The 114,423-nt window shown below is 61.7% G+C and carries 100 protein-coding genes and 3 pseudogenes (1 of these 103 only partly in view); 56 read left to right on the top strand and 47 right to left on the bottom strand.

Features of this window, described 5'->3' with window-relative positions:
* The 5 genes from RCH06_RS10815 to RCH06_RS10795 form a co-directional block, all read right to left on the bottom strand.
* Positions 1-943, bottom strand: the start of a protein-coding gene (locus RCH06_RS10815) for a DUF3320 domain-containing protein (RefSeq protein WP_327081469.1). The gene continues 5,090 nt to the left of window position 1, outside the view; 943 of the gene's 6,033 nt are visible here — the first part of the coding sequence; the start codon lies at positions 941-943; its stop codon lies beyond the left edge, outside the window.
* Between the two features lie 348 nt (positions 944-1,291).
* Complete coding sequence (locus RCH06_RS10810; RefSeq protein ID WP_327081468.1) at positions 1,292-2,113, bottom strand: transglutaminase family protein; 822 nt, start codon at positions 2,111-2,113, stop codon at positions 1,292-1,294.
* Positions 2,114-2,153: 40 nt separating this feature from the next.
* On the bottom strand, positions 2,154-3,113 hold the full coding sequence (locus tag RCH06_RS10805; protein WP_327081467.1) for an alpha-E domain-containing protein: 960 nt from the start codon (positions 3,111-3,113) through the stop codon (positions 2,154-2,156).
* 2 nt (positions 3,114-3,115) lie between these two features.
* A complete protein-coding gene (locus RCH06_RS10800) occupies positions 3,116-4,624 on the bottom strand; it encodes a circularly permuted type 2 ATP-grasp protein (RefSeq protein ID WP_327081466.1) in 1,509 nt (502 codons plus the stop codon).
* Positions 4,625-4,711: 87 nt separating this feature from the next.
* Complete coding sequence (locus RCH06_RS10795) at positions 4,712-7,225, bottom strand: DNA internalization-related competence protein ComEC/Rec2 (protein WP_327081476.1); 2,514 nt, start codon at positions 7,223-7,225, stop codon at positions 4,712-4,714.
* Positions 7,226-7,581: 356 nt separating this feature from the next.
* On the opposite strand from RCH06_RS10795, the pseudogene RCH06_RS10790 reads away from it, so the two are divergent.
* A pseudogene (locus RCH06_RS10790) lies at positions 7,582-7,674 on the top strand (RidA family protein); the annotation flags it as partial.
* A 5-nt stretch (positions 7,675-7,679) separates the two neighbouring features.
* Here RCH06_RS10790 and RCH06_RS10785 read toward each other — a convergent pair.
* From RCH06_RS10785 to RCH06_RS10760, 6 genes are all read right to left on the bottom strand, one after another.
* Positions 7,680-8,624: a sugar kinase gene (locus RCH06_RS10785; RefSeq protein ID WP_327081465.1), complete on the bottom strand. Its 945-nt coding sequence runs from the start codon at positions 8,622-8,624 to the stop codon at positions 7,680-7,682.
* A gap of 13 nt (positions 8,625-8,637) precedes the next feature.
* Positions 8,638-9,720 carry an SPFH domain-containing protein gene (locus RCH06_RS10780; RefSeq protein WP_327081464.1) on the bottom strand — a complete coding sequence of 361 codons (1,083 nt, stop codon included), beginning with the start codon at positions 9,718-9,720 and terminating at the stop codon, positions 8,638-8,640.
* Positions 9,721-9,923: 203 nt separating this feature from the next.
* On the bottom strand, positions 9,924-10,985 hold the full coding sequence (locus RCH06_RS10775; RefSeq protein WP_327081463.1) for a bifunctional nicotinamide-nucleotide adenylyltransferase/Nudix hydroxylase: 1,062 nt from the start codon (positions 10,983-10,985) through the stop codon (positions 9,924-9,926).
* A 9-nt stretch (positions 10,986-10,994) separates the two neighbouring features.
* The gene (locus tag RCH06_RS10770) at positions 10,995-12,695 is read right to left on the bottom strand and encodes an NAD+ synthase (protein ID WP_327081462.1); all 1,701 of its coding nucleotides are present in this window, start codon (positions 12,693-12,695) and stop codon (positions 10,995-10,997) included.
* Between the two features lie 10 nt (positions 12,696-12,705).
* Positions 12,706-13,923, bottom strand: a complete 1,218-nt coding sequence (pncB, locus tag RCH06_RS10765) for a nicotinate phosphoribosyltransferase (protein WP_327081475.1) — start codon at positions 13,921-13,923, stop codon at positions 12,706-12,708.
* A 93-nt stretch (positions 13,924-14,016) separates the two neighbouring features.
* Positions 14,017-14,880: a cysteine hydrolase gene (locus tag RCH06_RS10760; protein WP_327081461.1), complete on the bottom strand. Its 864-nt coding sequence runs from the start codon at positions 14,878-14,880 to the stop codon at positions 14,017-14,019.
* Between the two features lie 150 nt (positions 14,881-15,030).
* On the opposite strand from RCH06_RS10760, the gene RCH06_RS10755 reads away from it, so the two are divergent.
* From RCH06_RS10755 to RCH06_RS10745, 3 genes are all read left to right on the top strand, one after another.
* Positions 15,031-15,768 carry an NUDIX hydrolase gene (locus RCH06_RS10755; protein ID WP_327081460.1) on the top strand — a complete coding sequence of 246 codons (738 nt, stop codon included), beginning with the start codon at positions 15,031-15,033 and terminating at the stop codon, positions 15,766-15,768.
* Positions 15,769-16,314: 546 nt separating this feature from the next.
* Positions 16,315-16,800: a RidA family protein gene (locus RCH06_RS10750; RefSeq protein WP_327081459.1), complete on the top strand. Its 486-nt coding sequence runs from the start codon at positions 16,315-16,317 to the stop codon at positions 16,798-16,800.
* A 58-nt stretch (positions 16,801-16,858) separates the two neighbouring features.
* A complete protein-coding gene (locus tag RCH06_RS10745) occupies positions 16,859-17,542 on the top strand; it encodes a hypothetical protein (RefSeq protein ID WP_327081458.1) in 684 nt (227 codons plus the stop codon).
* Positions 17,543-17,663: 121 nt separating this feature from the next.
* On the opposite strand, the gene RCH06_RS10740 is transcribed toward RCH06_RS10745, so the two are convergent.
* Positions 17,664-17,813 (bottom strand): hypothetical protein, encoded by a 150-nt coding sequence (locus tag RCH06_RS10740; RefSeq protein WP_327081457.1) that lies wholly within the window; start codon positions 17,811-17,813, stop codon positions 17,664-17,666.
* An 89-nt stretch (positions 17,814-17,902) separates the two neighbouring features.
* Here RCH06_RS10740 and RCH06_RS10735 point away from each other — a divergent pair, with 89 nt between their 5' ends.
* Positions 17,903-19,465, top strand: coding sequence for an FAD-dependent oxidoreductase (locus RCH06_RS10735; RefSeq protein ID WP_327081456.1), 1,563 nt, complete (start codon positions 17,903-17,905; stop codon positions 19,463-19,465).
* Positions 19,462-19,851 carry a DUF488 domain-containing protein gene (locus tag RCH06_RS10730; RefSeq protein WP_327081455.1) on the top strand — a complete coding sequence of 130 codons (390 nt, stop codon included), beginning with the start codon at positions 19,462-19,464 and terminating at the stop codon, positions 19,849-19,851. The genes RCH06_RS10735 and RCH06_RS10730 overlap by 4 nt, the downstream gene beginning before the upstream one ends.
* 21 nt (positions 19,852-19,872) lie before the next feature.
* Here RCH06_RS10730 and RCH06_RS10725 read toward each other — a convergent pair whose 3' ends face one another.
* Positions 19,873-20,709, bottom strand: coding sequence for an SDR family oxidoreductase (locus tag RCH06_RS10725; protein WP_327081454.1), 837 nt, complete (start codon positions 20,707-20,709; stop codon positions 19,873-19,875).
* A gap of 104 nt (positions 20,710-20,813) precedes the next feature.
* Between RCH06_RS10725 and RCH06_RS10720 the strand changes: the two genes are divergently transcribed.
* The 3 genes from RCH06_RS10720 to RCH06_RS10710 all read left to right on the top strand — a co-directional run bounded on the left by RCH06_RS10720 (position 20,814) and on the right by RCH06_RS10710 (position 24,977).
* Positions 20,814-22,298, top strand: a complete 1,485-nt coding sequence (locus tag RCH06_RS10720) for a GH39 family glycosyl hydrolase (protein ID WP_327081453.1) — start codon at positions 20,814-20,816, stop codon at positions 22,296-22,298.
* Positions 22,295-23,605, top strand: coding sequence for a glucoamylase family protein (locus tag RCH06_RS10715; RefSeq protein WP_327081452.1), 1,311 nt, complete (start codon positions 22,295-22,297; stop codon positions 23,603-23,605). The genes RCH06_RS10720 and RCH06_RS10715 overlap by 4 nt, the downstream gene beginning before the upstream one ends.
* 100 nt (positions 23,606-23,705) lie before the next feature.
* Entirely contained in the window at positions 23,706-24,977 is a 1,272-nt protein-coding gene (locus RCH06_RS10710) for a cation:proton antiporter (RefSeq protein WP_327081451.1), read from the top strand.
* 7 nt (positions 24,978-24,984) lie between these two features.
* On the opposite strand, the gene parC is transcribed toward RCH06_RS10710, so the two are convergent.
* The 3 genes from parC to RCH06_RS10695 all read right to left on the bottom strand — a co-directional run bounded on the left by parC (position 24,985) and on the right by RCH06_RS10695 (position 30,459).
* Positions 24,985-27,339 carry a DNA topoisomerase IV subunit A gene (gene parC / locus RCH06_RS10705; protein ID WP_327081450.1) on the bottom strand — a complete coding sequence of 785 codons (2,355 nt, stop codon included), beginning with the start codon at positions 27,337-27,339 and terminating at the stop codon, positions 24,985-24,987.
* 229 nt (positions 27,340-27,568) lie between these two features.
* Positions 27,569-28,480: a lytic transglycosylase domain-containing protein gene (locus RCH06_RS10700; RefSeq protein WP_327081449.1), complete on the bottom strand. Its 912-nt coding sequence runs from the start codon at positions 28,478-28,480 to the stop codon at positions 27,569-27,571.
* Entirely contained in the window at positions 28,480-30,459 is a 1,980-nt protein-coding gene (locus RCH06_RS10695; RefSeq protein ID WP_327081448.1) for a DNA topoisomerase IV subunit B, read from the bottom strand. The genes RCH06_RS10700 and RCH06_RS10695 overlap by 1 nt, the downstream gene beginning before the upstream one ends.
* Before the next feature lie 198 nt (positions 30,460-30,657).
* Here RCH06_RS10695 and RCH06_RS10690 point away from each other — a divergent pair, with 198 nt between their 5' ends.
* The 5 genes from RCH06_RS10690 to RCH06_RS10670 all read left to right on the top strand — a co-directional run bounded on the left by RCH06_RS10690 (position 30,658) and on the right by RCH06_RS10670 (position 35,742).
* Positions 30,658-31,902, top strand: coding sequence for an MFS transporter (locus RCH06_RS10690; RefSeq protein ID WP_442799639.1), 1,245 nt, complete (start codon positions 30,658-30,660; stop codon positions 31,900-31,902).
* 254 nt (positions 31,903-32,156) lie between these two features.
* Positions 32,157-32,777: a class I SAM-dependent methyltransferase gene (locus RCH06_RS10685; RefSeq protein WP_327081446.1), complete on the top strand. Its 621-nt coding sequence runs from the start codon at positions 32,157-32,159 to the stop codon at positions 32,775-32,777.
* Positions 32,778-32,868: 91 nt separating this feature from the next.
* Complete coding sequence (gene dapA / locus RCH06_RS10680) at positions 32,869-33,753, top strand: 4-hydroxy-tetrahydrodipicolinate synthase (protein WP_327081445.1); 885 nt, start codon at positions 32,869-32,871, stop codon at positions 33,751-33,753.
* A 16-nt stretch (positions 33,754-33,769) separates the two neighbouring features.
* Positions 33,770-34,927 (top strand): outer membrane protein assembly factor BamC, encoded by a 1,158-nt coding sequence (gene bamC, locus RCH06_RS10675; RefSeq protein ID WP_327081444.1) that lies wholly within the window; start codon positions 33,770-33,772, stop codon positions 34,925-34,927.
* Positions 34,928-34,968: 41 nt separating this feature from the next.
* Entirely contained in the window at positions 34,969-35,742 is a 774-nt protein-coding gene (locus RCH06_RS10670) for an MBL fold metallo-hydrolase (RefSeq protein WP_327081443.1), read from the top strand.
* Here RCH06_RS10670 and RCH06_RS10665 read toward each other — a convergent pair.
* The 3 genes from RCH06_RS10665 to RCH06_RS10655 all read right to left on the bottom strand — a co-directional run bounded on the left by RCH06_RS10665 (position 35,687) and on the right by RCH06_RS10655 (position 38,138).
* The gene (locus RCH06_RS10665; protein ID WP_327081442.1) at positions 35,687-36,112 is read right to left on the bottom strand and encodes a hypothetical protein; all 426 of its coding nucleotides are present in this window, start codon (positions 36,110-36,112) and stop codon (positions 35,687-35,689) included. The two genes, RCH06_RS10670 and RCH06_RS10665, sit on opposite strands and share 56 nt — an antisense overlap.
* A gap of 241 nt (positions 36,113-36,353) precedes the next feature.
* The gene (locus RCH06_RS10660; RefSeq protein ID WP_327081441.1) at positions 36,354-36,866 is read right to left on the bottom strand and encodes a hypothetical protein; all 513 of its coding nucleotides are present in this window, start codon (positions 36,864-36,866) and stop codon (positions 36,354-36,356) included.
* Positions 36,867-36,908: 42 nt separating this feature from the next.
* On the bottom strand, positions 36,909-38,138 hold the full coding sequence (locus RCH06_RS10655; protein ID WP_327081440.1) for a JmjC domain-containing protein: 1,230 nt from the start codon (positions 38,136-38,138) through the stop codon (positions 36,909-36,911).
* 14 nt (positions 38,139-38,152) lie between these two features.
* Here RCH06_RS10655 and RCH06_RS10650 point away from each other — a divergent pair, with 14 nt between their 5' ends.
* Positions 38,153-38,677, top strand: coding sequence for an FKBP-type peptidyl-prolyl cis-trans isomerase (locus tag RCH06_RS10650; protein WP_327081439.1), 525 nt, complete (start codon positions 38,153-38,155; stop codon positions 38,675-38,677).
* Positions 38,678-38,760: 83 nt separating this feature from the next.
* Here the strand turns inward: RCH06_RS10650 and RCH06_RS10645 are convergent, their stop codons facing one another.
* The 4 genes from RCH06_RS10645 to coaBC all read right to left on the bottom strand — a co-directional run bounded on the left by RCH06_RS10645 (position 38,761) and on the right by coaBC (position 41,728).
* Positions 38,761-39,360, bottom strand: coding sequence for a glycine zipper 2TM domain-containing protein (locus tag RCH06_RS10645; protein ID WP_327081438.1), 600 nt, complete (start codon positions 39,358-39,360; stop codon positions 38,761-38,763).
* Positions 39,361-39,567: 207 nt separating this feature from the next.
* Positions 39,568-40,014, bottom strand: coding sequence for a dUTP diphosphatase (gene dut, locus RCH06_RS10640; RefSeq protein WP_327081437.1), 447 nt, complete (start codon positions 40,012-40,014; stop codon positions 39,568-39,570).
* Positions 40,011-40,364, bottom strand: coding sequence for a hypothetical protein (locus RCH06_RS10635; protein ID WP_327081436.1), 354 nt, complete (start codon positions 40,362-40,364; stop codon positions 40,011-40,013). The genes dut and RCH06_RS10635 overlap by 4 nt, the downstream gene beginning before the upstream one ends.
* An 80-nt stretch (positions 40,365-40,444) precedes the next feature.
* Complete coding sequence (gene coaBC, locus RCH06_RS10630; RefSeq protein WP_327081435.1) at positions 40,445-41,728, bottom strand: bifunctional phosphopantothenoylcysteine decarboxylase/phosphopantothenate--cysteine ligase CoaBC; 1,284 nt, start codon at positions 41,726-41,728, stop codon at positions 40,445-40,447.
* A 210-nt stretch (positions 41,729-41,938) separates the two neighbouring features.
* Here coaBC and RCH06_RS10625 point away from each other — a divergent pair, with 210 nt between their 5' ends.
* The 5 genes from RCH06_RS10625 to RCH06_RS10605 are packed head-to-tail and all read left to right on the top strand — an operon-like array spanning position 41,939 to position 46,609.
* Entirely contained in the window at positions 41,939-43,633 is a 1,695-nt protein-coding gene (locus RCH06_RS10625; RefSeq protein WP_327081434.1) for a CTP synthase, read from the top strand.
* A gap of 2 nt (positions 43,634-43,635) precedes the next feature.
* Positions 43,636-44,493, top strand: a complete 858-nt coding sequence (kdsA, locus tag RCH06_RS10620; protein ID WP_327081433.1) for a 3-deoxy-8-phosphooctulonate synthase — start codon at positions 43,636-43,638, stop codon at positions 44,491-44,493.
* Positions 44,494-44,525: 32 nt separating this feature from the next.
* Positions 44,526-45,812 carry a phosphopyruvate hydratase gene (gene eno / locus RCH06_RS10615; protein WP_327081432.1) on the top strand — a complete coding sequence of 429 codons (1,287 nt, stop codon included), beginning with the start codon at positions 44,526-44,528 and terminating at the stop codon, positions 45,810-45,812.
* Between the two features lie 14 nt (positions 45,813-45,826).
* Positions 45,827-46,105: a septum formation initiator family protein gene (locus RCH06_RS10610; RefSeq protein WP_327081431.1), complete on the top strand. Its 279-nt coding sequence runs from the start codon at positions 45,827-45,829 to the stop codon at positions 46,103-46,105.
* A 9-nt stretch (positions 46,106-46,114) separates the two neighbouring features.
* Positions 46,115-46,609, top strand: coding sequence for a hypothetical protein (locus tag RCH06_RS10605; protein ID WP_327081430.1), 495 nt, complete (start codon positions 46,115-46,117; stop codon positions 46,607-46,609).
* 32 nt (positions 46,610-46,641) lie between these two features.
* Here RCH06_RS10605 and hslO read toward each other — a convergent pair whose 3' ends face one another.
* Both hslO and RCH06_RS10595 read right to left on the bottom strand, forming a co-directional pair.
* On the bottom strand, positions 46,642-47,610 hold the full coding sequence (hslO, locus tag RCH06_RS10600) for an Hsp33 family molecular chaperone HslO (RefSeq protein WP_327081429.1): 969 nt from the start codon (positions 47,608-47,610) through the stop codon (positions 46,642-46,644).
* Between the two features lie 265 nt (positions 47,611-47,875).
* On the bottom strand, positions 47,876-48,400 hold the full coding sequence (locus tag RCH06_RS10595; protein ID WP_327081428.1) for a gamma carbonic anhydrase family protein: 525 nt from the start codon (positions 48,398-48,400) through the stop codon (positions 47,876-47,878).
* Between the two features lie 121 nt (positions 48,401-48,521).
* On the opposite strand from RCH06_RS10595, the gene RCH06_RS10590 reads away from it, so the two are divergent.
* Positions 48,522-49,343: a ferritin-like domain-containing protein gene (locus RCH06_RS10590; RefSeq protein WP_327081427.1), complete on the top strand. Its 822-nt coding sequence runs from the start codon at positions 48,522-48,524 to the stop codon at positions 49,341-49,343.
* A gap of 48 nt (positions 49,344-49,391) precedes the next feature.
* Here RCH06_RS10590 and xerD read toward each other — a convergent pair whose 3' ends face one another.
* Together xerD and RCH06_RS10580 are read right to left on the bottom strand one after the other, a co-directional pair.
* Positions 49,392-50,294, bottom strand: coding sequence for a site-specific tyrosine recombinase XerD (xerD, locus tag RCH06_RS10585; protein ID WP_327081426.1), 903 nt, complete (start codon positions 50,292-50,294; stop codon positions 49,392-49,394).
* 92 nt (positions 50,295-50,386) lie between these two features.
* Entirely contained in the window at positions 50,387-51,358 is a 972-nt protein-coding gene (locus RCH06_RS10580; protein WP_327081425.1) for a tripartite tricarboxylate transporter substrate binding protein BugE, read from the bottom strand.
* Between the two features lie 113 nt (positions 51,359-51,471).
* On the opposite strand from RCH06_RS10580, the gene RCH06_RS10575 reads away from it, so the two are divergent.
* Complete coding sequence (locus RCH06_RS10575; RefSeq protein ID WP_327081424.1) at positions 51,472-52,377, top strand: AEC family transporter; 906 nt, start codon at positions 51,472-51,474, stop codon at positions 52,375-52,377.
* 198 nt (positions 52,378-52,575) lie between these two features.
* Here the strand turns inward: RCH06_RS10575 and queG are convergent, their stop codons facing one another.
* Positions 52,576-53,682 (bottom strand): tRNA epoxyqueuosine(34) reductase QueG, encoded by a 1,107-nt coding sequence (gene queG, locus RCH06_RS10570; RefSeq protein WP_327081423.1) that lies wholly within the window; start codon positions 53,680-53,682, stop codon positions 52,576-52,578.
* Between queG and tsaE the strand changes: the two genes are divergently transcribed.
* The 3 genes from tsaE (at position 53,653) to RCH06_RS10555 (ending at position 56,082) form a co-directional block, all read left to right on the top strand.
* Positions 53,653-54,171: a tRNA (adenosine(37)-N6)-threonylcarbamoyltransferase complex ATPase subunit type 1 TsaE gene (gene tsaE / locus RCH06_RS10565; RefSeq protein WP_327081422.1), complete on the top strand. Its 519-nt coding sequence runs from the start codon at positions 53,653-53,655 to the stop codon at positions 54,169-54,171. The two genes, queG and tsaE, sit on opposite strands and share 30 nt — an antisense overlap.
* Positions 54,168-55,694 (top strand): N-acetylmuramoyl-L-alanine amidase, encoded by a 1,527-nt coding sequence (locus tag RCH06_RS10560; protein WP_327081421.1) that lies wholly within the window; start codon positions 54,168-54,170, stop codon positions 55,692-55,694. The genes tsaE and RCH06_RS10560 overlap by 4 nt, the downstream gene beginning before the upstream one ends.
* Positions 55,695-55,869: 175 nt before the next feature.
* Complete coding sequence (locus RCH06_RS10555) at positions 55,870-56,082, top strand: glycine zipper 2TM domain-containing protein (protein WP_327081420.1); 213 nt, start codon at positions 55,870-55,872, stop codon at positions 56,080-56,082.
* A gap of 177 nt (positions 56,083-56,259) precedes the next feature.
* Here RCH06_RS10555 and RCH06_RS10550 read toward each other — a convergent pair.
* Positions 56,260-58,175, bottom strand: a pseudogene (locus RCH06_RS10550) (AMP-dependent synthetase/ligase).
* A gap of 161 nt (positions 58,176-58,336) precedes the next feature.
* Positions 58,337-58,990, bottom strand: coding sequence for a VTT domain-containing protein (locus tag RCH06_RS10545; RefSeq protein WP_327081419.1), 654 nt, complete (start codon positions 58,988-58,990; stop codon positions 58,337-58,339).
* A gap of 181 nt (positions 58,991-59,171) precedes the next feature.
* Between RCH06_RS10545 and mutL the strand changes: the two genes are divergently transcribed.
* The 9 genes from mutL to RCH06_RS10500 all read left to right on the top strand — a co-directional run bounded on the left by mutL (position 59,172) and on the right by RCH06_RS10500 (position 69,745).
* Positions 59,172-61,121 (top strand): DNA mismatch repair endonuclease MutL, encoded by a 1,950-nt coding sequence (gene mutL / locus RCH06_RS10540; RefSeq protein ID WP_327081418.1) that lies wholly within the window; start codon positions 59,172-59,174, stop codon positions 61,119-61,121.
* 84 nt (positions 61,122-61,205) lie between these two features.
* Entirely contained in the window at positions 61,206-61,421 is a 216-nt protein-coding gene (locus tag RCH06_RS10535; RefSeq protein ID WP_327081417.1) for a hypothetical protein, read from the top strand.
* Positions 61,418-62,761: an NADP-specific glutamate dehydrogenase gene (gene gdhA / locus RCH06_RS10530; protein ID WP_327081416.1), complete on the top strand. Its 1,344-nt coding sequence runs from the start codon at positions 61,418-61,420 to the stop codon at positions 62,759-62,761. Before RCH06_RS10535 ends, gdhA begins: the two co-directional genes overlap by 4 nt.
* Positions 62,762-62,881: 120 nt before the next feature.
* The gene (locus tag RCH06_RS10525; RefSeq protein ID WP_327081415.1) at positions 62,882-63,259 is read left to right on the top strand and encodes a DUF1090 domain-containing protein; all 378 of its coding nucleotides are present in this window, start codon (positions 62,882-62,884) and stop codon (positions 63,257-63,259) included.
* A gap of 72 nt (positions 63,260-63,331) precedes the next feature.
* Positions 63,332-64,228 carry an alpha/beta hydrolase gene (locus RCH06_RS10520; RefSeq protein WP_327081414.1) on the top strand — a complete coding sequence of 299 codons (897 nt, stop codon included), beginning with the start codon at positions 63,332-63,334 and terminating at the stop codon, positions 64,226-64,228.
* A gap of 47 nt (positions 64,229-64,275) precedes the next feature.
* Positions 64,276-65,301, top strand: a complete 1,026-nt coding sequence (miaA, locus tag RCH06_RS10515) for a tRNA (adenosine(37)-N6)-dimethylallyltransferase MiaA (protein WP_327081413.1) — start codon at positions 64,276-64,278, stop codon at positions 65,299-65,301.
* A 114-nt stretch (positions 65,302-65,415) separates the two neighbouring features.
* Positions 65,416-66,420 carry an OmpA family protein gene (locus RCH06_RS10510; protein ID WP_327081412.1) on the top strand — a complete coding sequence of 335 codons (1,005 nt, stop codon included), beginning with the start codon at positions 65,416-65,418 and terminating at the stop codon, positions 66,418-66,420.
* A gap of 78 nt (positions 66,421-66,498) precedes the next feature.
* Positions 66,499-67,146: an ABC transporter ATP-binding protein gene (locus tag RCH06_RS10505; protein ID WP_327081411.1), complete on the top strand. Its 648-nt coding sequence runs from the start codon at positions 66,499-66,501 to the stop codon at positions 67,144-67,146.
* A gap of 22 nt (positions 67,147-67,168) precedes the next feature.
* Entirely contained in the window at positions 67,169-69,745 is a 2,577-nt protein-coding gene (locus tag RCH06_RS10500) for an ABC transporter permease (protein WP_327081410.1), read from the top strand.
* Between the two features lie 51 nt (positions 69,746-69,796).
* Here the strand turns inward: RCH06_RS10500 and RCH06_RS10495 are convergent, their stop codons facing one another.
* Positions 69,797-70,504 carry an HAD family hydrolase gene (locus tag RCH06_RS10495; RefSeq protein WP_327081409.1) on the bottom strand — a complete coding sequence of 236 codons (708 nt, stop codon included), beginning with the start codon at positions 70,502-70,504 and terminating at the stop codon, positions 69,797-69,799.
* A gap of 194 nt (positions 70,505-70,698) precedes the next feature.
* Between RCH06_RS10495 and gloA the strand changes: the two genes are divergently transcribed.
* Positions 70,699-71,109 carry a lactoylglutathione lyase gene (gene gloA / locus RCH06_RS10490; protein WP_327081408.1) on the top strand — a complete coding sequence of 137 codons (411 nt, stop codon included), beginning with the start codon at positions 70,699-70,701 and terminating at the stop codon, positions 71,107-71,109.
* 131 nt (positions 71,110-71,240) lie between these two features.
* On the opposite strand, the gene msrA is transcribed toward gloA, so the two are convergent.
* The 5 genes and pseudogenes from msrA to RCH06_RS10465 form a co-directional block, all read right to left on the bottom strand.
* Positions 71,241-71,780 (bottom strand): peptide-methionine (S)-S-oxide reductase MsrA, encoded by a 540-nt coding sequence (msrA, locus tag RCH06_RS10485; RefSeq protein ID WP_327081407.1) that lies wholly within the window; start codon positions 71,778-71,780, stop codon positions 71,241-71,243.
* Between the two features lie 283 nt (positions 71,781-72,063).
* A complete protein-coding gene (locus tag RCH06_RS10480; protein ID WP_327081406.1) occupies positions 72,064-72,645 on the bottom strand; it encodes an RES family NAD+ phosphorylase in 582 nt (193 codons plus the stop codon).
* Between the two features lie 8 nt (positions 72,646-72,653).
* Positions 72,654-73,127 (bottom strand): hypothetical protein, encoded by a 474-nt coding sequence (locus RCH06_RS10475; protein WP_327081405.1) that lies wholly within the window; start codon positions 73,125-73,127, stop codon positions 72,654-72,656.
* Positions 73,128-73,369: 242 nt separating this feature from the next.
* Positions 73,370-73,489, bottom strand: a pseudogene (locus RCH06_RS10470) (DNA polymerase III subunit beta); the annotation flags it as partial.
* Positions 73,490-73,793: 304 nt separating this feature from the next.
* Entirely contained in the window at positions 73,794-74,678 is an 885-nt protein-coding gene (locus RCH06_RS10465) for a LysR substrate-binding domain-containing protein (protein ID WP_327081404.1), read from the bottom strand.
* Positions 74,679-74,824: 146 nt separating this feature from the next.
* Between RCH06_RS10465 and RCH06_RS10460 the strand changes: the two genes are divergently transcribed.
* The 10 genes from RCH06_RS10460 (at position 74,825) to RCH06_RS10415 (ending at position 88,193) form a co-directional block, all read left to right on the top strand.
* On the top strand, positions 74,825-76,021 hold the full coding sequence (locus tag RCH06_RS10460; protein WP_327081403.1) for an acyl-CoA dehydrogenase: 1,197 nt from the start codon (positions 74,825-74,827) through the stop codon (positions 76,019-76,021).
* 70 nt (positions 76,022-76,091) lie between these two features.
* On the top strand, positions 76,092-76,871 hold the full coding sequence (locus tag RCH06_RS10455; protein WP_327081402.1) for a YdcF family protein: 780 nt from the start codon (positions 76,092-76,094) through the stop codon (positions 76,869-76,871).
* 72 nt (positions 76,872-76,943) lie between these two features.
* Positions 76,944-77,654 carry a TetR/AcrR family transcriptional regulator gene (locus RCH06_RS10450; RefSeq protein ID WP_327081401.1) on the top strand — a complete coding sequence of 237 codons (711 nt, stop codon included), beginning with the start codon at positions 76,944-76,946 and terminating at the stop codon, positions 77,652-77,654.
* Between the two features lie 123 nt (positions 77,655-77,777).
* Positions 77,778-78,467 (top strand): protein-L-isoaspartate O-methyltransferase family protein, encoded by a 690-nt coding sequence (locus RCH06_RS10445; RefSeq protein WP_327081400.1) that lies wholly within the window; start codon positions 77,778-77,780, stop codon positions 78,465-78,467.
* 29 nt (positions 78,468-78,496) lie between these two features.
* A complete protein-coding gene (locus RCH06_RS10440) occupies positions 78,497-78,862 on the top strand; it encodes a rhodanese-like domain-containing protein (protein ID WP_327081399.1) in 366 nt (121 codons plus the stop codon).
* Between the two features lie 99 nt (positions 78,863-78,961).
* Positions 78,962-80,311, top strand: a complete 1,350-nt coding sequence (locus RCH06_RS10435) for a TolC family outer membrane protein (RefSeq protein WP_327081398.1) — start codon at positions 78,962-78,964, stop codon at positions 80,309-80,311.
* A gap of 159 nt (positions 80,312-80,470) precedes the next feature.
* The gene (locus RCH06_RS10430) at positions 80,471-81,232 is read left to right on the top strand and encodes a thermonuclease family protein (RefSeq protein WP_327081397.1); all 762 of its coding nucleotides are present in this window, start codon (positions 80,471-80,473) and stop codon (positions 81,230-81,232) included.
* 255 nt (positions 81,233-81,487) lie between these two features.
* Positions 81,488-83,188, top strand: coding sequence for an AAA family ATPase (locus tag RCH06_RS10425; protein ID WP_442799640.1), 1,701 nt, complete (start codon positions 81,488-81,490; stop codon positions 83,186-83,188).
* A 12-nt stretch (positions 83,189-83,200) separates the two neighbouring features.
* Complete coding sequence (locus tag RCH06_RS10420) at positions 83,201-83,998, top strand: general secretion pathway protein GspB (RefSeq protein WP_327081395.1); 798 nt, start codon at positions 83,201-83,203, stop codon at positions 83,996-83,998.
* Between the two features lie 313 nt (positions 83,999-84,311).
* Positions 84,312-88,193: an Eco57I restriction-modification methylase domain-containing protein gene (locus tag RCH06_RS10415; protein ID WP_327081394.1), complete on the top strand. Its 3,882-nt coding sequence runs from the start codon at positions 84,312-84,314 to the stop codon at positions 88,191-88,193.
* 118 nt (positions 88,194-88,311) lie between these two features.
* Here the strand turns inward: RCH06_RS10415 and RCH06_RS10410 are convergent, their stop codons facing one another.
* The 9 genes from RCH06_RS10410 to glgC form a co-directional block, all read right to left on the bottom strand.
* The gene (locus RCH06_RS10410; protein ID WP_327081393.1) at positions 88,312-89,046 is read right to left on the bottom strand and encodes a zeta toxin family protein; all 735 of its coding nucleotides are present in this window, start codon (positions 89,044-89,046) and stop codon (positions 88,312-88,314) included.
* Positions 89,043-89,429: a hypothetical protein gene (locus RCH06_RS10405; protein WP_327081392.1), complete on the bottom strand. Its 387-nt coding sequence runs from the start codon at positions 89,427-89,429 to the stop codon at positions 89,043-89,045. The genes RCH06_RS10410 and RCH06_RS10405 overlap by 4 nt, the downstream gene beginning before the upstream one ends.
* Before the next feature lie 456 nt (positions 89,430-89,885).
* Positions 89,886-90,227, bottom strand: a complete 342-nt coding sequence (locus RCH06_RS10400; protein ID WP_327081391.1) for a four-helix bundle copper-binding protein — start codon at positions 90,225-90,227, stop codon at positions 89,886-89,888.
* Between the two features lie 41 nt (positions 90,228-90,268).
* A complete protein-coding gene (locus RCH06_RS10395) occupies positions 90,269-90,727 on the bottom strand; it encodes a DUF305 domain-containing protein (RefSeq protein WP_327081390.1) in 459 nt (152 codons plus the stop codon).
* 166 nt (positions 90,728-90,893) lie between these two features.
* Positions 90,894-92,267 carry a 3-deoxy-D-manno-octulosonic acid transferase gene (locus RCH06_RS10390; protein ID WP_327081389.1) on the bottom strand — a complete coding sequence of 458 codons (1,374 nt, stop codon included), beginning with the start codon at positions 92,265-92,267 and terminating at the stop codon, positions 90,894-90,896.
* A complete protein-coding gene (waaC, locus tag RCH06_RS10385; RefSeq protein ID WP_327081388.1) occupies positions 92,264-93,319 on the bottom strand; it encodes a lipopolysaccharide heptosyltransferase I in 1,056 nt (351 codons plus the stop codon). Before waaC ends, RCH06_RS10390 begins: the two co-directional genes overlap by 4 nt.
* Positions 93,320-93,482: 163 nt before the next feature.
* Positions 93,483-94,865: a phosphomannomutase/phosphoglucomutase gene (locus tag RCH06_RS10380; protein ID WP_327081387.1), complete on the bottom strand. Its 1,383-nt coding sequence runs from the start codon at positions 94,863-94,865 to the stop codon at positions 93,483-93,485.
* A gap of 141 nt (positions 94,866-95,006) precedes the next feature.
* Complete coding sequence (gene glgA / locus RCH06_RS10375) at positions 95,007-96,503, bottom strand: glycogen synthase GlgA (protein WP_327081386.1); 1,497 nt, start codon at positions 96,501-96,503, stop codon at positions 95,007-95,009.
* Entirely contained in the window at positions 96,500-97,768 is a 1,269-nt protein-coding gene (gene glgC, locus RCH06_RS10370; protein WP_327081385.1) for a glucose-1-phosphate adenylyltransferase, read from the bottom strand. The genes glgA and glgC overlap by 4 nt, the downstream gene beginning before the upstream one ends.
* A 225-nt stretch (positions 97,769-97,993) precedes the next feature.
* Here glgC and RCH06_RS10365 point away from each other — a divergent pair, with 225 nt between their 5' ends.
* From RCH06_RS10365 to RCH06_RS10330, 8 genes are all read left to right on the top strand, one after another.
* Entirely contained in the window at positions 97,994-100,426 is a 2,433-nt protein-coding gene (locus tag RCH06_RS10365; protein ID WP_327081384.1) for a glycogen/starch/alpha-glucan phosphorylase, read from the top strand.
* A 152-nt stretch (positions 100,427-100,578) separates the two neighbouring features.
* The gene (gene glgB / locus RCH06_RS10360) at positions 100,579-102,798 is read left to right on the top strand and encodes a 1,4-alpha-glucan branching protein GlgB (RefSeq protein WP_327081383.1); all 2,220 of its coding nucleotides are present in this window, start codon (positions 100,579-100,581) and stop codon (positions 102,796-102,798) included.
* Complete coding sequence (gene glgX, locus RCH06_RS10355; protein WP_327081382.1) at positions 102,795-104,915, top strand: glycogen debranching protein GlgX; 2,121 nt, start codon at positions 102,795-102,797, stop codon at positions 104,913-104,915. The genes glgB and glgX overlap by 4 nt, the downstream gene beginning before the upstream one ends.
* Before the next feature lie 185 nt (positions 104,916-105,100).
* Positions 105,101-106,600, top strand: a complete 1,500-nt coding sequence (gene malQ, locus RCH06_RS10350; RefSeq protein ID WP_327081381.1) for a 4-alpha-glucanotransferase — start codon at positions 105,101-105,103, stop codon at positions 106,598-106,600.
* A gap of 102 nt (positions 106,601-106,702) precedes the next feature.
* Complete coding sequence (locus RCH06_RS10345) at positions 106,703-106,903, top strand: hypothetical protein (protein WP_442799638.1); 201 nt, start codon at positions 106,703-106,705, stop codon at positions 106,901-106,903.
* 121 nt (positions 106,904-107,024) lie between these two features.
* Positions 107,025-107,549: a methylated-DNA--[protein]-cysteine S-methyltransferase gene (locus RCH06_RS10340; protein ID WP_327081380.1), complete on the top strand. Its 525-nt coding sequence runs from the start codon at positions 107,025-107,027 to the stop codon at positions 107,547-107,549.
* Positions 107,550-107,566: 17 nt separating this feature from the next.
* Positions 107,567-108,496, top strand: coding sequence for a DMT family transporter (locus RCH06_RS10335; RefSeq protein ID WP_327081379.1), 930 nt, complete (start codon positions 107,567-107,569; stop codon positions 108,494-108,496).
* A gap of 10 nt (positions 108,497-108,506) precedes the next feature.
* Positions 108,507-108,671, top strand: coding sequence for a hypothetical protein (locus RCH06_RS10330; RefSeq protein WP_327081378.1), 165 nt, complete (start codon positions 108,507-108,509; stop codon positions 108,669-108,671).
* A gap of 15 nt (positions 108,672-108,686) precedes the next feature.
* Here the strand turns inward: RCH06_RS10330 and RCH06_RS10325 are convergent, their stop codons facing one another.
* The gene (locus RCH06_RS10325) at positions 108,687-109,346 is read right to left on the bottom strand and encodes a DUF1345 domain-containing protein (RefSeq protein ID WP_327081377.1); all 660 of its coding nucleotides are present in this window, start codon (positions 109,344-109,346) and stop codon (positions 108,687-108,689) included.
* A gap of 71 nt (positions 109,347-109,417) precedes the next feature.
* On the opposite strand from RCH06_RS10325, the gene RCH06_RS10320 reads away from it, so the two are divergent.
* The 3 genes from RCH06_RS10320 (at position 109,418) to RCH06_RS10310 (ending at position 113,595) form a co-directional block, all read left to right on the top strand.
* Positions 109,418-109,870, top strand: coding sequence for a potassium channel family protein (locus RCH06_RS10320; RefSeq protein WP_327081376.1), 453 nt, complete (start codon positions 109,418-109,420; stop codon positions 109,868-109,870).
* Between the two features lie 63 nt (positions 109,871-109,933).
* Entirely contained in the window at positions 109,934-112,627 is a 2,694-nt protein-coding gene (locus RCH06_RS10315; protein ID WP_327081375.1) for a DEAD/DEAH box helicase, read from the top strand.
* A gap of 20 nt (positions 112,628-112,647) precedes the next feature.
* Positions 112,648-113,595, top strand: a complete 948-nt coding sequence (locus RCH06_RS10310; protein ID WP_327081374.1) for an SWIM zinc finger family protein — start codon at positions 112,648-112,650, stop codon at positions 113,593-113,595.
* 338 nt (positions 113,596-113,933) lie between these two features.
* On the opposite strand, the gene RCH06_RS10305 is transcribed toward RCH06_RS10310, so the two are convergent.
* The gene (locus RCH06_RS10305) at positions 113,934-114,344 is read right to left on the bottom strand and encodes a carboxymuconolactone decarboxylase family protein (protein WP_327081474.1); all 411 of its coding nucleotides are present in this window, start codon (positions 114,342-114,344) and stop codon (positions 113,934-113,936) included.
* Between the last annotated feature and the right edge of the window lie 79 nt (positions 114,345-114,423).

Here is a 114,423-nt window from a genome sequence, read left to right as displayed (position 1 = left end):
CGCCGGTGGTTTCAAACACCAGCAACTCGCCGCTGTCCACGCGCTTGCGAATCGCCTGCACGTCGTCGATCAGCACATCGGCAAAACTGGCCAGGTGCAGCCAGACGCCAACCCAGGCATGGCCTTCTTTGATCAGGATGACCGGACGCAGGCCGGCCTGCTCCAGGCACGAGGCAAACAGCATCGCCAAGTCCAGACAGGTGGCGACGCGCGATTCCAGAATGCGGTCGGGCGTGCGGATTTTCTGGCCGTCGCTGCCGAACGAAGCCGGTGGTTCGACATATTGCAGATTTTCTGCCGCGATGGTGCTGTAAATGCTGGACACCTGTTTCCAGACCGCATCGCGGCTTTTCGACTGGTAGCCGTTCATCGACAACTCGGGATAGCTGGTGCGCAGCAGCCTAGACGCCTTGCCAATCAGGCCATCGACCGCCGGATTATTGGGCATGCAAAACGCTGCTAGCAATTCGGGCAGCGCACGCGTTCCGGCCCACTGGTCATAGGCCAGCACCTGCACCGCTCGACTGGCGCGCGCCAGCACCCGGTCACCGGCCTCGGTCACGACATCGATACTGGCATTGACCGACTCCTGCAGGTCAGCCAAAAAAGCATGGTCCGGCGGCAAGTCCAGCGGCGAAATGCGGCGCGTTTCGCCTGCGGCCAGTTTGTCGAATCGCAGCGTCAGGCTGCGGGCAAATGCCGGGCTGCAGGAAATCACCACTTCCAGATTTTCAATCGCCTGCGCAAGCGGGTTAGTCAGGCGAAGCGCCCGGATGACCGGTACGGCATTCTGAATCGAGGCATAGCCAATCGTGGCATCGGCCTCAATGTCAATCTGGATTTTTAGCTCGCTGGCAACGGCGGACGGAGTAGCGATGTCGGGGGCGGCAAGCACGGGCGCCTGGCTGTCCTCCACCGGCGGATTGTTTTGCAAATAACTCATCAGGGCTCAACTTTTCGGGGAATTTTTTTAACGGGACGAATGTCCCGGATGGGCAAAGCGCTCAGTACCGGCAGGCACCCGTGTCCACGCGGGCATCAACGCAGGCAGGCTGCGGATTTCCGAAATGGGAATGGCATAAAAAGCCTGCCGGAAACATCATCTGCCAAGCCTACCACCAGGAACCGGCCTCTCTTTGGCATGAGGCCATGTAAAGCCACGAAAAACGGCTACTGCTGCTTGAACGACGCTTGCCCCAAGGGCCGTTCCAGCGCGTCCAGGGCGCTGGGCTGACGAAGCTGTCAGGTCAAGCGTGCGCCATCGCTCAAGTTGAAAGCGAGCAAGCCAGGTTCAAGCCGGCTCAATGGTGATGGTGACGGTCATGGACTCTTTGCCGCCGCCCCGGCGCACGCCCTTGCTGGGCGGGCAGGCGTTGTAATCCGTGCCCATCGCCAACCGCACATGGCGCTCGTCAATCAGGCAGTGGTGCGTGACATCAATGCTGACCCAGCGCCGCGCCGCCACGTCCAGACACACATCCACCCAAGCATGGCTGGCCAGATCGGGTTCGTTGGCGGCATAAAAATAGCCACTGACATAGCGCGCCGGAATACCCAGGCTGCGGCAGACCGCCACCATCACATGCGCCTGATCCTGGCACACGCCCGCGCCTGACTCAAAGGCCTGCAGCGCCGTGGTGGTGACATTGGTACTGTATTTTTGATAGCTGACAGCGCCCGCCACGCCTGCGCTCAAGGCCAAAATCTCTTGTAAATCGGCTTTTCCGCTGCTAGCCTGCGTGGTGATGAAGCGCCGGCCAAAATCTGCCAGGTGGGGATGCGGCTGCGCCAGCGAAGTGGCGCGCAGGTAAAGCGCCGGCATCGGCAAACTGTCGTCATCGGTGAACTCGGCAACGCCGAAGGTTTCGACTTTGCCGGCGGCATTCACCAGACTCCAGCGCACATTGTCAGAGGTCTGGCCGACAAAGGTGTACGAATGCAGCGTGTTGCCAAAGGCGTCGTGCTGCGCAAACAGCTTTTCGGGCGCGCCGATGCTCCAGAATTTAACGGTTTGCGCCGGCCCGGTCTGCGGCGTGAGCCACAGCGTTTGCAAGGCGTAGCGCAAGGGGTCGGTGTAGCGGTAGTCGGTGGTGTGCTTGATGTGGAGTTTCATCGAGAGCTGGCCTTTGCAATTTTTTGGACGCGCATTGTTTTCAGCGCGTGACCGGAAGCAGAAATTCGCGGCTGATGTGGGCGCCGAGTTCGTTCACGCGGTCCAGGAACTGCATCAAAAAGGCGTGCAGTCCGGCCGACAAAATCTCGTCAATGCGGGCGTACTGCAAATCGGCGCGCAGCTTTCCGGCCCGGCGCTGGGTTTCGCTCAGCGGGTCGCTGGTGATCATGGACAGGTTGACGATCACTTCATTCAGGCACGCCAGCAGTGAGCGCGGCATGTCGGGGCGCAAGATCAATAATTCGGCCACCCGCTCGGGCTTGATGACATCGCGGTACACCTTGCGGTACACCTCAAAGGCCGACACGCTGCGCAAAATCGCGCTCCAGTGGTAAAAATCGTGTTCCTGGTCTTCGTCATCCGGGCTGGGGAAATCGCTCTGGATGGCATGAAACTTCACATCGACCAGCCGCGCGGTGTTGTCGGCCCGCTCCAGAAAAGTCCCCAGCCGCAAAAAGTGAAAGGCTTCGTCTTGCAGCATGGTGCCGGCGGTGACGCCGCGCGACAAATGGGACTGGAATTTCACCCATTCAAAGAACTGGCCCGGATCGCGCTCAAACGCACCGCCGCGCAGCATGCGGATCAATTCAAGATAGGTCTGATTCTGGGTTTCCCAGACTTCGGTGGTCAGCGTGCCGCGCACGGCGCGTGCGTTTTCACGCGCATTGCGCAGGCATGACACGATGCTGGACGGATTTTTCTCGTCGCGCACCATGAACGTCATCACGTCTTGGGCGGTGACGTTTTCGCCGTATTTCGCGGTGTAGGCGGGCTTGAGCTCGCTGATGCTGAGCAAGCTGCTCCAGCCGGTTTGTGCATCGGCGGTGGTTTGCGGCAGCAGCGAGGTCTGGTAATTCACATCGAGCAGGCGGGCGGTGTTTTCAGCGCGTTCGGTGTAGCGCGACATCCAGAACAGGTGATCGGCAGTACGGGACAACATGGTCAGACTCCTTGGCGCATCAGTTGCGACTGTGACTGGACTGGCGCCAGCAACGAAGTGAAAAGCGCCGGCTCCGATTGCAATATCCAGGTGTCCTTGGTGCCGCCGCCCTGCGATGAATTGACGACCAGCGAACCTTCTTTCACCGCGACCCGTGTCAGGCCGCCGGGCACCATCTGCACCTCTTTGCCGCTCAGCACAAAAGGCCGCAGGTCAATGTGGCGCGGGGCGATGCCGCTGTCTACATAGGTCGGGCAAGTCGACAAACTCAGCGTCGGCTGGGCAATGTAGTTGGACGGGTTGGCAATGATGGCGCGCCGGAAATCTTCAATTTCTGCCTGGGTCGATGCCGGCCCGATCAACATGCCGTAGCCGCCCGCGCCATGCACTTCCTTGACCACCAGGTCTTTGAGGTTGCTCAGGGTGTATTTCAGGTCGTCGCTGTTGCGGCACATATAGGTGGGAACGTTCTTGAGAATGGGTTTTTCACCGAGGTAGAACTCGATCATTTTCGGCACGTACGGGTAAATCGACTTGTCGTCCGCCACGCCGGTGCCGATGGCATTGCAGATGGCCACGTTGCCGCTGCGGTAGACATTGAGCAGGCCGGCGCAGCCCAGCGTTGAATGGGGCTTGAAAGCTAGCGGGTCAAGGTAATCATCATCAACCCGGCGGTAAATCACGTCCACGCGCTTGGGGCCGCGCGTGGTGCGCATGTAGACAAAGTTGTCCTTGACGAAAAGGTCAGTGCCCTCGACCAGTTCAACGCCCATTTGCTGGGCCAAAAACGCATGTTCAAAATAAGCCGAGTTGTGCATGCCGGGCGTCAGCACCACCACGGTCGGCTCTGCGGTGGCGTGGGGTGCCATGTCGTACAGCGTCTCTAACAACAGGTCGGGGTAATGCTGCACCGGCGCAATCCGGTTCTGGCGGAACAACTCGGGAAACAGACGCATCATCATCTTGCGGTTTTCGAGCATGTAGCTCACGCCGCTGGGCACGCTCAGGTTGTCTTCCAGGACGTAATACTCGCCCTCGCCCTGTGTGTTGGCTACCCGGACAATGTCGATGCCGCTGATGTGCGAGTAAATATTGCCCGGCACCGTGACGCCGATCATTTCAGGGCGGAATTGCTCGTTCTGAAAAATCTGCTCGGACGGAATCACGCCGGCCTTGATGATTTCCTGGTCGTGGTAAACATCGTGCAGAAAGCGGTTCAGGGCTGTGACGCGCTGCACCAAACCTCTTTGCATGCGCGCCCATTCCTGCGCCGGAATGATGCGCGGAATCAAATCGAACGGAATCAGGCGCTCAGTGCCTGCGCCGTCTTCGTCCTTGTCGCCATAGATGGCAAAGGTGATGCCGACACGCCGGAAAATCATTTCAGCCTCCTCGCGGCGCGCCTGCATCACCTCGGGCGACTGCTGGGCCAGCCAGCGCTGGTAATCGGCGTAGTGGGTGCGAACACTTGAGCCGCTGGCATTCATCTCGTCAAACAGGGGTCGGCGCATAAACCTGGGTCTCCGTCTAGGTTGTAATCAGTTGATACCGCAAAGATAGCTTAGCAAGTTATGCGCCACTCAAGCGCAAAAATATGCTCATTCAAGCGACTCCCGGTGATGCCAGTAACGCTGGCCAGTGGCACGCTGGCAGCTGATTTGCGCCGGGTTCTGACTCTGCCAGCCAGCCGCCCCGCACCGCGTCGAACGCACCAGCCGGATGCCGCGCTCGTCATAACGCGCCACCACCGACGCCACCGGATGGTTAAAACGGTTGCGGTAACCGGCCTGCACCAGCGCCAGCGGCGGCTGCACGGCGTCCAGAAATTCTGCACTTGATGACGTTTTGCTGCCGTGGTGCGGCACCAGCAAGATATCGGCCTTCAATGCAGACGGGTTGGCGGCCACCAGCCGGCGCTCCTGCGGCGCTTCAATATCGCCCACCAGCAATGCCGTGCGCGCGCCGTTGGACACGCGCAGCACACAGCTCATGGCGTTGGATTTGGCGGCTGTTTCGTAGTCGGCTGCGGCCGGGTGCAGCACCTCGAAATCCACCCCGTCCCAGGCCCAGCGCTGGCCTGCGATACAGCGGGTGGATTTGCGCAGGGCTTGCAGTTCATGCGCGTCTTCAATCGAACTCAGCAAACTGGCCTGCGGCTGCATCGCCAGCACCGCAGGCGCGCCGCCTACGTGGTCGCTGTCGCGGTGGCTGAGCACCAACATGTCAATGCGCTCGCCCAGCGCCCGCAGCAGCGGCACCAGCACGCGGTTGCCGGCATCGCTTTCACGCGAAAAGCGCGGCCCCGCGTCATAAAGCAAAGTGTGGCGGGCGGTGCGCACCAGCACCGCGTTGCCCTGCCCGATGTCGGCGGCCAGCAATTCAAACTGCCCCGGTGCTACCCGCGCAGGCTGCCACAGCAACACCGGCAGCAGCAGCGGAATGCCCAGCACGCGCCAGTGCAAAGGCAGCCGCAGGGCAATCAAGCCGCCGCCCAGCACCCCCGCCACAGCGCACCACAGCGGTGCAGCCGCCACACTGACAGACGCCAGCGACCAGCCCGCCAACGCATTCAAAAACAGCGCCAGCAACCCGACCGCCCAAGCCGCCGCGTCCCAGAACGGCGCATACACCACGCCCAGCATGGCCAGCGGCGTGACCAGCAGCGTGACCCACGGAATCGCGACCGCATTGGCCAGCAGCCCGACCAGCGACACCTGGTTGAACAGCAGCAGCGACAAAGGCGTCAGCGCCAGCGTCACCACCCATTGCTCGCGCGCGGATCGCAGCAGGCCTGACAGCGGTTTGACCAGCCAGCCCGGCAAAAACCTCGGCGCGGGTTCGTTTTGAGCATCAAACAGGCCGCTTGTGCTTTTCTGGCGGGCGCTGGCAGCTCCTGAATCCGTAGCAAACAACACGCCGACCGCGACAAAAGAAAGCCAGAATCCGGCCTGCATCAAGGCCCACGGGTCGAGCACCACCACGACGGCCATCGCCATCAGCCAAACCTGCAGCCACGGCCACTGCCGGCCACTTTGCCGCAGCAGCACGACGGCGGCCAGCATCCAGATGGTGCGCTGGGCCGGCACGCCCCAGCCCGAAAACAGTGCATACAAAGTCGCCAGCAACAACCCGCCCAACGCCCCGGCACTGCTGGCCGGCAGCGCCAGGCAGAACCTGGGCGTCAGCCGGGCCGAGCGCCGCCACAAGCCGGCCACCAGCAACGACGCCACCCACGCAAACATGGTGATGTGCAAGCCAGAAATACTCATCAAATGCGCCACGCCCGTGGCCCGGAACACGTCCCAGTCGGCCCGTTCAATCGCGTTCTGGTCGCCCACCACCAGCGCGGCCAGCACGCCGGCGAGTTGCCGGTTGCCGACGCGTTCATAAATCGATTCGCGCACCGACTGGCGGGCGCGCTCGACCGGATAGCGCCATTGGCTGGACAACTTGCGCGGCGGCGCATCATGCGGGCCGGCGCGCACATAACCCGTCGCCTGAATGCTTTGTTCCCATAGCCAGAGTTCGTAGTCAAAACCGTGCGGGTTGCTGTTGCCGTGCGGCGCTTTGAGACGCACCGTCATTTGCCAGCGCTCGCCGGCGCGCAGCCGCTGCGGTTTGCGCTGCAAGTCCAGCGCCAACTCGGACGCATCGCTGCTCTCCACCGACGTGGCTTTGCTCTCGCGCCCCATGAAGCCCGAATACCAGCCCAGCATGATTTGCGGCGGCAGCGTTACTGCCTGTCCATCGAGGCTTGCCGAGTCAATGCCCAGGCGAAACCGCACCGCGTCATCGCCGATCTGCGGCATGGCCAGCACCGTGCCAGTCACGGCAATGTCGCGGCCCTCCAGCGCCGGGTTCAAACCGGTAGCCTGAAAAACCCCGGCGCGCCAGCCCGTCAGGCCAAAACCCAGCAAGGCCGCCATCACAAAAACTGCCAGCTGCCCGGCCCATGCCGCCGGACGGGAAGGTTTTTTCAATGTTCTGAACGCGTACCACCCCAACGCCATCCCCACCGCCAGAGCCGCCAGCGCGGCATAAACACCGGCAGGCCATAACGCAGGCTGCTGCAATTGCACGGCCACGCCCGCAATGAAGCCCGCAAACGCCATGCCCGGACTCGCAGGCCGGGCCCAGGGCCGGGAAGTGACGGATCTATTCACGACTGGCCTTCGCGTTGGAGATTGAGATGGGGTTGAAGTTGGAAAGTAGCCAGCTTGCAGTGCGCTGATGGCGACGCGACAAGGCAATTGAACAGCCAAGCTTACAGCTTGTAACGCCTGCCTTGGCGCAGACCTTCAGCACAAGCCAAAACCGCTCTGCAGACGCACCGGCCCAGACAACACCGTGCGTCACCATGAAAAGTCTTTTCGGCCGCAATAGCTATTTTTTTGATAGCACATTGCGCACGCCCCTGTTGCGCAATCCGCGTATTTGGCTTAATTTTTTATCCCACAAGGACATCACCATGGCCACTGGCACGCATTCCGTCTACGACAAGCTCAAAGCCCTGAACATCACCCTGCCCGACGTGTCAGCGCCTGCCGCTGCTTACCTGCCCTTGCCTTAGTTCACCAGCATTCCTTGCGTGGCGCACAGGCCGACGCGGGCCTCAATGCCGGCGGTGAACTGCAAAAAGTCTGCCTCCATGCCGTCCGAAAAGATGACGCCGTTCTCCGGCATGCGCGAGCGCAGGGTCAGCGTGTCTGACGCGCCAATCTCGCCATACCGCAGCGTTGTCTGCGACGCCCGGCTGCCGAAGGGTTCGCGCACCGCAAACACCAGATGGTCGGCGTCCCACGGCAGGGGCCGGTAGTCGCCCTGCTCTTCTTTTCCTTGCGGCTGCCCCACCGCCTGCGCCATACCGACCGCGCCGGTGACGATGCTTTTGAGCCAGGCGGTCGAGCCCATGCCGGTCGAGACAATCAGGCCGGATGACGACTGCGCCTCGCGCATGCCCTGGAATTCGATGTCGTAGAGCGCCGACGCGTGCGTCTTCGGGCCGATGAACAGCTCGTTCACCGCCCGCAGCACCTGCCCGTCGGACAACCGGGCCTCGGCCATGGTGACCCGCGACGTGGCGCGGTTGCCCCTGGCCACGCCTTGCAGCACCGATTTGAGCTGCGCCGGCTCGAACGGCAGCAGCACGCCGTCCCAGCGCCGGGGCTCCGGATTCACGCCCAATAGCGGCTGGCCGTTCAGGTATTTCAGGGTGTTGGCCACCAGGCCGTCCTGTCCCAGCGCCACCACGATGTCATCGCCGGCAAAGATGTAGTTGGCCAGGTAGTCGCGGTCGATGATTTGGTAGCGGCCCCAGGCCTGCAGCGTCTCGGCCACGATGCGCAGGCTGGCCGCATAGGCTTCGTCCTCGCGCAGGTAGTCACTGAAGTCAGCGCCCAGGTGCTCCAGGTAAAACTTGGCCTGGCCCAGCGTCTGATAGCGGGCCACCAGCGCCTGCAGCCGGGTCTGGCGGGTGACCAGCACGATTTTGCGATTGTCGGATGCAGACATGGTTGCACCTCTTTTACTTACGGCTGCGCGGCGCTGCAGCAGGAAGTTCGGGCGCTGCGGGCCACGCCCGTTGCGCGCGCTCGCCAGCGCCGGCCAGCAGTGAGTTCAGCAGCTCGGGCGACATGTTGAGCTGGCCAATTTTCTCGGCCTTGTCGGCAATGCCGCCGAAGGCCTGGGCGATCAGCTGCGCCGGGTCCATGCCCGCCGACGCCAGCGCCTGGATGGTGCGCGGATCGACCGACTGGAAGGTCTTCATGATGGCCTCCAGCCGGGCCGCCTCCGCCTCGGCCAGCGTGCGCGAGTTGGCCGCCTGGCCGCTGACGTAGCGCTTGCGCTTTTCCTCCAGCGACACGTCGGCGTCCATCTGCTCGGTGCGCAGCGCGTTTTCCTTGCGCATGACTGACGCCTTGGCCGCCATCCGGGCATCCTCGATCTGGCTGCGCTTGTCTTCCACCGCCACTTCGGTGTCCAGCTCGTTCTCGCGGATGGCGCGCTCGTTGTGCACCGCCGCCATGCGGCGCAGGTAAATCGCATCGTCGGCGGCCTTCAGGTTGGCCTCGCGGGATTCGGCCTCCAGCGCACGGGCAATGTCGGGCGTGGGCTTGATGGCCAGGATAGACACACCCAGCACCTGCACCCCGAGCGCGGCCATCTCGGCCTGCACGCCCAGGCTGGCCTCGGCATGCCGGGCTATGTCGGCTGACGACAGCAGCGCCTGCTTGAGCGGCAGCGCCTGCACGCGCTGCTGGATGATGACCTGCACCTGCATCACCACCCGGTCGCCGAGCTTGAGCGGGTCGTCCGACGCATAACCCTGCCCGTTGGGCTTGAGCGAAAAGTCCATCAGCCGCGCCGTCAGCTGCGGCTGGCTGATCTGGTAGGTGACCTGGCCCTGCACCGTGACATTCTGAAAGTCAGCCGTTACCAGTGTCAGCATGAACGGGTGGTTCGCGCTGGCGACCGGCACCGCCACCACCGTGGACGTGGGTGCGTAGTAATAAAACGACTGGCCCGCGCCCTCACGCACGACCTGGCCGTTCTTGAACTGGATCAGGTACACCGTGGGTTGAGACTTCACGAATCGAATGCCTAGCATGCTGGTGGCTCCTTTGGGCTGTTGACCCGTTTTAAGTTGTATTGAACAACCTTTATGGGTTGCATAATACAACTTATAAGGAATTCGTCAAGCTGCCCGGTGCCGCAGGACGTAAAAAAACCCGGCAGTTCCGGGTTTTTTTTGGCTTGCCAGATGCACTGCGTGCTTGCTCACGCTGCCAGCGGCCAAGCCGGCAGCGTGATTCAGACGCGGCGGGTCAGGGAGAAGAAAAAATCCAGCATGTGGAAATGATCGTCATGAAAACGGTCTTCCAGGCCGGCCAGGTCTTTGATGGGCACCCACTGGGCGCTGGCAGCGTCGTCTGCGGCCTCTACTTCCGGCAGACGCCGCGTTCCCAGGTCGAACAGATGGGCATGCGTGATGACGCGGCCACGCTGGCTGCGGTCGGGGTGGTCAAACACGTGCACTGCCTTCAGGGCGTTGTGCATGTCGCCCTCCAGCAGTCGGATGCCGGTTTCTTCTTCCAGCTCGCGCAGGGCCGACTGGTACACGGTTTCGCGCTGCTCGATAAAGCCGCCCGGCACGGCAAACAGGCCCTTGCCCGGCGCACGGCCCCGCTCAATCAGCAGCACCCGACCAGCGCACTGCACCACCGCATCGACCGTGACAAACACCGGCGGGTACGGTGCGCCGGCCCACTTGGCCTTTTCCTCTTTCAGGCTGGCCCATTCGGCGGCGATTTCCCGGTAATGCGGCAACGCCGCCCAGGCGCGCAAAAATTCCAGCGTGCTGGCGGGTGCCTGGCTGACCAGCGCGGCCAGCGCGGCATCGAGCGAGCCGTGGGCATTGCCAAAATAGGCGGCCCGCAAGGCACTGGCGTCAATCCTGCCCTGCGCTTCGGCAGAGTCCAGCGTCCAGCCCGAAAAGTGCTGCAAGTAGCTGCTGCTGGCATCCTTGAAATGGCCGACCAGCACCAGCGACTTGCCCGCGCTGTCGCCCACCAGTTCGGCCACGCCCTGCCTGACCGCCGCCACCCAGCGGTCCTGGTCGTAATAGTCGCGCACCGGCAAAAAACGCACCCTGGCCCGGTCAGCTTCTGACAAGGCCAGCCGGATCATTTCAGCCCGCTCCTGCCAGGTGAACGGATTTTTGGGCGTGCGCGCCTGGTGCGCCGAGCCGAGCACGACGATGCACAGCGGCGCGGCGGCCAGCGCCCGCTGCAGCAGCGCCAGCTGGCCGTTGTGGAAGATCTGGAAGCGGCCGATATAGACCGACACGTCGTGTTGAAGGGGGTGGATTGTCATGAGGGGGATTCAATTAAATTTTGCGGCGATGGGCATTTGCCGGCCAGAGCCGAAAGCGCGGGCGCGCAGCCGGATGATAGGCGGCGCCTGCCGGCGCTTGTACTCGTTGCGCGCAATCATGCCCTTGATGCGGGCAATCAGGGCGCGGCCTTCGGGCTGGCCAGACAGCGTGGCCACGAAGGCGGACGCGTTTTCATACTCGTCGCTGGCCAATCGCCGGCCCTCGATCAGTAGCTTGAGCAGCTCATCTAACACCGGGTACGGCGGCAGGCTGTCCTCGTCTTTCTGGCCCGGCGCCAGCTCGGCGGAAGGCGGCTTGTCGATGATGGCGACGGGAATGACTTCGCGGCCCGCCGCTTCGTTCAAATGGCGCGACAGGGCAAACACTTCGGTCTTGTACAGGTCGCCAATCAGCCCCAGCCCGCCGTTGGTGTCGCCGTACAGCGTGCAGTAGCCGACCGAGATCTCGGACTTGTTGCCGGTCGTCAGGAGCAGGTGGCCGAAGCTGTTGGAATACTCCATCAAAATAGTGCCCCGCGCCCGCGCCTGCAGATTTTCCAGCGAAACGCCCTGCAGCGGCTGGCCAAAGGCGGCCTCAAAGCCGGCGGTAAAAGTTGCCACCAGTTCCACAATCGGGTGGCAGCGCAGTTCAATCCCCAAATTGCGGCACAAGATGGCTGAGTCATCGACCGAGCCGGCAGACGAGAAGCGGGACGGCATGGTGATGGCGGTGACGTTTGCCGCGCCCAGTGCTTCCGCCGCCAGCGCCAGTGTCAGCGCCGAATCAATCCCGCCGGATGAACCAATCACGGCGCGGCTGAAACCGCAGCGCCGCGCGTAGTCCCGCAAGCCCAGCACAATTTGCTGGCGGTAAAACGCCATGGTGGTCAACCCCAGCGCGGGCACGGCCGCCGGTGCATCGCCCGCCAGCGTGAGGAAGCGGCCTGATTCAAACTGCAACGTGGTGACGTCTTCTGTAAAACGCCCGGCCTCGAACACCACGCCGGCCTGCGGCTCGACCGCAAACGACGCGCCGTCATAAACCAGCTGGTCATGCCCACCAATCTGGTTGACGTACAAAATGGGCAGCTGGTGGCGGCGGCTGGCGTCGCTGAAGATCTGGTGGCGCAGCTCGCGCTTGCCGATGTGCGACGGGCTGGCGTTGATCGAGACCACCAGGTCGGGCGCGGCGTCCCGCAGGCGCTCGAACGGGTTGATGGCGTAGTCCAGCCCGCCGTCGTTCCAGCCGTCCTCGCAGATCAGCATGCCGACCTGCATGTCACGGATGCGCAGCACGCGGGCAACATCGGCACCGGGCTCAAAGTGGCGGCGCTCGTCAAAAATGTTGTAGGTCGGCAGCAATTGCTTGGCGTACTCCAGCACCACCTGGCCGTCTTTGAGCACATACAACGCATTGCCAAGTTTTTTGCCCGGCGTGCGCAAGCGCACTGGCAGCCCGACCACCCAGTACAGCGCGGGAATCTGGCGCGAGGCCAGCAGGAGCTGCTGCAAGCCGGCCTCGACCCGGTCCATAAAACCGTCTTCCTCCAGCAGGTCGGCGGGGTAGTAAGCGGTCAGCGACAGCTCGGAAAAGACCACGAGGTCGGACTGGTCGGCCCAGGCTTTATCGGCAGCAGCGATCATTTTGACGACGTTGCCCGCCATGTCGCCAATCGTGAAGTTCAGTTGGGCAGCAGTGATTTTCAGCATGAAAACTCCTTCAAACCGTGGCGACTGCAGCCATGCCCGGCGTCATCGGAAATTTAAACACCTGGCGCAAATAAGCCAGAAAGGTTTCATCGGTACACAGCGTCTTGCCGGGGCTGTCGGCCAGCTTGGCGACCGGCCGGCCGTTGCACCGGGTCAGCTTCATGACGATGTTGAGCGGCGTCAACCCCACATCGTTGGTGAGGTGGGTGCCAATGCCAAAGCCGGTCTGCGTGCGGCCCGCAAAGGCGCGGTACAGCGCCAGTGCTTTTTCAATGTTCAGCCCGTCCGAGAACACCAGCCGCTTGTTCTGCGGATCAACTCGCAATTTGGCGTAGTGGGCCAGCGCTTTTTCGCCCCAGACAAAAGGGTCGCCCGAGTCGTGCCGCAGGCCGTCGAACAGCTTGGCGAAGTAAAGATCAAAGTCGGCCAGGAAGGCGTCCATGCCCACCACATCGGTCAGCGCCACGCCCAGGTCGCCCCGGTATTCCTGCACCCAGTCTTCAAGTGCGGCGCGCTGAAAGTCGCGCAGCGTCATGCCCAGCGCCTGGTAGGTCTGCAGGTATTCATGCGCCATGGTGCCAATCGGCACCAGGCCCAGGGTCTTGGCCAGCAGCACATTCGACGTGCCCTTGAAGTACTCGGGCACCTCGCGCTTGAGCGTCGTAACCACCTCGGTTTGCCAGTCACGCGAGAAGCGTCGCCGCACGCCAAAATCAAAAAACTCGAACGGGTTGCGCAACTGCGGCTCCTGCGTAAAGGCGCGCAGCACGGCGATTTTCCCCTTGAGGCGTTGTCGGCCTTCTGCAAGCGCCGCCTCCTGGGAAAAGCGCCGGAAATACAGCTCGTTGACGATGGCCAGCACAAAAATTTCAAACCCCATCGTGTGAACCTGCGGCCCGATAGCCTGAATCACCAGCGTGCTGCCGTTGGCACTGGCCCGGATGAAGTCGCGCTGAAAGCTGAAGATGCGCAAAAAGTCCACGAAGTCGCCCTTGATGAACCGCAGGCCGCGCAGGTAGGCCAGCTCGTCGGGCTGAAAACGCAGGCTGCAGAGGTGGTCTAGCTGCTGGTTGATGTCGGGCAGCAATTCAGTCAGCGGGTAGCCAGGCAGGTTGCGGCAGACAAAGCTGTACTCGGCCTCGGCCTGCGGGTGGCGGTGCAGCATGGTCTGCCACATGGTGAATTTGTAGAGGTCAGTGTCGAGCAGGCTCTGGATGATCGGGGTGATGGGCGTGGTGGATTCGGTCGTTGTCACGGTTTGAAGGGCTTGCATAAGGGAATTCTGGTTGTTTGAAAGTTGACAGGACTGCAGGCGGGCTGCTCAGCTGTTGTCCAGCAAGGTCGCCAGCATCTCCGCACTGGTGCGCAGCGCCACGCCACGGCCCGCCATGTCTTGCAGAAAGGCCGTGTGCTGCGCCTCGAAGCCCCCGACCGGGCTCATGCAGTCGGTCAGCAGCACCATCTTGCCCGCCTGGCCAGCCGGCAGGTTTTCCACGATGTGCTCGGTGGTGGCGCGCACGCAATGGCTGCTGGCTTCGCCGGCAATCACCAGCAGATCAGCCGACACCAGCGACGCCAGCAGCGCCGTGTTGAGCTGGGTCGCCGGGTCGCTGGCATCGGGCACCTCGGCCTGCAGAGCGCTGTAGTGTTCGGTAAACGGGTTGCTGCCCTTGCTGATTTTCTGCACCACGGCCAGCCGGCTGTCTTCCCAAGCGTTGCAGGCCGCCTTGACCGCCGGGTGGATGTTGTGGCCCCAGCTGCCGATTTCGCAGTGCACCGGCCAGACCATCAGGGTGTAACGCCCGCCCCGCGCCAGCGCGTCCAGGTAGGCCAGCGCTTTGGGCAGCAGGGCGGCATCGCGTGGCAAAAAGTCGCCCCGGCGCACGGCTGCGGCAGTGATGGCCGTGAACGGCGCCACCGCCCCGCCCGCGCCCTGCTGCCAGAACGTCGGATGCGCAATATGAAACCGGTGGTGCGAGTCCAGTGTGACCGTCATGGCCGTGATGCCGCCCGCGCCTTGCGCGATCAGCCCGGCCAGCCGCAACAGGTCCGCATGTGCGCCGGCCACGGGCAGCGCGGGCGCGGCGGGCTGGCCTGTCAGCGGGTCCGTCGCGCACCAGTCGGCAGGCAAGTCACAAAAATCGTTCTGCGGGTCAATCAGAAGCAGGTGGATGTTTTTTTTCATGGTACGTGCCTTTAAAAATGGGTCAGAACCGGAGGGCTGATTCTCAGCGATGGAGGGGTATATCAACACCGATTTAAGGTTGTATTAAACAACCTTAGTGGGTTGGATAATACAACTCAATTCAATACCCTCCCGCAGAAAGCCCCCAACATGCCTGAAAAAGCCATTGATCTTGATTTTGAAAAACCGCTGACCACCGTTGATGTGGTGATATTCATGGTGCAGGCCGACCAGTTGCAGGTGCTGCTGGTCCAGCGCCCCGACGGGCCACAAGAGCCTTTTCCTTCGGCCTGGGCGCTGCCTGGCGGCTTTGTCGATGTGGCGCAGGATGCTTCGCTGGAGGCCTGCGCCCGGCGCAAGCTGCGGGACAAAACCGGGGTTGACAGCCCGTACCTGGAGCAACTCGGCAGCTGGGGCGGCAAAGACCGTGACCCGCGCGGTTGGTCAGCCACCCATGCCTACTTTGCGCTGCTGCCCCTGGAGGCGCTGCGGCTGGCACCGGGCACTGAAACCGCAGCAACGCCGGCAGCGCCCGCCCGCTGGCAGCCGGTGGACAGCGTGCTGGTCGGCCCGCCGCTGGCTTTTGACCACGGCGAGATTTTCCGGACGGCGCTGGAGCGGCTGCGCGCCAAGGTGGAATACACCTCGCTGCCGGCGTTCTTGCTGCCTGAGCCGTTCACCCTGCCGCAGCTGCAAAAAATGTACGAGGTGGTGCTGGGCCGCGCCATCGACAAAAGCGGCTTTCGCACCCGCGCCCTAGCGGCGGATTTTTTGCAGGAAGACGGCGCTGTCGATGTCGGCGCGCCCCGCCCGGCCATGGGCTACCGGCTCAAAGACCGCAACAAACTGGTGTATTTCCCCAGGACATTCAGCCCGAGAAATATTTGAAAAAGTTTTGCGTGCATCCACAAGACAAGCGGCTGCAAAAAACGAACCTTGCTCTTCATTTAATAGCTGCTCACGCATGTGCTGCATGCGCGCAATGCTTTTTAGGGACTCTCTTGGTAACTACTCGCGCTCTATGTAATTCGTCATTCCCGCGAAGGCGGGAATCCAGTTGGACACAACGAACGTCAGGATGCGCCCGGCGGTAGAAGCGCATGCCAAAAGTGACGGATTTATCCACGACTGGCCTTTGCGTTGGAGATTGAGATGGGATTGAAGTGGGAAGGTGGCCGGCGTGCAGTGCGCTTGATGGCGACACGACAAGGCGATTTAACGGCCGAGCTTAAAGCTTGTAACGCCTGCCTTGGCGCAGCCCTTCAGCACAAGCCAAAACCGCTCTGCAAACGCACCTCCTCAGACAGCGCCGTGCGTTACCATGAAAAGCCTTTTGGGCCGTATTTGCTATTTTTTTAATAGCGCATTGCGCCCGTAGCGTATGCGCTAGCGCTGCATTTCATGCTTGAAAACGATTTATCCAAGGAAACCGCCATGACCACCGCCACAACTCCTGCCAGCCACCCGATTTATGACAAGCTCAAGGCGCTGAACATCACGCTACCCGACGTGGCCGCACCGGCCGGCGCCTACCTGCCCTTCATTAAAACCGGCAATCTGGTCTACCTGAGCGGTCACCTGCCCAAGCGCGATGGCAAGGTCATTACTGGCCAGCTCGGCAAAAACACCAGCACCGAAGAAGGCAAGTCCGCCGCCCGCGCCGTCGCCATCGACCTGCTGGGCACGCTGCAGGCCGCCGCCGGGGGCGACTTGAACCGGGTCAAGCGCATCGTCAAGCTGATGAGTTTGGTCAACTCCACCGCCGACTACACCGAGCAGCACTTGGTCACCAACGGCGCCAGCGAACTGCTGGCCGAAGTGCTGGGCGAAGCCGGCCGACACGCCCGCTGCGCGTTTGGCGTGGCGCAAATTCCGCTGGGCGCTTGCGTGGAAATTGAGCTGATTGCCGAGGTCGAATAAAGCGCGGCTGACCGCCAGACCCGCTTCGCCCCAGGCTTTCTACCCAACAAAGCGCCGCATGAAACTTCAAAGATTTCTGCTCGTGACAGTGGTCCTGGCCAGTCTGGGTGCGAACGCTTATTTTGTGCTGCAGCGCATGACTGCAGCACAAGGCGGAGCAGGGTTCACGCATTCCGCGCTTGACCAGATAGAAGTCATGCGCACGAACGGCGGGCTGCTTCAAGTCAGCACCGTGCGTTCACCGGAGCTGTTCCAGACCACCCAGGAGCACACTATTTTTGGCGTACACGTCGGCAAGACCACCAGCCAGATTCGCGTTCCGGCCACTTTTCATTACCACGTTGAGCTGGCGCCTGAATGGAAGATTACCGTCCGGAACAACACCTTCATCGTCATTGCGCCACGCGTTAAGCCTACGCTGCCGGTGGCCATCGACACGGCGAAACTGGAAAAGCTGACCTCGGGAACCTGGTCACTATTGACCGGCACCAGTGAGCTCGATCAACTGCAAAAGTCGATCACCCAAAGCCTGGCCCAAAAAGCGGCAACGCCGCTGTTCATCCAGCTTCAGCGCGAAGCAGCCCGAAAAACCGTCACCGAGTTCGTCACCAAATGGGTTCTCGAACAAAGAGGCAGCAAGCCCGCCACGGGCTACAAAGTTCGGGTATTTTTTGCCGACGAGCCCATCGAGGTGCTGGGTTCTGCGCCGCTCCCACTCGGCGAGACGCTATTAAATAAATAGCTGACTACGCCCGTATTCATTGTACCAGAGGCTCTTTTAACGCTTTAAACTGCAAAATCCAGCCCGGTTTGAATCCCGGATAAGTTGCCTTGGCTTTGCATGGCGTCCCGGCCAATGCTTTTCAGTTGCGCTTCTTGTGCAAAAAACCGCCGTCAATACCCCCACCTGCGTAAGGCAGCGCGCCGCGCGCGTATGGTTTGATCAGGACACGGCGATCTGCTGATCGGCAATCGCCGGAGTCCTGCCAACATTTTTCAGGGAGGCCGTTCATGAAAACATTCCGGATGATTTTTGCCAGCTTGCGCCGTTCAGCGCCAGCGCAACCTTGGCGCAGCGCAAGCCGCGCGGCAGGAGGCCGCCATGAGTGAGCCCGACACCCCGCTGAAAGGCGACGACTTCGCGCAAGGCGTGGCCCTCGAAAGCATCGCCGACAACGCCATGCTGCTCGGCCATGCACAGGGCAAGCCGGTGATTCTGGTGCGCCGCGCCAATGAGTTGTATGCCGTGGGCGCCACCTGCACGCACTACGGCGGGCCGCTGGCCGAGGGCCTGCTGGTGGGCGACACCGTGCGCTGCCCCTGGCATCACGCCGCGTTTTGTCTGCGCACGGGCGAGGCGGTGCGCGCGCCGGCGCTGAGTCCGATTGAGTGTTGGCGCGTCGAGCAACGCGGCGGCAAGGCGTATGTGACTGAAAAGCAAGCCGATGCGCCCGCCCGACCGGCGTTGACGGCGGCGGATGGCGTGCCCGAGTCCATCGTCATCATTGGCGGCGGCGCGGCTGGCAACGCGGCGGCTGAAACGCTGCGGCGCGAGGGCTACACCGGCCCGGTCACGCTGCTGAGCGCCGATGCAAATCTGCCCTGCGACCGGCCTAATCTGTCGAAAAACTTTTTGGCGGGCACCGCACCCGCCGAATGGCTGCCACTGCGCTCCATCGATTTTTATCAGGCGCACAACATTGATATGCGTCTGGACACGCGGGTCGTCGGCATCGAGCCCGCACGGCGCCGGTTGCAGCTGGACGACGGCAGCCACCTGACCTATGGCGCGCTGCTGCTGGCCACTGGCGCCGAGCCCATCAAGCTCGATATTGCCGGCGCCGACCTGCCGCATGTGCATTACCTGCGCACGCAAGCTGACAGCGAGGCGCTGGTCAGCCGGGCGCTGGGCGCGCGCCGCGCCGTGGTGATTGGCGCGAGTTTTATCGGGCTGGAGGTGGCGGCTTCGCTGCGGGCGCGCAACATTGAGGTGCAGGTGGTCGGGCGCGAAACCTGCGTGATGGAAAAAGTGCTGGGGCCGAAGGTGGGTCATTTCATTCAGGCGCTGCACGAGCAACACGGCGTGAAGTTTCACCTGGGCACCAGCCCGGCGCAGATTGACGCGCAGGGCGTTACGCTGGAAAACGGCGACAAGCTGCCGGCCGATCTGGTCGTCATTGGCGTGGGCGTAAAGCCCGCGCTGGCGCTGGCCGAGCAAGCCGGACTGACGATGGATCGCGGCGTGCTGGTCGATACGTTTTTGCAAACCAGCGCACCGGGCATTTTTGCAGCTGGCGACATTGCGCGCTGGCCGGATCGCCTGAGCGGCACGCCTATTCGTGTCGAACACTGGGTGGTGGCCGAGCGCCAGGGGCAGACCGCTGCGCGCAATTTGCTGGGGAAGCGCGAGCGTTACGAGGCCGTGCCGTTTTTCTGGACTGAGCAATACGACTTTGCGCTGGCCTATGTGGGCCACGCAGAAGGCTGGGACCAGGCCGACATTGACGGTTCGCTGGAGGCACGGGACTGCACCATCACTTACCGGCGCGGCGGCCTAAAGCTGGCAGTGGCGGTCATTCACCGCGACCTGGAAGGGCTGCGGGCAGAAGTTGACTTCGAGCGCGTCATCGCCCTTGAAGCCAGCGCTGAAAAGACCGCGCCATGAGCCCGAAGATCCCGGCCAGCCACATTCGCATCAAGCGCGCCTATGAGCCGCCTGCGCCAGGTGACGGCACGCGCATCCTGATTGACCGCCTGTGGCCGCGCGGCGTCAAGAAAGAAACGCTGGCGCTCAGCCAGTGGAACAAGGCGCTGTCGCCCAGCACCGAGCTGCGCCAGTGGTTTGGGCATGACCCGGCGCTGTGGCTGGAGTTTCGCCGTCGTTATGCGGCCGAGTTGCTTCTGCACGCGGAGCAGCTTGACATACTGCGCGCGCTGGCGCGGCAAGGCACGGTGACGCTGGTCTATGGCGCGCATGACGAAACGCACAATGACGCGGTCGCGCTGCGGGAGTTTCTGTTGACGCCAGAGGAAATGCAGCCCCCTGCGTAAGGCCACGCTGGCCATCGGCCATCAGCCCTTGTGTTCAAAGCCGGGGTAAAGCGTCATGCCGCCATCGACAAACAGCGTGGTTCCAGTCACGTAGTCCGCCGCATCCGAGGCCAGCCAGACGGCGGCCTGCGCAATGTCTTCGGGCTCGCCAATACGGCCATAGGGCACCAGCGTCATCAAGGCGGCATAGGCCTCTGGCTTACTCCAGGCGTCGGTGTTGATGGGCGTGCGAATCGCGCCGGGCGCAATGCTGTTGACGCGGATGCGGTCGCCGGCCAGCTCTTGCGCCAGCGTTTGCATCAGCATCGCCACGCCGCCCTTGGAGGCCGCGTAGTTGGCATGGCCGGCCCACGGAATTTGCTGATGCACCGAACTCATGCAGATGATTTTGCCCAGCGCCCTGGACACGCTGGCATCAAGCCCGCGCCGCCTGAACTCACGCGCCGCCGCGCGGGCGCATAAAAACTGGCCGGTCAGGTTCACGCCGATGACGGTATTCCACTGCGCCAGCGTCATCGACGACAGGGGCGCATCGCGCTGCAGGCCGGCGTTGCACACGACGATGTGCAAAGTGCCAAACTCGGCCACGGCGCGCGCAAACATGGCCTCGACATCGGCTTCATCGCTCACGTCGGCATGCAGTGCCAGAGCGCGCCGGCCGCCGGCCTCAATCTCGCTTACCACGGCCTGGGCAGCCTCGGGGTCGGTGACATAGTTGACCACCACGTCGGCACCGGCCCGCGCCAGGCCCAGCGCCACGGCGCGCCCGATACCCGAATTGGCCCCCGTGACCAGCGCTGTCTGGCCCGCCAGCGGCTGACCGAAAGAAGCTGAAGAAGATGGCTCTTGTGTGCTCATACGAAACTCCCATGATTGAACGGCAGCCGCTTTGCGGCTGAAAAGAGTAGACTAAAACCGTCTCGATTCAGCCCCCGCCACCAAGCCAATTTCAGCGAGATTTCATGCCAAATCCTGTGACTGTTCTCAGCGCCAACCTCAACTCCGCCACCTTGCCGCTTCGCCAACCCTGGCAATGGTGCGTTGGCAGCGGCCACGCCACCTTGGCGCTGCGCGCAGACTGGCAGGCGCAACTGGCGCAGGCGCACAAAGACCTGGGGTTCAGGCATGTACGCTTTCATGGCTTGCTTGACGACGACATGGGCACGCTGATTTGCCAGAACGACCAGCCGCTGTATTCGTTTTTCAACACCGACCAAATTTTTGATTTTTTGCTGTCCATCGGCATGAAGCCGGTGGTTGAACTGTCGTTTATGCCGCGCATGTTGTCCTCGGGGGGCGATATCGTGTTTCGCTACCAGGGCAATATTACGCCGCCCAAGGATCCCGCGCAGTGGGCAGAGCTAGTGCGCCGGCTGGTGGCGCACTGGGTCGAGCGCTACGGCATCGACGAGGTGGCGCAGTGGCCGCTCGAATGCTGGAACGAGCCCAACCTCAAGGCTTTCTGGACGGGCGACCAGGCGTCGTACTTCGACTTCTACCGCACCACTGCCGTGGCCATCAAATCGGTCGATGCGCGCCTGCAAGTCGGCGGCCCGGCCACGGCGGGCAACGCCTGGCTCGATGACTTCACTGCCTACTGCCGCAGCTCGGCCACGCCGCTGGACTTTGTCAGCACGCATTACTACCCGACCGATCCTTTTGGGGCGATTGACACCGACACCATCACGCAGCTGGAACATTCGCCGCCGCTGGTGATGCGCACGCGCGCCCAGGAAGCGCGTGCCAGCGTCGGCGCGCTGCCGCTTTACTACACCGAGTGGAGCATCAGCTCCAACCCGCGCGACTCTTTTCACGACAGCTCGTTTGCCGCCGCGCTGGCGGTGCGCATCGCCATGAACGTCGACGACGTGGTCGATGGCTACAGCTACTGGACGTTTTCCGACATCTTTGAAGAAAACTATTTTCCCAGCGTGCCCTACCACGGCGGCTTCGGCATGATGAACCTCTACGGCATTCCCAAGCCGATTTACCGCGCCTTGCAGATGCTGCGCACGCTGGGCAGCGAACACTTCGAGGTCAGCGGCGCACAGGGCAATTTGTACGCCTGGGCCAGTCCGGGCGAGGCATCCGGCGACGCGGCCAGCGGATGCGCCACGCACATCGTGCTCATGAACCAGGCCATGCCGCGCCATCCGATTGGCAACGAATCGCTTTTGCTGCGCCTCACACCGCGTGCGGGCCACACGCTGCAAACCGTCACGCTGCGGCGCGTTGACGAGGCGCACGCCAATCCCGCGCAAGCCTGGCAAGCCATGGGCTCGCCCGACTCCCTCAAGCCGGCGCAGGTCGACGCGTTGATGCAGGCCTCCATGCCGCAGCCCGAGCCGCTGACGCACCGGCTGGTTGACGGCATGGTGGAAATAGCGCTGTGCATTGCCCCGCAATCGGTCAACCACCTGCAACTCGATTGGAGCCCCGTGACGTGAACGGCAAGTTCCAGGCCGCACCACTGCACGCCGACATGCTGCGCCGGCTGCAGCAAAGATCGTTCAACTATTTTGTCAACGAAGTCAATCCGGCCAACGGGCTGACGCGCGACAAGACCACTGCACCGTGGCCGTCAAGTATCGCGGCCACCGGCATGGCCCTGAGCGTGTACCCGGTGGGCGTGGCGCGCGGCTTTATCAGCCGGCACCGGGCCGTCGAGCGCACGCTGGCGACGCTGCGCTTTTTTGCACACAGCGATCAAAGCGGCGCGGCCAATTCCACCGGCTACAAAGGGTTTTATTTTCATTTTCTGGACATGCAGACCGGCCAGCGCGCCTGGAACTGTGAACTCTCCAGCATCGACACGGCGCTGCTGATGGCCGGCGTTCTGACCAGCGCTGCTTACTTTGACGGGCAGTCCCGGCACGAGATTGAAATCAGGGCGCTGGCCAACATGCTGTATGAGCGCGTTGACTGGGCCTGGATGCTGAGCGGCAGCGACACGCTGTGCCACGGCTGGAAGCCTGAAAGTGGTTTTTTGCCTTACCACTGGGAAGGCTATGACGAAGCCTTGATTCTTTACCTGCTGGCGCTGGGTTCGCCCACGCACCCTGTCGCGCCGTCCTGCTACAGCGCCTGGTGCCGCTCCTACGAGTGGAAGACCTTCTACGACATTGAGCTGCTGCATGCCGGGCCGCTGTTCATTCACCAGATGTCACATATCTGGTGCGACTTTCGCGGTATCCAGGACGCCTTCATGCGTCAGCAAGGCAGCGACTACTTTGAAAACAGCTGCCGCGCCACCCATGTCCAGCAGCGATACGCCATGCACAATCCACACGGATTTTTGCATGTCGGCGAGTTTTGCTGGGGCGTGACGGCCAGTGACGGCCCGGGCAACACGACCAAAACCGTCAACGGCGTCGACCGTCAGTTTTTCGACTACGTCGCACGCGGCGCGCCCTTTGGCCCTGATGACGGCACGCTGGCGCCGTGGGCGGTGGCCGCTTCGCTGCCGTTTTCGCCCAACGTCGTGGCGCCCACGCTGATGCACATGAGTCAGTTGAAAGTGCATACGCCCAACCCCTACGGCTTCAAGGCTTCGTTCAATCCGGTGTTTCATGACGAGGTGGACAACGGCATTGGCTGGGTTTCGCCCTACCATTTCGGCATCAACGAAGGCCCGACCGTGCTGATGATCGAGAACCAGCGCAGCGAGATGATCTGGAGCTTGATGAAAAAATGCGTCTTTCTGCGTCGCGGGCTGTTGGCGGCAGGCTTTACGGGCGGTTGGCTGCAGGCGTGAAGCGGGCCGTTTGCGGCATGATCAAGCCTGCGCCACCGTGCGCAGCACACCGCATCCAGCGCACCCCAGAGTCAACCCTGCCCAGGAAAACACCCCACCCATGTTAGATATTGCCGCCATTTGCCTGGCCGTCACAGCGCTGCTGGCCTACCTGAACCACCGCTTCGTCAAGCTGCCCACCGCCATTGGCGTGATGGTCATTGCACTGGCGATTTCGCTGTCCATCGTGGCGCTTGATGTCCTGGGTCTGGATCACGGGCTGCGCCGCTACGAGGAATCTTTTTTGCGTTCTATCGACTTTTCAGATGTTCTGATGCAGGGCATGCTGTCGTTTTTGCTGTTTGCCGGCGCGCTGCATGTTGACCTGGATGCACTCAAAAAATACCGCTGGCAAGTCGCCACGCTGGCGTTGGTCGGCACGGCGCTTTCGACGGCGGTGGTGGGTTTGAGCCTGTGGCTGGTGCTGCCCTGGCTGGGCATTGAGCTGGCACTGATGCACTGCCTGCTGTTTGGCGCGCTGATCTCGCCGACCGACCCGATTGCGGTCATGGGCATCCTCAAGTCAGCCGGTGCCCCCAAGAACCTGGAGCTGGTGATTGCCGGTGAATCGCTGTTCAACGATGGCGTGGGCGTGGTGATTTTTGCGTTGCTGGCGGGCATGCTGGCCAGCGGCAGCGCCCCCAGCGCGTCGGCGGCCTTCGAGCTGCTGCTGCGCGAAGCCGGCGGCGGCATCGCCTTTGGCATGGTGCTGGGCGCGCTGTTGTTTTACATGCTTAAAAGCATTGACAACTACCAGGTCGAGGTGCTGCTGACGCTGGCCGCCGTGATGGGTGGCTACGCGCTGGCCAGTCACCTGCATGTCTCAGGCCCGCTGGCGATGGTAGTGGCCGGACTGATCACCGGCAACGGCGGCCGGGCGCTGGCGATGTCGGACAGCACCCGGCACCACGTTGACATGTTCTGGGAGCTGATCGACGAGATGCTGAACGCGGTGCTGTTCGTGCTTATCGGCATGGAAGTGCTCTTGATCAGCTTTTCCGGCCCGTTGCTGCTGGGCGGCGCTGTCGCCATCGGCATGACGCTGCTGGCCCGTTCATTGACGGTGGGCTTGCCGGTGGCCTGGCTGCCCACTTTGTTCAAGCTGCCTGCGGGTTCAGCGCGCGTGCTGGTCTGGGGCGGGCTGCGCGGCGGTATTTCGGTGGCGCTGGCGCTGTCGCTGCCGGCCGGGCCCGAGCGCAACATCGTTCTGGCGCTGACCTATAGCGTCGTGGTGTTTTCCATTCTGGCCCAAGGCTTGAGCATCGGCCACGTCATACGCAGCGCGCTGGGACGCCCGGCTTCAGAAAAAGCCAAAGACACGCAAAAAGCCTGAAAACGATCTACTCGACGCGAAAAACGTCCGAGGGCTTGAAGCCCAGGTCGGCCGCCTTGCCCTTGCGCGCCCGCGCTGTGCGGGCATTATTCAGACTGCGGATTTCCAGCGTTTCCTCACGCGGCTTGGCACCCCGGCCGATGCCGGTGATGCGAATGCTGCGGGTGTAGGCGACGGCGCCGGCCAGCGTGTCCTTGGGCTCCAGGTCAATCAGCAGCAGGCCGCGCCCGCCTTTTTCCATCAGCTTGAGCTCGCTCATCTCGAACGTCAGGATGCGCCCGCCGGTAGAAGCGCAAGCCACGTGCGTCGCCGCTGGCAGCGGCAATGTGCCCGACGTGCCTTTGGCATGCGAAGGACGACACAAGGTTTCGCCCTCGCCCAGACCGATGAAGGCTTTGCCGCTCTTGTTGCGCGAAATCATACCTTCGACGGTGGCCAGGAAACCGTAGCCGCCCGAACTGGACAGCAGCAGCATGGCGCTAGCTGGCCCGGCAAAGTAATGCAGCACCTGAGTGCCCGGCTCCAGTTCAATCAGTGTCGTGACCGGCTGGCCGTCGCCTCGCGCGCCGGGCAGCATCGCCACCGGAGCGGAATATAGGCGGCCGTTATTGCCAAACACCAGCAGGGTATCGACGGTGCGGCATTCAAACGTGCCGTACAGCGCATCACCGGCCTTGAAGGCAAAACTGGCGGGCGCATGGCCGTGGCCACCGCGTGCGCGCACCCAGCCCTTGCTGCTGATCACCACCGTCACCGGCTCGTCGAGCACCTTGACTTCCAGCACGGCTTTTTTCTCGGCCTGGATCAAGGTGCGGCGCGGGTCGGCGAACTGTTTCGCATCAGCCTCGATTTCCTTGGTCATCAGCCGGCGCAGCGCCGTCGGGTTGCCCAGGATTTCTTCCAGCTTGCGCTGGTCTTCACGCAGGGATTTCAACTCCTGCTCGATCTTGAGGGCTTCCAGCCGCGCCAGCTGGCGCAGGCGAATCTCAAGGATGTCTTCAGCCTGCCGGTCACTGAGCCCAAAACGCGCAATCAGCGCTGATTTGGGCTCATCCGACTGGCGAATGATGGCAATCACCTCATCAATGTTGAGCAGCACCAGTTGCCGCCCTTCAAGGATGTGGATGCGCGCCAGCACCTTGTCGAGCCGGTGCTGCGAGCGTTTTTCAATCGTCGTCTGGCGAAACGCAATCCACTCGGTCAGGATCTGCCGCAGGGATTTTTGCGTTGGTCGGCCATCCAGCCCAATCATGGTCATGTTGATCGGCGACGAACTCTCCAGGCTGGTGTGGGCCAGCAGGGTATTGATGAGTTCTTGCTGGCCAATCTTGCTGGTCTTGGGTTCAAACACCAGACGCACGGCGGCGTCCTTGCTGGACTCGTCGCGCACCACGTCCAGAACAGCCAGCATCGATTGCTTGAGTTGCACCTGGTCCAGGCTGAGCGCTTTCTTGCCGAGCTTGATCTTGGGGTTGGTAATGTCCTCGATTTCTTCCAGCACGCGTTGGGTGCTGACGCCGGGCGGCAGTTCCTGCACGACGAGCTGCCACTGGCCGCGTGCCAGTTCCTCGATCTTCCAGCGCGCGCGTACCTTCAGCGAGCCGCGTCCGGTGCGGTAGGCGGCGGCAATCTCGGTGCTGCTGGAGATAATCTGGCCGCCGCCCGGGTAGTCAGGGCCGGCAATCAGCGTGTAGAGCTCTTCGTCGCTGAGCTTTGGCGCGCGGATCAAAGCGACGCAGGCATCGGCCACTTCGCGCAGGTTGTGACTGGGGATTTCGGTCGCCAGCCCGACGGCAATGCCGCTGGCACCGTTAAGCAGCGTAAACGGCATTCGCGCTGGCAACTGGCGGGGTTCTTCGGTCGAGCCGTCGTAGTTCGGGATGAAATCGACCGTGCCTTCGTCGATCTCGTCCATCAGCAAGCTGGTGATGCGCGCCAGACGCGCCTCGGTGTAACGCATGGCGGCCGCACCGTCACCGTCACGCGAGCCAAAATTGCCTTGCCCGTCGATCAGCGGGTAGCGCTGCGAAAAATCCTGCGCCATGCGCACCAGCGCGTCATAGGCGGCCTGGTCGCCGTGCGGATGAAAGCGGCCCAGCACATCGCCCACCACGCGGGCGCACTTCACGGGCCGTGCGCCGGTGGCACCGTTGGCACCGCCAAAGCCCAGCCCCATGCGCGACATGCTGTACAAAATGCGGCGCTGCACCGGTTTTTGGCCATCGCACACATCGGGCAGCGCCCGGCCCTTGACGACGCTCAGTGCGTATTCAAGATAAGCGCGCTGGGCATAAGACGCAAGCGAGTCATCGTCAGGCGTTGCAGGTGTTTGCGCATCAGCGTCAGGCGTAAAAAGATCCATGGTCAATCGGCATTCAATAAAAAATCAGGTGTTTACGCACTTGCATGGGCAGACACACCCATGCAAGCAAGAAAAAGTCATAAAAATCAAAAATGGAATGGGCGCTAAAAAACAGTCAAGGGGTCATTGACCCTGCGGGCGGGCGGCTTGAAAAGCCCAGACCTGCCTTGCGCGCCCTGTTGTTCGGTACAAGCACTACGCATGCAAACGCCCTTATCAAACCTCAAGCTCAGTTTTGTGGCGCATCCAGTCGCAACGCAACTGGCAAAGACTCGGCCTGCGGCGGCAGGTTGTTGCGCGCGCTATTGCCGCTCCTTATTTCAACCCGCACGCGACCGGCTTGCCCTTTGAACGGCGCAGGGAGCGACGAAACAGCCGGCGACAGGCCTGTGTAAAGCTGCATCACCGTTTTGACGTAATTCTGCGTTTCGGGGTAATTGGGAATCTTGTTGCCGGCGCGCTGCACCGCCCCTTCTCCGGCGTTGTAGGCCGCCAGCGCCAGTTCAAGCCGGCCCGGAAACCTCTTGATCAGATCGGCCAGATACCGGGCACCGGCCTTGATGTTGGTCTTCGGGTCGGTCAGCTTTTCTTCAATCGTGCCGCCTTTTGCGGCCCTGACGCCGTAGCGCTGCGCCGTTGGCGGTATCAATTGCATCAAGCCCACCGCGCCTTTGGGCGACACGGCATTGGGATTGAAGCCGGACTCGGTCACGATCAGGGCCTTCAAAAGCGAATAGTCAATGCCGTGGGTTTTTGAGGCTTCATGCAACAAAGGGCTGACGGCCTTGTAATTTTTCGACTGCTCAAAAAAAGCCAGCAGCTTGGCAGGAACCGGCGTCCCGGCAGGCCGCACGGCAGCGGTTACCGCGTTGCCAGCCTGCCGGCTGCCTGCAAAAGACGTTTGCCCGAAGGATTCGACAAAATCACTGTTGCGCAAAAACAGCTCATAGCGGTCATCGAGCTTACTGGCAGCGAAATGCGGTACGCTTTTTGCATCGACAAATCCCCAGATGTCAGCCTTGGCCGGTGCGGCCTGCAAAAACAGCAAAACCAGCATGCCCAGCAGCCCATAGCCCTGCCCCGGCGCGCGCCAGAAGATTCGCGGTTTTTGCGGTGCGGGCAGTTTGGTGTCAAGGTTCATCAAATATCAATCTCCACGGCGTCACCATGTAGTTCCATCAGTTCGCGACGGGCAGCGGCTTCGCCTTTGCCCATCAGTTTCGTGATCAGGCTTTCGGTTTGCTGAAAGTCCTGGTTACCCAGTTGTACCGGCAACAGGCGGCGGGTGTCGGGGTTAAGCGTGGTGTCCCACAATTGCTCGGCACTCATTTCGCCCAACCCCTTGAAGCGGCTGATACTCCAGGCGCTTTCACGCACGCCATCCTTGCGCAACTTGTCCAATATGGCGGTCAATTCGCCTTCATCAAGGGCATACACCTTGGAAGCCGGCTTTTTTCCGCGCGCCGGCGCATCCACACGGTACAGCGGCGGCCGGGCCACATAGACATGGCCGGCATCAATCAGCTTGGGAAAGTGGCGGAAAAACAGCGTCAGCAGCAGCACCTGGATATGCGAGCCGTCCACGTCAGCGTCAGACAGAATGCAAACCTTGCCGTAGCGCAGGCCGCTCATGTCGGGCGTGTCGTTAGGCCCGTGCGGGTCGACGCCAATGGCGACTGAAATATCGTGGATTTCGGTGTTGGCAAACAGCCGGTCGCGGTCGACTTCCCAGGTGTTCAGCACCTTGCCGCGCAGTGGCAGCACGGCCTGGTTTTCCTTGTTGCGGCCCATCTTGGCGCTGCCGCCGGCCGAATCGCCCTCGACCAGAAACACCTCGTTCTGCGCCAGGTCGCGGCTTTCGCAGTCGGTCAGCTTGCCGGGCAGCACAGCCACGCCAGAGCCTTTGCGTTTCTCCACTTTTTGCCCAGCCTTTTGGCGGGTTTGCGCGGCCTTGATGGCCAGCTCGGCCAGCTTTTTGCCATATTCGACATGCTGGTTCAGCCAAAGCTCCAACGCCGGGCGCACAAAGCTGGACACCAGCCGCACCGCATCGCGTGAATTGAGCCGTTCCTTGATCTGACCCTGAAACTGCGGATCAAGCACCTTGGCACTCAGCACATAGCTGGCGCGGGCAAACACGTCCTCGGGCAGCAGCTTGACACCCTTGGGCAGCAGCGAATGCAGTTCAATGAAGCCCTTGACCGCCGTAAACAGGCCGTCGCGCAGCCCGCTTTCATGCGTGCCGCCGGCGCTGGTCGGAATCAGGTTGACATAGCTTTCGCGCACCGCCGGGCCGTCTTCGGTAAACGCCACCGCCCAACTGGCCCCCTCGCCTTCGGCAAAGGTCTCGTGACTGCTGTCAGCAAAGCCTTCTTCTTCAAACATCGGAATCACCGGGTCGCCCGTGAGCGTCTGCATCAGGTAGTCGCGCAGGCCGCCCTTGAAGACCCAGGTCTGGACTTCCCTGGTTTTTTCATTCGTCAGCGTGACGGACACGCCTGGCATCAGCACAGCCTTGCTGCGCAGCAGATGCGTCAGCTCGGCCATCGGCAGCGCGGAAGATTCAAAGTATTTCGCATCGGGCCAGGCGCGCACCACGGTGCCTGACTTGCGGTCTCCAGTGCCATAGGGGCGCAAAACCAGCGGCTCAATCACATCGCCACCCGAAAAAACCAAGTGGGCGACTTTGCCTTCGCGGTACGAAGTCACTTCCAGCCGCGTGGACAGCGCATTAGTGACGCTCACGCCCACGCCGTGCAAACCGCCCGAAAAACTGTAGGCACCACCTGTGCCCTTGTCAAACTTGCCACCGGCATGCAGGCGCGTAAACACCAGTTCGACCACCGGCGCTTTTTCTTCCGGGTGCATGCCAAAAGGAATGCCGCGCCCATCGTCTTCGATGGTGACGGAGCCATCAAGGTGCAGCGTGACCTTGATCTTTTTGCCGTGTCCGGCCAGCGCTTCGTCGGCAGAATTGTCGAGCACTTCCTGGATGATGTGCAGCGGATTGTCGGTGCGGGTGTACATGCCCGGACGCTGTTTGACGGGCTCCAGGCCCTTGAGCACACGGATGGAACCTTCGGAATAAACGGGGGAAACAGTAGAAATTTTGTCGGCCATGGCAGTTGAAATGAATCGGACAATTGTAGACCTGACCGCTTAAAACAGCGGTGTGGGGGCATGGCATCAGGGCCTTGGTTCGCCCGCGCGAAAGGGCAAAAATCGCCTGCTTGACCCCAACGCCACCCGCCAGGCCGCTGCCGGGTCAAATTTTCCGAAGTGACAGCGCTTTTTAACAATAGTCGTTAAAGTTTGCCTATGCGCTCAAGCTCCTCCTCCCCCCCAAAAACGCTTTCCATGTTCCAGGTGCTGGCTTTCGGGGCGGCGATTGTCACGCTGTCGATGGGTATCCGGCACGGTTTTGGCCTGTGGCTGCAGCCCATCACGCAAGCGCAAGGCTGGACGCGTGAAACCTTTGCCTTTGCCATCGCTATCCAGAACCTGTCATGGGGCGTTTTCGGTATTTTTGCGGGCATGGTGGCCGACCGCTTTGGCGCTTTCCGGGTGATTGCGGGGGGCGCCGTGCTGTACGCGCTGGGCCTGGTCGGCATGGCGCTGTCGCCGACCGGCCTGCTGTTCACGCTGACGGCCGGGGTGCTGATTGGCGCGGCGCAGGCGGGCACGACCTATGCCGTAATTTACGGCGTGATTGGTCGCAACGTTTCGGCTGACAAGCGCTCCTGGGCGATGGGCGTGGCGGCGGCGGCAGGCTCTTTCGGCCAGTTTTTGATGGTGCCCACCGAAAGTTTCCTGATCAGCAGCCTGGGGTGGCAAACCGCTTTGCTGGTGCTGGGCGGCGCTGTGCTGCTGATCGTGCCGTTGGCGATGGGCCTGCGTGAAGGCCACTTGTCGGGCAATGCCTCTTCTGCTGTGCAAGACCAAAGCATCGGGCAGGCGATGCGCGAGGCGCTTAAATACCCGAGCTTTCAGCTGCTGATGCTGGGCTACTTTGTGTGTGGTTTCCAGGTCGTGTTCATCGGCGTTCACATGCCCAGCTACCTCAAGGACAAGGGGCTGTCGCCGCAGGTGGCCGGCTACGCGCTGGCGCTGATTGGCCTGTTTAATGTCTTTGGCACCTACATTGCAGGCTCGCTGGGCCAGCGCATCGCCAAGAAGAAAATCTTGGCAACCATCTACCTGTCGCGCGCTGTCGTCATCAGCATTTTCCTGATCGCCCCGCTGAGCCCGGCCAGTGTCTACATTTTTGCCAGCGTGATGGGGCTGCTGTGGCTGTCGACCGTGCCACCGACCAACGCCATGGTGGCGCAGATTTTTGGCATCAGGCATTTGTCCATGTTGAGCGGCTTTGTTTTTTTCAGCCACCAGATCGGCTCGTTCATGGGTGTCTGGCTGGGCGGCTATCTGTATGACCGCACCGGCAGTTACGACATCGTCTGGTACATCGCGATTGGGCTGGGCGTGATGGCGGCGCTGGTGAATTTGCCGGTGCGCGAAACGCCAATTCATCGCGCAGGGGCCGGCGGTTTGCCGCAAGGAGCCTGAAATGATCCAGAAAATTGCGCTGTGGAGCCTGGCCATTGCTGTATCGCTGGGCGTGTTTGCCCTCTATACCCGGCCTGGCTTCCTGATCACGCTGGCTGATCAGTTGTGGTCGTGCTTTTAAGCCTTTTTAACAGTCATTCAGGCCTCTAACGCAAGCAGGACGTGCGCAGTCAGCTATCAAAATAATAGTAATTAATGACATTCTTAGCAGTCTTGGCGCACACAGACGCGGTTCAACCGCATTGAAAGAGAGCATGTTGAAAGCAGACCCTTTTCACGGCAACGAGCCGCCTTCGCGCTGGGTGCAACGCTGGTCGCACCTGGTGGCACCCGGCGGCGTGGTGCTGGATGTGGCGTGTGGCCATGGCCGCCATGCGCGCTGGTTTTATGAACGAAATCACCCTGTGGCGCTGGTAGACCGTGCGCAAGCAGCTATTGATTCCATAGCGGCAACTATTCCGGCACAACGCATGCAAGCCGTCGTGGCCGACATCGAAAACGGGCCGTGGCCCTTTGCAGGCCGGCGCTTTGACGCCGTGGTCGTCACCAATTACCTGTGGCGTCCCCTGATGCCGGTGTTGCTGGACAGCCTGGCGATTGGCGGCGTGCTGATTTACGAAACCTTTACCCAAGGTAACGAAACCGTGGGCAAGCCTTCGCGGCTTGACTTTTTGCTTCGTCCGGGCGAACTGCTGGAGATTTGCCGCAGCCTGCGGGTGGTGGCTTTTGAAGACGGTTTCCAGGAAGGCCCGCAAGGTCAGGCACCGCGTTTTGTCCAGCGTATTGCCGCCGTGCGCGAAGCCGTCACGGCGGCCGATTTAGGCAGTGCCGAATCCCCAGCAGCAGCGCAGCCCGTCCGCTATCCGCTGTTTTAAGCTCTGGGTAGAATGCACAATTGGCTTTTTGGGCAGGTCTTCAGACGGCTGAAGCCGACCATCACTCCAGCCAACACGTTAAAAGCACGACATGAACCCCATTACTGGCAGCATTGTTGCACTGGCAACGCCTTTGCATGAAGACGGCAGCGTCGACTACTCCACCCTGCGCAAACTCGTTGACTGGCACATTGCCGAGGGCACCGACTGCATCGGCGTGGTGGGCACCACCGGCGAGTCCCCCACCGTCAACGTCGAAGAGCATTGCGAAATCATCCGCGTCTCGGTCGAGCAGGCCAACAAGCGCGTGCCCATCATGGCCGGCTGCGGCGCCAACTCGACCGCTGAAGCCATCGAGCTGGCCCGCTTTGCCAAACAGGTCGGTGCCGACTGCCAGTTGCAGGTCGTTCCCTACTACAACAAGCCCACCCAGCAAGGCCAGTACCTGCACTTCAAGGCGATTGCCGAAGCGGTGGGCGACTTGCCGACCGTGCTGTACAACGTGCCAGGCCGGAGCGTGGCCGATATGGCGCACGCCACCGTCTTGCGCCTGTCCGAAGTGCCGGGCATTGTGGGCATCAAGGAAGCCACCGGCAACATTGAGCGCGCGCAGTGGCTGATCAAGGAAGTGCCCAAGGGCTTTGCCGTGTATTCAGGCGACGACCCGACCGCCGTGGCGCTGATGCTGTGCGGTGGACAAGGCAATATCAGTGTGACCGCCAACGTAGCGCCCCGGCTGATGCACGAGTTATGCGTGGCGGCGGTGGCCGGCGATGTCAAGCGCGCCATGGAACTGCAGTTCAAACTGCTGCCGCTGCACAGAAACCTGTTCGTTGAAGCCAACCCGATTCCGGTCAAATGGGCCATGTCGCGCATGGGCCTGTGCGGCAATACGCTGCGCCTGCCCATGACGCCACTTGAAACAAGTAACGAAGCTGCCGTCGAAAACGCCTTGCGCGTGTGCGGCCTGATCTGATTTTTAAGGACTCCACGTGAAGACATTGTCGACATCACCACAGCGCCCTGCCCTGTCAAAAATCCAGAGCGCCGCCGCGGTTACAGCCGTCGTGGCGCTCAGCCTTCTTGCAGGCTGCTCCACCATCCGGGACACCATGGAAGGTGAACGCGTCGATTACAAGACAAGCGGTGCCAAAGGCCCTTCTCTAGCTGTCCCGCCAGACCTGACCCAGCTCAGCCGTGACACCCGCTACGTGGTTCCGGGCACGGCAGTGAGCGCCAGCAGCTACCAGATCGGCCAGCCGACACAGAACGTTGAAACTGCTGCCGTTACGGTGGGCGATGTGCGGCTTGAACGCGCTGGCACCCAGCGCTGGCTGGTGGTGAACAGGCCAGCTGACAAGCTCTGGACACCCGTTCATGATTTCTGGCTGGAAAGCGGCTTTTTGCTGACGCAAGATCAGCAAAACCTGGGCATCATGGAAACCGACTGGGCCGAAAACCGCGCCAAATTGCCCCAGGATTTCATCCGCACGGCCTTGGGCAAAGTATTTGAAAGCCTGTATTCAACTGGCGAACGCGACAAGTTCCGTACCCGGCTGGAACGACGGCCCGACGGCGGCACCGAAATCTACATCAGCCATCGCGGTATGGAAGAGGTCATTACCGGCGGCAAAGGCGGCGGTGCTGGCGGCGACAGCACAGTCTGGCAGCCCCGCGCAACCGATCCAGGCCTTGAAGCCGAATTTTTGCGCCGTCTGATGGTCAAGCTGGGTGTGACGCAAGAGCAATCCAAAGCCTTGGTTGCAGCAGGTGCCGCGCAGCAAAAAACATCGCGGGTGGCCATGGTCAACAGCTTGCCGGTGGTGCAAATTGAAGAAGGTTTTGATCGCGCTTGGCGCCGTGTCGGCTTGGCCCTCGACCGCACCGGCTTTACCGTGGAAGACCGCGACCGCAGCCAAGGCACGTATTTCGTGCGTTACGTCGAGCCCGTCACCGGCAAGAGCGAACCCGGATTTTTCAGCAAGCTGTTCAGTGGCTCCAAGGCCACCGCGCTACCGCTGAAGTACCGCATCACGCTCAAGAGCCAGGGTGAACAAACCACAGTGTCAGTCCTTAATGCGCAGGGCATGCCTGAATCATCTGCCAACGCCCAGCGCATTGTGCAGGTGATTGCTGATGACCTGAAGTAAGACGGCAGAGGTTTGCAAGCCGTCCAGCGGCTTTTTTCAGCGTGTTGAGATTCAAAAGCCTGGGCAGTGGCAGCATCGGCAACGCAACGCTGGTGCAAGCCCTTGGGAACGTGCCATTCCGTATGCTCATCGACTGCGGCTTGGGCATCCGGCAGTTATCGCTTCGGCTGGGTGAAGCTGGCGTTGAGCCTGAAGAAATTCAGGCTATTTTCATTACCCACGAACACGGTGACCATATCGGCTGCGCGCTGACGATGGCACGGCGTTACCGCATTCCGGTCTGGATGAGTCATGGCACTTATCTGGCGATCGGTTCGCCGGATTTTGAGGGTTTGCTTCATACCGCGCGAGATGGCGAGTCGATTGACTTGGGCGGCCTGCAGCTCATGCCGTTTACGGTTCCCCACGACGCACGGGAACCATTGCAGCTCAGTTGCACCGATGGAGCCTCAAAACTGGGTATATTGACCGATCTGGGCCATGCAACTCCGCATGTGATCGCGAATCTGCAAGGCTGCGATGCCTTGCTGCTGGAATGCAACCACGACACCGGATTGCTGAGTCAATCCGTTTATCCAGAATTTTTGAAACGCCGCGTGGGTGGCCCCTATGGGCATCTGTCGAATCAGGCGGCGGCAGACATTGCTTGCGCAGTGAACCACAGCGGGCTTACGCATTTGGTCGCAGCGCATTTAAGCGTCCAAAACAACCGGCCCGATCTGGTGCAGTCAGTGATGTCAAAAGCACTGGGCTGCAACGTCAGTGACATTGTGGTGGCCGGTGCCAGCAGCGGTACGCCCTGGTTGCAAATGTAAAAAACATGTCCTGTGCACAGCGGGAATAAGCAGTCAAAAATATCGATTTTCGACCGCCCATGTAAAAAGCCGCCCTCAGGCGGCTTTTTACGAAATCTGGAAGATTACTTTGCAGCAGCTTCGGAAGCAGCGGAAGTAGCGGCACCAGCAGCAGCAGCAGCGTCTTTGGCAGCATCACCGGCGTGGGAAGCAGCGTCGGTAGCAGCAGAAGCGGCACCAGCGGCAGAAGCAGCAGCGCCAGTAGCGGCGGCAGCAGCAGCAGCAGCGGAAGGCGCTTCAGCAGGTGCAGGAACAACCACCACTGCAGGAGCAGGTGTAGGCACAACAACTTCTTCTTTTTTACTGCAGGCAGCCAAGGCAACAGCGGCAACGATTGCGGCCATAACGAGGGACTTGTTCATTTTTACGATCCTTGATGATATTTAGAAAACAATTTCCGGAAATTGTCAAAAGAAACCCGAACCGAGATTCAAGCCTTATTTTTGACCGGTTAGAAAGGACTCGAGCTCTTTCTATCCAGCCGCAAATTATAAGCGGGATAGCGCAAGCATGAAAACCCTTAGCCCCCTGAAATAGTGTCTAGAAAGTTGTCTGGCAGCAGGAAAACCACACTACAGACCCAACACGGTCGCCGGAAAAGCCGGTGAAGCATTCAAAATGTGTTCATTCAGTCGCTCCTTCAAGGCGATGCGACGCTCCACCTCATACCCAGCCACGCCAACGCAACGCGGCACATCCAGCCGCTCCAGCACCCAGCCAGAACTCCAAAGCGCACTGGGAAAAGTTTCAGCTGGCACTTGTGCACTGCTGCGGCATTCCACGATGTGCGACCAGGTTCTTCGCCAGGTCACGAAACGCGCATGCTGCCTGATCACTGCATCGTAATTTCTGGCCAGCATGGTCAGCTTGCGGCCGCCTTTAGACCACTCGTTCAGCGACTGCGCCACGGCCCGGTTGCCCAGAGGCCAGTCTTGAAAGTCAGGATCAGACAGAATAATTTCACGCCATCCCTGTGCTGCTGCGGTAGCCAAGGCTTGGCGAATCAATTCAGTGAATTCACTGCGCCCGCTGAACCGTCCCTCTGGCAAGGGCGCAGGCAGGGCGGCTGATTCTTCAGGTGTCATGAACTTCTCCCGTAAAAGCAGTTCCGTACATGGGTTTGTAATTTAACGCCGTGCGCTTGGCGACTCGGGGAGCTGTTGCAGCCAGCCTGCTTCATGCCAGTCCCCCAGCAACGCAATAGCCGCCGCCCCCGCCTTGCGCAACTCTGCCATCGTCAGGTGACGCTGGTCAGCCAGACGGCGCATCAAGCTGGCATCAGCACCCTTGGCGCGATAACTTTCGCCATTGATAAAAACGTGGTCGCTGTCATACAGCATGCGGGTGCGCGCATCCAGCGCAATGCGAGTCTGCCCGGCTTTGGCGACTTCTGCGTTCCAAGCTTGTTGCGGCTCGTCGAACCAGACACCCGGTTTGGGTTCGGACATGTATTCGCCTAGTGCGCAAGCCAGTGCCAGCGGATCCTTGAGCGCTTGCAACACCGCTTGCCCGGCAAAATCAGCCAGCCCTGCCGGCAAGGCAGCCGGCGTTTCGGTAGCAGGCTGCGCAGGGTCGCGGTACATGCGCTGCGGTCGCGATGGCCGGCTACCTTCTTCATCTGCACATGATTCAGCCGCGTCCTCGCCCATTTCAGCCAGGCGATGCAGCAACTCCGACGCCAATTCGCTTTGCGCCGGCGAGCGAAATCCGATTGAATAGGTCATGCAATCAGCCGTTTTCCCGTCAGACCCGACACAGGCTTCGGCAATTCCATCGTGGGCATAACGTGGTGGCAGATAAAGCATGTCGCCCGCCTCCAGCACAAACTCTTCGTCCGCTTCAAAGTTTTGCAGAATTTTTAGCGGTACGCCTTGCTGCAGGGTGAAGTCTTTTTGCAGCCCGATTTTCCAGCGCCGGCGGCCACTGGCCTGAAACAAGAACACGTCATAACTGTCAAAGTGCGGGCCTACGCCGCCGCCGGGCGTGGCAAACGAGATCATCAGATCATCCATCCGCGCATCGGGGACAAAACGAAATTGTTGCAGCAGCGCGTGCCCTGCAGACTCATGCAGGTCGACGCCCTGCACCAGCAGCGTCCAGCCCGCTTTGCTCAATGGCGGCAGGGTTTTGGGCGCAAACGGCCCCTTTTTCAGACTCCAGCCTTCGCCCTGCTGGGCGATCAGGCGCGACTCGACCTGTTCGCTCGCGGCCAGTTTGAACAAGGCGGCGCGGCTCAGAAAAGGCTGAAAGCCGGCAATAGCCTGACGCACCAGAAGCGGCTTTTTTTGCCAGTGACGGCGCATGAACTGGGCGGGTGTAAGACCGGCGAGAAGGGCGAGGGGCTGATTTACTTCCATGGGACAATTGTGCGATGAAAATCACTCCGCAATGCGTCGTAGCCCTCACATGGACGCTGAAAGATACTTTGGGCGACGAACTGGATGCACTGGACGAGCCGGTTGAGTTTTTGCTCGGCGGCAATGACCTTCTGGCCAGCATCGAAGAAGCGCTGCAAGGCCATTCAGACGGCGACACACTTGAGTTGCACCTCGAGCCCGAAAATGCTTTCGGTGACTACGATGAAAACCTGGTGTTCCTAGAGCCGCGCACTATTTTCCCGGCAGAACTCGAAGAAGGCATGACGTTTGATGGCGCGGCCATACCGGCCGGGGCAAGCCCGCAGATTCCACAAGAACACATCTACACCGTCACGGACATTTATCCCGAGCACGTGGTGCTTGACGGAAACCACCCGCTTGGCGGCATCGCCATCCGGCTGACCCTCAAGGTGGACTCTGTGCGTGAAGCTACTCAACAGGAAATTGCACAAGGATCGCTGGGCACGGGGTTTTTCAAACTGCAGCCCTTGACGCCGGGTAACGGCACATTGCATTAAGCAATTCGTTTCATTCACCGACAAAAAAAAGCGGCGCTGCAGAAAACTGCAGCGCCGCTTTTTTTGCATGTGCAATAACGTGATCAATAACGGAACAGCTGACCGTTCTGGACTCTCACGCGGTCGCCAATGCGCAACTCGCCCGTTGCAGGGATGTCATAGGCGCGCGCACCGCCGTTATCCATCTGAACCGTGACACGGTAAGCCTGGCTGACACCGGGGTTGCGGTTTTTCTCGATGGAATTGCCGGCAACCGCGCCGCCCAGCGCACCCGCGACGGTGGCCACATCACGGCCCTTGCCGCCCCCAAACTGGTGCCCTACAACAGCGCCAGCTACACCGCCCAAAATTGCGCCGAGGCCGGAACCCTGGGCTTGCTGTTGCTGGGTCTGGAAGACCTCAATATTGCTAACGCGCCCGTATTCAACATAGTTGCCCTGCTGATTCTGGGCAGGGTATTGGCTTTGCGCCGGATATTGATTGGGGTATTGATTCGGGTACTGGCCGGGCCTTTGGCTGGGGTATTGATTCGGGTTCGGATATTGATTCGGACTCGGATACGTCGCGGCAGGATAGGACGACATTTGACCCTGAGAATCCATAGGCACTGTGCCGCAGGCCGCCAAGCCAGCCAACACAAGCACGGACGATGTCACTGAAAGAAAGCGGGAAGTACGGCTCATGGAAATCTCCTGTAAATAAAATTGAGGGTGTCTTGGATCTGTGAATCTGCTTTTTAAAAAAGCGCAACTTCAAGCACCGTCATGCGCTGATTGGAGCTGCATTTTCACTACCAGCAGGTCAGGGTCACTGCCTAGAGAATGTGAGCAGTTGCAATTAGCGCGTGCAGGAATGCGCCTACAAACACAAATCATTCTTCTGCGGGCAAGTCACCCTTTCCCGGTCGATCCATACCCGCCTTCGCCGCGCTCGCTGGCCGGGAACTCTGTCACTACATTAAATTTCGCCTGCACCACCGGCACGATCACCAACTGGGCGATGCGCTCCATCGGCTCAATGGTAAAGGGCACATCACTGCGGTTCCAGGCGCTGACCATCAACTGGCCCTGGTAGTCGCTGTCGATCAGGCCCACCAGGTTGCCAAGCACAATGCCGTGCTTGTGGCCCAGCCCCGAGCGCGGCAGGATCAGCGCGGCATAACCCGGGTTGTGAAGGTAAACGGCAATACCCGTGGGCACCAGGCGCCAGGCATTGGCGCCCAGCGTGAGAGGTGCGTCCAGGCAGGCGCGCAGGTCCAGGCCGGCACTGCCGGGCGTAGCGTAGTCGGGCAGATTGCCCTGAAGTCGTGGATCGAGGATTTTTATGTCGATTTTCATGGTCTGTTTTTTTGTTGAGAGGATTGCGCTTTTCTGGCTTCTTCGGCGGCGCGTGCTGCAAGCGCTTTCAGGTTCTTGAAGAAATCGCCCGGATTCTTTCGCCTGACTGTAAAAATCACCCACGCGGCATAAAGCACCAGCGCGGGAATGAACAAAAAGCTGATGCCGGGCACAAATTTCGCCAGTAACTGCGCCGCTACCCACAACAAAACGATCCACTTGACGTGCCGCAAAAAGGGAATTTGTTTCAAGGGTTCCAGCCCAGCCTTGACAGAGGGCAGACCGGAACTTGCCGCAAACGATGTCGTGGCAGACGCACGATCCTTTGGCATGAACAGGTCTTCGCGCATGGCAATGCCTGCTTTAGGGCTCGTCAGGCGCTCGACATAGGCAGCAAAATCGCCGTCGGGCGGGGTGTCTGAAGGATGAATCACGATGCGGCTATTTTCTGCTCCGGTGGCGTGACGACCGCCATCCTGTTGGCAATTTCCCGAACCAGCCGCCGTGCCAGCGACAGCTTGGACGCCCTGGGCAATGCGGTACTGCCCTGCCCGTCAATCAGCAGCAATGCGTTGTGATCCTGTCCAAAGGTGTCGGGGCCGATGTTGCCGACCAGCAGCGGTACCTTCTTGCGCAGGCGCTTGGCCTGGGCATTTTCCAGCAGGTCATGGCTTTCTGCGGCAAAACCGACGCAAAACAGCTGGCCCGTCCTGGCGGCTGGTGACTGGGCGACGGTGGCCAGAATGTCGGCGTTTTCGGTGAATTCCAGTTGCGGCGTCTGGCCAGAGCCGTCTTTCTTTATTTTTTGCGACGAGGTCGCGGCGGGTCGCCAATCTGCCACGGCCGCCGTTGCTATGAAAACAGTAGCTGCCTGCGACTGCACTGTAACTGCGTCAAGCATATTTGATGCTGATTTCACGTCAATTCGGGTCACGCCGCGCGGCGTGGCCAGGCTGACCGGACCGGCAACCAGCGTGACCTCGGCGCCCGCCTCACGCGCTGCACGCGCAATCGCAAAACCCATTTTCCCGCTCGACAGGTTGGTAATGCCGCGCACCGGATCAATCGCTTCATAGGTCGGGCCGGCGGTGACCAGCACGCGCTGGCCGCTCAGCACCTTGGGCATAAAAAAAGCAACGATGTCTTCAAGCAGTTCATCGGGCTCCAGCATGCGACCGTCGCCAGTCTCACCACAGGCCTGAAAGCCGTTCCCCACGCCCAGCACGGTTGCGCCGTCGGCCACCAGTTGCGCCAGGTTGCGCTGGGTGGCCGGATGCGCATACATCTCGCGGTTCATCGCTGGCGCCACCAGCAGCGGTACCTGGCCCAAGGGACGCGCCAGACACATCAGGCTCAGCAGTTCATCGGCGCGGCCCTGGACCAGTCTGGCAATGAAGTCAGCGCTGCAAGGCGCAATCAGAATCGCGTCCGCCTCACGCGACAGGTTGATGTGCGCCATGCTGTTGGGCTCGCGGCTGTCCCACTGGCTGCTATAAACCGGCCGTCCGCTCAGCGCCTGCAGCGTGACCGGGGTGATGAACTGCGCGGCCGCTTCGGTCATCACCACCTGCACCGTGGCCCCTGCCTTGATGAGAGCCCGGCACAACTCGGCCGATTTGTAGCAGGCAATGCCGCCCGACAGGCCAAGCACGATATGTTTTCCGGCCAGGTCGAGTGCTTCAGCGCCACCGAAATCATTTGCTTGATTTGTCATGGCTGGCAATGTATCAGTTAAACAAGGCCCCCACGCTTGTCGCTTCGCGTACTGCGCTGCCCCCCGAGGGGGCTGGCCTTGCTTGGGGCGGCCCGGCGCTGCGGCCGTTGCCCCACGCTTGTCACTACGTGCGTGCGCTGCCCCCGAGGGAACAGTCACCCTCTATAATCTCCGTTTACCACCTCAGCGAACTTGTGGTTCGTACATGGCATGACCAAATTTGTCTTCGTCACCGGCGGTGTAGTGTCTTCCCTGGGCAAGGGAATCGCCTCAGCCTCCTTGGCCGCGCTCCTCGAATCGCGAGGCCTCAAAGTCACTCTCATCAAGCTTGATCCCTACATCAACGTGGATCCGGGAACGATGTCGCCGCTCCAGCATGGCGAAGTTTTCGTCACCGAAGACGGCGCCGAAACCGACCTCGATCTGGGCCATTACGAGCGCTTCATCGAAACGCGGATGCGCAAGGCGAACAACTTCACCACCGGCCAGATTTACCAGAGCGTGCTGGATAAAGAGCGTCGCGGCGACTACCTCGGCAAGACGGTTCAGGTGATTCCGCACATCACCAACGAAATCCAGGACTTCATCAAACGTGGCGCGCGCTATGACACGCCTGAAGCGGTCGATGTGGCGATTGTCGAAATCGGCGGCACGGTGGGTGACATTGAATCCCTGCCCTTCCTCGAAGCCGTGCGCCAGATGAGCCTGCGCATGGGGCCCAACAACACCGCTTTCGTGCATCTGAGCTACGTCCCGTGGATTGCCGCTGCGGGCGAACTCAAGACCAAGCCGACCCAGCACACTGCCAAGCAGTTGCGCGAAATCGGCATTCAGGCCGACGTGTTGCTGTGCCGCGCCGACCGCCGCATTCCCAACGAAGAACGCGACAAAATCTCGCTATTCTCCAACGTGCCTGAATGGGGCGTGATTTCAATGTGGGATGTGGACACGATTTACAAGGTGCCCCGCATGCTGCACGAACAGGGCCTGGATGGCCTGATCTGCGACAAGCTGCGCCTGCACACGCCACCTGCCAACCTCAAGCGCTGGGACGACCTGGTGTACGAGACCGAGCACCCAAAAACCGAAGTCAACATTGCCATGGTCGGCAAATATGTGGACCTGAGCGACAGCTACAAGTCCCTGAACGAAGCCTTGCGCCACGCCGGCATGAAAAACCATGCCAAGGTGACCATCGAGTATGTTGACTCCGAAACCATCACCTCCGACAACGTGTCGCGTCTGGCGCAGTTTGACGGCATTCTGGTGCCCGGCGGTTTTGGCATACGCGGCGTGGAAGGAAAAATCTGCGCCGCCCGCTTTGCCCGCGAAAACAAGATTCCCTACCTCGGCATCTGCTTGGGTATGCAGGTCGCCACGATCGAGTTCGCGCGCCATGTGGCCGGCCTGAAAGACGCCAACAGCACCGAGTTTGATCCGGCCACCACGCATCCGGTGATTGCCCTGATTGCCGAGTGGAAAGATGCCGACGGCACCATCAAGACGCGCAACGCCAAGTCTGACCTGGGCGGCACCATGCGGCTGGGCGCGCAAAGCTCCGACGTGACCCCGAACAGCCTGGCGCACAAGATTTACGGCGATGTGGTGACAGAACGCCACCGCCACCGCTATGAAGCCAACGTCAATTACCTCGACACCTTGCGCCAATCAGGCCTGGTCATTTCTGCGCTGACGCAGCGTGAACATCTGACCGAGATTGTCGAGCTGCCGCAAGACGTCCACCCGTGGTTCATGGGTGTGCAATTTCACCCTGAATTCAAATCGACGCCGTGGGACGGCCACCCGCTGTTCAACGCCTACATTGCCGCAACGCTTGAACACCGTAGCGCGACGAGCCAGGCCATTAAAGCCGAAAACGCAAAACCCCTGAAAGCAGTGGCCTGAACATGAAACTCTGCGGATTTGACATCGGGCTGGACCAGCCTTTCTTCCTGATTGCCGGGCCCTGCGTGGTTGAGTCCGAGCAGTTGCAAATGGACACGGCCGGCGCGCTCAAGGAAATCACCGCTTCGCTGGGCATTCCCTTCATTTTCAAATCCAGCTACGACAAGGCCAACCGCTCCAGCGGCACCAGTTTTCGCGGCCCCGGTATGGAAAAAGGCCTGGAAATTCTGGCCAAGGTCAAGCGCGAGTTGAACCTCCCCATCCTGACCGATGTGCATTCCGAAGCCGAAATTGCTGCCGTGGCCGCCGTCGTCGATGTGCTGCAGACCCCGGCTTTCCTATGCCGCCAGACTGACTTCATTCATGCAGTGGCGCAATCGGGCCGGCCGGTCAACATCAAAAAAGGCCAGTTTCTCGCCCCCGGCGACATGAAAAATGTCATCGACAAGGCGCGCGCTGCGGCGCGTGAAATAGGTCTGGATGAAGACCGCTTCATGGCCTGCGAGCGCGGCGCCAGTTTTGGCTACAACAACCTCGTGTCAGACATGCGCAGCCTGGCGATCATGCGGGAAACCCATGCGCCCGTGGTGTTTGATGCCACGCATTCGGTGCAGCTGCCCGGCGGCCTGGGCACCAGCAGCGGTGGCCAGCGCGAAATGGTGCCGGTGCTGGCGCGTGCTGCCGTGGCGGTCGGTATTGCCGGCCTTTTCATGGAAACCCATCCAGACCCGGCCAAGGCCCTGAGCGACGGCCCCAATGCCGTCCCGCTCAAGCACATGAAAGCGCTGCTGGAAACGCTGCTGGAACTGGACCGTGTGACCAAGAAAAATGGTTTTCTTGAAAATAATTTCGGTTTGTAATTTTTGATTTATTGATTGAAAGACGAAAAAAAATGAGCGCAATTGTTGATATCGTCGGCCGCGAAATTCTCGACAGCCGTGGCAACCCTACCGTCGAATGCGACGTGCTGCTGGAGTCCGGCGTCATGGGTCGTGCAGCCGTACCATCCGGCGCCTCCACCGGCTCGCGCGAAGCCATCGAATTGCGCGACGGCGACAAGTCGCGTTACCTCGGCAAGGGCGTGCTCAAGGCGGTTGACCATATCAACAACGAAATCTCCGAAGCCGTGCTCGGTCTGGACGCCAGCGAACAGGCTTTTCTGGACCGCACCCTGATCGACCTGGACGGCACCGAGAACAAATCGCGCCTGGGCGCCAACGCCATGCTGGCCGTCAGCATGGCCGTGGCCCGTGCAGCGGCTGAAGAAGCCGGTCTGCCCTTGTACCGCTACTTTGGCGGCAGCGGCGCCATGCAGATGCCGGTGCCCATGATGAACGTGGTCAACGGCGGCGCGCACGCCAACAACAACCTGGACCTGCAGGAGTTGATGATCATTCCGGTCGGCGCACCGAGCTTTCGTGAAGCCCTGCGTTACGGCGCCGAAGTGTTTCATGCACTCAAGACCATCCTGCACGACAAGGGCATGAGCACTGCCGTGGGCGACGAAGGTGGTTTTGCGCCCAGCGTTCCCAACCATGAAGCAGCGATCCAGATGATCCTGGAAGCGATCGACAAGGCCGGTTTTGTCGCCGGCGAGCAGATTGCCCTGGGCCTGGACTGCGCGGCATCCGAGTTCTACAAGGATGGCAAGTACGTGCTCGCCGGCGAAGGCGGCCTGAGCCTGTCTGCGCAGGAGTGGACCGACATGCTGGCAACCTGGGTCGATAAATACCCGATCATCAGCATCGAAGACGGCATGGCCGAAGGCGACTGGGACGGCTGGAAAATCCTGACCGACCGCCTTGGCAAGGATGTGCAGATCGTGGGTGATGACCTGTTTGTCACCAACACGAAAATCCTGAAAGAAGGCATCGACAAGGGCATTGCCAATTCGATCCTGATCAAGATCAATCAGATCGGCACGCTGACCGAAACCTTTGCCGCCATCGAAATGGCCAAGCGCGCCGGCTACACCGCCGTGATCTCGCACCGTTCGGGCGAAACCGAAGATTCGACGATTGCCGATATCGCCGTGGGCACAAATGCCGGCCAGATCAAGACCGGCTCGCTGTCCCGCTCGGACCGCATGGCCAAGTACAACCAGTTGCTGCGCATCGAAGAAGACCTGGGCGACATCGCCACCTATCCCGGTCGCGCCGCGTTCTACAACCTGCGTTAACTTTTTTCCGACCTATGGGCAAGCGTTTCTTCATTCCTGCTATTTTGCTCATGCTGCTGGTGGTGTTCCAGGCCCAGCTCTGGACGGGCAGAGGCAGCATTTCCAGCGTGCGGGAGATGGAGCAGCGCTTGAGCGTACAGCTGGCCAAGAACACGCTGGATCAGGCCAGCAACGACCAGCTGGCCGCCGAAATCAAGGATCTGCAAGAGGGTCTGGGCATGGTCGAGGAAAAGGCGCGCAGTGAGCTGGGCATGGTCAAGCCCAATGAAATGTTTGTCCAGATCACCCCCTGAGCCCCACGCATGGCGGCGCTGACCATCGCACTGCTGGGCGCGCCTCACGCCGACCTCCAGATGCTTGCCGACGCCCTGAACAGCGCGTTGAAAGCCTCAGGCTGGCAAGTTTTTCTGGTGGTGCCGGGCAACGCGCAGGCGGACACAACCAACCTCTGCGCTTTTGACCTGGTGCTGCTATGCGGGCTGCAACCCTCGGCGCAATCCCAAATCGAAGCACAAGACCCTGCGCTTGAGGCGCAAGACCTGTTGATTCGCGCCAGGTTGGCGCTGGCGGCTGTGTCTTACCGGGTGCTTTACGGAACCGCCGAGGAACGCCTGGCCCATGCCCTGAATGCCATTGAAAGCCTGCTGCCCCGCGCTGAAACAAGCTCACGCCCAAAGCCTCTTTCAGGCAGTGTCAAAAAACAGCCCTGGGTCTGGATGTGTGAGAAATGCAGCGATCCGCAATGTGAACACCAGCTGTTGACCGCTCTGCTGGGGCAACGCACCGACCAGGTTTGACGCTATTCGCCATCAAACCCGCTGTGCGCTGATTACTGAACGGTTGAAGTGGGCGGCAGCTGCTGGATGGGCTGGGTAAAAATCTGCGCTGCATCGACCGGATCGAATCCGTACTGCGCGCCACAAAACTCGCAGGCCACATCGACCGCGCCGCGCTCGGCAATGATGCTTTCAATTTCTTCAGTCCCCAGCCCACGCAGCATATTGCTGACGCGCTCGCGTGAGCAACTGCAGGCAAAGCTCGGTGTGAGCGGCTCAAACCGCGTGATGGGTTCCTCCCAAAACAGGCGGCGCAAGATCGTATCGACATCAAGCGTCAGCAATTCTTCGCGCTTGAGCGTGCCGGCCAGCATGGCGATGCGCTGGTAATCTTCATTGACGCCAATCTGGTCTTCATTGGCCTGGCGGTCACTCTGACCTTCGAGGTTGCCCATGCCTTTGACGGGCAGGCGCTGGATCAGCAGGCCTGCAGCCACATTGCCGTCAGCCGCCAGAATCAAGCGGGTGTCGAGCTGCTCGCTTTGCAGCATGTAGTGCTCCAGCACTTCGGCCAGGCTCTCAATTTTTTCATGCTGGTCGCCAAACAGCGGCACCACGCCCTGGTAAGGCTGCTGGCCCGGAAATTTGTCTTTCGGGTCCAGCGTGATGGCGCAGCGCCCTTCGTTGTTTACATTGACCAGCTGGCTGAGCGAACTGCCCGGCTCAACCGGGCCGGTCACGGTGGCGGTGGCGCGCAGGCTCAGGTCGGGCTGCACTTCGGCCACGGCCAGTTTGACCGGGCCATCGCCAAAAATCTGCAAAATCAGCGCGCCGTTGAATTTGATGTTGCTTTGCATCAGCGCGCCAGCCGCCGTCATTTCGCCCAGCAGGTTGATGACCTCGGCCGGATAGCCGCCAGCGTCTTGCCGGCGCTTGAGGATTTCCTGCCACGCATCGGTCAGGCGCACGATCATGCCGCGCACCGGCAGGCCGTCGAAGATGAATTTGTGCAGTTCAGACATTAGTAAACCCCCACGCTTGTCGCTGCTCTTACTGTGCTGCCCCCCGAGGGGGCTGCTGCGCCTGTGGCCCGGCAAAGCCGGTTCCACGGCCCCTGCTGGGGAAGAGGTAGTTCTGCCACGCTCGTCGCTGCGCGCAATGGGTTGCGTCGGGTGCATTGCACAACAGAATTTTTAGCCTTTGCGGGTCTTTGCCGGGTCTGGAGCTGCCGCGTTTCTGAATGGATCATGTTCTGGATATCGCTCTCAATGTCGTTCTGAAGGCCGTTCAGGCCAGTTTCTTGAGTCCGGTCTTGTAGCGCCGGGCATTGTCTATATAGTGCTGCGCGCTCATTTTTAAACCTTCGATTTGCGCGTCAGACAGTTGGCGTACCGCTTTGGCTGGACTTCCCAGAATCATGCAACCGTCCGGGAACTCCTTGCCTTCAGTCACCAAAGCGCCTGCGCCGACCAGGCAGTTCTTGCCAATTTTTGCGCCATTGAGCACCACGGCTTGAATGCCGATCAGCGAACCGTCGCCAATCGTGCAGCCGTGCAGCATCACCTGATGGCCGACGGTGACGTTGTCGCCAATCACCAGCGGCATGCCGTGGTCGGCGTGCAGAACACTGTTGTCCTGAATATTGGCACCCTTGCCGACGGTGATGGTTTCGGTGTCACCCCGAATCACCACGCCAAACCAGACGCTGCTGTCTTCACACAAGGTCACGTTGCCCATGACAGAAGCGCTGTCGGCAACCCAGGCTGAGTCGTGAATGGCGGGGCTCAGATCGTCCAGCTGGTAAATGGCCATGGTGTTCCTTGATGACGGAGTACGGGTGAAAATGAATTTTGATTGTAAGGACGCGATAGCTCCTGTGCCCGCGCCAGCTTATAGTCGCCCCGCTCCTGCCACTTGCGCCGACAATTCAGCCATGAACGCCACGCCCATCGCCCCGGAACTGCGCCAGCTTGCCCTGCAAGCGCTCCTGACGCCTGATTTACAACAAAAAGTGGCGCTTGCGCACGCCCTGTATGCGCAAGCAGCTACTCTTTTAATAGCAATTGATACCACCATCAGTGCGCCTTCAGGCCTTCCCGGTTGCCCGGCGCGACCGGAATTGCGAAAACATCTGGACATGCCCCGGCACTCGCCTTTCAAGCCCGAAGGCCTGGCCGCCCTGATGCATGCGGTGACCCATATCGAGTTCAACGCCATCAATCTGGCGCTCGATGCCATCTGGCGTTTTGGCGGCATGCCGCGCGCCTATTACCTCGACTGGCTCCAGGTGGCGGCGGAAGAAGCCACGCATTTCAGCCTGCTGCGCGGGCTGCTGCAAGACATGGGCTACGACTATGGCGACTTTGCGGCCCACACCGGGCTGTGGGACATGACGCAAAAAACCGAAGCCGACGTGCTGGCGCGCATGGCGCTGGTGCCGCGCACGCTGGAGGCGCGCGGGCTGGACGCCACGCCGCCGATGCAGGCCAAACTGCGCAAGGTCGGCACACCCGACGCCCTGCGCGCCGTCAGCATTCTGGACATCATCCTGCGCGATGAAATCGGCCATGTGGCAATTGGCAACCACTGGTTTCGCCACCTGTGCGCCGAGCGCGGCTTGCCGCCGGTCGCGACCTATACCGCGCTGGCCCTGCAGTACGGCGCGCCGCGCCTGAAAGGCCCGCTGAATCTGGATGCCCGGCGCGCGGCAGGATTTGATGAAGCCGAGCTGGCGCTGCTGCAAGCGTCGGCTTGAAACAGCGCCGGCCCCTGTACGCATCTGCCGCCTGATTTTTCTGTCTATTCAGCCGCGCGGATGGTGCTCTGCATGCAGCAGCTTCAGGCGTTCACGCGCCACATGGGTGTAAATCGTGGTGGTGGAAATATCGGCATGCCCGAGCAGCATTTGCACCGCCCGCAAATCAGCGCCGTGGTTGAGCAAATGCGTCGCAAAAGCATGGCGCAGCGTATGCGGCGACAGGGGCGAATGAATATGGGCCAGAAGTGCATACTTTTTGACCAGCATCCAGAACATCACCCGGCTCATGCCGTGGCCGTGGCTGGTCACAAACATGTCGTCGGTCTGCTGGCCGCCCAAAATCACCGACCGCGCTTCAGCCAGGTAACGCACGACCCATTCACGCGCCACCTGGCCGAAAGGCACGAGCCGTTCGGTGTTGCCCTTGCCTGTGACACGCAACACGCCTTCATTCAGGCCGACATGAAAGGTCTTGAGCCCGACCAGTTCGCTGACGCGCAGGCCGCTGGCATACATCAGCTCCAGCATGGCCCGGTCGCGCAGCCCGAGCGGCGTGTCGTCGTCGGGGGCGGCCAGCAACGACTCGACCTGCGCCTCAGACATCACGGTGGGCACGCGCAAGGCCTGTTTGGCCGATTGAAGCTTGAGCGTCGGGTCCAGGGCCAGCAGGTTTTCGCGCAGCGCCCAGCGAAAGTAGCGCTTGAACACCGTCAGGCAGCGGTTGGCCGACGTGGCTTTGGTCACCGCATGGCGAAAAGCAAAATAAGCCTTGAGGTCTTCTTCGGTGGTTTCGTCGAGCCAGCGCTGCTGCTGCGCTTCGGCGCCCAGCCATTCAGCGTACAGCGACAGGTCGCGCCGGTAAGCGGCCAGCGTGTTGTTGGACAGGCCGTCTTCCAGCCACAGGGCGTCGACAAACGCATCAATGCCGGACTGACTTTGGGGGTGCATAGCGTAAGGAGTTGGGTGAAGAAAAGATAAAAAGCTGCCGCTTTGAGGCAAAGCCCCAAGCGGCGGCCTTCATGAAAGGCGGAGCAGACGCTTCATTCCAGCTTGAGGCCGGCGGTTTCAACGACTTTTTTATAGACGTCGAATTCGGCCTTGATTTGGGCCGCGAACTGCTCGGGCGTGTTGGCCACGATCTGCGAGCCGGTGTCCTCGATGCGCTTGCGCACCGCCGGGTCTTCCAGCGCCTTTTTCACGCCGGCATTGACCTTGTCAACCACCTCTTTGGGCAAGTCCTTGGGGCCGACGAGGCCGTAATACGCCATGCGGTTCACCGGCTCCAGCCCGACTTCCTTGAAGGTTGGCACGTCCGGCAGCGAAGCCAGGCGCTGCGGCGCGGCCACGACGATGGGAATCAGGCGCTTTTGCAGCGCAAACGGCAGCGTCGAAGGCAGGTTGTCAAAAATGATCAGCACCTGCCCGGCCACCGTGTCATTGAGCGCCGGGCCGGAGCCCCGGTAAGGAATGTGCGTGATGAACGTGCCGCTCAGGGTTTTATACAGTTCCATCTGCAGGTGCGCAATCGAGCCGGTGCCCGACGAGGCAAAGGAGTATTTGCCGGGATTTTTCTTCAGCTCGGCGACAAACTCCTTGTAGTTGCGCGCCGGAAAGCTCGGATGGACCGCAATGATGTTGGGCGTGGCAGCAATGTTGATGATCGGCGTGAAATCCGTCAGCGGGTTGTACGGCGTTTTCGGGTTGATGGCCGGGTTGGCGGCGGTGGTGGACACCGTGGCCATGCCCAGCGAATAGCCGTCAGGCTGCGCGCGCGCCGTTTCAGTCGCACCAATCACGCCGCCGCCGCCGGCCTTGTTTTCAACAATGACGACCTGCCCCATCGCCTTGCCCAGCGGATCGGCCATGACCCGGCCAATGATGTCGGTGGTGCCGCCCGGTGCAAAAGGAATCTGCAGCTTGATGACCTTGTTGGGATAGCCTTGCGCCAGCGCAGAGCCGCCCGCGACGCTCAAGGCCAGTGCAGACAGTGCCAGCAGATAACGATGATTCATAGTCAACTTCCTTTGCGTGAAACAAACACGAATCGTAAACGCAGGCGCGCGTGCTGTGCCCTGTGGAATACGCATAAGGGCTTACCCCGATTTTTACGGTTATTCTCGACGCCGTGATTTACGCCCAACTCCTTTTTCCTGATTTTTCGCTGATTGTTTGTGGTTACCTGCTCTGCCGCTACACCGCCCTGAACCGCATGGTGTGGACGCAGGTGGAAAGCCTGGTTTACTTCTTTTTATTCCCGGTTTTGCTGTTCTATTCGATTGTCAAAAGCCCGCTTGACCTGGGGGCCGCCTCCAGCGTCATAGGCGCTGGTCTGTCGTTGAGCCTGGCAGGCATCGCCATGGCGTACAGCCTGCCGCATCTTCCCTGGCTGGGCCGGCATATTGACGCGCGTGAACATGCGGCCAGCGCGCAAGTGGCCTTTCGCTTCAATTCCTTCATTGGTCTGGCACTGGCGGAGCGGCTCGCGGGCAGCCAGGGCCTGCAGATGATTGCGGTGCTGATCGGCGTGTGCGTGCCGCTTTCCAATGTGGCGGCCGTGTGGCCGATGGCCCGGCATGCGCAGCGCGGTTTCCTGCGCGAACTCGCGCGCAACCCGCTGATTCTGGCCACGGCGTCGGGGCTGGTAGTTAATTTGCTGGGGTTTTCGGTGCCTGACTGGTCAGCGCCCACGCTCACGCGGATTGGCGCCTCGGCCATCGTGCTGGGCTTGATGGCCGCCGGGGCCGGCATGCAGTTTGGCCATCTGTCGCAGGCCAAAACCCTGACGACCGCCGTGTTGTCGATACGGCATGTGTTGTTGCCGCTGATGGCGCTGGGGCTGGCCAGGGCGTTTGGATTGACGCCCGTGCAGTCCACCGTGTTGCTGGCGTTTTCGGCTTTGCCGACGGCTTCCAGTGCCTATGTGCTGGCGGCGCGCATGGGCTACAACGGCGGTTATGTGGCCGGGCTGGTCACCCTGTCAACCCTGCTGGGGCTGGTGAGTTTGCCGTTTGCGCTGGGTCTGCTGGGGTAATGGCGTCAGTTTTTAGCACGCTAATTTTGCTACTATTTCAATAGCTGCTTGCGCCCGTATTTATTGCGCAAGACAGCTATTTCAGGCTATGTATGAGTTAAGTGTTGCGCCATAGCTGTAGCCATAAAGGCTCGATCACTTTTCTCCTCTGGGGAAAATTTTTGCAACAGTTAACTCCGACATAGCCCTATTTCATCATTAATTATCCGGATTTTGCTGCAGCGCCCAGGCGACATGCTCGCCAACCAGCGCGCTTGGGCCTACAGCGCGTTCCTGCAGAGCGGCGCGCAAACCGGCGGCGTCCGCAACGCCTGCACGCAGGGCATTGCCCATCGCTACGGCAATATTACGCAGCCAGCGCTCGTGACCGATGCGGCGAATCGGGCTGCCTTCGGTAAAACGCAAAAAATCCGCCTCGCTCCAGGCAAACAGGGTGACGAGTTGCTGGCCGGTCAGCCCCTTGCGCTCGTCAAAATCAGGCAACGCACTGCGCTGCGCGAACTTGTTCCACGGGCAAATCAGCTGGCAGTCGTCGCAGCCGTAAATACGGTTGCCGATCACGTGGCGAAACTCCAACGGAATCGGGCCGGCAGACTCAATCGTCAGGTAAGAAATGCAACGCCGCGCATCGAGTTTGTGCGGCGCGATGATGGCTTGCGTCGGGCACACGTCGATGCAGGCCCGGCAACTGCCGCAGTGAGACGTGACCGGCAGGCTGGGCGGCAAGGCAATGTCGATATAGATTTCACCCAGAAAAAACATCGAGCCGGCTTCGCGGTTGAGCAGCAGCGTGTGCTTGCCGCGCCAGCCCTGGCCGCTGCGCGCCGCCAGTTCGGCCTCTAACACCGGGGCCGAATCGGTAAAGACGCGGTGCCCGAGCGGCCCAACCTGCGCGGCAATGCGTTCGCTCAATTTTTGCAGCCGGGCGCGCAGCACCTTGTGGTAGTCCCGGCCCCGCGCATAGACCGACACAATGCCTTCGGCGGGCCGCTCAAGGCGGCTGAGTTCCATGGCTTGCCACTCGCCCGGCCCGCTCGGAATGGACGCTGGCAAATAATCCATGCGTGCCGTGATAACGCTGACCGTTCCCGGAACCAATTCGGCAGGCCGCGCTCTTTTAAGGCCATGCGCGGCCATGTAATGCATGTCGCCATGAAATCCTTCGGCCAGCCAGGCTGATAATCCCGTTTCGGCCAACGACAAGTCGACACCCGCGATGCCTGTTTGCGAAAATCCAAGCTCGCGTGCCCAAGTTTGAATTTGAGAAACGAATTGATGACTGTTCCACTGATTGAAGGTCGGCATCCGCTGATTGTAAAAAACATGACCTGGCTTGACGAAGCCAGCACGGAATCGTTTGCGCGAACGCTGGCGGCCCAACCCGCAATTGGCCGCGCGCTGATCGAACTGCAAGGCGACCTGGGTGCCGGCAAGACCACTTTTGTGCGCCATCTGCTCAGGAGCCTGGGCGTGCCGGGGCGCATCAAAAGCCCCACCTATGCGGTCGTTGAAGCTTACACACTGGATGCGCCAGCGCTTGACGCGGTTCACAATCAAGGTTTAGCCATCTGGCATTTTGATTTTTACCGGTTCAACGATCCGAACGAGTGGGAAGAAGCCGGGTTTCGCGAGAGCTTTGCCAGCCCCGGATTGAAGCTGGTGGAGTGGCCTGAAAAAGTGGGTGACCATTTACCCTTGCCTGATCTGGTAATCCATATCGACATGCTGCCCGACGCGTCCCGCACCATCACCCTGACGGCCTATACCCCCACGGGGGCGGAGTTGCTCACATGAAAAACAAGAAGTCTCCTGCGTCCGGTTTGAGCCGCCGCCATGCCCTGCAAATGGGCAGCCTGGTGCTGCTGCTGGGCACGCAGCACATCGCACGGGGCGCCACCATCGTGGCGGTGCGTGTCTGGCCGTCCAAGGACTACACGCGGCTGACCATCGAGTCAGACACTGAAATCAAGGCGCGCCAGTTCTTTATTCCCGAGCCGCCCCGGCTGGCGGTTGATATTGAGGGCATCGACCTGATTCCAGCGCTGCGCGAACTGGTGGCCAAGGTGAAGTCCGATGACCCGAACATCTCGGGCATTCGTGTCGGGCAAAACGCACCGGGCGTGGTGCGGCTGGTGATGGATTTGAAAAAGCCCATGCTGCCGCAGGTGTTCAGCCTGAAGCCGGTGGCCGCTTACCAGCACCGGCTGGTGTTTGACCTGTACCCGGCGCAGCCGGTAGACCCGCTGGAAGCCATGATTTCCGAACGGCTTGCCGACCCCCGTTCAGGGAGCGCAGCAGCCAACACACCGGCAGCCGCACCCGTCGCCGCAAATCCTGCGCCCGACAAACTGCCGACACCGTCTGAAAACACCGCAGCAGCCAGTGACCCGCTCGGCAGCCTGATGGCGCAGCAGTCCGACAAAGCGGCGTCGATCCCGGTGCCAGCCGCCCCCTTGCCTTCCAGGCCCCCCAAAGTCTCGATTTCCAAGTTGCTGCCTAATTCATCGCTGAAAAACGAGTCGCAAACGGCTTCTGTTCCCCGGTTGCCAGAAGCTTCAGCGCCGGATTTTAGAGAAAACTTCCCCAACCTGCCCCAAGCCCGCATGGATCGTCTTGTCATCGTCGCCCTGGATCCGGGCCACGGCGGTGAAGACCCCGGCGCCATCGGCCCCGGCGGCACGCGCGAGAAAGATGTGGTGCTGCAAATTGCACACCGCCTGCGCGACCGAATCAACCAGCAGCCCAACATGCGCGCCTACCTGACGCGCGATGCCGATTTTTTCGTACCGCTGCATATTCGCGTGCAAAAAGCGCGCAGCGTACAGGCCGACCTTTTCATCAGCCTGCATGCCGATGCTTTTTTTACCGACGTTCCTCAAGGTGCCAGCGTGTTTGCACTGAGCGAAAAAGGCGCCTCCAGCAGCGCGGCACGCTGGCTGGCCAACAAGGAAAATTCGGCCGATCTGGTGGGCGGCATCAATGCCAAGGCCAAGGATGCGCAGGTTCAAAGAGCCCTGTTTGACATGAGCACCACCGCGCAAATCCATGACAGCATGAAGCTGGGCAGCGCCATGCTGGGCGAGATCGGCAATGTCGGCAAGCTGCACAAGCCCCGGGTCGAGCAGGCCAGTTTTGCGGTGCTGAAAGCGCCCGACATCCCCAGCGTACTGGTCGAAACGGCTTTTATCAGCAACCCGATTGAAGAAGCCCGGCTGCGCAGCGAGGGCTACCAGATTCAGCTGGCCGATGCGCTGATGCGCGGCATTTCGAGTTATTTCGCCAAAAACCCGCCACTGGCGCGCAACCGCGCCCTGTAAGCCTGTAGGGGCACTCAACGAAACTTTATGGGTGCGCATCGATACGACAGCTGTCGGCGATGTAATCCTACAGTCCAGCCTGGTTGCATGGCATAAAATTCAGGCACAGGCAAAGCCTGGACTTCAATCGGTGAAGCATCCTGAAAAATAGCCTCTTCCTCTAAAAGGTGAAATTATGAACACGAAAATTTTGATGTCAGTTGCCGCCGCTTCCCTGATTGCCCTGACCGGCTGCGGCACCAACCCAACCAACGCACAAATCGGTACTGGCGCTGGCGCTGTACTGGGCGGCGTGGCAGGCAATGCCGTCTTTGGCGGCACGCTGGGAACCGTTGGCGGCGCTGCTGCTGGCGCGTTGATCGGCAATGAAGTCGGCAAAAAGCGTTAAGCAACCCACTTGTATATTGTCCTGACGCGGTCAGGCAATGCCGCACAGACCAGCGCACAAGCAGTTCAACCTGCTGATCCGCAAAAAAGATGACTCCTGAATTTCAGCGAGTCGTCTTTTTTTTTGCCTGAAATAGCGCCAAGCCGTCATTAAGCTCAAGCGGTGCAGAAGGCCAGCTCAGGCAGAAGCAACCTTGCGTTTCGCAGGCCCATACATTGCGTCGATGTCCGCCGCAAAACACGCCATCAGGTTATTGCGCTTGAGCTTGAGCGTCGGTGTCATGAAGGTGTTTTCAATCGTCCAGGGTTCCAGCGTCAAAAACACGGCGCGCGGCATGGCGTAACGCGCAAAGTTCAGTGTTTGAGCCGAAATGCGCGCCAAAGCAGCTTTGTGAACCACTGGCTGGTTCAGGCTGGCGGCATCAGCCGGGTCGAGCCCGAGCGAGCTGGCCAGGCGCTGCCATTCCAGCGGATTCACCACCGCCATGCAGGCGATGAAGGGCCGGTTTTCGCCGACCACCAGCACCTGCGCAAACAGCGGATCCACGGCAATAGCCAGTTCCAGATCGCCAGGCGGCACTTTCTCGCCCGTCGAGGTGACGATGATTTCCTTGATCCGGCCCATGATGCGGATACGCCCGTTCTGCACGTCAGCCTGGTCGCCGGTCGACAGCCAGCCTTCGGCATCCAGCACTTTGGCCGTGTCCTCGGGCCGCTTCCAGTAGCCTTTCATCACCGAAGGGCCGCGCACCTGCAGCTCCCGGTTATCACCGATACGCACTTCCACACCCGGCAGCGCCTGCCCCACGGTCGCAGGGTCGTTGTCTTGCACGCCATTGGCCGCCACCACGGGCGACGTTTCCGTCATGCCGTAGCCTTGCAGCAGCGGCAGGCCCAGCCCCAGAAAGCAGCGCGCCACCGCATGCGACAGGGCAGCGCCACCACTCACGGCAACCCGTACCCGGCCACCAAACTGCGCCCGCAAAGTGCGCGCCACCAGCCGGTCCAGCAACGGCCAGAGCAGCGGGTCCAGCGCAGCCCAGACACTGTCTTCGCCGGCCGCCAGCGGCAAACCCTGCGCGCGGCAAAACCGCCGCCAGCCCACGGCCTGCGCAGCCTCAAACAGCCGCATCTTGAAAGCCGACCCGGCCAGCGTTTCCTGCAGCTTGGCAAATACCCGTTCGTAAATACGCGGCACCGAGATCAGCACCGTGGGGCGCACGGTTTTCAGGTCTTCTGCCAACAGCGCCACCGAACGCGCATAAGCCACGCAACTGCCCACGGCCATCGGCAGGTAATAACCCAAGCGGAACTGCTGCGCGATGCGCTGGATATGCTCACGCAACTGCCCACGGCCATCGGCAGGTAATAACCCGCCGTGCGCTCAAAGGTGTGCGAGAGCGGCAAGAAGGACAAAAAGACATCGTCCGGCGTCGGCACGACGCGCTCCAAAATAGCCAGCACGTTGCACACCACATTGCGGTGCGTCAGCATCACGCCCTTGGGCTTGCCAGTCGTGCCCGAGGTATAGACGATGGCCGCCAGGTCGTCGGCAGACGGCGGCGGCGTGACACTGGAATGCCCCTGCCCCGCCGCCAGCCAAGCCGCCAGCGAAAGCACCGGAACGGCTTCGCCGGAGGCCGCAGTCAGCGCGTTTTCCCCGGTGACCACCACAGCCCGCAACGCCGGCAGGGCCAAACCGACGCTTTCAATGGCGCGCCACTGTGCCAGCGATGACACCATGACCATCAAGGCTTCGCAGTCCGACAGGATGTAGGCAATGCTGCCGGGGTTGTCGATGGCGTGCAGCGGCACCGGCACCAGCGCCTGTGACAGCGCGGCCTGATAGGTGCAGACCGCATCCAGGCCGTTGGGCAACAAAATGGCGATGCGCGCCTGACGCGGCAGTTCCAGCGCCGCCAGCGCACGGCCCCAGTGCGCAATACGCTCGCTGGCGCTTGCCCACTGGGTGCTGACCCACTGCCCCTTTGCCGTATCAAACTCGCGGTAAGCCTCGCCCTGCGGGCTTTGCGCCACACGAAAAATCAGCAGTTCGGACAAGGTGCTGACAGTGGCGAGTTTCAGGGAATTCATGGTGATTCAGAAAGGTTGTCTTGAAAGGCGGCTGGCAAAAATAGCGTTTGAGCCGACACGCTTGAAAAGCGTGCAATGCGAAACCGGTGGCTGAAAACGGACGATTGTCACGTTCAAGCCACAAGCCAATACACATAGCCGGTTGCGCAGGCGTCAGTGGCTCAAACCGGGCTGCTGCTGGTTTTCTGCCGTGCCCGCCAAGCGCCAAAAAGCACGAACAGGCCGGGAACCAGAATCATCGCCCAGATGATCTTGTCCAGGTTCGCCTTGACGAACGGCACGTTGCCAAACACATAGCCGATGGTGACGATGCCGCCCACCCACAGCGCTGCACCCACCAAATTGAAAACCAAAAACTTGCCGCGCGACATGTGTGAAATACCGGCGACAAACGGCGCAAAAGTCCGCAAGAAAGGCATGAAGCGCGCCGCAATGATGGTGACGCCGCCGTAACGCTCGTAAAACCCGTGCGCCTGGTTGAAGGCCTTTTTATTGAAGAAGCGCGAGTCTTCCCACTGAAACACCTTCGGCCCCAGATAACGGCCAATCGAATAATTGCACTGGTCGCCCAGCACCGCCGCCACAAACAACAAGCCCACGGCCAGCGGATAACTCATCAGCCCCACGCCGCACATGGCCCCCACCACGAACAAAAGGGAATCGCCGGGCAAAAACGGCATGACGACGACGCCGGTCTCGACAAAAATAATCACGAAAAGCAATGCATAAACCCACAGGCCATAACTGGTCACAAAGGTTTCCAGGTGCTTGTCAACGTGAAGGATGAAATCGATCAAAAAGGTAGCTAGTTCCATGCACGGGATTTTGACAGGTCTTAAATCGCCTTCCAGCAGGTGGCTAACCCGCATGGATATTCAGTTATTTATCTGGACTGTTTCTGGGCTCAAGGCGCTTTCTGGCCCGCTTGCCGTGTCTTGCACCACAAGAGCAGGCACAGGGCCGTGCATCAACGCTGCGCCTAAAATTGGCCGCCTCATGACACCTCAGACCCAGGCCGCGCGCCACCCCATCCGCGATCTTCCCGACGAACTCATCAGCCAGATTGCTGCCGGCGAAGTGGTCGAGCGGCCAGCGTCGGTGGTGCGCGAGTTGCTTGACAACGCGCTGGACGCCGGGGCGACGCAGGTCACGGTGCGCCTGTCAGCCGGCGGTGTGCGGCTGATTTTGGTGGAAGACGACGGGCTGGGCATTCCGCGCGAGGAATTGCCGGTCGCGCTGCGCCGCCATGCCACCAGCAAGATTGCCTCGCTGCAAGACCTGGAAGCCGTCGGCACCATGGGTTTTCGGGGCGAGGCGCTGGCCGCCATCAATTCGATTGCCGACATGAGCCTGCTGTCCAGAACGCAGGATACCGAGCACGCCTGGCAACTGGACGGTCGCACCGGCGAACTCAAAGCCGCCGCCCGCGCGCGCGGCACCAGCGTCGAGGTGCGCGAGCTGTTTTATGCCACCCCGGCCCGGCGTAAATTTCTGAAAACCGACGCCACTGAACTGGCGCACTGCATCGAAGCCGTGCGCCGCCATGCCTTGGTGCGGCCCGACGTGGGCTTTTCCATCTGGCACGAAGGCAAGCTGGTCGAGCAGTGGCGCGCCTGCAGCGGTGAACTGGCCCACGCGCACAGCCTGCCCCACCATGACCAGCGTCTGGCCGATGTGCTGGGCAGCGAGTTTGTCGCGCAGTCCATCGCCGTGTATTACGAAAGCAGCGCGCGCCGCGCCGACGGCCAGCCGTCGGTTCGGGTCTGGGGCCGCGCGGGTATTCCGGATGCCGCCCGTGCTAGACCAGACCAGCAGTTTGCCTATGTCAATGGCCGCTATGTGCGCGACAAGGTGCTGACGCACGCGGCACGCAGCGCCTACGAAGACGTGCTGCACGGCCACCGCCAGCCGGTGTATGCGCTGTATGTGGACATCGACCCGGCGCGGGTTGATGTGAACGTGCACCCGACCAAGATCGAAGTGCGTTTTCGCGACAGCCGCGAAGTGCATCAGGCGGTGCGCCATGCCACCGAAGACGCGCTGGCCGCGCCCCGTGCCGGCGCAGCCACGGCCACCGTTTCCGAAGATTCGACCGCGCCAGACACCGCCCCGCCGCCCGCTGGCAGCATTTTTAAGTCAAACAAGGTCTTTGCGCAACAGGGGTGGGCGCAACCAGCTATCAATTTCGGAGCAAAATCAAACCACCGCGCTTCAGACTTTGAAGCCCTATGGCCTGTGCCGGTGCCAGCAGATCGCCCCGCCGCGCCAGACACCGACCGCCTGGCGCGCGCAGCCGAAGCCATTCAAGCGCCCATCCCTGCGCAGCAAGCCGCTTCGCCGCAAACCAGCCTGCCGGGCGGCGACTGGCCGCTGGGCCGCGCCCTGGCGCAGTTGAAAGGCGTCTACATCCTGGCCGAAAACACGCAGGGCCTGGTCATCGTAGACATGCATGCCGCGCACGAACGCATCGTTTATGAACGGCTGAAAACCCAGTTTGACACCGCGCGCATTGCCAGCCAGCCGCTCTTGATTCCCGCCACCTTTGCCGCCACAGCGCAAGAAGTCGCCACAGCTGAAGACTGCGCCGACACGCTGAGCCTGCTCGGGCTGGAAATCACACCGTTTTCTCTCAAGACGCTGGCCGTGCGGGCCGTGCCCACCAGCCTGGCGGCCGGTGACGCGGTCGAGTTGGCCAGAAGCGTGCTGGCCGAATTGGCCCAGCACGACGCCAGCACCGTGATTCAGCGGGCGCAAAACGAGTTGCTGGGCACCATGGCCTGTCACGGCGCGGTGCGCGCCAACCGGCGTCTGACGGTCGATGAAATGAACGCCCTGCTGCGCCAGATGGAAGCGACCGAGCGCTCAGACCAGTGCAACCACGGCCGGCCCACCTGGCGGCAAGTCAGCCTCAAGGAACTCGACAGCCTGTTTTTGCGCGGACGCTGAGCAGCGCAGCCCGTGCAGCATTACCAGCAATGACAACAAGGCACACCCTCCGCCCACGAAGCGCAGGCTGTGAGAAGTGACGGCTTGACGGCTTACCACTGGAGCAGCGCAACGCTTGGGCATGACGCGAAACCCGAGCGTTTGAAGCACGGTCAGCCGCCCGCAGTCTGCGCACGCAAGCCCTTAATTGGTGCAAAACAATTAAAACGATGTGGACACAAGCCGAAAAAACAAACTTTTCGCGGCAAAATGCTGTTTTCGCATGAGTTTATGCACCAATTAGAGGAATTGAACGGATGAAATACAAAACCCTGGATGGCTTTTTGAGCCACGTCGCCGCCTGCAACCCAGGTCAGCCGGAATTCATTCAAGCCACGACCGAGGTCATGCAAAGCCTTTGGTCTTACATTGAGAAGCACCCTAAATACGCTGAGCACGGTCTGCTCGACCGCCTGATCGAGCCTGAGCGCACCATCATGTTCCGCGTTTCGTGGATTGATGACCGGGGCGAAGTCCGCGTGAACCGGGGCTACCGCATCCAGCACAGCTCGGCCATCGGTCCGTACAAGGGCGGCCTGCGCTTTCACCCTTCGGTGAATTTGTCGATCCTGAAGTTCCTGGCTTTTGAGCAGACCTTCAAAAACGCGCTGACCACGCTACCTATGGGCGGCGGCAAGGGCGGCTCCGACTTTGACCCGAAGGGCAAGAGCCCGCTTGAAGTCATGCGCTTTTGCCAGGCGTTTGCCAGCGAATTGTTCCGCCACATCGGCGCCAACACCGACGTGCCGGCCGGCGACATCGGCGTGGGCGGGCGCGAAGTCGGCTTTATTGCCGGCATGTACAAAAAACTCTCCAACCGTTCGGACTGCGTGTTCACCGGCAAGGGCATCTCGTTTGGCGGCTCGCTGATCCGCCCTGAAGCCACCGGCTACGGCACGGTCTATTTCGCTGAAGAAATGCTCAAGCAAAAAGGCCGCTCGATGGACGGCCTGCGCGTCAGTGTGTCGGGTTCGGGCAACGTGGCGCAGTACGCGGTGGAAAAGGCCATGGCGCTGGGTGCCAAGGTGATCACCGTGTCGGACTCCAGCGGCACCATCGTCGATGAAGACGGCTTCACCCCTGAAAAACTGGCCGAACTGATGGAAGTCAAGAACCATCTGTATGGCCGGGTCAACGACTATGCCGAGCGCACCGGCGTGGCTTTCCACCCCGGCGTTAACCCGTGGCATGTGCCGGTCGACATTGCCCTGCCCTGCGCGACGCAAAACGAGCTGGACGGCGACGACGCCAGGCTGCTGGTGAAAAACGGCGTGATCTGCGTGGCCGAAGGCGCGAACATGCCCTCGACGCTGGAAGCGGTTCATGTGTTTGAAGGCAACGGCGTGCTGTACGCACCGGGCAAGGCCAGCAACGCCGGAGGCGTGGCCACGTCGGGTCTGGAAATGAGCCAGAACGCGATGCGCCTGTCGTGGTCGCGGGACGAAGTCGATGCGCGTTTGCTGCAGATCATGCAAGACATTCACAGCGCCTGTCTGCAATATGGCCGCCGCGAAGACGGCACGATCAGCTATGTCGATGGCGCCAACGTGGCCGGATTCGTCAAGGTGGCTGACGCGATGCTGGCACAAGGCGTGGTGTAAAACGCCGCCCCTGCGGCACGCAAACCCAAAGGGGCTTCACAGCCCCTTTTTTTATGCCGGGATGAAAAGCGCATACTCCACGCCCTTTTGCCAACCGACATTCTTTTTTCAGAAAAATCCATGAAGCAACTCTTTATTGCCAGCCTGCTGGCGCTTGCCGCAACCCCTTTGCTGGCCGCCGAACCTTCTGCGGCCTGCGCCGCCAAGATCACACGCATCGAATTTGAGGTCGGCCAGGCCCAGGCGCAGGGCCGGCAGCATCAGATTGCCGGCTTGCAAAAGGCCTTGCGCGCCACGCAGTCGAACTGCACGGACGCCTCGCTGGCCGTAGAACGTGAAAGCGACATTCAAAAGGCGACGAAAAAAGTCGCAGAGCGAGAGCAAAAGCTGGCCAAGGCGCAGGCCAAAGGCGATGCCCAGAAAATCGCCCGCCAGCAGGCCGATCTGGATGAGGCGCGCAGCGAGCTGGTCAACGCGCAAAAACCGCTCTTGCCCTGATCGCCGCAGCCAGTCGGCGACTCCAGGCTTGGCCACAACGAACTTTTAGGGCCAAGCTCGCTCTATGAAGTGATGAAACGCTGGCCCTATCTCTTTTTTCTGCTCTTTGCCTTGGCCCTGCTGCTGGTGGGCGGCACGGCGCTTGACCAAAAGCAACGCGGCTGGATCTTCCAGCCCAGTGACCGCAGTTGGGGCAGCAGCGCCGAGCTGGCGCGGGACATGCAAAATGTCTGGATCAATTTTGACTCGAAGGCCACCGGCAACCCGGTCAAGCTGCACGGCCTGTGGCTGCCCGCCGACCCCGCGAATGCGGCGTGGAAAGGCGCCAAAGCGCCGGTGCTGCTGTTGCTGCACGGCGCGCGCTGGAACGTCGAAGGCTCCGCGCCGCGCATTCGCCACATGCAGCAACTGGGGTTTTCGGTGCTGGCGATTGACTACCGGGGCTTTGGCAAAAGCTCGTCTGACCTGCCTTCAGAAAACACGGCCTACGAGGACGCACGCGCCGCCTGGGACTGGCTGGGCGCGCGGCATCCGCAGCAGCCGCGCTATATCTTCGGCCATTCGCTGGGCGGCGCAGTCGCCATTGAACTGGCAGCCAAGGTCAATGACGAAGCGGGCACGATTGTGGAAAACACCTTCAGCTCGATTGCCGATGTGGTCAGCACCATGAAATGGGGCTGGTTGCCGCTGCGCGCGCTGATCACCCAGCCTTTCGAGTCAGTGGCCAAAGTCGCCCATCTGGGCGCGCCGCTGCTGGTGGTGCATGGCTCAAACGACACGCAGATTTTGCCGTCGCTGGGGCGCAAGCTCTATGACGCGGCACCCGAGCCCAAGGCTTTTGTGCTGGTGGAAGGCGGCTCGCATCACAGCACCAACACGCTGGGGCAGGCGCAGTACCGCGTGGCGCTGGCCGAATTGTTTGGCGCCAGCCGCACCGGCGCGCGTTTGTCGCCGCTGTCGCCGCAGTAAGCGCCGGGGCGCCAGCGCTGGCAGGGCTTTCTGGTAGCCTCACGCGCATGTCTGTTTCTTTTCCCCCGGCGCGCAGCGCGCGCCCCCCGAACACCGCTTACATCGCCCTGGCCGGCCCCACGGCGTCGGGCAAAACCGCCGCCGCGCTGGCCATCGCCGAGCGCTATCCGGTCGAGATCATCAGTGTTGATTCAGCCCTGGTTTACCGGGGCATGGACATCGGCACCGCCAAGCCCAGCCCCAACGAACTGGCCGCCGTGCCGCATCACCTGATCAATATTCGCGACCCGCTGCACGCTTACAGCGCCGCCGAATTCGTGCAGGATGCGCAGCAGCTGATCGAAGACATCAGCGCGCGCGGCAAGCTGCCGCTGCTGGTGGGCGGCACCATGCTGTATTTCAAGGCGCTGTTTGACGGGCTTGACGACATGCCCAAGGCCGACCCGGCGGTGCGCGCGGCCCTGGCGCTTGAGGCCGCCGCCCAAGGCTGGCCCTCGCTGCATCAGGAACTGGCGCGGGTCGACCCGGTGACGGCTGCGCGCCTGGCACCGCTTGATTCGCAGCGCATTTCGCGGGCGCTGGAAGTGTTCCGGCTGACCGGCCAGCCGTTGTCATTTTTTCACCAGCGAAGCGCTACTAAAAAAATAGCTGACAGCGCCCGTCCCGCCTGCGCCAATGCCCTTATTTCCCTGGAACCCCAAGATCGCGCCTGGCTGCACGCGCGCATTGCTCAGCGCTTTGACGCGATGCTGGTCGCCGGCTTTATCGATGAAGTCAAGGCCTTGCGCACCCGGGGAGACTTGACGCTTGACTTGCCGTCGATGCGCTGCGTCGGCTACCGGCAGGCGTGGGAAGCGCTGGATGCGCTGGAAGCTGACGGGCCGGGCGGCAATTTTTCAGAAAAAGACTTCAATACCTTGCGCGACAAGGGCATTTTTGCCACGCGCCAGCTGGCCAAGCGCCAGATCACCTGGCTGCGCTCCATGCCGCAGCGGCGCGTCGTCGCCTGTGACGCGCCCGATGCGCTGGCGCAGGTGCTGGCGCAGGTGCAACCCTTGTTTCTAGCGCCATAAAACTTGCGCTACCATGCCTCATCAACCCTGGCTGGTGCAGTTCAGGGCTTTCAAAAGCCGGCCTGCAGACTTTTTCCCAGTTGCATTCATGCGGTTGAACACCCCATTTAAAAAATGAAATTTACTTTAATCCTGACCGGTCTGTGTCTTGCCTTGGGCCTCAGTGCCTGCAAAAAAACCCCGGAGACCTCCGCCGCTTCTGTGCCAAGCCATACAGCCGCCGCACCGGCCGCTGCAGCCGTTGCGACCCCTTCCGCGACGGCTGCAGAACCTGCGTTCGATCCCGGTTCCCTGCCGACTGCCAAAGTGCAGCTCGGTGCATTTCCTTATATTGCGTTGCCTGACGGCTATTCGTACAACGGCACCAAAACCCTTGACTACGACCGTTTCATGTTCGCCATCAACGGAAGAGTCGTGCCTCTTGAAGGGCGGCTTTTCAAGGCCCCCCTTCAAAGGATCGACAACGCAGCGATGTCCACGGTCTTCGTTGAAAAAAGCTTTGTCAATTTCATGGAATCCCTGGGTGCCCAAAAGCTCAATGATTCCGAGATTGACTACAAGGTCTACGAGCTGGCCCACTACGACAGCGAAAAATCAGATGTCAACATTGGGCAAATCACCCACACCTACGGACTCAAAACCCAAGAGGGCCAGCCCATCATCTTTCAACTCGGCCTGAACAGTCCAAGATACAACATCATGCAGTTGAAGGACTTCAAGCAAACCATGTCGCTTTTGCCCCCTGAAGCCGAGGCGGACAACCTGCAAAAAACCATTGCAGCCGATGGCAAAGCCGTTTTGCACATCAACTTTGACACCGACAAAGCCACCCTTCAAGCCGACGGCAGCCTGATCGTCGACGAGATCGCCAAACTCCTCAAAACCAATGCCTCGCTCAAGCTGTCCATCGAAGGCCACACCGACAACACCGGCAGCACCGAGCGCAACCTGGCGCTGTCCAAAGACCGCGCCGTCGCCGTGCGCGACAAACTGGTCGCGCTGGGCATCAATCCGGCCCGGCTGAAAACCGCAGGCTTTGGCAGCGACAAAGCTGTGGCGGCCAACGACAACGAAGCCAACAAGGCGCGCAACCGCCGGGTCGAACTGGTGAAGTTTTAAGGCCAAACTCACCAGGCCAATGCGCTTGCCATGCGCTGCATGTGCAAGCCTCTTTCCTCCTTACCATTTTTCCTTTTTATGCGTCTGCAAATTCGCCAGTTGGGCAAGCGTTATGGCGAAGCCGCCGTTTTCAGCAACGTCTCGCTCGACGTGGCGCCGGGTGAATTCGTGGCCATCATTGGCGAGTCGGGCGTGGGCAAATCGACGCTGCTCAACTGCATGGCCGGGCTGGACAGCTGGGACGAAGGCACAGTCCAGCTGAACGGCGCTGATCTGCGCGCGATGAACGATGACCAGCGCGCCCTGCTGCGCCGCCGCCATGTCGGCTTTGTGTTCCAGGCCTTTCATGTGTTGCCGCATCTGGACGTGGCGCAAAACGTCGCTCTGCCGCTGCTGCTGCTGGGCGAGCCCGACGACGCGCGCGTCGAGGCGCTGCTTGAAGCCGTCGGCCTGGGCGGCTTGGGTAAGCGCCTGCCGCAGCAATTGAGCGGCGGGCAGTTGCAGCGGGTGGCAATTGCGCGGGCGCTGATCCATCGCCCCGGCCTGCTGCTGGCCGACGAGCCCACCGGCAACCTTGACCCGACCACCGCCGCCAAAGTCATGGATGCACTGGTGGCGCAAACCCGTGAACATGGCGCGTCGATGGTGCTGGTGACGCATTCCCAAGCCGCCGCTGCGCGCGCCGACCGGGTGCTGCACCTGAGCGCTGACGGCATCCGGGCCTGAGACACGGCAAAAAATTCAGCCTATGCGCGCCCTGCTCCGTACTTTTTCCTGGCAAGAACTCCGCCACCACCCGTGGCGCAATGCCGCTGCTGTCCTGGCCGTGATGCTGGGCGTGGCGCTGGCGTTTTCGGTGCACCTCATCAACAACTCGGCGCTCAGCGAGTTCTCGCAGGCGGTGCGCGCCGTCAATGGCCAGCCCGATCTGGAATTGCGGGCGGTGCAAGGCAGCTTTGACGAAAGCCTGTACGCGCGCGTTGCCAACCATCCGCAAGTGGCGATGGCCAGTCCGGTGCTGGAAATCACCAGCTACGGACTGGACGATAAAAGCGACACCACCCGGCGGCAAGCACTGCGCATCATCGGCGTCGATGCGCTGGCCGTGGCGTCCGTCGCGCCGGCGCTGATGCCGGTGCCGTTCAAAGGCGCAGAGCGGCTGGCGCTGTTTTTGCCGGGTACGGTGTTTCTCAATCCGGCGGCGCGCCAGGTTTTTGCCAGCAACCAGCTGCAACTGCAAGACGGCCTGCAGCTGCGCCGCGTGAACGTGGCGGGCAGCGTGAACGCCGGCGGCGGGCCGCTGGCGGTGATGGACATTGGCGCGGCGCAAGACCTGTTTGGCCGGGCGGGTCAGTTGTCGCGCATTGATGTACGGCTCAAAGCCGGCACTGACCTGCGCAGCTTTGAAGCATCGCTGCAGCTGCCGCCCGGCATCACGGCCAGCGCGCCGGGCGATGACGCCGAGCGGGTCAGCAACTTGTCGCGCGCCTACCGCGTCAACCTCACGGTGCTGGCGCTGGTGGCGCTGTTTACCGGCGCATTTTTGGTGTTTTCAGTGCTGTCGCTCAGCGTGGCCAAGCGGGCGCAGCAGTTTGCGCTGCTCGGCGTGCTGGGATTGACCGGGCGCGAGCGCCTGCAAATTGTGCTGATTGAATCGCTGGCGCTGGGCTTGGTGGGCAGTGTGGCCGGCATTGCGCTGGGCACCGGGCTGGCGGCGTTGGCGCTGCGGCTGCTGGGCGGCGACCTGGGCGGCGGCTATTTTTCTGGCGTTGCGCCGGCGTTGCAGTGGAGCAGCGGCGCGGCGCTGACGTATGGCGCGCTCGGTGTGGCGGCGGCGGGCGTGGGCGGCTGGTGGCCGGCACGGGCGGCACAAAAGCTGCCGCCGGCGCAAACCCTGAAAGGACTGGGATTGGTGCCCGGTGGCGGCTCCGGCCACTGGCTGAGCCTTTTGCTGCTGGCGGCGGGCGGCGTGCTGGCGCTGCTGCCGCCGGTCTTTGGCATTCCGCTGGCGGCTTATTTTTCAGTCGGGTTGCTGCTGGTCGGCGGCATCACCGCGCTGCCCTGGCTGATCACGCTGCTGTACGACCGGCTCAGCCCGTGGGTCGCGCACCGCTTGCTGCCGCTGCTGGCGGTGGAGCGCGCGCGCCGGGTGCGTGAAAGCGCGGCGGTCGCCGTCAGCGGCGTGGTGGCGTCGCTCAGTCTGGCGGTGGCGCTGACGGTGATGGTGGCGAGTTTTCGCGACTCAGTCACGCACTGGCTCGACGTGGTGCTGCCGGCCGATTTGTACGTGCGAACCACGTTGAGCACGTCGGCCAGCGACGCGGCTTATTTTTCACCCGGCTTTGTGGCGTCGCTGGGCGGCCTGCCGGGCGTGGCGCGCGTCAGCACGCTGCGCTCGACGCCTTTGCTGCTGGACGCCGGCAAACCCGCCGTCACGCTGATTTCCCGGCCCATCGACGACCCGGCCACGGCGCTGCCGCTGGTCGGCGCGGCGCTGCCGGTGCCCGCCGGTCAAATCGGCATTTATGTCAGCGAGGCGATGGTGGACTTGTACGGCGCGCGGCCAGGCACTGTGTTTTTGCCCCTTTCACAGTCTTTTAGTGCGCTGGCGCAATCAGGACGTGTGCAAGCAGCTACTGATTCAATAGCAAATCAAAAATTCTACGTGGCCGGCGTGTGGCGCGACTATGCCCGCCAGTTTGGCGCGATTGCCATGCCGCAGCGCGACTTTGAGCGCCTGAGCGGCGACCGGCGCGTCAACGACGTGGCGCTGTGGCTGAATGGCAAGGTGCCGGACGCCGACGTGCAGCAAGCCCTGCGCCGGCTGGCCGATGCGCAGTCGCCCGGCGGCGGCGCGTTGCTGGAAATGGCATCGGTCAGCCAGATCCGCACCACATCCTTGAAGATTTTTGACCGCAGTTTTGCCGTCACTTACTGGCTGCAGGGCGTGGCGATTGCGATTGGCCTGTTTGGCGTGGCGGCCAGCTTCAGCGCGCAGGTGCTGGCGCGGCGCAAGGAGTTTGGCCTGCTGGCGCACCTGGGCCTGACGCGCCGGCAAATCCTGACCGTGGTGGCCGGCGAAGGCGCGGCCTGGACGGTGATTGGCGCATTTGCGGGCCTGGCGCTGGGTCTGGCGGTGTCTACCGTGCTGGTGTTTGTGGTCAATCCGCAAAGCTTTCACTGGACGATGGATTTGCAGGTGCCGTGGGCGCGCTTGCTGCTGCTGTGCGCCGCCGTGGTGCTGGCCGGCACGCTGACCGCCTGGCTGGCCGGACGCGCGGCGGCGGGCCGGGACGCGGTGCTGGCGGTGAAGGAAGACTGGTAAAGCAGGGCATCCCTCCGCCAATTTGTGAAAGACCCGGGTTGCGAAAGCCGCTCAAGCCGCCGTTGGCACATCCGTCCGAACCAACATCGGCTGAAACACCGCGTCATCGTAGGCACAAAAAGTGTCGATTTTCGCATGCGCCTGCCGAGCGCGTATCAAGGCCCGCACGCCTGCCCGGCTGGCCGCCGCCGCATCGCGGTCAAAGCGGTCGCCAATCATCAGCGCACGCGTGGCCGGCACGCCGGTCTGGCGCAGGATCGCCAACAATCCGCACGGGTCGGGCTTGAGCCGGGCAATGCCGGCGTCGGTGGCGCAGACGATGGGCTGTGCCTGCAGCCCCAAAGCTGCCAGCTTGTCGCGGGCCGGATAGTCGGAAAACACCGCAATCTGTTTGCCGGCGGTCCGCAAGCCGGCAAACAACGCCTGCACATGCGGATAGCGGCAGCCGGCCAGTAAATCCAGCGGCTTTTGTTCCATCCATTGGGCCACCAGTGCGCGCACTTCGTCTTCGGTCTTGTGGCGCTGGCGGGCGGTGCGGGCATATTGCAGCGCCATGAAGTCGGCGCCAGGCTGCTCGCCGAGTGCTTCCCGCACCTGGCGAAATGTGCGCAGCGTCAGCAGCGTGTCCAGGCTGCGCGTTTGCCATGTCGCCACCAGCAGGCGGCGCAGCATGGCCAGCTGCAGACGCCGCTGGTCGTAGAGCGTTCCGTCCACATCAAAAACCACCAGGTCAATGTCTTTCCAGTCCAGCAAGGGCATCAATCTCTATTCTCCAGCGGCAAGCCCAGCGGCGTTCAGAACGCCCAAACGCAGTGGCATGGCGTTAAAAATGCCTGCGCTGCAGCGGATTTTCTCATTCCCCTGACGCGGGACGATTATCGTCAGCCAGCGTGCGCGCGCCGGGCGGACTGACGACAATCACCGCTCCCTCATTCCACCCGAGAAACTTCACGATGCGATTTCTTCACACCATGCTGCGCGTTGGCGACCTCCAGCGCTCGATTGACTTTTACACCCAGGTGCTGGGCATGCAGCTGCTGCGCCGGTCTGAAAATCCGGACTATCAATACAGCTTGGCTTTTCTCGGTTACGAAGGCAATCCGGCCCAGGCCGAGCTTGAGCTGACCTACAACTGGGGCACCGAAAGCTACGAAATCGGCACGGCTTACGGCCATATCGCACTCGGCATGCCGGACGTTTACGCCGCCTGCGAAAAAATCAAGGCCGCCGGCGGCAACGTGACGCGTGAAGCCGGCCCGGTCAAGGGCGGCACGTCGGTAATTGCCTTTGTGACCGACCCGGACGGCTACAAGATCGAGCTGATCCAGCGGGCTGAAGCCGCCGGTGGCGCGGGTCTGCGCTGATCGGGCTTGCGCCAGGGCGCATTATTGCTATGTTTTAAATAGCTGCTTGCGCCCGCCCAGTATGCGCAAGCGGCTGTTTTTATTGAAATTACGGGCTTTCTCAATCAATTGAGACGCCCGCCCGCCCCGCGTCAGTCCTTGACGCGCGCGGCAAAGGTTTTTCGGAACTTGTCGACCTTCGGCCCGACCACAAAGGCGCAATAGCCCTGGTTCGGGTTGTTCTCGAAATAATCCTGGTGGTAGCTTTCTGCCGGCCAGTAATTCGCCAGCGGCAGCACTTCGGTGACGATGGGTTTGCCAAAGGTCTTGTCCTGGCTGGCTTCGCGGATGAAGTCATCCGCCACCTGTTTTTGCTCAGGCGTTTCGTAGTAAATGCCGCTGCGGTATTGCGTGCCGGCGTCGTTGCCCTGGCGGTTCAGGCTGGTCGGGTCGTGGATGACAAAGAAGATTTCCAGAATTTCGCGCAGCGTGATGTCTGCCGGGTCGTAACTCAGTTTCACGACTTCGTTGCAGCCGGTGCGGCCAGTACACACTTCTTCGTAGCTGGGCCGGGTTGTCTGGCCGTTGCTGTAGCCGGATTCCACATCCGCCACGCCGCGCACCTTGACGTACACGGCTTCCGTACACCAGAAGCAGCCGCCGCCCAGGGTGATGGTTTGCAATTCGCTCATGAGATGGATTCCTTTGTGCTGATAGTCGTGATGAAAGGGATAGACCCGCTGGCACCTTGCCGGTTCCGGGCGCAGTCGTTTTCGGTCACTTTAGCTGCATCACGCGATGGGCAGTCGGTCAGTGCGCAATTGCCCGTTCACGCTTCATGGGCGGCGCGCACGGCTGGCGGCCTAGTCCAGCAACGTCCGCGCGGCCAGAACAAATACCCCCGCCAGCAGCCGATAGCTCCAAGCCATCGTGGCATGAAAGGCACCAAGTCGGCTAGCCGCTCGTCACGCCAGCCTATTCCCGAATTATTGGCATCTGTGAACCGCGCGCTGCGTTGGCCACGGATCTGAGCAAATTGTCGGTGCCTGACTCCACCAACGCAAAGGCGGTCAGCTTTTTGGTCTGTTCGATGGCTTCCCTAAACAAACACACACAACTGTGCTGTGGATGCTGAGCCGATGCATACAGAATGCCGTGCAAACCTTGTTGCCGGCAGTCTTGCGCAAACTTCTGACTGGTTTCATAACGCATGGATTGCAGTACGGGGTAGCGTTCTTCCAAACCACGCAAATCCGCCAGACGCAATCTGGCGCATGTCTCGAAAGCCACCATCGTGCGCTCCAGCAAGCGATCCCAATGACAACTGCGCACCTCGCGGCGAAACATGGATTCATACAGCGCCGTTTCCGGCGAATCTGCCAAGTAAGCAGTTGGCTCGTCGGCCAAGTCGAATCGGCCGGTTAAGCCGCCAGTAGGTGCCAACACATATCCATTGAGGCGGACGCTACCGCGCCTGACGCTTTTGCGCTGCACGCGGTGCCAAGTTTGGTGGGCGGAAATTTCAAGAATCGGAGGATTGAGGTCTTTGAAGTTCATGGACGAGGTCAGTAAGCCTCAGCCGTTGCCAATGCCAATATGCGCTCGGGCGTGGTGCCCTGCTCCAGTGCTGCGCGGGGAGTCTGGCCGTCCAACGCGTTGGCGGGAGACTCCAGAAACGACAGCAACTGCCAGCCATCGCTGGTGCCCAAAGCTTTGGCTAGAGGCTGCAGCACAGGCCAGATGACAGGCTCAAACTGCCAGCACGGCAACTTGAATCCACGGCGCAAATACACCACTCCAATGCAGCGTCCCGCCTTGATCCAAGCGTTAATCGTTACACGGGTGGAACCCGCCAGTGCAGCGGCTTCGTCGGTGGAGATCATGTCGGCAGCGTCCATGCGCTCGCGACGGTATTGCGCGCCGGAGCGCAGCAATGCTTGCGTTTGTGTGGCTGTGGCGTAGAGGCTGTCAGTGGAGGAACCATGGCGCAGTAAGGCGGTTTCTGTGGCAGACGGTGAGTGATTGGTTGGGGTGTTCATGCGTATATTTCTAAAAATGGCGCGCCTTACGGCGCGTTACGCAAGTTGGCTTTGCTAGATGAGAAAAAGCCAACACAACCAAGTCCAGCTGTCATGGCTCCGCTGCGGGCTAACTTCAACCCAGCAGATAAATGCGAGTTATTGCGTGCTTGCATACGTGAGGGCGAGGGTCGAAAAAGCTGGACTGCGGCCCTAGCGGTCTTGTTTGGCTCGTACGCCCCGACCAACTCGGAAGAATTGGCACCGGTACATTGCACAATTACGTTTGCCAGAATGGGCAGCTTGTGCCGCCGCTCAACAATCCCTGCAATAGATTGCAAGACGCTGAGAAATTTGTCTTGCGTGGCTTTAAGTACGATCATTTGAACCTTTCACTGTCCTCGTCCGTGCTGTTTGGCTCCTTGATAGTTGGGAACCGGTTTGACGTGGACTAGGCAAATTTTAGTTCATTTCGTAAGTTTCGGAAATCTCGTTAAGTTGGTTTAAATTAACACTAAGATTCAAGCCAACAGTCGTTGGTTATTACTTTTTGAAAATGCCTTTAGCCCATGTAGAACGGTCGCTTTCAGCTATTATTTTTGTAGCAAATTTCATCAGTGCGCAGTCGTTTTCGGTCACTTTAGCTGCATCACGCGATGGGCAGTCGGTCAGTGCGCAATTGCCCGTTCACGCTTCATGGGCGGCGCGCACGGCTTCTACAAAAGCTGTCAGCGCCGGGTTGTCGCGCGAGGTTTTCCACAAACAATGCGTGTCGTACGGCGTGGTGGGCGTGTCCAGCGGCACAAACGCCGTGCCGGCCATCGCCGACTTGCCCAGCGCCGCCGGCACCAGCGCCACGCCCATGCCCTGCGACACCAGCGACACGACGCTCAGCCAGTGGCGCAATTCATACCGAATCTCGGGGTAAAAGCCGGCCTCCAGGCAAATGGCGATGATGCGGTCGTGGTAGTCGGGCGACACCGTGCGCGACACCACGGCAAACGGCTCGCCCTGCAAGGCCTGCAGCGACAGCGATTTTTGCTGCGCCAACGCATGGCCCGCCGGCAGGCACGCCACAAATGCCTGGCTCGACACCCGTATCTGCGACAGCTCGGCCGGCACGCGCGTGGTGTGAACAAATCCGATGTCGAGCCGGTCTAGCGCCAACTCCATCAATTGTTCGCTGGAGCTGAGTTCTTTCAGCATCAAGCGCAGCAACGGATGCCGGGTCTGAAAATTTTCCAGAATATCGGGTAGCCCGCTGTAGAGCATGGTGCCGGAAAAGCCGATAGCCAGGCTACCCGCCATGCCCTGCCCCACATCGCGTGCATGGCTGGCGGCCTGCGCCGCCTGGTCAATCAGCGCGCGGGCGTCGGGCACAAACGCCAGCCCGGCGGCGGTCAGGGCGACTTGTTTGCTGTTGCGCGTGAACAGCTTGGCGCCAATCGACGCTTCGAGTTGCTGGATGTTGAGCGACAGCGGCGGCTGCGAAATCGACAACCGGCGCGCGGCCCGGCCAAAGTGCAGCTCTTCAGCCAGAACCAGAAAGTAGCGCAGGTGTCGAAATTCCATAGATATAAATAATATATCGTTGGATCATTAATTGCTATTGGACAAGTATCCATGCCGGCTCAACAATACAGGCGCAAAACAAGCCCCTCCGAAGCGCACCCCGCGCTGCGCACTACACTTTGCCCACCACTTCAAGGACACGCACCATGAAAACCAAATTCAACTGGGAAGACCCGCTTTTTCTGAACGATCAACTGACCGAGGACGAGCGCGCGGTGCAGGAGGCGGCCCACACGTTCTGCCAGGAAAGACTGCAGACCCGCGTGCTGATGGCCGCGCGCCATGAAAAGTTTGACCGCGAAATCATGACGGAAGCCGGCGCGATGGGCTTTCTGGGCTCGACGATTGAAGGCTACGGCTGCGCCGGCCTGAACTACGTCAGCTACGGCCTGGTGGCGCGCGAGGTCGAGCGCGTCGACAGTGGCTACCGCAGCGCCATCAGCGTGCAGTCCTCACTGGTCATGCATCCGATCAACGCCTACGGCAGCGAAGCGCAAAAACAAAAATACCTGCCCAAGCTGGCCACCGGCGAATGGGTCGGCTGCTTCGGCCTGACCGAGCCGAACCACGGCTCGGACCCGGCCAGCATGCTGTCGCGTGCCAAGCCGGTCGATGGCGGGTTCATCATGAACGGCGCCAAGATGTGGATTACCAACAGCCCGATTGCCGACGTGTTCGTGGTCTGGGCCAAGCTGGAAGACCCCGATGGCAAGGTCGGCGGCCAGGAAAGCATTCGCGGCTTTGTGCTTGAAAAAGGCATGAAGGGCCTGAGCGCCCCCAAGATCGAAGGCAAGATGAGCCTGCGCGCCAGCATCACCGGCGAAATCGTCATGGACGGCGTGTTTGTTCCGGAAGAAAACCTGCTGCCCAACGTCAGCGGCCTGAAGGGCCCATTCGGCTGCCTGAACAAGGCGCGCTACGGCATTGCCTGGGGCGCACTGGGCGCGGCAGAAGACTGCTGGCACCGTGCCCGCCAGTACACGCTGGACCGCGTGCAGTTTGGCCGCCCGCTGGCGCAAACCCAGCTGATCCAGAAAAAACTCGCCGACATGCAAACTGAAATTGCGCTCGGCCTGCAAGCCTGTTTGCGCGTGGGCCGGCTGATGGACGAAGACCGGGCCGTGCCCGAAATGATCTCGCTGATCAAGCGCAATTCGTGCGGCAAGTCGCTGGACATTGCCCGCATGGCGCGCGACATGCACGGCGGCAACGGCATCCATGACGAATACCACGTCATTCGCCACATGATCAATCTGGAAACCGTCAACACCTACGAAGGCACGCATGACGTGCATGCCTTGATTCTGGGCCGCGCGCAGACCGGGTTGCAGGCTTTTTATTGATCATTTAGCCCGCTGGCGCATGCCCTGCGTGCGCTGGCAGCTATTTTTTTTATAGCAAATTGAAAGCTGGATGGAACTGAGTCTTCTGAAACCGCTGCTGACCAGCGTAGCGATGCCGCCGCTGGCGTTGCTGCTGCTGGCGCTGCTGGGGTTGCTGCGGGCCGCGCGAAAAAAACGCGGCGGTCTGGCGCTGGCTACTCTGGCGGTGCTGACGCTGTGGCTGCTCAGTTGCCACGGCACGGCGGTCTGGCTGGGTCGCCATGCGTTGCCGCAGTTTGCGGCAGCGTCGGCGGTGCAGCTGCAGTCAGGCAAGGTGCAGGCCATCGTCGTGCTGGGCGGCGGCTTGCTGCCTGCAGCGCCTGAATACGGCGGCCTGCCCCAGCCGTCTCCGTCTACTGCCGCCCGGCTGCGCTATGGCGTGTGGCTGGCGCGCCAATCGAGCCTGCCGGTGGCTTTTACCGGCGGCACCGGCTGGGCGGCTGACGGCATGCAACCCGCGTCAGAAGCCGAAGTCGCCGGACAGGTGGCGCTGCAAGACTACGGCGTCACACTGCGCTGGCAAGAAAGCGCCTCGCGCGACACCGCAGGCAACGCCCGCCTGCTGGCACCGCTGCTGCTGCAAGACGGCGTGCAGCGCATTGCCCTGGTCACCGACGCCTGGCACATGGCGCGTTCGGTGAATGCCTTCGAGCGCGCAGGTTTGGTCGTCACGCCGGCGCCGACAGGTTTTGTCCTTCCGGTCGAGAGCGGATTTTTGCAATGGCTGCCGTCGCCACGCGGGCTGCTGGCGTCGCAGCAAATCCTGCGCGAATGCCTGGGGCTGGCCGTCAGCCGATTCATGCCCGTTTGATAGACTGACGCGCCCCGTCAGTTGACGCCGCCAAGGCGAGACGCTACATTACTAACCAGCGAGTCAGTAACTATGCAAAAACCCCTTCCCAGCGATTCTTTAACCGCCCCATCCGTCGCCCCCACCAAGCGAGAGCGGCGCAAGGAATCGCGTCCGGGTGAACTGCTGGCTGCAGCGCTGGATCTTTTTGTTGAAAAAGGCTTTGCCGCCACCCGCGTGGAAGAAGTTGCAGCGCGTGCCGGCGTCTCTAAAGGCACGCTGTTTCTGTATTTCCCGAGCAAGGACGAATTGTTCAAGGCCGTCGTGCGCGAAAACATCTCGGGCCGGTTTGCCGAATGGAACAGCGACTTTGAAGCCTTTCAGGGCAGCACCTTCGACATGCTGGCCTACTGCATGAACTCTTGGTGGGAGCGTATGGGCGCGACCAAAGCGGCGGGCATTACCAAGCTGGTGCTGAGCGAAGCCGGCAATTTCCCGACCATCGCCGCTTTTTACCAGCAAGAGGTCATTGAGCCCGGCCACACGCTGATCCGGCGGATTTTGCAGCGCGGCATGGATCGCGCTGAATTTCGGCAACTTGATCTGGACTATGCGGTTTTCAGCGTGCTGGCGCCGATGATTTTCATGACGCTGACCCGGCACTCCCAGGGCGTCTGCCTGCCCGACCAGATGGTGCTGGAGCCAAAAAGATACATCGCCTCGCAACTCGACATCATTCTCTACGGCCTGGGCCCCAAGCCGATGGATCCGGCGGGCCCGTTCAGCCCACCTGACGCGGCATGAAACGCCCGACCCGCCCGGCGGTGATTGGCAGCGTCAGGAGGACGCATGTACGCTGTCTAAAATCAGCGCCTGCGCGCTATGCCCGCCTCCTCTTCTTTTACATCGCCCAACAACAGGTCCGCCATGAACTACGAACAAGCCCGATTCAACATGATTGAGCAGCAAATCCGCCCCTGGGAAGTGCTGGACGCCCAGATCCTGGCGCTGCTCGCCGTGGTGCGGCGCGAGGATTTTGTGCCGCTGGCCTGCAAAGCGCTGGCCTTTGTCGACATGCAAATCCCGCTGCCACCCGCGCACAACCCCAGCCAGTGCATGCTGGAGCCGAAAGTGGAAGCCCGCATCCTGCAAGACCTGGCCGTGCAAAAGCATGAAAAAGTGCTGGAAATCGGCACCGGCTCCGGCTACATGACAGCCCTGCTGGCGCACCGCGCGCAGCAAGTCATCTCGCTCGAAATCGAGCCCGCACTGGTCGAAACCGCGCGCCGCAACCTGCAAAAAGCCGGCATCTACAACGCCGAAGTCCGCTTGGCCGATGGCGCTGCCAACCTGGCTGAAGCCGTGTCCGACAACGGCCCGCTGCGCGGCCCTTTCGACGTGATTGTGCTGAGCGGCTCGGTCGCCGACGTGCCCGCGTCGCTGCTTGACTTGCTCAAGATGGGTGGCCGGCTGAGCGCCATCGTCGGGTTCGAGCCGATGATGCGCGCCACGCTGATCACCCGCGTCAGCAAGGAAGCCTTTCGCACCACCCAGGCCTGGGACACCGTCGCACCCCGGCTGCTCAATTTCCCTGAGCCGTCTAAATTCGTTTTCTGAAACCCTGACGCAAGCACAAGGCCCGCCCGATGATTTCTCAATTGAACCCTTCCGATTTCGCCGTCTGGCGTCAGCGCGCCACGGCAGACGCGGCACCGGAGCGCCTGCCGATCGTGCTCGATGTGCGCGAGCCTTGGGAAGTGCAGACAGCGTGCGTCAAGGAAGATGGCTTTCGTTTGCTGGCGCTTCCGATGCGTGAAATACCTGCCCGACTCGAAGAGCTGCGGGAAACACTCGGCGATGACCACCCGATTGCCTGCCTTTGCCACCACGGCATGCGCAGCCTGCAAGTGGCCAATTACCTGGCGCAAAGCGGCTTTGGCGAAGTCGTCAACCTGCAAGGCGGCATTGACGCCTGGTCGCAGCAGATTGACCCGACCGTCGCACGTTATTGACGTGTTTTGCAGGGCGGGCGTCGGAGCCGCCGGCCAGGCAACCCCCTGCAGATTCGCTGAGCGTTTCTTTTTTGATTCATCCCACTTTGCAAGACTCCTATGAAACTGCCTTCCCGCTTGTCGGCGTCCTGCCGGTCGATGCTGCCTTTGTCGATTGCCATCGCGCTGGCAGCGCTTGCCCCGGTGGCGCAGGCGCAGAGTCTGGTGGAGCTGTATGAATCGGCGCGTGCGTTTGACGCCAACTTCCAGTCGGCCAAGCTGCAATACGACGCCAACCTGGCCCGTGCCGAGCAAGCCAAGGCAGGCATCTTGCCGATTGCCGGTCTGTCTGCAGGCGCATCGCGCATCGGCGTTGACAACACCACGCCTTCAATCAACACCAGCTTCAACACGCAAAACGCCACCCTGAGCGCCATCCAGCCCCTGTACCGCCCCGCCAACTGGGCCACTTACGCGCAAGGTTTCAAGCAGGTTGACCTGGCCCGCGCCCAGCTCGAATCCGCGTCGCAAGACCTGATTGTGCGCACCAGCCAGGGCTACTTCGACGTGCTGGCCGCGCAGGACACGCTGACCTTTGTGCGGGCGCAAAAAGAAGCCGTCGCCGAGCAACTGGCATCCGCCAAGCGCAATTTTGAAGTCGGCACCTCGACTATCACCGACACGCGCGAAGCGCAGGCGCGTTACGACCTGGTGACGGCCCAGGAAATTGCCGCTGAAAACGATTTGCGCGTCAAGAAAATCGCGCTTGACCAGCTGGTCGGCGTCACTGAATCGCAGCCCAAACCCCTGGCCGCGCCGGTCAGCCTGTCCACCGTGCTGCCCGCCGAGGTCACTACCTGGGTGCGGCAGTCCGAACTGCTGCATCCGGCCATTCGCCAGGCCCAGAGCAATGCAGAAATCGCCGACCTGGAAGTCCAGAAGGCCGAAGCCGGCCACAAGCCGACGCTGGACGCCACCGCCAGCTACAACGTCACCCGAAATCCGTCCACCACGGCGCAAAGCGGCATTTCTTCCCGCGCCAACACCAGCAGCGTTGGCCTGCTGCTCAATGTGCCGCTGTTTGCCGGCTTTGCCACGCAAAACCGCATCCGCGAAACGCTGGCCTTGCGCGACAAGGCCCTGAGCGACCTGGAAGGCACGCGCCGCACCGTCGCCCAGAATGTGCGCACCGCCTTTTTCGGTGTGCAGTCGGGACAGGGCCAGGTCAGGGCGCTGGAAGCCGCTGAACGCTCCAGCCAAAGCGCGCTGGACGCCAACAAGCTGGGTTACCAGGTCGGCGTGCGCATCAACATCGACGTGCTCAATTCCCAAAGCCAGCTGTTCCAGACCAAGCGCGACCTGGCGCAGGCGCGCTACAACGTGCTGCTGGGCGACCTGCGTTTGCGCCAGGCCAGCGGCACGCTGACCCCCGAAGATTTGCAGCAAATCAACGGCTTGCTGGCGCGCTGACGGGGCGCCTGATCTGCCTAAATATCGCTGCAACGGCAGTCTTGGCCGGATTTACCGGCTCCAACTGATTCAACGCACAACGCCAAGCGGTTTGGCGGACTGGCGTATTGCCGGGAACATCAAGCTCTTCACGGCTAGAACCTGAACACCCTGAAAACCATGAAAAATATCCTGATTCTTGTTTTTGCAAGCGTGCTGGCGGGCTGCGGCGGGGGTGATGGCGCCAATGGCCCGGCGACGCCCGTGGTCACGCCGCCAACGTCGGCGGCCACCGTCTGCGGCATCGAAGCCGGCCCCAAACTCCTGCAAGGCGCCGTCACGGCGGTGCATGACGGCGACACGCTCACCCTCAGCGTGGCCGGTGTTTCGCACAAGGTCAGGCTCGACAGCATTGACGCGCCCGAACTGGCGCAGCCGTTTGGCTACGTGTCGCAAAGCGCTTTGTCTACCTCCGTGCTGGGCAAATCCGTCAAGGTGGCGTATGCCCAGACAGATCAGTACGACCGCATTGTGGGCGCCGTGTTCACGGACAACTGCCAATACGTCAACCTGAGCCAGGTCGCCACCGGCATGGCCTGGTTCTACAAGGCGTACCAGTGCGAAGTAAGCGCCACTGTGCGCCAGCAATTCACGCAAGCGCAAGACCAGGCGGTCGAGTCCAGGTCAGGCCTGTGGGTGCAAAACGACCCGGAAGCGCCCTGGTTTTACCGCAACGGCACCGAACCCGTGACGCCGACCTGCAAGAGCGACTTGCCAGCCTGGGCCAGCACCACGGCATTGGCCGCTGTTGGCGCGACGACAGCGGCCAACAGCTCCACCCCCGTCCCCGGCGCCAACGGCACAGCCATTTGCTACACCGGCCCGCGCGGCGGCACCTACACGCTGACCGCCACTGGCAGCAAGAACTACGGCGGGTGCTGAGTTTCTGAACCAGCCCGCGTCAAAGCGCCCGATAGCCCTGCAAAAATCTGCGCAGTCAGGGCGCTGACAGGTTTTTCAACCCTATATTTGCTATTCAATAAATAGCTGCTAACGCCTGTGCAGCTTGCGCAAAGGCCGTTTTTTCTTTAAATCCAGCCAGACTGCTGCCCGTTGATGCCGCTAAAGCTTCTGGCGGGCGTGACAGCGCAGCGCAGCGCCAGCCGGCTCAATCGCGCCGGTTATGCTTTCGCCCTTATGTATTCGCAAAACTTTGGTTTGACGCAAGACCCGTTCTCGATTGCGCCTGACCCGCGCTACCTCTTCATGAGCGAGCGCCACCGGGAAGCGCTGGCGCACCTGCTCTACGGCGTGGCGGGCGTCACCGGGCCGCACGGCGCAGCGGTGGGCACGGGTGGCGGCTTTGTGCTGCTGACGGGCGAAATCGGCACCGGCAAGACGACCATTTGCCGCTGCTTTCTGGAGCAGATTCCTGCCGGCTGCCACGTCGCCTACATCTTCAACCCCAAGCTCAGCGCTACCGAACTGCTGCAGTCAATCTGCGAAGAATTCCGCATCAACGTCGCGCCGGCCGCCTCCAGCCCGCCCACGGTCAAGGACTACATTGACCCGCTCAATGCCTTTTTGTTGAACAGCCACGCCGCCGGGCAAAGCAGCGTGCTCATCATCGACGAGGCGCAAAACCTCAAACCCGACGTGCTGGAGCAGCTGCGCCTGCTGACCAACCTGGAAACCAACGAGCGCAAGCTGCTGCAAATCGTGCTGATCGGCCAGCCCGAACTGCGCGCCATGCTGGCACGCCCCGAGCTGGAGCAACTGGCCCAGCGCGTGATGGCGCGTTTTCATCTGGACGCCTTGACCGAGTTTGAAACCACCCAGTACATCGCGCACCGCCTGGCCGTGGCCGGTCATACCGGCGCGCTGCCGTTTGACGCGCCCGCGCTCCAGCGCATCCACCGCCTGGCGCGCGGCGTGCCACGGCGCATCAACCTGCTGTGCGGGCGCGCATTGCTGGGCGCGTGGGCCAACGGCCTGCAACGCGTAGACCGCAAAGTGGTCGACAAGGCGGCGGCTGAAGTGTTCGGGCCTGACAACGTCGCCATGCCGGCTGCCCACCCACGACGCGCAAGTTATGCACTGGGCGGCCTGGCCGTGCTGGCAGGCGCTGCGCTGACCGGTTTCATGCTGTGGAACGCGCCGCACACGCCCGCGCAAGCGACCCGGCTACCGCCTCAAGCCGCTGCGCCAGCCCCGCCAGCGGGCGCAGCGTCGTCCGCTCCGGCCCAGCCGTTGCTTACCTTGAGGCCTGCCCTGTTGCCCGTCGAAGCCGTAGAAACGCTGTGGCCCAACTTGCCGCAAGACCTCAACATCGCCTGGCGCGAACTGGGCGGCGTCTGGAAGCTGCCCGCCAGCGACGGCGACCCGTGCCAAGCCGCTACGGCGCAGCAACTGCATTGCTACCGCGCCAGCGGCCTGAGCCTGCCGCTGCTGAGCCAGCTGGGCCGCCCCGGCATCCTGACATTGCAAGCGGCCAGCGGCAAGCCGGTATACGCCCTGCTCATCGGCCTGAACGAGCAGACCGCTACGCTGCAAATAGCAGGCCAGCGGCACAACGTCAGGCGGGTGACGCTCGGCCAGTGGTGGCGCGGCGACTTCGCCACCTACTGGCGTGCGCCACCGGCCTACCGCCCGGAACTGCAAATCGCCAGTCAAGGCCCGGCCATCCGCTACCTTGCCCACCAGTTGAGCCTGCTCGACGGGCTGCCTGCACCCCAAGCGTCGCCCGCCCCGCCGAGGCTGGACGAGGCACTGCGGGCGCGTGTGCGTGATTTTCAGCGCGCGCATGGCTTGGCGGCTGACGGCCAACCCGGCCCCCTGACTTTCATGCAGATTGACAACGCCGCAGGCGTGGCCGCGCCGCGCCTGCAAACCGATTGAGCTGACCCGCCTATGTCCTACATCCTTGATGCACTCAAACGGGCCGATGCCGAACGCCAGCACGGCACGGTGCCCAGCCTGCACGCCCGGCAAGTCACAACGCCTGCGGTGCAAAAAACTTCGGGCGCGCAAAACCGCCGCTGGCTGGCGGCCGGCGCAGTGCTGATGCTGGCCGCTGCCGCTGCGGCCGGCGGGTGGTTTTGGCGGGCGCCATCAGGCGGTGCGCCACGTCAGGCCGATGCGCAAATAGCCATGGCCAGCCCCGCCGCCGTGGCGAACCTGCCGCCGGTGCCAGCGCTTGCACCTCCAACGCCGACACCCCTGCCTGTCCCTGTCCCCGTCACCGCCGCGCCAATCCCTCAAAAATCCGAACCAGCCCCCAAGCCGGAAGCGCCACCGCGCCGCGTCGTTGCACCCAAACCCGCGCCGCCGCCACCCGCCGCCGTAGCGCCCGCAGCGCCCAAAAGCCAAGCCGAAACCACCACTACAAAAACCATCCCGGCAAGCGCCAGCGCGCCAGCCCAGCCAGCGCCAGCACCAGAGCCGGCCCCGAAAACCGCCCCCAGCCGCGCAGCCCCCGCCGAATTGCCACTGCTCAGCGAACTGCCCGAAAACATCCGCCGGCAAATCCCCGCCATGGCCATCAACGGGGTCGTCTATTCAGAAAACCCCGGCCAGCGTGTGCTGCTGGTCAACCAGCAAGTGCTGACCCCAGGCAGCCAGGCCGTGCCCGACGTGAAACTGGAAGAAATCCGGCCACACAGTTCCGTGTTCAGTTTTCAGGGCACCCGGTTTCGGCTGGCGCATTGAAAGCACGGGCGGGTTTGCCAAACTGCAGCCGCTATTTAATCAATAGCGGCCAGCGCATATCCCGCGTGCGCCAGCGGCCTGAAAAGCTTGAAAATTGGCTATTTTGATTCCCGTTTCAATACCAAACCGGCGCCCCGCCTCCCCCACCGTCATGGCGAGCGCAGCGCGGCAATCCAGGCCCGCCTTCAATCCACGATGCACCGCCACCGCCTGCCGCCACGCGATGACGGGGCTTCCCGATAGCCGCGCTACCATACTTCACCGCTGAACGTTCCATTTCGCAGCCTCTGGCGCATTCCAACACCCGCACCCCATGAAACAAGACCTCTTCCCGCAGCACTGGCTGACCAACACGCTGCTTGATGACGGCTTTATTGTTCAAAAAACCAACCAACTGGCCGCCCAGCCGCTGCCCTACGCACTCGATGCGTGGCTTGCCGCGCATTTTCAGGCCGCCGCGCTGGCCACTTACAGCGAAGCGCAGCTGGAAGACCGCTTCATCGGCCCGCTGCTGACCCAACTCGGCTGGCTCAAAGTCGCGCAGGAAACCATCACCGTGCAAGGCAAACTCGCCAAGCCCGACTGGTGCCTGCTCAGCCAGCCCGGGCAAGACAACCAGCTCATTGCCAGCAAAGACCACGCCCTCATCACCGCGATTTGCGAGTCCAAGGCGTGGGACAAAACGCTGGACACCGGCAAGGCCGACCGCAAGGCCAACCCGCACCATCAACTGCAGGACTACCTCAGCACCCTGCGCGTGCGCTTTGGCTTTTTGACCAATGGCCGCATCTGGCGCATCTACGACACCGACAAGATCACCGCCAAAAAGACCTTTGTCGAGTTCGACCTGCAGCGCCTCTTAGCGCTTGAAAATGCCATTGAAAAAGCCGAAGGCCTGGCCTTGTTTGCCTTTTTCTTTGGCCGGGACACTTATTTTCGGCCGCAGGACGCCAGCCAGCCCAGTGCGATTGAACAAGCCATTGCCGCCTCGGCCGACTTCACGCTGGCGGTCGAGGAAAACCTCAAGGCCGTGATTTACGGCTACGCCGGTGAAGACTCGCTGTTTGAAATCATGGGCCGGGCGATTCACCAGGCGAACCCGCAGGCCAGCCTGGCCAGCGTCTATGAAAACAGCGTGGTGCTGCTGTTTCGCCTGTTGTTCGTCGTGTACTTTGAAGACAAGAACCATGCGCTTTTACAAAAGCACCCGTTCTACCAGCGCTACAGCCTGGGCCACATTTACCAGACCCTTCGCCAGCAAATGGCCGACCGCGAAACGCTACACGACGGGGTTTATGCCCTCAAGCAACTGTTTGAAATGCTCGACGAAGGCGCAGAAGACATCGACATTCCGCTCTTCAACGGCGGCCTGTTCGACCCGACGCGTGCCCCGCTGCTGCTCAAACCCAAAATCTTCAACAACGCCACCTTGCGCCAGTTGCTTGAAAAACTGCTCTACAAGACGCACCGGGGCAGTACGTTGTTTGATACCCGGCGCGACTTCAAGAACATGAGCGTCACCCACCTGGGCCGCATCTACGAAGGCCTGCTCGAATTCCGCTTCGAGCGCGCCACGCAGAACGCCGTGTATCTCGAATATGAAAGCAGCGCGACCAAGGGCAAGACCGTCGAAGCCTATTTCGACACCTACGACACGGCCAACCTGCGCAAGGAAAAAGGCTTTAAGGCATGGCGCGAGATCAGCGTCAAAAAGGGCGAGGTGTTCCTGAAAAGCGCCAGCAACTCGCGCAAGACCACGGCCAGCTACTACACCGAGCCGGTGCTGTCGCAGCCGCTGGTCAAGGCCAGCATCGACCACGCCATTGCCGCCGCCACCGCCCGTGACAGCGCCGCCGGCGTGAGCGACCCGGCCAGTGGCCGCGCTTTCATGAACCTGAAAATCCTCGACAACGCCTGCGGCAGCGGCCATTTTCTGGTGGAAGCCCTTAATTACCTGACCGACCTGGCGCTGGCCAGGCTGGACACCGACGCCGACTTGCAGCAACTGGTGGCCGACGAAAGCGCCAAGATCACCGAGCAACTGAAGTTTTTGAACCTCGGCTACGTGCCCGAAGACGCGCAAATCCTGAAACGCGCGCTGCTCAAGCGCTGCATTTTTGGCGTTGACCTGAACCCGTTTGCGGTGGAGCTGGCGCGGCTGTCGCTGTGGATGGACAGCTTTATCTTTGGCACGCCGCTGTCCTTCATTGAGCACCATGTGCAGCACGGCAATTCGCTGATGGGCGCCAGCGTGCAGGATTTCGTCAGCTACAACGCCACCGAAGTGCAGCAAGACGATTTTTTCGTTGAAAACCTGAGCGCCCGCTTTGACGACCTGCGCGGTGTGATGCACGAGCTGGACGCCATGCGCGATACCACCGCCGAAGAGGTCGAGCAGTCCAAGGCGCTCTGGAAAAACACCATTGCGCCCAAGCTCAATTTGCTGTCGCGCGCGCTCAGTTTCATCTGCACCCGCCGTGCGCTGCTGGCCGAAGGCGACGCCAAAGGCTGCGAAGCGTTGAGCAAAACGCCCGACCTGCTGACGCAACTGTTTGACGACAGCCACAAAAAAAGCGCTGCGCTCAAGCAAATCGAAGCCTATGCCACGCGCTACCGATTTTTTCACTTTGAAGTGGCCTTTCCTGAAGCCTTTGCCGGCGACAAAAAAGGCTTTGACATCATCGTGGGCAACCCGCCGTGGGACAAGACCAAGTTTTCGGACGCCGACTTTTTTCCGCAGTACCACAGCAACTACCGCACGTTGAAAAATTCCGAGAAGGCGGCGGTGCAAAAACGGCTGCTGGCAAGCGAACACATCAAGGCCGCCTACGAAACCGCGAAGCGCGAGATGGAAGTGGCCGATGACTACTACACAGCGGCCTCGCCGCTCAACAAGGGCGCTGGCGACGGCAACCTGTTCCGTCTGTTTGTCGAGCGCAACCTGGGGCTGCTGGCTGCGGGCGGCAGCCTGAATTACGTCTTGCCGAGTGCGCTGATGTTTGAAGAAGGCTCGACGGTCTTGCGCAAACACATCTTCACGCATTGCCGGATGCCGTTTTTCTGGAGTTTCGAGAACAACAAGGGCATTTTTCCCGACGTGCATCGCAGCTACAAATTCGCCCTGATGCAGATCGTCAACCGTCCGCCCGCTACTGCGCAAGAAGCCGTCATCGACACGGCTTTTTACGTGCTCGACCCGGCTGAACTGGCAGAACCGGCGCGCCATGTTTCCTACCCGCTGGAAACCTTGAAGGCTCTTTCACCAAACCATTGGGCGCTAATGGAACTGCGCGACGGTGACGATCTGGCGCTTTTGGAAAAGTGCTACAGCGCGTTTACTGCGCTGTCACCTGAATGGCTGGACTTTCGGCGTGAGTTGCACATGACCGATGACAAGGATTTGTTCATTGAAAAAGAAACGCCGGGCCTGCTGCCGCTGTTTGAAGGCAAGATGATCTGGCAATACAGCCATCAGTACGACACGCCGCAATACTGGCTGGACGCCGCCGCCCTTGACTTGCGGCTCAAAAGCAAGGAGCTGCACCGCATGGCGCAGGACTTGGGCGTACCCAAGTCTGAAGTGTTGAAGCACGCCAGCGCGGTGCGCTATGACCGGGAATACGTGCGGCTGGTGTTCCGTACCATTGCCCGTGACACCGACGAGCGGACTTTGATTTTTTCCTTGCTGCCCAAGAATTGCGGCTTCGGGCATTCGATGTTTGCCAATACGCCCAAAAGGTATTTGACGGGTTCGGGCCACGAGGTCAGCGCCCATGCGGTGTCGCCGTTGCGCCTGCTGTTTGCGCTGGCGTGGTTCAACAGCGTTCCGGTGGACTGGCTGGCGCGGCAGATGATTCAAATCAACGTCAGCCAAACCTACCTCTACCGCCTGCCCATGCCGCAGCCGACGGACGACGAGATCATGGCCAGCCCTGACTTCACCCAACTCGCCAAAAACGCCCTGCTGCTGAGCCTGGCGGCCAGCTGGGACGACTTTGCTGCGCTGGCGCCGCTGTTCAACGTGCAACCCAAAGACGTGCCGCAAACCGCCAAGGCGCAAGACACGCTGCGCGCCCAAAACGACAAAACCGTCGCCCGGCTCTACGGCATCACCGACGCCGAACTCGCCCATTTGCTGCGCAGCTTCAAGGTCATGGCCAGCAAGCGCCCCGAATACCTGACGCTGCTGGCGTGAGCGAAAAACCCGAACTGCTCCTGAATCAATAGCTGCCAGCGCATGCACCGCCTGAGCTGACGGGCTAAAAGGCTTTAAATTCTGGCCCTGTCGCGCAGGGCTTGAGACACTCCGCAGTTCAGCGCAGTTCAGCGCCGCAAACCACATCCATCCATTGCTTGATCAAGGGCGACGGCGTGCGCTCGGCGCGCGTGTCGAAAATGACGTTGGCACCCATTTGGATTCTCACCACCGAAAAAGCCTGCTTCAACCCGAGGCTGTTGTCGGCCAGGATGGCGGCGTCCGTCAGCGCCAAAGCATGGCCGATGGCTTTTTGGGTGCGCGGAAAACGCGCCTTCAGTTTCTTGATGTCCACGTTGTGACCACCAGCGGCCTTGCGCGAGGACACGCGGGCCATCGACAGGCCGACATGGCCCAGGCCAACAAAGATCAAGAGCACAAAATAGCCGGCATTCTGCAATTCCTGAATCGTCTCCAGCTTGCTTGAAACGGTGCCATCTGCATGTTCTTTCCAGTAAGAAAAAACCGTTTCGGTGGCAAACGGAACGCCCTGGGCCATCGCCTGCGCCACAAAAGACTGGACGCCCTTTTGCGCCACGCCCATCCAGGCCTCGTCCTTGTCCCGAAGCGCCACCGCCCACGCCGGAAACGGTGCATCCGGAAGGATGGACAACATCATCCGGTCGGCGTTGATCAGGGGAATCTGCAGCGTGTTGGCCAGATGCTCGTACCACAAGGTCGATTTGCCTGACCCGTTATGGCCTGCCAGGACAATGGCCAAAGGTTTGCCGGACGCCTGCTGTTGGGCAATCACCGCATTAATGGCAGCTGAAAGCCTGGCTTTGCCCGTCATGCTTTCTTGGCGGCTTTCGCTTCATTGGCGGCGCCAAGCTGGCGGGTGTTTTTTGAAATCCGGAATTTACCGCTGGTGAACGTGCCGAAGGTTCTGATTCCGTCAACTTCGCGGATGATCAGATCAGGATGGTCTGAGCTGCCAAAGTAAAGCGGCTGGCCTTTGGGACGGGAAATTTTCACGCCAGACTTGGCAAGGGCCGTCTTGGCTTGCCTCAAGGCGGCCTGGCCGGCTTCAATATTGCGCTGAACCACGCTGGGTGTCGGGGGCGTCACCTTGACGGTGACAGCGCCAAAAGTGACAGAGGTTTGCGACGGCTCCGGCTGCGCCATCACCGCAGCGTGCGAGGCGCGCTTATTGCACAAGGCTGATTCAATTTGCATGCTGGCTCCACGGGCTGACTGTTCAAGTCAGTTTATCACCGGCCTAAAACCCGATGTCATGCGCGGTATTGGGGGGTTGACGGCCCATTGAGCCGGAAACCCAAGCTGGCGCACTGACAGCGCGGGCAGGTTTGCCAGGCTGTAGCCGCTCTTTAATCAATAGCTGCCAGCGCACGTCCATCATGCGCAAGCGGCCTAGAATGCTTGAAAATAGCAACAACCCCGCTTATCGAACGTGACCTTCACCCGGCTCTACGGCATCACCGCTACCGCACTCACCCACGTGCTGCGCAGCTTCAAGGTCATGGCCAACAAGCGCCCCGAATACCTGATGCTGCTGACTTGAACGCGAAGCGGGAAGCTATCACTCCCCGCATCTTGAGAATCCGTCATTCCCGCGCAGGCGGGAACGACAAAATCCTGACGTTGAGCCGCTGTAAAAATACAGGCAGGGGCTCAGGCTGGTGCCATGGCGCTCATACGGCGGCATTCCTCGGCGCAGCGGTGACAGGCTTTGGCGCATTGGCGGCAGTGTTCCATGTCGTGTTTGGCGCACTCGTCACCGCAGGCCTGGCAGATGTCGGCACAGACCGCGCAGACCGCGCGGGCGTGTTCGCTGCCGCGCGCCATCATGGCAGCGGCTGTAGCACAGAGTTGTGCGCAGTCCATATCCAGGGCAATGCAATGCGCCATCATTTTCACGTCTTGTTCCTGCAGGCAGGCGGCGGCACACTGGTTGCAGGTCACGACGCATTGTTGGCAAGCCTCGATGCAGGCGCTGTACAGCTCATTAGTCATGGGAATCTCCTTGGGGTTGATGAAAGGCAAACGCGGATACTTCAGGGCCGGCGGGTGTTCTCCAGCTCGCGAATGAGTGCGGCCATCTGGGCAATTTCTTCACGCTGGGCACGGACGATGCCTTCGGCCAGCTTTTTAACGCGCGGATCCGTCAGGTGCGCCCTTTCGCTGGTCAGGATGGCAATCGAATGATGTGGAATCATGGCCTTCATCCAGGACACGTCTTCAATGGTTTGCTGGCTGCGCACCAGATAAAGCGACACGCCAAAAACTGCCGCAGCCCCCAACACAATAGTCAGATTGGTCTTTTTGTCTGGGTACATGCCGGCCATGAAGGCCAGCATCACCAGCGTCATGGCCGCACCCATGATGAGCGCCATGTAGGCGCGGGTCTCGCTCCAGTACACATGATCCAGGCTGTAGGTATTGAGATACATCAGACCCAACATTAACGCTGTTGAGGTCACGATCATCAAGGCGAACTTTGCATATCTGGACATTGAAAATTTCCTTCTCTATGCAAAACCGCCAGGCACCGGGCGCATCATGCAGGTTGTCAAGGGCAAACCAAAAGGCGTCTGGGGAGGCGACGTCGAAGCCTTAAGCCTATTCAGATATAACGCGCCTGCACATCATTTTTTGACCCACACTGCTGTCAGCGACCGCCTACGCGTCGGCCGCAGCGCGGTCTGCCTGGAGGTAGCGCCGCAGCGCCGCCAGCGTGCTGGCCGTGGCGCCCCGGTGGCGGGCGGCAAAGGCCAATCCTGCCTGCGCGGCTTGCGCGGCGCTGGCCAGTGGGGGCGAACCAGTGATCAGACTCAAAGCCGCCTCAACGCCCTCAGCCATGTCGGCCACGCGCAGCGCAGCGCCTTCGGCTTCGGCCAGCGCGGCGGCCTCCAGAAAGTTGAAGGTGTGCGGCCCCATCACGACCGGGCAGCCACAGGCGGCAGCCTCAATCAGGTTTTGTCCGCCCAGCGGCGCAAAGCTGCCGCCCAGCAAGGCCACATCGCTCAGGCCGTAATACAGTGCCATCTCGCCTAGCGAATCGCCGAGCCAGACATCGGCTGTCATGGCTTCTTTGCTGTCCATCGGGCTGCCGCTCCATTGCGAGCGGCGCGACACGCGCAGGCCGTGCTGCACGGCCAGCGCGGCCACTTCGTCAAAGCGCTGCGGGTGGCGTGGAACGATCAGCGCCTTGAAGGATATTGGCGATGATGTCGCTACTGAATTCATAGCTACTTGCGCCCGTGCAGCGTGCACAAGAGCGCTTATTTGCTTGAGAAACTCGTTTTCTTCGCCTTCCCGCGAGCTGGCGAACATCAGCACCGGCTGCGCCAGCGTTTCGCGCCATCGTTGGCCTTTTTCGAGTTGGACGGCGTCGGGCGTGGCGTCGAACTTCAGGTTGCCAAACACGCCAGCGACCGGCGCGCCGAGCTGGCGAAAGCGCCCCGCGTCTTCTTCGGTTTGCGCGTACACCGCCGACAGCGCGCCATAGGCGGGCAGCGACAAGGCCGACAAGCGCAGCGCCTGCTTGAGCGATTTGGCCGACATGCGGCCATTGACCAGCACCAGCGGCATGCCGCGCTTTCTGGATTCGGCAACGGCGTTCGGCCAGATTTCGGTTTCCATCAACAGGCCCAGGCGCGGCTTGAAGTGGCTGAAAAACCGCGCCACCGCCGCCGGGCTGTCCCACGGCTGCCAGACCTGCACGTCACCCGGCTGGCCGATGGATTTGAGCAGCGCCCGGCCCTCTTCGCGGCCCGTCGCCGTGCCGTGCGTCAGCAGCAAACGCAGCGCCGGATACTGCGCGCGCAGGGCTTTGAGCAGCATGGCGGCGGTGCGGGTTTCGCCCAGCGACACGGCATGCACCCAGACCAGCTCGGACGCGGCCTCAAGCGGCTGCGTGTAGTAGCCGAAGCGTTCATCGACCGCTTCCAGGTAACCCGGTTCTTGCTGCCCCCGGCGCGCCAGTTTGCGGCGCAGCAGCGGCTGGCCAAGCGTCACCGCCACCGAATACAGCGCGCGCGCCCACTCACTCATGCGGCGCGGCCATCGGTTTGCAGGGCGGGGCCGGCGTTCGACGCTTCAAGGCAACCCAGCCAGGCGTTCCAGACGGCGTCCACTGTCGGCGCGGGCTGGGCAAACACGCTGACCTGCCGGCCGCTGGAGGCATCCGGCCCGGTGCGCCAGGCGGTGTCGAAGTTGTAAAGCTGCACATGCGGCAAATCGAGCGCCACGGCGATGTGGCTGACGCCGCTGTCCACGCCGATCACGCCGCCGCATTGCGCCAGCTCGTGCGTCAGCGCATCGAGCGGCAACAGCGGCCAGACGATGGCGTGGGTGCCATCGCTGGCATTCAGCGCATCGGCAATTTTCTGGCTGGTGGCTTGCTCTTTGGCGCTGCCAGCGGGCAACGCAATTTGCCAGCCCACGGCATTCAAGCGCTGGCCCAGGGCAGTCCAGTGCGCCAGCGGCCATTCCTTGTCCGCGCGGGAGGTGCCATGCACGAACGCCACCCGTTTTTTGATCGCTATGTTTTCAATAGCTGCTTGCGCCCGTCCAGCATGCGCATCAGGCTGATTTAACCCAAAATCCAGGCTGGATGGCAACGTGTAGCCCAGCGCAGCGGCCGCCAGCTCGCGGGAACGCTGCACGGCGTGGATGTGCGGCGTGATGCTTATCGCCACGTCAGCCACCCAGCGCGTGGGCGCTTCATAGCCGGAACCGTCGGTCTGGTTGCCCAGCGCGTAACGCTTGCCGCCAGGCGCCAGCCGGGCCAGCCGCGCCACCACGGCAGATTTGGTCAGGCCTTGCAGGTCGATGACCGCGTCGTAGTCGGTTTGCTGCAGGTCGGCTTTGAAGGCGTTCCACTGCTGGCGCGTGACCGCTGACAGCGGCGACTTGCGCCAGCGCCGGATTTCGCACGGAATGATGCGCCGCACGCCGGGGTGCAGCGCCACGACGGGGGTAAACGATTTTTCAACCACCCAGTCGATGTGCGCGCCCGGCAGGGCCGCAAGAATGTCCTGCACCACCGGCAGGGCATGCACGACATCGCCGAGGGACGACAGCTTGACGAGAAGGATTTTCACAAGATACGCAGGTTCGGGGACGCCCGCGCACTGACCCTCCGCCGGCGCGGGAGGGAACAGGATTTCTTGCACCCTCTCCCGTTGGGAGAGGGTGGGGGTGAGGGACAGCGGTGAATCAGAAAATGGCCGTCGCAAGTCATTGCACGGCCTTGCTGCGCAGAGTTCAATGCGCGGGCGCGGCAAACTCCGCGTCGGGCTTCACGCTGCGCAGCAGCACCAGCATGTCGGCCTGGATGCGGTCCAGCGCGGCTTGCGTCTGGCCCTCGAAGCGCAGCACCAGCACCGGCGTGGTGTTGGAGGCGCGGATCAGGCCGAAGCCGTCCGGCCAGTCCACGCGCACGCCGTCGATGGTCGAGATTTTGGCCGGTGCGTCGAAATGCGCGGCCTTGACGAGCGCGGCCACGGCCGTGTGCTGCTCGCCTTCGGCGCACGGCACGTTGAGTTCGGGCGTGCTGAAGCTGGTCGGCAGGCTGTTGAGCAGCGCGCCGGCGTCGGGCGCCTTGCTGACGATTTCCAGCAGGCGGCAGCCGGCGTAGGTGCCGTCGTCAAAACCGTACCAGCGTTCCTTGAAGAAGATGTGGCCGCTCATTTCGCCACCCAGCGGCGAATCGACTTCCTTCATCTTGGCCTTGATCAGCGAATGGCCGGTCTTGTACATCAGCGGCACGCCGCCAGCGGCTTCGATCTCGGGCGCCAGGCGCTGCGAGCATTTCACGTCATACACAATCGTGCCGCCCGGCACGCGGCTCAGCACGTCGCGCGCGAACAGCATCATCTGGCGGTCGGGGTAGATGTTCTGGCCGTCCTTGGTGACGATGCCCAGGCGGTCGCCGTCGCCGTCGAAGGCCAGGCCGAGTTCGGCGTCGCTGTCCTGCAGCGCCTTGATCAGGTCACGCAGGTTTTCGGGCTTGCTGGGGTCAGGATGGTGGTTGGGAAAGTTGCCGTCAACTTCGCTGAACAGCTCGGTCACTTCGCAGCCGATGGCGCGAAAAATAGCCGGGGCCGTCGCGCCGGCAATACCGTTGCCGCAATCAACCACCACTTTCATGGGCCGCGCCAGCTTGATGTCGGACACGATGCGCGCCTGGTAAGCAGCCGTTACGTCTTCGGTACGCACGCTGCCGCCGTCTTTCAGCGCCCAGATTTCGGCTTCCATCATGACGCGGATGGCCTGAATGTCGTCGCCGTAGATGGCGCGTCCGGCCAGCACCATCTTGAAGCCGTTGTAGTCTTTCGGGTTGTGGCTGCCGGTGACCTGGATGCCCGAGTGACACAGCGTGTTGGCCGCAAAGTACAGCATCGGCGTGGTGACCATACCGACATCAATCACTTCAATGCCAGCGGCGGCCAGGCCGCGCATCAGTGCAGCGCTGAGCGACGGGCCACTGAGCCGGCCATCGCGGCCCACGGCCACGGCAGTTTCGCCCTGCCCCAGCGCAATGGTGCCAAAGGCCTTGCCAATGCCTTCGGCGACGGCTTCGTCAACCGTGCCGGGCACGATGCCGCGAATGTCATAGGCCTTGAAAATCGATGTTGCTACTTGCATGGGATGACTCCTTTGATGAGGGTTGCCGGCAAGACCTTGCCAGCATGCGTGAAGGTGACTTGAAAGGGAGGAAATCTGAAAAGAATTCTATACAGAGCTATACAAGGCATTTAGCCGGGGCTGCCAGCAAAGTCGAAGCCGTCACAGGCTGGTCTTGACATCTAACGCCGGAGAAACCTCTTGCACCACATCGCGGTAAAGCGCCATGTAGTGGGTGGCGGCCAAATCCCATGAGAAATTCTGCGCCATGCCGCGCGCCATGATCTGACGCCATAAGTCAGGCCTTCGGTAGGCGCTGATGGCGTTTTGCAGCGCATCGGCCAGCGCCACGGGCGTGGCCGGGCCAAACATGAAGCCGGTGGCCTGGTCGTCCAGCAGCGCTGCATGGGTGGCGTCAACCACTGTATCGGCCAGGCCACCCACCTGCCGCACCACGGGCACGGTGCCGTAGCGCAAGGCGTAGAGCTGCGTCAGGCCGCACGGCTCAAAACGGGACGGCACCAGAATGGCGTCTGCGCCGGCCATGATGCGGTGCGCCAGCGCTTCGTCGTACGCCAGCCGCACCGCGACACAGCCCGGATGCACCGCCGCTGCGTCCACGAACGCGGCCTCCAGCGCCGGGTCGCCATTGCCCAGAACGACCAGTTGCGCGCCGCCCGACTCCGCCACACCCAGCAAGGAAGGCAGCGCATCGATCAGCAGGTCGAGGCCTTTTTGTGACGTGAGCCGGCTAACGACACTGAACAGCGGCGCGCTGGCCTCCACCGTCAGGCCGAGCTCCTGCTGCAAGGCGGTCTTGCACAGCGCCTTGCCGTCGAGCGCCAGTATCGAATACGGCGCGGCAATCAGGCGGTCGGTGGCCGGGTTCCAGACCGCGCCATCGACGCCATTCAGGATGCCGGACACGTCGGTTCCACGGGCGCGAATCACGCCGTCCAGGCCGCAGCCGAAGGGTTCGGTGGCAATTTCACGGGCGTAGTTCGGGCTGACGGTGGTGATGCGGTCGGCGTATTTGAGGCCCGCTTTCATAAACGACAGCTGGCCATGAAATTCAAGTCCCACCGGCACCATCAGGCGCGACGGCAGGCCGAGCAGGTGAAAGTCGTCCTGGGTAAACAGGCCCTGGTACGCCAGGTTGTGAATGGTGTACACCGTGGCCGCGCGGCTGGCCGGATGGCAGGCCACATAAGCGCAGGCCAGGGCGGCATGCCAGTCGTGGGCGTGCAGCACGTCAGGCGTCCAGTCGAGGTCCAGCTCGCCTGCCGCCAGGTGGGCAGCGACCCAGCCCAGCAGGGCAAATCGCTGCAGGTTGTCGGGCCACTCGTGGCCATTTGGCATCAGATACGGGTTGCCTGGCCGCTGGTACAAATAAGGCGCGTCAATCACATAGGCCGCCACTTGGTTGTGCGCCATTTGCCCCAGGCGCAAGGTGACGCGGCCTGCGCCAAAAACCGCACCCAGGTCGCACACTACCTGGAGCGCGTTCATGCCTTTGAGGATGGCGGGCAGCCCCGGCAGCACCAGGCGCACGTCGGCGCCTGCTGCTATCAGCGCTTCGGGCAAGGCCCCCAGCACATCGGCCAACCCGCCGGTCTTGACGAGCGGAAATACCTCGGCGGCAGCGTGCAGGACTTTCATGCTGCGATCTTGGCGAGCATGGAAGCGGTGACCAGCGTGATGCCGTTGGCGCTGCGGTGAAAGCGCTGGCCGTCGAGTTCGGCGTCCTGGCCAATCACCAGGCCGTCGGGAATGGTGCAGCCCCGGTCCACGATCACACGGTTCAGGCTGGCACCCCGACCTACTTGCACGCCAGGCAACAGCACAGACCAGTTGACCTTGGCGTAGGAATGCACGCGCACGCTGGAAAACAGCACCGAGCGGAAAACATATCCCGAGACAATGCACCCGCCCGAAACGGTCGATTCAATGGCTGTGCCGCGCTGGTCGTCGTGGTTGTGGACAAACTTGGCCGGCGGCAGCTGCGCCTGGTAGGTCCAGATGGGCCAGTGGCGGTCGTAAAGATTGAGTTCCGGGTTGGTGGCAGTCAGGTCGATATTGGCTTCCCAGTAGGCGTCGATGGTGCCCACATCGCGCCAGTAAGGCTCGGCCACATCGCTGGACGGCACGCAGCTGAGGGCAAAAGGATGTGCCGCCACCTGGCCGTTTTTGACGGCGCGCGGAATGATGTCCTTGCCGAAATCGTGGCTCGACGACTCGTCGGCCATGTCGCGCTCAAGTTCCTTGTAAAGGTATTGCGCATTGAAAATGTAGATACCCATACTGGCCAGCGACATGTCCGGGTTGTCGGCCATGCCCGGCGGGTCGGCCGGCTTTTCAAGAAATTCGGTCACCATGCTGTTTTCATCGATGGCCATGACGCCGAAGGCGCTGGCTTCTCTGCGCGGCACGGCAATGCAACCGACAGTGCAGTCGCGGCCCTTGGCCACGTGGTCGGCCAGCATCAATGCGTAGTTCATCTTGTAGATATGGTCACCGGCCAGCACCACGATGTAGTCGGCGTCGTAGCTCTCCAGAATGTCATGATTCTGGTACACGGCGTCAGCCGTGCCCCGGTACCAGCTTTCGTTGTCGTTGCGTTGCTGGGCGGGCAGCAGGTCAACGAACTCGTTCATCTCGCTTTTCAGGAAAGCCCAGCCGCGCTGTAAATGCCGCAGCAGGCTGTGCGACTTGTACTGTGTGATGACGCCAATGCGACGGATGCCGGAGTTGAGGCAGTTGGACAACGCAAAGTCGACGATACGGAACTTGCCGCCAAAATAAACCGCCGGCTTGGCCCGGCTGTCGGTCAGGTTCATCAGGCGGCTGCCGCGTCCGCCGGCCAGCACCAGGGCCACGGCCCGCTTGGGCAAATCAAGACTTTGGGCAAGTTCGTTGGGTTTCATTTTTTCCTGGCGATGGCGGGTTATGAAGGAGATTCCATCTTAATGCCGGGGCTTGTAGGAATATGCTGATTTTCAGCCGTTCGCAAGCGTTATCAACACCGAAGCTGGCGCTGTCAGATGCCGCCAGCGCGTATTTTTGCGCATGCGAAAATCGGCGAAACTCGGCGCTTGGCGCGCTCCTTGCACCTGCCAATGTCTGTCTGCCGCACTTCAAAGGACTCTTTCGTGAACTCCATCGCCCCGATCGCCAAACATGCACTGGCAGCCCAAATCGAAGAGCATCTGCTCAGCACCGTCGGTGTGGCCTCTGAAAACGCCACGCCCACCGACCTGATGCAGGCCGTGGCGCAGGTGGCGCGCCAGCAGCTGTCCCGGCGCTGGGTTGAAACCCAGGCGCAACAGCGAGCCGACAAGGCGCGCCGGGTGGTCTACCTGTCGATGGAATTTCTGATGGGCCGCACGCTGTCCAACGCGCTGGGCGCGCTCAACCTGACCAGCGGTGCAGCACAGGGTCTGGTGCAGCATGCGCAAACCCTGGAAGACGTGGCCGACCGCGAACCTGACGCGGCGTTGGGCAACGGCGGACTGGGCCGGCTGGCGGCGTGTTTCCTGGACTCGATGGCCACGCTGGGCCTGCCCTCGTTCGGCTACGGCATCCGCTATGAATACGGCATGTTTGCACAGGACATCCAGAACGGCGAACAAATCGAATACCCCGACCCGTGGCTGCAAGACGGCACGCCGTGGGAATTTCCGCGCGCCGGCATCACCTACCCGGTGCGTTTTGGCGGCTGGGTCGAGCATGTCAACGGCACGCCGGTCTGGCGTCATGCCGGCGAAGTGGCCGCCAAGGCCTACGACATGGTCGTGCCCGGCCACGGCACGCCGCTGGTCAGCACGCTGCGGCTGTGGAAAGCTGTGGCGCCCGCGCACATCGACCTGAATGCTTTCAACACGGGTGACTACGCGAGGGCGGCGACCGCCAAGAACGAATTCGAGAATATCTCCTGGGTGCTTTACCCCAACGACAGCACGCCCGCCGGGCGCGAGTTGCGGCTCAAGCAGGAATACTTCTTTGTGGCCGCGTCAATCCAGGACTTGGTCAAGCGCCATCTGGACGAACACCCGAACCTGGACAACCTGGCCGACCAGGTGGCGATTCACCTGAACGACACGCACCCGGCCATCGGCGTGGCTGAATTGATGCGGCTGCTGTGCGACGAGTACGCCATGCCGTGGGGAGAAGCCTGGGCGCTGTGCGGCAAAACCTTTTCGTATACCAACCACACCCTGATGCCCGAGGCGCTGGAGACCTGGCCGGTCAGCCTGATCCAGCATGTGCTGCCGCGCCACCTTGAAATTATCTTTCGCATCAACAAGGAATTTCTGGAAATGGCGGCGCTTCACCGCCCCGGCGACGACGGGTTTTTGGCGCGCTTGTCACTGATTGACGAGCACGGCGAACGGCGCGTGCGCATGGCGCATCTGTCGGTGGTCGGCAGCCACAAAATCAACGGCGTGTCGGCGCTGCATTCGGATTTGCTGGTGCAAACCATCTTTGCCGACTTTGCCGACCTGTGGCCCGAGCGCTTCACCAACATGACCAACGGCGTGACGCCCCGGCGCTGGCTGGCGCAGGCTAACCCCGCACTGTCTGCGCTGCTGGACAGCACACTGGGCAAAAGCTGGCGGCTTGATCTGGAGCAACTCAAGCGGCTCGACAACTACCGCACCAACGCTGCCTTTCAAGGCAAATTCATGGCCATCAAGCGCGGCAACAAAGCCCGGCTGGCGGCTTACATCGAGAAGACGACCGGCGTCACCGTCAGCCCCGACAGCCTGTTCGATGTGCAGGTCAAGCGCATCCACGAGTACAAGCGCCAGCTGCTCAATGTGCTGCACGTCGTCACCCGCTACCAGGCGATTTTGGCGAACCCGACGGCCGACTGGGTGCCGCGCACGGTGATTTTTGCCGGCAAGGCGGCGTCGAGTTACCACACGGCCAAGTCCATCATCCGGCTGATTCACGATGTTGGCAGTGTCATCAACAACGATGCGCGCATTGCAGGCAAGCTCAAACTGGTGTTCATTCCCAACTACGGCGTGTCGGTGGCCGAAGTCATCATGCCGGGCGCTGACCTGTCAGAGCAAATATCGACTGCCGGCACCGAAGCCTCTGGCACCGGCAACATGAAACTGGCGCTGAACGGCGCGCTGACCATCGGCACCGACGACGGCGCGAACATCGAAATTCGGCAGAACGTGGGCGACGACAATATCTTCATCTTCGGCCTGAAGACGCCCGAAGTGCAGGCGCTGCGGCAAAGCGGCTACCAGCCCCTGCGCCATTACGAAAGCCAGCCAGACCTCAAAAACGTGCTGGATGCGATTGCCGGCGACCAGTTCAGCCCCGAAGAGCCGGGCCGTTACCGGGCGCTGGTCGATTCACTGCTCTGGGGCGGCGACCATTACTTGCTGCTGGCCGACTACGAGTCGTATGTCGCCACCCAGGGGCGGGTCGATGATTTGTACCGCCAGCCGGCCCAATGGTGTGAACGGGCCATTGCCAACGTGGCGGGCATGGGCGCGTTCTCGTCCGACCGTACCATCCGTGAATACGCCCGGCAGATCTGGAACATCGAGCCGGCTGCGCACTAACCCCAGGCAGCGTTTTTCCTGCTCAGCCACATGCAGCCTGCACCCCTCCCCGTGTCATTCCCGCGCAGGCGGGAATCCAGCGCCACAGGCCCGACCTTCTGGATTCCCGCTTTCGCGGGAATGACGGTTTGACCGCATCCGAGAACCTTTTCATGCTGAACCCGCTTGATGTTGAATTGATCTGCACCGGCCGCCACGGCGACCCGTTTTCGGTGCTCGGCCCGCATCCGCAGGACGGCGGCGTGTCGATCCGCGCTTTCCTGCCCGGCGCCCGGCAGGTGGAGGTGGTCGATGCCGAGTCGGGCCAGTTGCTCGTCCGGCTTGAAAAGCAGCATGACGCCGGCTTCTTCGAGGCCCTGCTGACCACCACAACAGCAACAGCAACACCGCAAACGCCAGCGGCGCCGCTGCTCTACAGCCTGCAAGTGCAGTGGGGCAACTACCAGACCACCTGGGTGGAAGACCCTTACCGCTTCGGGCCGGTGCTGGGCGAGATGGATGTCTGGTTGCTCAGCGAAGGCACACATTTGCGTCCCTACGAAATTCTGGGCGCCAACCCGCGTCAGATGAACGGTGTGGATGGCACCAGTTTTGCCGTGTGGGCGCCCAACGCCGCCCGCGTCAGCGTGGTGGGTGACTTCAATAACTGGGATGGCCGGCGCCACCCGATGCGTTTCAGGCGCGAGTGTGGCGTCTGGGAGATTTTTTTGCCCGGCGTGGAAATGGGCACCCGCTACAAGTTTGAAATCCTGGCCGCCGACGGCCAGCTGCTGCCAGCCCGCGCCGACCCGTATGCGCGGCAGGCTGAGTTGCGCCCGGCCACCGCCAGCATCGTGGCTGCCATGCCCGCGCGCACGCCGCCCTCAGAGCCGCGCAAGCAGGCCAACGCGCTGGATGCGCCGATGAGCATTTATGAAATCCACCCGGGTTCCTGGCGGCGCATCCATGACCACGAGACTGGCCTGCATCGCTGGCTGACCTGGGACGAAATGGCCGAGCAGCTGGTGCCGTATGTGCAGGACATGGGTTTCACGCACATTGAACTGCTGCCGATCAGCGAATATCCGTTTGACGGCTCCTGGGGTTACCAGCCCGTCGGACTGTACGCCCCGACCGCGCGTTTTGGCGATGCCGACGGCCTGGTGCGCTTCATCGCGTGCTGCCATGCGGCAGGCCTTGGCGTGCTGCTCGACTGGGTGCCGGCGCACTTTCCGACCGATGCGCACGGCCTGGGCAACTTTGACGGCACGCCGCTGTACGAATACGCCGATCCGCGTGAAGGTTTCCACAACGACTGGAACACGCTGATCTACAACCTGGGCCGCACCGAGGTGCGCAACTTCCTGATCGGTAATGCGCTGTACTGGCTGGAGCGTTTCGGCATCGACGGCCTGCGCGTCGATGCGGTGGCGTCGATGCTTTACCGTGACTACAGCCGAAAGCCGGGCGAATGGATTCCCAACATTCACGGCGGCCGCGAAAACCTGGAAACCATCGCTTTCCTGAAACGCATGAACGAGGTGATCGGCACCGAGCGGCCGCAAGCCGTCACGATGGCCGAAGAGTCGACCTCATTTCCGGCCGTGTCGCGCCCCACCTCTGCGGGCGGGCTGGGCTTTCACTACAAATGGAACATGGGCTGGATGCACGACACGCTGCAGTACATGGCGCGCGAGCCGGTGCATCGCCAGCACCACCAGAACGAGCTGACCTTTGGCCTGAGCTACGCTTTTACCGAAAACTTCGTGCTGCCGATTTCGCATGACGAAGTGGTGCATGGCAAAGGCTCGCTGCTGGGCAAGATGCCGGGCGATGCATGGCAACAATTTGCCAACCTGCGCGCCTATCTGGGCTTCATGTTCGGCCATCCGGGCAAAAAGCTGCTGTTCATGGGCTGCGAATTTGCGCAGGTGCGCGAATGGAACCATGACCAGAGCCTGGACTGGCATCTGCTTGACGACCCGCAACACGCCGGCGTGCAGCGGCTGGTGCGCGACCTGAACCAGCTTTATAAAGCCTCGCCAGCGCTGTATCAGCTCGATTTCGTACCGGCCGGTTTTGAATGGATAGACCATCAAGATGCCGCGCATTCGGTGCTCAGCTTTGTCCGGCGTGGGCTGGACGCGAGCACCTTCGTGCTGGTCGTGTGCAACTTTACCCCCGCCGTGCAGACGGCCTACCGCATCGGCGTGCCGCAGCCCGGCGACTACCGCGAGCGGCTCAACACCGACTCAGAACATTACGGCGGCAGCAACGCCGGCACGCCGCTGGGCATGGCGAAGGCAGAGCCGGTCGGCTGGCAAGGCCACGCGCAGTCCATCGTGCTGACGCTGCCGCCCCTGGCAACCGTTTTTTTGGAATGGACAGTATGAACACGAATGACAAAATTCTGCCCGGCAAGCCCTGGCCGCTGGGCGCCAGCTGGGACGGCCAAGGCGTCAACTTCGCTGTCTTTTCAGCCCACGCCTCGGCCATTGAGCTGTGCCTGTTTGACGACGCCGGCACGCTGCAAACGCGCTGCGAATGCCTGCCCGGCCACACCGGCGACATCTGGCACGGCTACCTGCCGAACGCCGCGCCGGGTCTGATTTACGGCCTGCGGGCACAGGGCGAATGGCAGCCCGAGAACGGCCACTTTTTCAACCCGAACAAGCTGCTGCTCGACCCGTATGCCCGCGAAGTGGTCGGCACGTTCGAGTGGCGTAGTGAAAACTTTCCGTATGTTCACCCCAGCCCGCCGGACAAACCGCCCGAGCAACCACCTGCGATGGATGGCCGTGACAACGCTGCCGGCGCACTGAAGGCGCGGGTAGTGCAAGAGGACAATTTCGACTGGTCAGGCGACCAGTCGCCCGCTGTGCCGCTATCCGACACGGTGCTTTACGAGGCCCACGTCAAGGGCTTTTCCAAACGCAACCCGGCAGTGCCCGAAGCATTGCGCGGCAGTTATGCCGGCTTGGCCGACCCGGCTTCGGTGGCGCATCTGAAGCGCCTGGGCATCACCAGCATCAGCTTGTTGCCGGTGCATTACGCGCTGGACGAAGAGCGGCTGGCCGGCATGGGCTTGTCCAATTACTGGGGCTACAACTCGCTGGCTTTCTTTGCGCCCAACGTGCGCCTAGCGTCGCAGCAAAATGGCGTCAACCCGCGCGACGAATTTCGCAGCATGGTCAAGGCGCTGCATGCCGCAGGCCTGGAAGTCATTCTGGACGTGGTCTACAACCACACCGCCGAAGCCGACGGCGGCGGCGCGTCCATCAGCTTTCGCGGCCTGGACAATTCCAGCTACTACCGCCTGAGCGCCGAGCCGCCGGTCGGCTTCGAGAACCACAGCGGCTGCGGCAACACGCTCGACATCCGCCAGCCTAGAGTCCTGCAACTGGTGATGGACAGCCTGCGCTACTGGGTCAGCGAGATGCATGTCGATGGTTTCCGCTTTGACCTGGCACCGGTGCTGGGCCGGGGCAGCGAAGGTTTCGAGCGCGAGGGCGCATTTTTTACCGCCGTGGCGCAAGACCCGGTGCTGTCACGCGTCAAGATGATTGCCGAGCCGTGGGACATTGGCCCCGGCGGCTACCAGGTCGGCGGTTTTGCCAAAGGCTGGCTGGAGTGGAACGACCATTTCCGCGACGGCATGCGCAGCTTCTGGCTGCAACCGGGCGAGCAGGCCACCTCGCTGGGGGACTTCGCCCGTCGCTTGTGCGGCTCGGCCGATCTTTACCAGGGCAGCGGACGGCCGCCAGGCACTTCGGTGAACTACCTGGTGTCGCACGACGGCTTTACGCTGGCTGACTTGGTCAGCTACAACGAGCGCCACAACGAGGCCAACGGCGAAGAAAACCGCGACGGCCACGGCAACAACCTGAGCAACAACTGCGGCGCCGAAGGCCCGACCGACGACGAAAATATCAACCAACTGCGCGGCCGCATGCAGCGCGCCCTGCTGGCCACCACGCTGCTGGCGCAAGGCACGCCCATGCTGTGCGCCGGCGACGAACTCGGCCACAGCCAGCAAGGCAACAACAACCCGTATTGCCAGGACAACGAGATCACCTGGATCGACTGGTCAAAAGCCGACGACGCGCTGATCGACTTCACCGCCTGGGTGCTGTCGCTGCGCCGGCAGCTGCTGCCCTTGGGCGACCAGTGGTACAGCGGCCAGAGCGACACGCACGGCCTGCACGACCTGCACTGGCTGAACGGCAACGGCGAAGTGCTGCAAGACCAGGATTGGGGCAACAACAGCGAGCGCGTGCTCGGCTGCCTGATTGGCCAGCCGGGCAAGGCCGTCGCGCCGCTGTTGCTGCTGGTCAACCCGGACGCCGAAGACCGCGACTTCATGCTGCCCGCCGGTGTCTGGCAGGCCGTGCTGGACACCAGCGATCCACGCGGCGCGACCCGCTGGCAAGGCCAGGGCGAAGCGCCCGTGAAGCTGGCCGCGCACAGCCTGATGCTGTTGGTCGCTGCCGGCACAGAACTGCAGTTCTAGAAAAATCCCGTTGCGCTTTCACCCTGGCAACCAGAAAATGCGCAAAGTAGCAGCCAAATTTGCTACTGAATCAATAGCTGCTTGCGCATGCACCACCTGCACAAGCGGCCTGTTTAATGCTTAAACCCTGATTTCTGGCCACGGCGAGCAACAAAAGCCTTCTGCATTTTTTAAATGGACACCCCATGACTTTTCCCCGCGCCAGCGGCGTGCTGCTACACCCCACTTCATTGCCCGGCCCGCATGGCAGCGGCGACTTTGGCCCGGCGGCCTACCACTTCGTCGACTGGCTGGTCGCAGCCAAACAAACGCTCTGGCAAATCCTGCCGCTGGGCGGCATTGGCCCCGGTAATTCGCCTTACATGAGCAGCTCGGCCTTTGCCGGCAACCTGCTGCTGATTGACCTGGCCGAGTTGCAGCAACGCGGCTGGCTGAGCGAAGCCGACTTGTTGCCAGACGCCAGCTTCAACGACGACCGCATTCAGTTCAATGCTGTCGTGCCGTGGCGCATGGTGCGGCTGCAACAGGCGGCGGCACGCTTTGCGCAAAGCATCAGCGCGGCAGACCAAGTGGATTTTGCCGACTTCTGCCTGCACCATGCCGGCTGGCTGGAAGACTACGCGCTGTTCATGACGCTGGACGAACTGCACGGCGAATGCGACTGGAGCGACTGGCCGGCACCGCTGGCGCGCCGTGATGCCGCCGCCTTGCAACAGGTTTTCGCCGAACACGCCGAGCGCATCAGCTTCTGGAAATTCGGCCAGTGGTGCTTTTACCGGCAGTGGAAAAACCTGCGCGCCTATGCCAACGAACGCGGCATCAAGATCGTCGGCGACGCGCCGATTTTTATCGCCCTGCAAAGCGCCGAAGTCTGGGCACGGCAGGAACTGTTCGAGCTGGACGAGTTTGGCCGCACGCTGGTGGTGGCCGGCGTGCCGCCCGACTTTTTCAGCGCCAGCGGCCAGCGCTGGGGCAACCCGCTGTACCGCTGGAGCGCCCATGCGGCAGAGGGCTATGCGTGGTGGATCGAACGGGTGCGGCGCATTTTCGAGCTGGTCGACATCGTGCGCATTGACCATTTCCGGGGTTTTGCCGGCTACTGGGAAATTCCGGCCAGCGAACCCACCGCCATCCGGGGCCGCTGGCTGCCCGGCCCTGGCGCGGCGCTGTTCCACGCGATTGAAGCCGCGCTGGGCGAATTGCCCATCATTGCCGAAGACCTGGGAATCATCACACCCGACGTGGATGCGCTGCGCCATGAATTCAGCCTGCCCGGCATGCGAATTTTGCAGTTTGCCTTCAACGAGGACGGCGACAACACCAACGCCTATTTGCCGCACAACTTCGACATCAACACCGTCGTCTACACCGGCACCCACGACAACAACACCACGCAGGGCTGGTGGCAGGACGCGTCACCCGCCTTGCGCCAGCAAGTGCTGGACTACCTGGGCGCTGAAAACGACCATGACATCCACTGGCAGATGATTCGCGCCGCCAGCGCCAGCGTCGCCAACACCGCCATTCATCCGCTGCAGGACGTGCTGGGCCTGGGTGCTGAGCACCGCATGAACCTGCCCGGCCAGGGTGAGGGCCACTGGGAATGGCGTTTCAGCTGGGCGCAGGTGCAGCCCGGGCATGCCGAGCGGCTGGCCCGGTTTGGCAGGCTGTACCGGCGTGAGTAAATGGCCGGGCAAGGGAATCTGTGACTTGTCCGAAAACGGCTGGTCCCACGCCCTGTCCGCCCTATCATGGCCGCATGACGACACAAACCGCCCTGCTGGCAAATGCTGGGCGTGCAGGCGCTCAAGGCGCCGGCCAGGGAAGCCAAAAAGGCATCGCTGGCCTGGAAACCGTGGCGCAGCTATGCCATTCGTGCCTGGAGCGGCTGGCTGGACGCTGGCATCGTCGCAACGCGGTCCATCCTCGCGCCAGCAGCAAGCGCTGTCATTCCGGGCTTGACCCGGGATCCATCAATGAGCGATTAGACGCGCCATGGAACTGCCAGCCGTTTGCCAATCGGTCCTGGTTTTGGGCACTGTGGATTGCGGGTCGAGCCCGCAATGACAAAAAAACTTTGCCAAACAAGAGACACTTCAGGACATCACCATGAAATTTGACAAATCCATCGTCCAGACCAACATCCCGAGCCCGCTGGGAACCATCACCATCGCTGCCTCCGCCAAAGGCCTGACCGGGCTCTGGTTTGCTGAAGGCCAGCGCTATCTGCCCACTGATCTCACCGGATCAGCAGCCTGGCCCGAAAACGCCGATCACCCGCTGCTCAAACAGGCCAGCCAGCAACTCGGTGAATATTTCGCCGGCCAGCGCAGCCGGTTCGATGTGCCACTGGACCTGCGCTGCGGCACGGCTTTCCAGCAATCGGTGTGGCAGGCGCTGCTGGCTATTGCCCAGGGCGAAACCGTCAGCTACGGCGAAGTCAGCCGCCGCATTGGCAAGCCGGCGGCGGTGCGGGCCGTGGGCGGCGCTGTCGGACGCAACCCGGTCAGCATCATCGTGCCCTGCCACCGCGTGATGGGAAGCAAGGGGACGCTGACCGGCTACGGCGGCGGCTTGACGCGCAAAACCGCCCTGCTCCGACTTGAAGGCGCGCTGGCGGAGCGCCTTCTTTGAACACCCGGTCTTCTGCAATGAGCACGCCCGCCGGCGTTGCAGCGGCCAGACCGAAAAGCTGGATCACTGACTTCATGCTGCTGGCTGCCATCTGGGGCTCGTCTTTTCTTTTCATGCGCATGGGCGCGGTCGAATTCGGCGCGCTGCCGACTGCTGCCGTGCGGGTGGCGATTGCGGCACTGTTCCTGTTGCCGCTGGTGTGGCTGCGCGGCTTGCTTCCAGTGCTGCGGAAAAACTGGAAACCGGTATTTTTCATCGGCCTGCTCAACTCGGGCATTCCGTTTGCCTGCATTGCGTTTGCGCTGCTCTCCATCAGCACCGGCTTGTCGTCGATCCTGAATGCCACGGTGCCCATGTTTGGCGCGCTGATTGCCTGGATCTGGCTCAAGGACAGGCCCACGGCGTCGCGCATTCTGGGGCTGGTGATCGGTTTTGCCGGCGTCGCGCTGCTGGCTTGGGACCAGGCCACCTTCAAAGCCGGCAACCCGGGCGTGGCGCCGGGCTGGGCCGTGCTGGCGAGTCTGCTGGCCTGTGCCTGCTACGGCATCTCGGCCAGTTTCACCAAACGTTATCTTTCCGGCCTGCCGCCGCTGGTCACGGCCGCTGGCAGCCAGATCGGCGCCACGCTGGGGCTGGCCTTGCCGGCGCTGTGGCTATGGCCTGCACGCATGCCGGGCGCGTCGGCCTGGCTGGCGCTGCTGGCTGTGGGCGTGGTCTGCACCGGCATCGCTTACATCCTGTTTTTCAGGCTGATTGAAAATGCCGGCCCGGCGCGCGCGCTGTCGGTGACGTTTGTGGTGCCGGTGTTTGCGGTGCTGTACGGTGTGCTGTTTCTGGGCGAGTCGGTCACGCCATGGATGGTGGGCTGCGCCGGCGTGATTGTGGGCGGCACGGCGCTGGCCACCGGACTGCTGAAGCTCGGGCGGGACCGCACCCCGGCACGATGAAAGGCACAGCATGAGTTCTGCACGCAAGATCAAACTGAAGCTGAAGGCGCCAAAACCGCGAAATCCGCTGGTGGCAGCGGCCATCCAGCGCAAGGCAGGCGCGCACCGCAAGTCGGCATCGGCCCTGCGGCACGCAGAAAAGCAGGCACTGAAAAAACAGCTGCGCGAGGGCTGACCCAGGCCGCCCGGCCTATTGCAAGGCCCCGGCCACCACATTGATGCTGAGCGCCAGCACCAGCATGTTGAAGCCAAAGGACAGCACGCTGTGGACCAGCGTGAGCCGGCGCATCTCGCGCGAAGTCACCTGCACATCCGACACCTGCGAGGTCATGCCGACCGCATGGGCGTAATACAGAAAATCGAAATAATCCGGGTCCAATCCGCCCGGAAATTCCAGGCCCGGCCCGTCGGGCTCATTGAGCTTTTCTTCCTGGTAGTAAGTGTGGGCGTAGTGAAACGCAAACATGGTCTGGATGAACAGCCACGAGGCAATCAGCGCCACCACCGACACGGCGATGTGCAGCGTTCGCTCGACGCCTGTCAAATCCTTTCCGTGCTGCATCATGACCACAATGGCCGCGACGCAGGCCATCGTGGCCAGCAGCATCAGCAAAAACAGCACCGCGTTGGGTTCGTCCTGCGCCTGCGCCCGTTCGCGGGTCCGTCTGGCGTCAAACCGCTCGCACAGCCACCAGGCCAGCGCCAGGTAAACCGCCACGCCCACGCTCCACCCCAGCAGGCCGCGAAACTGCCAGACCAGTGGCAGTGGCAACGCGGCGGTTGCCAGACCTGCCAATAAACCATAAAGCAGGCGCTGCGGGCCGTTGGTCTCCGAGGGATGTTTGCGCATGGCCCCGATTGTGGCCCGAGCCGGCACCGGACAATAATCAGGGCCCGAATCTGCCCGACCGACCGATCGCCATGCCCTTTAAAAAAAGCCGGAAAAAAGTTCACATTGCCCGCCGTGGCGTTTTTTATTCGCTGATTCTCTGCGGGGTGATCCTGCTGCTGGGCGGTGTCGGCTTCTGGTTGCTGGACCCGGGTGTGGAAACGATTGCTGACGGTCTGTGGCTGGCCTTCACCACGGCGGCCACCGTGGGCTATGGCGATATGGTGCCCAGCACCCACGCTTCGCGCATGTTTGCCGTTTTGGTGGTGTTGATGGGGCTGGCGGTGCTGTCGCTGGTCACCGCATCCCTGGCGGCGATTTTTGTCGAGAAAGATGTCGAGGAAGGCGAAGAACGCCAGATCGAGCACGAACTGATGCGCGAGATCAGGCACCTGCGCGAAGATGTGCAGCGCCTGCGCCAGGAAATTGCGGGCCATAAAACGGTGCAGCCCGTGCTGGCCGCGCCTGATGCAGACGCAAAATAACCGCTTTTTACCGAATCAAGGTGCGTGCCTTCTGCAGGCGACTGATTGACTGACTGACTGGACATGGACTCATCGAACACCCCCGCCCACCTCGCGCCGCAACTGACACCCCGAGGCCACCTGCTGGCCGCCCCGCAGAACGATGCAGCGCCGCTGGCCGACGACCTGCGCCAGACCCTCGTGCCGTCTTTTGCGCTGGGCAGCGGTCATGGCCTGCTGCAACTGGGAAGCACGCAGGTCGGTCGCGTCCTGCCGCCCGCCTGGGCCTGGTGGCGGGATGTGGCTGTGCGCTATGTCACCGCCCTGTGCGCCACGCCCGAGGGCGGCGACATCGCGGTCGCCACGCCCTCGGCCGATGAGTTCACGCGACTCATCGCCGACACGCCGCCCATGACGGGCGCGGAATACCTGACGCCCGAGGTGCTGGCCGTGTTGTGGCAGGCAATCGATGCCGCCCTGCGCCAGGAACTGACCGCCGCCCGGGTGCCGCTGCAGGAGTTCCTCAAGGCACGCCATCCGGCCTGGAATCTGGTCGGCCGTGTGCATTTCAACCTGGCGGAAAACCGCAAGGACCCGGACGCGCCGTTCGCCTTTCTGGCCACCTACACCGCGCGCCTGTCGGTCCATGGCAAGGCGCAGCACCAGCCGCTGTCGCAAGCGCTGGCGGAATTTTCCGGCGGCCGCAGCCGGGCGCAACTGCTGTCCCTGCTGCTGCCGGTGCAGCGTGCCGCAGAGCACTGCGACTGGCTGCGCGAGATGGTCGAGGCCGGCGACATTTACCACCCGCTGCGCTGGACAGCCGCCGAGGCCTACCGCTTTTTGACCGATATGCCGAAGCTCGAAGCCGCCGGCATCATCGTTCGTGCGCCTGGCGTCTGGCGCTCGGGCCGGCCGGCGCGTCCGGTGGTGAAAGCCAGCATCGGCACGCGTGTGCCTTCCCTGCTGGGCAAGGATGCGCTGCTGGACTTCAGCATGGAAGTTTCCCTGGATGGCGAGAGCCTGAGCGAAGCCGAGCTGGATGCCTTGCTTGAGGGCGGCGACGGCCTGCAGCTGATTCGCGGCCGCTGGGTCGAGGTGAACAAAAAGGCGCTCGAACGCATGCTGGAGAGATTCAAGGCGATCGAGCAGGCCGCGGCAGAAAACGGCCTGCCCTTTGCCGAAGCCATGCGTCTGGTGGCGGGCGCGTCCATGGAAGAAACTGGCGACGGCCTGGACGCAGACTGGTCACAGCTGGTGGCCGGCCCATGGCTGGCCGAAACCTTGCAGGGTTTGCGACAGCCCGAAGGCCTGGCCCGGATCAACCCGGGAGCAGAACTCAAGGCCAGCTTGCGGCCCTACCAGCAGGCGGGCGTGCAATGGCTGTATCTGCTGACCCGGCTCGGGCTGGGCGCCTGCCTGGCCGACGACATGGGGCTGGGCAAGACGATTCAGGTGCTGGCGCTGCTGCTGGTGCTCAAGCGCGAAAGTGCCGCATCGCAACGCCCCAGCCTGCTGGTCGCGCCCGCTTCGCTGCTGGCCAACTGGGCGGCGGAAGCCGAGCGTTTCACCCCCGGCCTGCGCCTGCTGATTGCCCATCCGTCGGCGATGGCCACCGCCGATTTCAAGGCGCTCAATGCGGCGCAACTGGAGGGCGTTGATCTGGTCATCACCAGCTATGGCGCGCTGCTGCGCCAGCCGGTGCTGCAGGACTTTGACTGGCGGCTGGCCGTGATCGATGAGGCGCAGGCCATCAAGAATCCGGGTGCCAAGCAGACACGGCAAGTCAAGAAAATCAAGGCGCAGTCACGCATCGCGCTGACCGGAACGCCGGTCGAAAACCGCCTGTCTGATTTGTGGTCGATTTTCGATTTCACCCACCCCGGCCTGCTGGGAACCGACAAGGTATTTGCCAAATTCACCAAGCGGCTGGCGGCAGCCGAGCATTTTGGCCCGCTGCGTGCGCTGGTTCAGCCCTACATCCTGCGCCGCCTGAAGACCGACAAGCGGGTGATCAGCGACCTGCCAGACAAGACCGAACTCAAGGCCTGGTGCCTGTTGAGCCCGGTGCAGGCAGCGCTCTACCAGCAGTCGGTGCAAGACCTGGCCGATGCGCTCCAAGACACCGAAGGCATCGGCCGCAAGGGCGTGGTGCTGTCCTTTTTGATGCGCTTCAAGCAGATCTGCAACCATCCGTCGCAATGGCTGGGCGACGCGGCTTGGAACCCCCAGGACAGCGGCAAGTTCGCTCGTCTGCGCGAACTGGTCGAGGTGATTGCCGCCCGGCAGGAAAAAGTGCTGGTCTTCACCCAGTTCCGCGAGACGACCGAACCGCTGGCGGCTTTTTTAGGCAGCATCTTTGGCCGCGAAGGTCTGGTGCTGCATGGCGGCACGCCGGTGGCCAAACGCCGCGAGCTGGTCAGGCGCTTTCAGGAAGATGAGCAGACGCCATTATTCGTGCTGTCGCTCAAGGCCGGCGGCGCGGGCCTGAACCTGACGGCGGCGTCGCATGTGATTCACTTTGACCGCTGGTGGAATCCGGCTGTGGAAAACCAGGCGACTGACCGCGCTTTTCGCATCGGCCAGCAGCGCAACGTGCTGGTGCACAAATTCGTCTGCCAGGGAACGGTCGAAGACCGCATCGACCAGCTGATTGAATCGAAGCAGCAACTGGTCAAGGACGTGCTGGAGGGCGGCGCAGAACTGCTGCTGACCGAGATGAGTGACCGGGAATTGCTGGACCTGGTCAGGCTCGACATTCACGCCGCGCAGGAAAACTGATCATCAAGGAAAGAAAAAATATGAGCTATTACGGATGGAAACCCTATGTGCCGGTCGCCGAGCGGCGGGCGAAAGCCGAAAAGGCTGCCGCCAAGGCCAAAAAAGCCGGCGCCACCCTGACGCCGATCGCGCCTTTTCGCGGCGCCATCGTCAAGACCTTCTGGGGTAAAGCCTGGTGCGACAACCAGGAGCATTACAGCGACTATGAAAGCCGGCTGCCGCGTGGCCGCACCTATGTGCGCAACGGTTCGGTGATTGACCTGCAGATCACGCCGGGCGAGGTGCGGGCGCAGGTGATGGGCTCCAGCCTTTACGCAGTCACCGTCAGCGTGACGGCGGTGCCCGAAAAGCAATGGAAAACGATCTGCACCGATTGCTCAGGCTCGATTGATTCGCTGGTGGAACTGCTGCAGGGCAAGCTGTCGAACGCGGTGATGGAGCGCATCTGCAAGCCGGGCACTGGCCTTTTTCCGTCACCCAAAGAGATCACATTCAAATGCAGTTGCCCGGACTGGGCGTCGATGTGCAAGCATGTCGCTGCCGTGCTTTATGGCATAGGCGCGCGGCTAGACGAACAGCCGGAGGTGCTTTTCAGCCTGCGGCGGGTGGAGGCCAAGGACCTGGTTCAGCAAGCGGAGGCGGGTTTGAAGCCTTCCGGCAAGCGCATGGCGCCCGGCAAGGTGCTCGACGATGCGCTGCTGGCCGATGTGTTCGGCATCGAAATGGCCGAAGTTGCGCCGCCCGTCAAGCCGACTGCCGCCAAGGTTGCGGCGAAGAAAGCGGCCAGGCCGGCGAACGCCACACCCCGAAAAGTGCCCCTGGCGACAAAAACTGCGGCTGGCAAAAAAGCGGAAACCGGCAAAGTGGCTGTCCCTGAAACAAAGGTGGCGACTTCAGCGGCAACGCCAAAAGCCGGGACAGTCGCAACAAAGCGTGCCCGCGCGCGACCGGCGAAGGATAAGGGATAAGCCCGGCTGAGCGCCTGCAGGGCTGGTCAAACTCTTGCAGGTCAGCTTGCAGGAGAATGAACACGGCAAGGTATTGCATCGCAGATGCGGCAACACCAATCAAACTGAAAACTGAAAACTGAAAACTGAAAACTGAAATCGCCAATGAGAAAGCCGTTGCAAACAAATATTTGCAACGGCTTTTTCATATTATTGGCGGAGCGGACGTCGCTAAAAAGACTGTAGTCGGGCAATCAGGACGGTTTTAGGCATGGCGTTGACTCCGTATGTTGTTGACGCTGACAGGCCAGCGCAGCCTAGGCCCATTGAGCCGATAGACCCATACGCCTGCGTTCGATTTACCCGATCTTGTAGGCGGCGAATCGCTCGTCGAGTTCGGTGCCGAAAGCGTGGTTGGAGTAGTTGCTCAGCACCTTCACTGAGATGGCCAGGACGATGTAGAGCACGTCTTTTTCGGAATAGCCAGCTCGCAAGTAGGCGTCCAGCTTGTCTTGGCTGGGCCGCCCGTTCGCGCGAACCATTTCCTGGGTCAACGCATAAAGCGCGGCCAGCTTGGCATCGGGGATGGGTGTACCTGATCGGATGGCGGAAAGCACGGGGGATGGCACACCTGAAACCTTGTCGGCGATCATGCTGTGCGCCGCTGCGCAATAAGTGCAGCCGTTAGCCTGGCTGACGGCCAGGAACACCACTTCCTGTTCGACGGAGCTAAAGCCCGACTCGCCGCGAAAGAGTAAGCGTCCGCCCAGTACCCGTATTGAAATTCAAGACTCAGTCTGGTGGAGCCACTGGTTGATTTCGGCCACGTCGAATGCGGCAGGGTCAAAC

It is taken from the genome of Polaromonas sp. CG_9.5, from assembly GCF_035984465.1.
Classification (GTDB): Bacteria; Pseudomonadota; Gammaproteobacteria; order Burkholderiales; family Burkholderiaceae_C; genus Polaromonas.
Note: the sequence above shows the minus strand (reverse complement) of the source record. Positions and strands in the feature narration are given on the sequence as shown.

Excerpts from the sequence above, each read along its gene's own strand:
- RCH06_RS10810 (WP_327081468.1), bottom strand. The coding sequence starts at position 2,113 with ATGAAACTCCACATCAAGCACACCACCGACTACCGCTACACCGACCCC.
- RCH06_RS10805 (WP_327081467.1), bottom strand. The coding sequence starts at position 3,113 with ATGTTGTCCCGTACTGCCGATCACCTGTTCTGGATGTCGCGCTACACC.
- RCH06_RS10800 (WP_327081466.1), bottom strand. The coding sequence starts at position 4,624 with ATGCGCCGACCCCTGTTTGACGAGATGAATGCCAGCGGCTCAAGTGTT.
- RCH06_RS10795 (WP_327081476.1), bottom strand. The coding sequence starts at position 7,225 with ATGGCGTTTGCGGGCTTCATTGCGGGCGTGGCCGTGCAATTGCAGCAG.
- RCH06_RS10785 (WP_327081465.1), bottom strand. The coding sequence starts at position 8,624 with ATGTCTGCATCCGACAATCGCAAAATCGTGCTGGTCACCCGCCAGACC.
- RCH06_RS10780 (WP_327081464.1), bottom strand. The coding sequence starts at position 9,720 with ATGCTAGGCATTCGATTCGTGAAGTCTCAACCCACGGTGTACCTGATC.
- RCH06_RS10775 (WP_327081463.1), bottom strand. The coding sequence starts at position 10,985 with ATGACAATCCACCCCCTTCAACACGACGTGTCGGTCTATATCGGCCGC.
- RCH06_RS10770 (WP_327081462.1), bottom strand. The coding sequence starts at position 12,695 with ATGCTGAAAATCACTGCTGCCCAACTGAACTTCACGATTGGCGACATG.
- RCH06_RS10760 (WP_327081461.1), bottom strand. The coding sequence starts at position 14,880 with ATGAAAAAAAACATCCACCTGCTTCTGATTGACCCGCAGAACGATTTT.
- RCH06_RS10755 (WP_327081460.1), top strand. The coding sequence starts at position 15,031 with ATGCCTGAAAAAGCCATTGATCTTGATTTTGAAAAACCGCTGACCACC.
- RCH06_RS10750 (WP_327081459.1), top strand. The coding sequence starts at position 16,315 with ATGACCACCGCCACAACTCCTGCCAGCCACCCGATTTATGACAAGCTC.
- RCH06_RS10745 (WP_327081458.1), top strand. The coding sequence starts at position 16,859 with ATGAAACTTCAAAGATTTCTGCTCGTGACAGTGGTCCTGGCCAGTCTG.
- RCH06_RS10740 (WP_327081457.1), bottom strand. The coding sequence starts at position 17,813 with ATGAACGGCCTCCCTGAAAAATGTTGGCAGGACTCCGGCGATTGCCGA.
- RCH06_RS10735 (WP_327081456.1), top strand. The coding sequence starts at position 17,903 with ATGAGTGAGCCCGACACCCCGCTGAAAGGCGACGACTTCGCGCAAGGC.
- RCH06_RS10730 (WP_327081455.1), top strand. The coding sequence starts at position 19,462 with ATGAGCCCGAAGATCCCGGCCAGCCACATTCGCATCAAGCGCGCCTAT.
- RCH06_RS10725 (WP_327081454.1), bottom strand. The coding sequence starts at position 20,709 with ATGAGCACACAAGAGCCATCTTCTTCAGCTTCTTTCGGTCAGCCGCTG.
- RCH06_RS10720 (WP_327081453.1), top strand. The coding sequence starts at position 20,814 with ATGCCAAATCCTGTGACTGTTCTCAGCGCCAACCTCAACTCCGCCACC.
- RCH06_RS10710 (WP_327081451.1), top strand. The coding sequence starts at position 23,706 with ATGTTAGATATTGCCGCCATTTGCCTGGCCGTCACAGCGCTGCTGGCC.
- parC (WP_327081450.1), bottom strand. The coding sequence starts at position 27,339 with ATGGATCTTTTTACGCCTGACGCTGATGCGCAAACACCTGCAACGCCT.
- RCH06_RS10700 (WP_327081449.1), bottom strand. The coding sequence starts at position 28,480 with ATGAACCTTGACACCAAACTGCCCGCACCGCAAAAACCGCGAATCTTC.
- RCH06_RS10695 (WP_327081448.1), bottom strand. The coding sequence starts at position 30,459 with ATGGCCGACAAAATTTCTACTGTTTCCCCCGTTTATTCCGAAGGTTCC.
- RCH06_RS10690 (WP_442799639.1), top strand. The coding sequence starts at position 30,658 with ATGCGCTCAAGCTCCTCCTCCCCCCCAAAAACGCTTTCCATGTTCCAG.
- RCH06_RS10685 (WP_327081446.1), top strand. The coding sequence starts at position 32,157 with ATGTTGAAAGCAGACCCTTTTCACGGCAACGAGCCGCCTTCGCGCTGG.
- dapA (WP_327081445.1), top strand. The coding sequence starts at position 32,869 with ATGAACCCCATTACTGGCAGCATTGTTGCACTGGCAACGCCTTTGCAT.
- RCH06_RS10660 (WP_327081441.1), bottom strand. The coding sequence starts at position 36,866 with ATGACACCTGAAGAATCAGCCGCCCTGCCTGCGCCCTTGCCAGAGGGA.
- RCH06_RS10655 (WP_327081440.1), bottom strand. The coding sequence starts at position 38,138 with ATGGAAGTAAATCAGCCCCTCGCCCTTCTCGCCGGTCTTACACCCGCC.
- RCH06_RS10650 (WP_327081439.1), top strand. The coding sequence starts at position 38,153 with ATGAAAATCACTCCGCAATGCGTCGTAGCCCTCACATGGACGCTGAAA.
- RCH06_RS10645 (WP_327081438.1), bottom strand. The coding sequence starts at position 39,360 with ATGAGCCGTACTTCCCGCTTTCTTTCAGTGACATCGTCCGTGCTTGTG.
- dut (WP_327081437.1), bottom strand. The coding sequence starts at position 40,014 with ATGAAAATCGACATAAAAATCCTCGATCCACGACTTCAGGGCAATCTG.
- RCH06_RS10635 (WP_327081436.1), bottom strand. The coding sequence starts at position 40,364 with ATGCGCGAAGACCTGTTCATGCCAAAGGATCGTGCGTCTGCCACGACA.
- coaBC (WP_327081435.1), bottom strand. The coding sequence starts at position 41,728 with ATGACAAATCAAGCAAATGATTTCGGTGGCGCTGAAGCACTCGACCTG.
- RCH06_RS10625 (WP_327081434.1), top strand. The coding sequence starts at position 41,939 with ATGACCAAATTTGTCTTCGTCACCGGCGGTGTAGTGTCTTCCCTGGGC.
- kdsA (WP_327081433.1), top strand. The coding sequence starts at position 43,636 with ATGAAACTCTGCGGATTTGACATCGGGCTGGACCAGCCTTTCTTCCTG.
- eno (WP_327081432.1), top strand. The coding sequence starts at position 44,526 with ATGAGCGCAATTGTTGATATCGTCGGCCGCGAAATTCTCGACAGCCGT.
- RCH06_RS10610 (WP_327081431.1), top strand. The coding sequence starts at position 45,827 with ATGGGCAAGCGTTTCTTCATTCCTGCTATTTTGCTCATGCTGCTGGTG.
- RCH06_RS10605 (WP_327081430.1), top strand. The coding sequence starts at position 46,115 with ATGGCGGCGCTGACCATCGCACTGCTGGGCGCGCCTCACGCCGACCTC.
- hslO (WP_327081429.1), bottom strand. The coding sequence starts at position 47,610 with ATGTCTGAACTGCACAAATTCATCTTCGACGGCCTGCCGGTGCGCGGC.
- RCH06_RS10595 (WP_327081428.1), bottom strand. The coding sequence starts at position 48,400 with ATGGCCATTTACCAGCTGGACGATCTGAGCCCCGCCATTCACGACTCA.
- RCH06_RS10590 (WP_327081427.1), top strand. The coding sequence starts at position 48,522 with ATGAACGCCACGCCCATCGCCCCGGAACTGCGCCAGCTTGCCCTGCAA.
- xerD (WP_327081426.1), bottom strand. The coding sequence starts at position 50,294 with ATGCACCCCCAAAGTCAGTCCGGCATTGATGCGTTTGTCGACGCCCTG.
- RCH06_RS10580 (WP_327081425.1), bottom strand. The coding sequence starts at position 51,358 with ATGAATCATCGTTATCTGCTGGCACTGTCTGCACTGGCCTTGAGCGTC.
- tsaE (WP_327081422.1), top strand. The coding sequence starts at position 53,653 with ATGACTGTTCCACTGATTGAAGGTCGGCATCCGCTGATTGTAAAAAAC.
- queG (WP_327081423.1), bottom strand. The coding sequence starts at position 53,682 with ATGCCGACCTTCAATCAGTGGAACAGTCATCAATTCGTTTCTCAAATT.
- RCH06_RS10560 (WP_327081421.1), top strand. The coding sequence starts at position 54,168 with ATGAAAAACAAGAAGTCTCCTGCGTCCGGTTTGAGCCGCCGCCATGCC.
- RCH06_RS10555 (WP_327081420.1), top strand. The coding sequence starts at position 55,870 with ATGAACACGAAAATTTTGATGTCAGTTGCCGCCGCTTCCCTGATTGCC.
- RCH06_RS10545 (WP_327081419.1), bottom strand. The coding sequence starts at position 58,990 with ATGGAACTAGCTACCTTTTTGATCGATTTCATCCTTCACGTTGACAAG.
- mutL (WP_327081418.1), top strand. The coding sequence starts at position 59,172 with ATGACACCTCAGACCCAGGCCGCGCGCCACCCCATCCGCGATCTTCCC.
- gdhA (WP_327081416.1), top strand. The coding sequence starts at position 61,418 with ATGAAATACAAAACCCTGGATGGCTTTTTGAGCCACGTCGCCGCCTGC.
- RCH06_RS10525 (WP_327081415.1), top strand. The coding sequence starts at position 62,882 with ATGAAGCAACTCTTTATTGCCAGCCTGCTGGCGCTTGCCGCAACCCCT.
- RCH06_RS10520 (WP_327081414.1), top strand. The coding sequence starts at position 63,332 with ATGAAACGCTGGCCCTATCTCTTTTTTCTGCTCTTTGCCTTGGCCCTG.
- miaA (WP_327081413.1), top strand. The coding sequence starts at position 64,276 with ATGTCTGTTTCTTTTCCCCCGGCGCGCAGCGCGCGCCCCCCGAACACC.
- RCH06_RS10510 (WP_327081412.1), top strand. The coding sequence starts at position 65,416 with ATGAAATTTACTTTAATCCTGACCGGTCTGTGTCTTGCCTTGGGCCTC.
- RCH06_RS10505 (WP_327081411.1), top strand. The coding sequence starts at position 66,499 with ATGCGTCTGCAAATTCGCCAGTTGGGCAAGCGTTATGGCGAAGCCGCC.
- RCH06_RS10500 (WP_327081410.1), top strand. The coding sequence starts at position 67,169 with ATGCGCGCCCTGCTCCGTACTTTTTCCTGGCAAGAACTCCGCCACCAC.
- RCH06_RS10495 (WP_327081409.1), bottom strand. The coding sequence starts at position 70,504 with ATGCCCTTGCTGGACTGGAAAGACATTGACCTGGTGGTTTTTGATGTG.
- gloA (WP_327081408.1), top strand. The coding sequence starts at position 70,699 with ATGCGATTTCTTCACACCATGCTGCGCGTTGGCGACCTCCAGCGCTCG.
- msrA (WP_327081407.1), bottom strand. The coding sequence starts at position 71,780 with ATGAGCGAATTGCAAACCATCACCCTGGGCGGCGGCTGCTTCTGGTGT.
- RCH06_RS10480 (WP_327081406.1), bottom strand. The coding sequence starts at position 72,645 with ATGAACTTCAAAGACCTCAATCCTCCGATTCTTGAAATTTCCGCCCAC.
- RCH06_RS10475 (WP_327081405.1), bottom strand. The coding sequence starts at position 73,127 with ATGAACACCCCAACCAATCACTCACCGTCTGCCACAGAAACCGCCTTA.
- RCH06_RS10465 (WP_327081404.1), bottom strand. The coding sequence starts at position 74,678 with ATGGAATTTCGACACCTGCGCTACTTTCTGGTTCTGGCTGAAGAGCTG.
- RCH06_RS10460 (WP_327081403.1), top strand. The coding sequence starts at position 74,825 with ATGAAAACCAAATTCAACTGGGAAGACCCGCTTTTTCTGAACGATCAA.
- RCH06_RS10455 (WP_327081402.1), top strand. The coding sequence starts at position 76,092 with ATGGAACTGAGTCTTCTGAAACCGCTGCTGACCAGCGTAGCGATGCCG.
- RCH06_RS10450 (WP_327081401.1), top strand. The coding sequence starts at position 76,944 with ATGCAAAAACCCCTTCCCAGCGATTCTTTAACCGCCCCATCCGTCGCC.
- RCH06_RS10445 (WP_327081400.1), top strand. The coding sequence starts at position 77,778 with ATGAACTACGAACAAGCCCGATTCAACATGATTGAGCAGCAAATCCGC.
- RCH06_RS10440 (WP_327081399.1), top strand. The coding sequence starts at position 78,497 with ATGATTTCTCAATTGAACCCTTCCGATTTCGCCGTCTGGCGTCAGCGC.
- RCH06_RS10435 (WP_327081398.1), top strand. The coding sequence starts at position 78,962 with ATGAAACTGCCTTCCCGCTTGTCGGCGTCCTGCCGGTCGATGCTGCCT.
- RCH06_RS10430 (WP_327081397.1), top strand. The coding sequence starts at position 80,471 with ATGAAAAATATCCTGATTCTTGTTTTTGCAAGCGTGCTGGCGGGCTGC.
- RCH06_RS10425 (WP_442799640.1), top strand. The coding sequence starts at position 81,488 with ATGTATTCGCAAAACTTTGGTTTGACGCAAGACCCGTTCTCGATTGCG.
- RCH06_RS10420 (WP_327081395.1), top strand. The coding sequence starts at position 83,201 with ATGTCCTACATCCTTGATGCACTCAAACGGGCCGATGCCGAACGCCAG.
- RCH06_RS10415 (WP_327081394.1), top strand. The coding sequence starts at position 84,312 with ATGAAACAAGACCTCTTCCCGCAGCACTGGCTGACCAACACGCTGCTT.
- RCH06_RS10410 (WP_327081393.1), bottom strand. The coding sequence starts at position 89,046 with ATGACGGGCAAAGCCAGGCTTTCAGCTGCCATTAATGCGGTGATTGCC.
- RCH06_RS10405 (WP_327081392.1), bottom strand. The coding sequence starts at position 89,429 with ATGCAAATTGAATCAGCCTTGTGCAATAAGCGCGCCTCGCACGCTGCG.
- RCH06_RS10400 (WP_327081391.1), bottom strand. The coding sequence starts at position 90,227 with ATGACTAATGAGCTGTACAGCGCCTGCATCGAGGCTTGCCAACAATGC.
- RCH06_RS10395 (WP_327081390.1), bottom strand. The coding sequence starts at position 90,727 with ATGTCCAGATATGCAAAGTTCGCCTTGATGATCGTGACCTCAACAGCG.
- RCH06_RS10390 (WP_327081389.1), bottom strand. The coding sequence starts at position 92,267 with ATGAGTGAGTGGGCGCGCGCGCTGTATTCGGTGGCGGTGACGCTTGGC.
- RCH06_RS10380 (WP_327081387.1), bottom strand. The coding sequence starts at position 94,865 with ATGCAAGTAGCAACATCGATTTTCAAGGCCTATGACATTCGCGGCATC.
- glgA (WP_327081386.1), bottom strand. The coding sequence starts at position 96,503 with ATGAAAGTCCTGCACGCTGCCGCCGAGGTATTTCCGCTCGTCAAGACC.
- glgC (WP_327081385.1), bottom strand. The coding sequence starts at position 97,768 with ATGAAACCCAACGAACTTGCCCAAAGTCTTGATTTGCCCAAGCGGGCC.
- glgB (WP_327081383.1), top strand. The coding sequence starts at position 100,579 with ATGCTGAACCCGCTTGATGTTGAATTGATCTGCACCGGCCGCCACGGC.
- glgX (WP_327081382.1), top strand. The coding sequence starts at position 102,795 with ATGAACACGAATGACAAAATTCTGCCCGGCAAGCCCTGGCCGCTGGGC.
- malQ (WP_327081381.1), top strand. The coding sequence starts at position 105,101 with ATGACTTTTCCCCGCGCCAGCGGCGTGCTGCTACACCCCACTTCATTG.
- RCH06_RS10345 (WP_442799638.1), top strand. The coding sequence starts at position 106,703 with ATGCTGGGCGTGCAGGCGCTCAAGGCGCCGGCCAGGGAAGCCAAAAAG.
- RCH06_RS10340 (WP_327081380.1), top strand. The coding sequence starts at position 107,025 with ATGAAATTTGACAAATCCATCGTCCAGACCAACATCCCGAGCCCGCTG.
- RCH06_RS10335 (WP_327081379.1), top strand. The coding sequence starts at position 107,567 with ATGAGCACGCCCGCCGGCGTTGCAGCGGCCAGACCGAAAAGCTGGATC.
- RCH06_RS10330 (WP_327081378.1), top strand. The coding sequence starts at position 108,507 with ATGAGTTCTGCACGCAAGATCAAACTGAAGCTGAAGGCGCCAAAACCG.
- RCH06_RS10325 (WP_327081377.1), bottom strand. The coding sequence starts at position 109,346 with ATGCGCAAACATCCCTCGGAGACCAACGGCCCGCAGCGCCTGCTTTAT.
- RCH06_RS10320 (WP_327081376.1), top strand. The coding sequence starts at position 109,418 with ATGCCCTTTAAAAAAAGCCGGAAAAAAGTTCACATTGCCCGCCGTGGC.
- RCH06_RS10315 (WP_327081375.1), top strand. The coding sequence starts at position 109,934 with ATGGACTCATCGAACACCCCCGCCCACCTCGCGCCGCAACTGACACCC.
- RCH06_RS10310 (WP_327081374.1), top strand. The coding sequence starts at position 112,648 with ATGAGCTATTACGGATGGAAACCCTATGTGCCGGTCGCCGAGCGGCGG.